This is a genomic window from Bifidobacterium asteroides (genome assembly GCF_003202755.1).
Taxonomy (GTDB): Bacteria; Actinomycetota; Actinomycetes; order Actinomycetales; family Bifidobacteriaceae; genus Bombiscardovia; species Bombiscardovia asteroides_F.
In genome coordinates this window covers 288,358-403,700 of sequence record NZ_QGLK01000001.1, presented here as the reverse complement: position 1 = coordinate 403,700, position 115,343 = coordinate 288,358, and the positions used below count along the sequence as shown (strand labels likewise).

Below are 115,343 nucleotides of genomic sequence, written 5' to 3'. Positions count from 1 at the left end.
TAGGGAGCCTTATCCCTTCATTATCTCGTTGCATGTGCATGCACGCTTTCCCTTCTGTATTAATAGGCACAGGATGGCCAGGCACATCTTCGCCTCCCCAACCGATCACTTCCCCGACTCAGGGGGGTGGGCTTTATGTCAACTTTGGGACATGCCACTGTTCCCATTGCCTAATCATCACTGTACCGACAAAATTGTGACAACGCAAACCGACAAGCCGAATATGTAAAGGCCCCGCCACATGTGCAGTGGCGGGGCCTTGCTATCTTCTGGAACAGGCGCTCAGTGCCGGTTATTCAGCCGATGGTAGAGCTCAGCGGCACGCAGGTCGGCCTCGAAGCGCCGGGGTTCAGTGTTCTCGTCGATGACGGCGAGTTCCACACCAGCCATGCGTGCGAAGTCCTCCCAGGCTTCACGGCCCACAGTGGTGGTCATGCAGGTATGGTGGGCTGCGCCGGCGCGCAGCCAGCACTCAGCCGAGACCTTGAGCGAGGGCCGCGGCTTCCAGAGCGCACGTGCCACGGGCAGCTTGGCCAAGGACCCGCCGGGCTCGACCACATCCACCACATTCATGACCAGGCGGAAGCGTTCGCGCACATCCGCCAAGGAGACGACCACAGCATCGGTGCAAGGCGTAGCCGTGAAGACCAGGCGCACCGGATCCTCCCTTTCGCCGATAGACAGGGGGTGGATCTCCAGGCGGGGCCGTCCCTCGGTCAACAGCGTGGGCGAGACCTCCAGCATGTGGGCGCCCATGATCTCCTCATGGCCGGGCACGAAGTTGTAGGAGTAGTCCTCCATGAGCGAGCAGCCGCCCTTGAGCCCGTAGCCCATGACGTTGCCGATCCGAATCAGAACCGATGTCTTCCAGTCGCCCTCTGCCGAGAATCCGTACCCGTCAGCCATCAACCGCTGAGCTCCCACGCCGGGCAGCTGACGCAGGCCTCCCAGATCCTGGAAGTTGTCCACGGCGGCAGTGGCACCCACCTCTTCCATCATGGCCCGCATGCCGAGCTCTTCGCGGGCGGCCACCATCAGGGAGTCGTACCGGGAGTCCAAAAGTTCGGGAGCCACCTCATAGCTGCGCTTGTAGTCCTCGATCAGATCCTTGACCTGGTCGTCGGTGACGGCGTTCACATGGTCCACCAGCTCGTTGACCGGCCAGGTGTTGACGGAGACGCCGAAGACCCGCTCGGCCTCGGTCTTGTCGCCCTCGGTGACGGCAACGTCGCGCATGTTGTCGCCCCAGCGGCAGACCTTCATATTGTTGGCGGCATCCCAGCCGGCGCAGGCGCGAGCCCAGACGCCGATCTTGTCGGCAACCTCGGGGTCGGTGTAGTGGCCGACCACGATCTTGCGCGGGATTCCCAGCCTGGTCAGGATGTAGCCGAACTCACGGTCGCCGTGGGCCGACTGGTTCAGATTCATGAAGTCCATATCAATGGTGTCCCAGGGGATCTCCACATGATGCTGGGTGTTCAGCTGCAGTAGCGGCTTGCGCAGCTTCTCCAGACCTCTGATCCACATCTTGGCCGGGCTGAAGGTATGCATCCAGGCCACCACGCCGATGCAGGCCGGGTTCGACGAGGCATCGACCATGAAATTCAGGATGGAATCCGAGTCCTTCAGAGTGGGCTTCAGAACCAGCTTGACCGGGATCCGCCCAGAGTCGTTGAGGGACTTGGCGATGTCCGCCGCCTGGACGCCCACCTGGCGCAGAGTCTCCTCGCCGTAGAGGTCCTGCGAACCAACGGCGAACCAAAGCTCCTTGCCCTCGAAGGGATTTTTCATGCTCATACTTGCTCCTTTGCTTATTTTTTCCAACTCAGTGCTGGCCGTAGACGTGCTGGTACCGGTCGTTGAGCTTGGCTATGTCGGCCGGATCGATGGGCTTGGGCGTGCCGATCTGCTCAGCCGCCCAGACCGTGTGGGCCACCTCTTCGGTCATGGCCGCCGCCTTGACAGCAGCCTCGGCATCGGCCCCCACGGTGAAGGGCCCATGGTTGCGCATGAGCACAGCCGGGCAGCCCGGGTGATCCTTGAGGGTGTCGACCACGCCCTTGCCGATGGCCTCGGAGCCGATCAGCTCAAAGGGACCGACCGGCACGGGACCGCCGAACTCGTCACCCATCATGGTCAGCACGCAGGGAATATCCCTGCCGGTGGCCGCCCAGGCGGTGGCATAGGTGGAATGGGTGTGGACCACGCCATAGACCTCGGGCATATGCCGGTAGATATAAGCGTGCGATAGCGTGTCCGAAGAGGGGGCCTCGGCACCGTCGACCACGTTGCCATTCAGATCGGTGACCACCATGGAGCCCGGGGTCAGGTGCTCATAGCGCACCCCCGAGGGCTTGATGACCATCAGATCGGCAGAACGCAACCGCTGCGAGACATTGCCCGCCGTCCAGACCACCAGATTCCACCTGGTCAATTGCGCATGCAGGGTGGCCACCTGCTCGCGCACCAGTTTCACCTCGTCGCGCACCTCGGGCGAATAATCAGCCAAGGACACCATCAGCAACTCCTTTTCCCGGCCCGATCCTGCTAATCCGGCCGCTTGACGTTTTCAGCTACCGGCCTCATCCCTGCAGGGGGATGGTCTTCACAGCCGCCTGCTCGATGGGCAGGCCCTTGGTGAAGCGGTCGAAGAAGGCTCTGAAGCCCTTCACATCAGCCGGGTCCGGCTGCTCTGTTGTGGACTGGACCCCTGCAAAGACATTGGCATCCAGGTAGTCGGCCAGGGTCTGGTCGGCATGACCCAGGTAGTCGGCCAGAACGGCCATGCCCCAGGCGCCCCCCTCGACAGCAGTGGACATGACCTTGATGGGGGCATTGAAGGCTGCGGCCAGGATTCGCTGGGCCACCTTAGGGGTGGCGAAGATGCCGCCATGGCCAACCATGGTGTCCACCTGGACATGCTCCTGGCGGGTCATCACATCCATGCCGATGGTGACCGGCGAGAAGGCCGAGAAGAGCTGGGCACGCATGAAGTTGGCCAGGGTCATCCGTCCCTCGGGGCCGCGGGCAAAGACGGGCCGGCCCTCCTCCAGACCAGCCAGGAACTCCCCGGAATAGAAGCAGTAGTTGATCAGCCCGCCGGCATCCTTGTCTCCCAGAAGGGCCTGGTTGAACAGGGTGGCGTAGAGCGCATCCCCCTTGAGATCCAGACCGGCGGCCTTGGCGAATTCCCCGAACAGCCCCACCCAGGCGTTCAGGTCCGAGGTGAAGTTGTTGGCATGGCTCATGCCGGCTGGATCCCCAGCCGGTGTGGTGACCGGATCCACCTCTGGATGGAAATCACGCAGGGGATGTTCCAGGACCACCATGGCGAAGATGGATGTGCCCGCAGACACGTTGCCGGTGCGGGGACGAACCGCGTTGGTCGCCACCATGCCGGTTCCCGCGTCGCCCTCGGGCGGGGCCATAGGTACGCCGGGCTGCAGCTGACCACTGGGATCAAGTAGGGCGGCCCCTTCTGCGGTCAACGCGCCCGCATCGCTGCCGGCGGTCAATGGCTCAGGCAACAGGTCGTGGATGTCCCAGGGCTGGGCCTGGACCTGGGGCAGTCTGGAGAAGATGTCCAGCAGGCCCTGGTCGAACTCCTTGCGGGAGGAGTCGATGGGGAACATGCCCGAGGCATCGCCGATGCCGATGACCTTGCGGCCGGAGAGCCTCCAGTGCATGTAGCCGGCCAAGGTGGTGATATAGGCCACCTTGGGCACATGCTCTTCGCCGTTCAAAATGGCCTGGTAAAGGTGGGCAATGGACCAGCGCTCGGGAATGTTGATCTTGAAAGCCTGCGAAAGCTCCTCGTGGGCCTGGCGGGTGTTGGTGTTGCGCCAGGTGCGGAATGGCACAAGCAGCCGACCATCCTTGTCGAAGGCCAGGTAGCCGTGCATCATGGCCGAAATTCCCATGGCGCCTATCTTGGTCAGCGTCACCCCATACTGGCGGCGGACATCCTCGGCCATGGCCGCATAGGCCGCCTGCAGACCCTGATGGATCTGGTCCATGGAGTAGGTCCAGAGGCCGTCCTCCAGCCGGTTCTCCCACTCGACGTCCCCTGCGGCCAGCGTCCGGTAGTCATGGTCGATCAGCACAGCCTTGATGCGGGTGGAGCCGAATTCGATGCCCAGACTGGTCGCGCCCTCCTGTAATTCGCTAACGATGACGCCTTGTTCGCCAAGAACCATGTCCGCTCCTTTGCCTGATATGTTAACGCTCACATAGTCTGGTTACAATTGTATCTGAGACCAGAGCATCAGGCAAGCCCGCCGAATGCGGGCCGACGGTAGTCAGAGGCGCTTGACGGCGTAGCCCAGGGACCGACGCTGAATCACGTCCGCCTGGATCAGCCCCACCCCATGGTGGGTGACCGGGAAGTCCACCGGCTGTCCCTGGTGAAGCAGGGCCAGGACCTGCCGCATCGTAGCCACGCCCAGATCCTCAAAGCGGGGGCGAACCGTGGCCAGCGGCGGAAACATGTTGTCTACCGTTGGAACGTCGTCAAAGCCCACCAGGCTGATGTCACTGGGAATACGGATGCCGTGCTCCTGCAGGGACCGGGCCACGCCCACGGCCTGGTTGTCGTTGGCGGTAACCACGGCTGAGGGCATGGAGGTGCCGCTCATGCCACGCTGATCGATCAAGTGGTTCATCAGCGTGTAGGACTCCCCCGCCTCCCAGCTGCGGGCGTGGACCACGGCCGTTCGTATGCGGCAGCGGGCGCAGGCCACCTTCCAGGAGGCCAGCCGAGTGGCGGCATCCCGCCACTGAGAGGGGCCGGCCATATACAGCACTCGCCGATGGCCCCGGGAGACCAGCAGCCGGGCCAGACGCTGCACAGCGCCCCACTGATCGATTCCGGTCAGAGCTATCCGGCCGTCGCCCCGCCGGTGGCTCAGGGCTTCTTCGACGCTGGTGATGCCATGCGTGGAGGTGACGATGACCCGGGGCTGGCTCACTTCTACCTGACAGGCGGCCTGGAACATGGTGTCGGTGGGCGTCAGAAAGATGAAGGCATCCACATTCTGCTCCAGGAAGGTGCCGCAGAGCTCCTGGAATCCGGCAAGCGTGCAGGTTGACTCGTCCACCATCATGACCGACATGAACAGGCCATGGGAACGGGCCACGGTCTCAATGGCTGTGATCGATGAGACAGGTCCAAAGAGACTGACACCGCCAGCCACCAGTCCGATGGTTCGGCTGCGGCTGGATGCCAGTGCCCGCGCAGAGTTGCTGGGTCGGTAGCCCAGCTTTCTGATGGCCTGCTGCACCTTGACCCTGGTTGCCGGCGAGACGTCCTTGGAATTGTTGATGACCCTGGACACAGTCTGGTGGGAGACACCGGCCAGCCGGGCAACCTCGAACATGGAGGGGCGCTTGGACCGTGACCTGCCCCCGCTGCCTGCGGGCATGTGACCTTCTTCCGATAGCCGTTTCGACCGTTCCGATATTAGCCCCTGCCGGGACCGGATAAAGGCAAATGCCAGCTGACCCGATGCAGACGGCTGGGCCCCAGACGCCGAATGGCATCCAGGTGTGCTGGCGACCCATAGCCCTTGTTGTGCTCCCACTGGTATGGGGCAAGGGTGGGATCGGAGGCGGCCAGCCGAACCATGAGCTGGTCACGAGTGACCTTGGCGATGACCGCTGCGCAGGCCACACTGGCACAGTGGGCATCACCCTTGACCTGGGTGGACACCTTGGGCAGAACCGGGATGTCGGGGGCGTCAAAGCTGTCGGCGGCCGGGGTGATGTAGTCATGGGGGCCGTCAAGGATGGCAGCCAGGCAGCAGTCAGGCCCCAGGTCCATCCCATGCTCCAATTCGGCCAGCGCACGCAGGGCGGCGATGCCCAGGGCGTGAACGATGCCCCACTGATCGATCTCATGGTTGGAGCAGGCCCCCACCGCCCAGCCGGCAGCCCAGTCCTCTAGATCACGATACATGGCCAGCCGACGCGCAGGGGTCAGCATCTTGGAATCCGCCACCCCGTCAGGGACTTTCAAATGGGGCAGGTCGGAGGACCTGACCGCCACCACGCCAACCATGGCCGGACCTGCCAGAGCTCCCCGGCCGACCTCGTCCAAGCCCAGCACATACTCAGCTCCCTGGTCAGCCAAGGCAGCCTCGGTGGCCAGGGTTGGCAGAATCCGCCTCACAGCCGGGTCAGTCCTGCTTCGGGTCGGGCACTGCGTCGAAAACCTTGTGCTGGTTATTCAGCAACTTCCAGCTGCCCACCGGGTAATAGGTCAGCAACGCAGTGCCTTTGATGTTGTCTATGGGAACCAGACCATTATGGCCGTCGTCCTTGTGCAGGCGGGAATCTGCAGAGTTGGAGCGGTTGTCGCCCATGACGAAGACATGCCCAGGATCGACCTTGATTTTGAAAGGGAAGGAGCTTGGCTCTACTCCTGGGCGCAGGTAGGAGCTCTCGTCAAGGGCTACACCGTTGACGGTGACCGGGGCGCCATGACCCTTGCAGGCCACCGTGTCGCCGGGCATGCCAATCAGGCGTTTGACCAGGTGATTGCCACGAAAGCTGGGCGAGGATTCATCACCGAGCCAGTCAGCTGGATCAGTAAAGACCACCACATCCCCACGGCGGGGAGCCACCATGGATCTGGTCAGCCTATGAGTGGTCAGGATTCTATCCCCGATGCCCAAGGTGTTCTCCATGGAGCCGGAAGGGATGATGTAGTTGCAAATCAAAAATATGCGCAGGATGGAGACCACTACCAGCAGGACAACCAGCTCGAAAAGGAACTCGGGCAGAAAGCCACGCTCGCCGAGACGTGGGTGGCTGCCCCTGGCGGAGCCGCGTCCACCAGGGTGGTCGTGGGCATGACGGGGCGGCACCGGGGCTGAGGCGGCCTGCCTGCCGTCCGGGTACCAGAGTCCTGACGGGGTCGCTTCCTCATCCCGAAAGGCCATATTCACTCCTTGTCATCCGCAGAAAACCACACACTAACTAACAGAATAGGTCCCGCATGCCTCATAGCGTACACACCCAAGCATGAAAAAACCCGGGAGAACTGCATCCCGGGTGTTTACGGCCAAGGTCTGGGCTGGATCGCCCCGACAAAATCCTACTTGTCGGACTCAGCCTTGTTGTCGCGCCGCTCGACAATGCGGGCGGCCTTGCCGTGCAGACCACGCAGGTAGTAAAGCTTGGCGCGGCGGACACGACCGTGGCGCAGCACCTTGATGGAGTCAATCTGCGGGGAGTGCAGAGGGAAGCGGCGCTCGACACCCACGCCGAAGCTGACCTTGCGCACCAGGATGGTCTCGCGCACGCCGGAGCCCTGACGGGCGATCACTACGCCCGTGAAAGCCTGGATACGGGAGTTGTTGCCCTCAGTGATGTTGACGTTGACCTCAACGGTATCGCCGGGGCGGAAGTCGGGGATCTGCTCCGCAGGCTTCATGTGGCTGGCGTCGAATTCCTGAATCGCGTTCATGCTGTTCCTCCATGGCCGCCGCACATCGACCCATGACATGGACCGCAACCATCAAAGGATGCAATCCTGGACGGAACCCGACGGTCTGCCGTCGGGGGTGCCGATCCGCCGGAGCATCCGGCTGGACCTGAAAGGAAGGGAGCCCATGCGGCAACTACCCTTCCGGCAAACAACTGTCCAATAATATACCACGAGCCGGACCTGCAAGGGCCCGGCCGGACATCAGCGGCGGTGGGCCCTGTAGAAGGCGATCAGGGATTTGGTGGACTGGTCCTGCTCGGCCAGCGCCTGGTCGTCCCGGGAGATGGCCGGGGTGATCTCGCGGGCCAGCTTCTTGCCCAGCTCAACTCCCCATTGGTCGAAGGAATCGATGCCCCAGACGGTGCCCTCGGTCAGTGTGATGTGCTCATAAAGGGCGATCAGCTCGCCCAGAGCCGCCGGGGTCAGCGCATCGCCGAAGATGGAGGTGGTGGGCCGGTTGCCGGTAAAGACGCGGGCAGGGACTATGGCCTCGGGAGTGCCCTCGGCGCGAACCTCATCAGCGGTCTTGCCGAAGGCCAATGCCTTGGTCTGGGCCAGGAAGTTGGCCAGGAAGAGCTCGTGCACGTCCTGGTCGCCGTCCTTGGCCGGGTTGGGGGTGTTGGCGAAGGCGATGAAATCGGCAGGAATCAGACGGGTGCCCTGATGGATCAGCTGGTAGAAGGCATGCTGGCCGTTGGTGCCGGGCTCCCCCCAGAAGATCTCTCCGGTCAGGCTGGTCACCGGGGTGCCGTCCCAGCGCACGGACTTGCCGTTGGACTCCATGGTCAGCTGCTGCAGGTAGGCCGGGAAGCGGTGCAGATACTGGTCATAGGGCAGCACGGCGTGCGAGTGGGCACCGAAGAAGTTGACATACCAGACGTTGAGCAGACCCATCAGGGCCACAACGTTCCGATCCAGAGGGGTGGCGCGGAAGTAGCGGTCTACGGTGTTGAAGCCCTTGAGGAACTCCTCGAAGCGCTCGGGGCCGATGGTAATGGCCAGGGAGGTGCCCACCGCGGAATCCACCGAGTACCGGCCGCCGACCCAATTCCAGAAGCCGAAGACATTGTCCGGATCGATGCCGAAGTCGCGCACCTTCTCCAGGGCGGTCGAGACGGCGATGAAGTGCCGACGGATGGCCTCAGCCGAGAGGTCCTGGCCGTCCTTGGACAGCAGGCCACGCTCCCCAAGGCTCTTCAGGAGCCAGGCGCGGGCCTGGCGGGCGTTGGTCAGGGTCTCCAGTGTGGTGAAAGTCTTGGAGACGATGATGAAGAGCGTGGTTTCCGGATCCAGATCGCGCGTCTTCTCGGCCAGATCGTTGGGATCGATGTTGGAGATGTAGCGGGCGCTGATGCCGGCATCAGCATAAGGCTTCAGGGCCTCGTAGGCCATGACCGGGCCCAGGTCGGAGCCACCGATGCCGATATTGACCACCGTGGTGATCCGCTTGCCGGTCAGACCGGTCCAGCTGCCCGAGCGGACCTGGTCGGCAAAGGCATAGATGCGCTTAAGGGTGTCGCGGACGTCGCCCACCACATCCTGTCCGTCCACGATCAGTCGGCCGCGGTCCTCCTCGGGACGGCGCAGGGCTGTGTGCAAAACGGCCCTGTCCTCGGTGTTGTTGATGTGCTCGCCGTTGAACATGGCCTCGATCCGCTCCTCAAGGCCGACCTCGCGGCCCAGCTGGGCCAGCAGGGACAAGGTCTCGGGCTGAATCAGGTTCTTGGACAGGTCGATATAGAGATCGCCCAGCTCGAAGCTGAGCTTTTCGGTGCGCTGCGGGTCCTTGGCGAACCATGCGCGCAGATCGATCCCCTGGCGCTGCATGTCGTCGAAGTGCTGGTGCAAGGCCGCCCAGGCCTTGGTGCTGGTAGCGTCCACTGGAGGATTGATGGCCATGGTTGTTCGGGTCCTTTCATGAGGTGATGCCCGGTCTGCCGAGCACCCGGTTCTGTATCCCAAACTACTCACAAAAGCAGACAGAAGACAACAAAATCGGCCAATCTTCTTAGCCGGACCGGATCGCTCTCAGAGTATGTCGTCACAGCCGTACTGGGCCAGCTTGGCCACCATGTCCTTGACCTCCTGGCTGCGGGCCCGAGGGGCCACCAGGAGAGCATCGGGAGTGTCGACGACGATCATGTCATCCACACCAAGAAGGGCGACCGTGCGTTCGGAGCCGGGCACGACCATGTCTCCAGCTGAATCCAAGTACATGACCCGGTCGGCATCACCCAGAATCTTGATGTTGCGTCTGTTGGACGACGGAAGCAAACCCGCCACTGAATTGAAGTCGCCGATATCATCCCAATCGAAGCCCCCGGGAACAACCGCTACGCCGCCAGCCGCCGATAGTGGCTCGGCTACGGCATAGTCGAAGGCGATCTTCTCGATGCCCGGCCAGTGCTCCTCCATGGCCTGGCTGCGGTCCTGCTCACCCTGGTCCCAGACCTGGGCAATAGCCATAACTGCGGCGTGGAGCTCCGGCTTGTAACGATGCAGGCAGTCAAGGAGCACCTGCGCTTGCATGACGAACATGCCGGCATTCCATCGGTACTCCCCTGTTGACAGGTAGGCCTGCGCCGTAGAGGCATCCGGCTTCTCGACGAATTCGCTGACCAGGCAGGCATCCGGAGCTTCGGGAATGCGATCGGCCAGGGAGGGGCCTTGGTGGATATAGCCAAAGGCAGTGGAGGGACGAGAGGCTGCGATGCCGATGGTGGTCACATAACCGGCTCGGGCCGCTGCCACCGCCTGCTCCACTGAGGCAGCGAACGCTTTGTCGTCTCGGATGACGTGGTCGGCGGCGAAGGAGCCCACGATGATTTCCCCACCGTGCCGCTGGGCCAGCACAGCAGTCGCCAAGGCTATAGCCGCCGTGGAATCGCGAGGAACAGGCTCCGCGAAGAGCGCGTCCTCAGCCAGGTCCGGAAGCTGCTGACGCACCTGGTCCACATGCCGCTGGCCCGTGGAGACGACCACATGATCGGCCCCGCAGATGCCAGCCAGCCGGTCAAAGGTGCCCTGGATCATTGTTCTGCCTGATCCCAACAGATCGTAGAGGAACTTGGGCCGGTCCTGGCGGCTCAATGGCCAGAGCCGGGTACCCACGCCACCGGCCGGAATGACGGCATAGAAATCATTGAGATCCATGCCTTCCATTGTGTCAAGAAGCTTGTACACCCTCGGTCCGAAGCCCAAGGCGTTTTTTATCGCGCGCATCCAGTATGATGTAGCATGTTGTCTTCTTCCGGCATGTCCGGACGGGAGGCGAAGGCCACTTTAGCTCAGTTGGCAGAGCGTCTCACTCGTAATGAGAAGGTCGACAGTTCGATTCTGTCAAGTGGCTCTTCTACCAGCTGCTTTTTAAACGGCGAGGTATGTCGTACGCGCGAGTGGCGTAATGGTAGCCGCGCAGGATTTAGGTTCCTGTGTCTTCGGACGTGTGGGTTCGAGTCCCATCTCGCGCACAGGAAACACCAGCAGTGTCTGCGCTCATACCCCAAATTCCATGGATACGAGTGCAGACCCTGCCTTATGCCGGAGAATCAGTATCGGCTCTCTTGCCTGTTCCTTAGACAGGCGACAAAGCCGACCAGACCCAGTGCCAGCATCGACAGTATCTTGAGCACGGAAAGCGGCCATCCTCCAGTGAGGGGCAGGGAGGCATTGGAGGGCCGGAATTCCAGCTCGTGCGACACTGTGGCTGACTCGTTTCCTCCCTTGAAGTTGCCGCTTTGAGGATCAGCGCTTTCAGCATCATCGGAAGAAACCTGGGCAGTGATTACCCCCTTGTTTATCCCCTCAGGGGTACTCGCCTGCCATGAACCCTGGTCTCCCACAGCGACATCGGTGCTTGTATTGCCGGGCCAGGTTATATGGACCAGAGTGCCTTTGGTCTCAGGAATCCTTGTATTACCGTTGACATACTTGTATGCTTTCCCTCCTACTTGGAAGACGTCATACCGTTCCAAGGTCAGAGTGGTTGGCGTGATGTCGACCTTTTGATTGATGGAAACCGGATCCGAAGGGGCATTCAGCGGGTTGATCATCTTGACCTGGAAGGTATACTTTTCTGTCTCGTCGTCACCGTTGTAGGCCTTGAATTTGTCAGCTGGTATGTTCAAGCTCCAGGACCATGTGGAAGCCGTCGTCTTGACGACATTCAGCACAGATCCTGACGCGGGGTCCGTGAAGGAAGGCACAGTAGTATTGACCGCCGAGTCCCTCTGGAAGGTGTTGGCCGGTGTGGTCACCAGACTGGTCCAGTCCGAGGCAGTGTTCTGTTTCATGGAAATGGCCATCTTGGAATCGGTCATCCCCAGACCTCCCGAAGACCAGGCTGTATATATGGGTGAAACCGTGCCCTTCAAGGTGACGACCGAGTTTGCCGGCAGATTCCCGTTTTTTGTATGGGGCACCGTTACAGAGAGCTTGCCGTCGGGAGCCTTCTCGTTGGAGACGAAATAGGCTGTTCCTATGTTCGAGAAGAGCGAGGTCAAACCAAACCCGGAGGCTGACTCAGTTACCCAGGCGTGATAGCGCCTGTAGCCGTTATACTTATTGCCGGGATCAGGCGACGGATACTGCTTGTTGGTGTCCTGTATCTGCCAGGACCCTCCCTGCTTGCTCTTGGGATCGACCTTACATACGGTCTCTCCCAGTTTGAACCCCCAGTTGTCCGAGCTTTTCACCAAGTCGTCACTGCTCTTACTCTGCCCTTCCTTGAAGGGTTTGCTGGGATCCTCGCCATAAAGGGTAACCGTGTTGGGATGCGTGTCGTCTTTGGAGGGAGTGCACTCACCGCTGACCACCGGATCAAGCGTGCCGGTATAGACGCTCCCCGAGGCATTCAAGGAGCCGTCGGCATCATTCTGGATGTTGGTTATGGTCGGATCGTTGGGACGTGGCACATCATACTTATAGAAGGCAGTGTCAATGGTCCATCCCGTGTCCAGATTCTTATCCTTTTGCGTAGCATCCATATCGTCCGTTATGCCGGCAAGACCCACTCGCATTGGGTTGTATACTTCTGGGTTGACCGTGCAGTTGTTGCTGGTGCCGGTGTCATCCATATTCCTGGTCACAGGCCAGGTGACCAGCTTGAAGTACCCGTCGAAGCCCTCTTGTTCCGTAATGCGTTTGAAATCGATTGACCCGTCTTTTGCCTGCGGACCAGTCGGATTCGCTGCGTTCACGTTCAGCTCGTTTGCTTGACCTGTCGCCGGCTGCGCCATATTCGAGGCTTGAACGCCGGAATTATTAGCGTTGTTGGTTCCCACATCGTATTGAATGCCCCAGGAGGTTGTCTTTGCATTGTTCTTGCTGATTTGTTGTTTATTGCCTAACAGTACGGGTTTGGGGGTCAAGGAATCGACAGGCATCCACTGGCTGTTTTTAAGACCAACCCACTGGTAGTAGTAAGAATCGGTCTTGGAGCATATATTGCTCCCGCCTCGGACATTGAACCAATAGACAAAGAAGGAGTTGGGCGGTGCTATCCCTGGGTTATAGGGTTTGCTCTGATTGTTTCCCAGATCAACTGAAAGCCCATAATCGGTTACCAGGCCCCAGTTGGCCTGATGCCCGCTCCACAGCACCGGATAATTGTCCCAGCCGACAAAGGATGCAGGCCCGCTGCAGCGGTTCGGATCGTTGGCGTAGCAATCGCCCATGTACAGCTTTATGTTTTTCCCCTGATCTGCAGTGATGTTGGAGACCGTATCGCCTAAACCGACCAAAGATTCAGGATGGAAGTCATAGCAATCATCACTATTATAAGCCCACGGGGAAGAGCCGCAGGTCACAGTATTCTGCGGACCAACAACCGCATAGAGGTTGAGCGGCTGAGGATAACCCCCCACCTGGTAATATTGCGAGTTATCGTTTTTGTCTCCATAAGACAAATCTCCTTCAATGGAGATTACCAGAAAATCATAAAGGCCAGAGTTGATCACCTTGTGGACCGTGAAGTATTCGTTCTGGTTATACGCCCATTTCACTGCACCAGCGCCAGGGTCGGCAATAGAAGTTGGATTATTGGGATCACTGCTGTCTGACGGTATGGTCTGCATATAACGCAGTCGCCGATAGTGCGTTTTGCTGGTCTCTCCCTCGAATTCGTAGAAGAAAGACAATGCACAAGTTTGCGTTCCAGCCGCAGAGGAATCATCCCCGTTTTGGCATTGCGGATCGAATGCGCCATGCTTCACACGCAGGATGAAGTCCATGCGCAGCTCATCCTCGTAGGAATCAATTTTGTCATTATAAGCCAGAAGTTTATAGAGCAACGGCTTTGCGCTTGCTGTTGCGCCTTGCGCATCGGTGGCATTGGCCTGGTTTGCCGAAAGAGCGCTCAACCCGAGGGGAACGACCATGGCCAGCGTCGCCAACAGAGTTATCAAAACAGCGATGATAGGGCAATCCACATGCTGTGGACCCTTAGTACCCCGTTCTTGCAAATGCTTCAACACGCTACCCCCCACACCACGATGAGACCATCTCTAGGATCAGATGGACTGCACGCTTGATATGTCCCAGTGCAGGCCACAAAACCTTAGATCACAAGTGCCGCATCTTCATTTACGGTGTCTTCTATCCCCCTTACTTGCTTTAAGGGTACCGAAATTGAAGGCGTAATCTGGGATTCAAATAGGGTGTTTTCACAGCCGGTATTCCACGGCCATTCACGGTGTTGACTCCGCCAGGCCTATGAGCCTTTTATATGGCCGTCCCCCAGCACCCAGCTGACGAGAATCGGCATGATGGCTGCCAATGCTTTGCCCCTGTGCGATATGGCATTCTTCTGGTCCGAGGTCATTTCCGCCGAGGTTAGCAGTCGCTGTTTGCCGGTGCCCTGCGGCTGATTCCTCGGTACGAAGATCGGGTCGTAGCCGAACCCGTTTTCCCCACGTGCCTGGCGGATGATGGTTCCAGGCATCTCGCCAAGCCTGGTCACCTGGCACCCACGGACGGCATATCCTGGCACATCCGGAACGACCAGGGCGGCAGCACAGACAAACCGCCCTCCCCTGTGGTCGTCAGGAATGTCGTTCAGCTGGTTCAGCAAGAGCTCCAAGTTGGCCTGGTCGTCGCCGTGACGGCCGCTCCACCTTGCCGAAAGGATCCCCGGGGCGGCGCCCATCACATCAACGACCAGCCCCGAGTCGTCCGCCAGCGCGGGCAGACCGGACTCATGGGCAGCCTGCCCAGCCTTGAGAAGGGCGTTCTCCTGAAAAGTGGTGCCGGTCTCTACCGGATCGGGCAGGCCCAACTGGCCGGCCGAAACCAACTCAATCCTCTGACCCTCATCGGCCAGGAAACCGTCAAGTATGCAACGAAGCTCACGTAGTTTGCCCTCGTTGTGTGTGGCCACAACCACTGTTTTGACCTGCCCCATACCGATCCTTTTCGCTAAAATGCCCGCCCCGGGCGTCAGTCAGCTGCCAGAGCCTTGCGCTGAGCGGCCTGAAGCTCCTTGTTCCCCTTGGATGCAAGGTCCAGCAAAAGGCCGAGCTCTTGACGGCTGAAGGGGCGATGCTCCGCCGTTCCCTGTATCTCTATGAAATCGCCGGAGCCTGTCATTGACACGTTCATATCAGTCATGGCCCGGCTGTCTTCCAAATAGGGAAGGTCCAGCATGGGCTTGCCATCGATGATGCCCACCGAGACGGCCGAGACGCAATCCTTGGTCACCTTGTCGGCGCTACGGATGTGATGGTGGTCCTGGGCCCATCTGAGGGCATCGACCATGGCCACATAGGCGCCGGTGACTGAGGCGGTACGAGTGCCGCCGTCGGCCTGAAGCACGTCGCAGTCAAGCTGAATCTGATTCTCGCCCAGAGCCTTCATATCCACCACACCGCGCAGGCAACGGCCTATCAGCCGGCTGATCTCCTGGGTGCGGCCGCCGACCTTTCCCCGGACCGATTCTCGTGCAGTCCGGTCGCTGGTGGCCCTGGGAAGCATGGCATACTCGGCCGTAACCCAACCCAGGCCGGAGTCCTTGCGCCAACGGGGCAGCGTCGGGGTAAAGGAGGCGGTGCACATAACCCGGGTCTTGCCACACTCGATCAGCACCGATCCCTCAGGCGCCTCCGTCCAATGCCTGGTGATGACGACCGGTCGCAACTCATCAGCCGCCCTGCCGTCAGGCCGTAGCACGGCACCCTCCTGGAGCATGTCCTTGATAGCAACCATCAGTGATGATCCTTTCCGTTCCGCCCAGGCTCCCCTGGTCTGGTCCCCATTATTCCGTCAGCCGTCTACCGATCAATGGTCAGCGGTGTCTTGGCCGGCAGGATGCGATCGATCAGGAAGATGACCAGCGATAGGGCGAAGAAGACGACCAGGTACTCAGCCAGGTTAACCATCAATTGGGCCCAGCCCAGGTGTCCGAGGTCCAAGAAGGCATAGGGGTAGGGGTTTCCGCCCGGCTCCGGTCCTGAATGAGGCCAAATGGCGGCCCTGATCAGCACAAAAGCTACGTAGAAGGGGAAATAAATCAGCCAGGTAAGTACGTTGTGCCAGTGGAAACGACGATGAGGGTCGAACAAGAGGAAGTCCACCGATGCCAGGATGGGGCTGATGACGTGAATCATCCATGTGGTCCGGATGCCCAGGACCAGCTTGTAATCCGTACTGTTCAGCCCCAGAACCAGAATGGCCACCAACCCGGTGATGACGATGTAGAGCGTCAGGCAACCTTTGAGCCAAGCTGGAGGCTGGATGCCCTTGAGCAGGGTGGCCGCTCCGGCCCAGAGCATGACCAGACCTAAGGCGATATTGGTCTGGAAAGTAAAATAGACCCACTTATTGCCGATCCCCAGCAGCCAAGCCTCGTAGGTGCCGCCCAGGCAGAAAAAGGCGATCAGCAATCGGTAGATACCCACAACGAATCTCATGCGGACCAGCTTATCCCGACCGTGGGAGGGCAGGGCGAGCCAGGTGGTCAGAGGATTAGACTGGGTGCCAACCAAAGGCTTTTCCACCCACAAAGGGGAAGATATGAACGCCGAAAACAACAGTAGGGACACCGGAACCTCCACGGCTCTGATGACCGATATGTACGAATACACCATGCTGGACGCCGCCTTGCAGGACGGCACGGCCGGACGCCAATCCGTCTTCGAGGTCTACACCCGACATCTGCCGGCAGGACGCCGCTACGGAGTGGTAGCAGGCACTGGGCGGATTCTGGATGCGCTGGCGGATTTCCAGCCCAGCGAGGATGAGCTTCGCTTTTTGTCCGACCGTCACATCGTCAGCCAGACCACCATCGACTGGCTGGAGCACTTCCGCTTCACCGGTACCATCCGCGGCTACCGGGAGGGCGAGATATTCTTCCCCGACTCCCCCATTCTGCAGGTCGAAGGCAGCTTCGGCGAGTGCACCCTGCTGGAGACCCTGATTCTGTCCATACTCAACTACGACTCGGCCGTGGCCTCGGCTGCCTCCCGCATGGTCACCGCAGCCAAGGGCCGGCCCTGCATGGACATGGGCGCGCGTCGGGCCAACGAATATGCGGCCGTAGCGGCAGCCAGAGCGGCCATAGTCGGTGGATTCCAAGGAACCTCAAACTTGCTGGCAGCCAAAAAATACGGTTTCAAGGCCATCGGAACCGCAGCCCATTCATTCACCCTCCTGCATGACAGCGAGCGCGAGGCCTTCCAAGGGCAGATTCAGGCCCTAGGCAAGGGAACAACCCTACTGACCGACACCTACTCCATCGAGGAGGCCGTAAGGACGGCCGTCGAGGTGGCCGGACCAGAGCTGGGCGGGGTCCGCATCGACTCCGGAGACCTGGGCTCGCTGGCCCAGCAGGTCCGCGCCCAGCTGGACTCACTGGGAGCCACCAAGGCCACCATCACCGTCACCAACGATCTGGACGAGTACGCCATCGCCTCCCTGCAGGACGCTCCGGTTGACTCCTACGGGGTGGGCACCATGCTGGTCACCGGTTCGGGAGCCCCCACCTGCGCCATGGTCTACAAACTGACCGAGCGGGAGAACTCCGACGGGGTTATGCAGGCCGTCGCCAAGAAGTCGGTGGGCAAGGCTTCGGTGCCGGGACGCAAGCTGGCCTACCGTTCCTACCACAACGGAGTGGCCGACGCCGAGCACGTCATTTCGGGTGCCGAGGAGGCTCTGGCAGCCTATAAGCCTGAGCAGGACTGGCGGGATCTGCTGGTCACCTATGTGGACCATGGCCAGAACATGCCACAGTACCAGGGTGGGCAGGCCGTTCTGGATGCCCGGGAGCACCGGGCCAAGGCCCTTGAGGAGATGCCCATCAACGCCCTGAGCCTGATGAAGGGCGAACCAGTCCTGCCCACCATAGTGAGGAGCATCTGATGAGCGTGCAATCCGAAACCTACCAGCCCGACCCGAGCCGATACGATTCCACAACCTACCGGCGCTGCGGCGACAGCGGCCTGAAACTGCCGCCCATCTGCCTGGGCTGCTGGCACAACTTCGGTGACACCACGCCCCTGGAACATATGCAGGAGCTGTGCACGACGGCCTTCGACCATGGCATCACCCACTTCGACCTGGCCGACAATTACGGGCCCGGACCAGGCGCCGCCGAGCGCAACATGGGAATCATCCTGCGACGGTGCTTCAGCCACCACCGCCAGGAGCTGGTCATCTCCACCAAGGCCGGTTATGAAATGTGGCCCGGCCCTTACGGGGACTTCGGCTCACGCAAGCATTTGCTGTCCGGACTGGACCAGAGTCTGAAACGGCTGGGACTCGACTATGTGGATATCTTCTACCACCACCGCCCCGACCCGGACACGCCTCTGGAAGAGACCATGGGTGCCTTGGCCCAGGCGGTCACCAGCGGCAAGGCCCTCTACGTGGGACTGTCCAACTACGACGGGCCGACCATGGCACGGGCCTCGGCCATCCTGACCGAGATGCACGTCCCCTTCGTCATCAACCAGAACCGCTATTCCATCTTCGACAGAACCATCGAGGACAACGGTCTCAAACAGGCAGTGCTGAAAGAAAAAAAGGGACTGATCACCTTCAGCCCGCTGGCCCAGGGACTGCTGACCGACCGCTACCTGCATGGGATTCCCGAGGACAGCCGGATTCGTGCCGACGGTCGCTTCCTCAAGGAGTCCGCCCTGACCCCACAGCGGCTGAAGCAGATCCAGGCGCTGAACGACCTGGCCCGTCAACGCGGCCAAAGTCTGGCAGAGATGGCCCTGGCATGGCTGCTCAGGGACCCCGCTGTCACCTCGGTGCTCATCGGCGCCTCCAAGCCCGAGCAGATTCTGGATAATCTCAAGGCTGTGCAGTCGGCCGATTTCAGCCAGGAAGAGCTGGAGACTATCGATCGGATCGCCCTGGGCAAACAGTCCTGAAGCAGCCTGGACCGCTCGGTAGCGATCAGTGGCTGCCGCCGGTCATCTGTTCGTAGATGCGCTTGCAGTCCGGGCAAACCGGATACTGGGAGGGATCATGCTTGGGCACCCAGACCTTGCCGCAGAGAGCTACGACAGGCCGACCGGTCAGCTTGGACTCGGCGATGCGCTCACGGGAGACGTAGTGGGCGAACCGGTCGGCATCGCCCTGGTCGTTCAGCCGGGTTTTCTCGGCGGTCTCGGTGTCCGGACGGTCCAGAACGGCCGTACCGGTGCCCTGGTCGGGGTTCTGCTCCCGCTCCGGATCCTCCATGCGAATGCTCTTGCTTGCAGTCATGACATCTATGGTACGGCGGCGAGCTGCACGTTCGCTCCCTATGACGCGCTACGCTGAGAATCATGACTATCGCTGTATGCCCTGGCTCATACGATCCGGTCACTTCCGGCCACATGGATGTGATCGAACGTTGCGCCTGCTTCTTCGAGACGGTCCACGTGGTTGTGGCCGTCAACGCCGCCAAGACCCCCATGTTCAGCGAGCAGGAGCGGGTGGCCATGATCCGCCGGGCCCTGGACGAGGACGGGTACCCGAACATCACCGTAGCCTCTACCGATGGCCTGATCACCGACTACTGCCGTAAGGTGGGTGCCTCGGTCATCGTCAAGGGACTGCGGCAGAACGGGGACTATGAGGCCGAGCTGGGTATGGCCCTGGTCAATCGCAAGCTGTCTGGGGTTGAAACGCTCTTCCTTCCAGCCGATCCGGTGCGAGAGCACATCTCCAGCACCATCGTCAAGGACGTGGCCAGACACGGAGGGGATGTCACCGGTATGGTCCCCGACAGCGTCGTGAACGCACTGATAGGCACATTGCACAGGGACACACCGCACACGGAAAAGAGCCAATGATGAACGAGCAGACCCAGGAAAGGGACGATAACGAGCCTATCGATGACTCGACCAGAACAAGCGTCCCTAGGCACGCAGTCGACATGAAGGACCTGCCCGACCTGCAGGAGGATAGAAGCGAGAGCGGGAATCCTCGATCGGAATTCACCACCGTCTATGACATCATCGACCGAATCCAGGCCATGCTGGATGAGGCCAAGGCCCCCATTTTCAGCCCGGGACTGGTCAAGGTGGACCGAGACGAGCTGTCCGACGACCTCAATGAACTCAAGAAAATGCTGCCAGTGCAACTGGAGCGGGCCTCGGCGCTCATGAGGGAGGCGGAGCGTCGGCTGAACACGGCGCAGACCCAGGCCAACGCCACCATATCCGATGCCCAGAGTCGAGCTGCGGACATCGTCAAGGAGGCCGGTGAGCAGGCCCGCTTCCTGGCCGGCCAGGAGAATGTGGTGGCCATAGCCCGGCAGAATGCCCAGACCATCATTGACACGGCCCAGGCCCAGGCAGATCGTCTGGTCCAGGGAGCCAATGGCTATGCCGCCCAGGTCATGGGCGAGCTTGACACCCAGCTGGACAAGATGGGTCAGGATGTGCGTGCCGGCCTGGAGGTTCTCCACCAGCGTGAGCAAGAGGCGGCGCGTAGCATGAACACGTCAGCTCCGGACCAAGGAGAGGAGACGCAGGGATGAGCAGACCGGAGGATTCCCCCTGGGCGGTTTCAGTGGCTCAGGTGTCGACGCGAGCTGGGCAGAGCACCCGGGTGGACCGTGATTTTCCAGCCCCGGAAGGCATCGGCGACCAGGTGGTGGGCATTCCAGCGGGGACACCTGTACATGTAGAGGGCGATATCGACTCCCTGGTGGACGGTCTTTTGTTGCAGGCCCACATCAGCGTGCCTTTGAACACCGAATGCACCCGCTGCCTGAGGCCCGTCAATGCCAGCATCCAGGACGATCCTGTGGTCTTCTTCCCATACAAGGAGCCCGAACCTGAGCCGACCCATGGCAAGGAGGAGATTCTGGCCGAACAGGAGGAGGCCAGCGGCCAGACCTACCCTCTGGTCAGCGGAGGCGCCTTCATGGATTTGGAGGCCCTCCTGCGTGACACCCTGGTGGAGGCCCTACCCCTGCAGCCCTTGTGCAGACCCGACTGCCGGGGCCTGTGCCCCCAGTGCGGCATGGATCTGAATGACCATCCCGATCACCACCACGAGATAATGGACGACCGCTGGGCGGCCCTGGAGGGCCTGAAGCAGCGTCTGGAGCAGGAGGAGAACCCCGGCAGCGCCGGCCAGGCTGGCGAATGACCGGAGGTTGCGGTAGACTGCTCTACGCTTAAGCTCGAAGTATTCGATCGAAACAGAGGACAATATGGCACTGCCAAAGTACAAGACCTCGCGCGCCAACACCCATTCTCGGCGCGCCAACTGGAAGACCCAGGCCGCCGCTACGGTGACCTGCCCCAACTGCGGAGCTCCTGCGCTGCCGCACATGGCATGCCCCAGCTGCGGCATGTACCGCGGGCGCGTCTACCGCGACGCCATTCGCTCGCAGTTCAGCAAGTGAGCCGATCGGCGATCGACACGCAATGAGAGAACCCCGGCCATCGACGGGTGGCAGGGGTTTTTCCATATCATCGGACGGCAAGGCCGGGAAAGCGAGAAAGACCATATGCAGCAGGAGGAACAGGAGCAAGTGGATTCCGGCAACCAGGCGGCTGAGGATCTCTTCCAGGCCCTAGGTGGCAGGATCAGCCCGGAGTTGCTGGTGCACGCCCTGACCCATCGTTCCTTCGCCCATGAGCACCCAGGCATGCCCAACAACGAACGGCTGGAGTTCCTGGGCGACGCGGTTCTGGAACTGGTGGCCACCGAGACCCTGTACAAGGTTCATCCGGACATGACCGAGGGCCAGCTGGCCAAGATGCGGGCCAAGGCGGTCTCCGAGGAGGCCCTGTCGGCCATCGCCCGGGAGAAGCTGCATCTGGGGCAGTATATTCTTCTGGGCCGGGGAGAGAGCGAAAACGGCGGGGCCGACAAAGATTCCATACTCTGCGACACCGTCGAATCGCTAATCGGGTCGGTCTTTCTTGAACATGGCATCGAGGGTGCTCGGGCTACCGTCCATACCCTTCTTGACGACACCCTGGCCGAGGTAGCCACCGAGGGGCCGGCGCTGGATTGGAAAACCTCAATCACCGTGAAGGCCCACAAGCTGGGCTTGGGCGAGCCCCGGTACGCTATGGCGGTTTCCGGGCCGGAATACGCCCAGGTTTTCACTGCCGAGCTGCGACTGGCGGACGGCGGGACCGTGATTGGCAAGGGCCGGGCCAGCAGCAAGCGGAAGGCCCAGCTGGCTGCTGCCGCGCAGGGGTGGAAGCAACTGGACAACCAGGATCTGCTTGCTACCCTGCGCGCCGAGCAATCAGCCTGAGGTTCCTGTCGGAATTCCGGCATGCGGTACTGCGCCAACGCCCCGACCAGACCCCTGTTTAGACTATGGGCATAACCCGGAGGCACGCCGTCACAAACGGCATAGGTGCTTCCTCCTGATCGGAATTCGTCCGCCCACCCCGCCGACGCTCCGACAGGTTCGTATTTCGACATGCACGGCCGCAGGTCGGCGCGCAGTCTGGAGGTCGAGAGGAAACATGAGTCTGCCGACACCTCTGCAAGCGTTCAGCTCAGTACCCAAGAACTGGGACAATGACGACAAGGATGTCCCCGCCCAGGGCGAGCCCATGACGGGTGCCCAGGCGCTTATTCGGTCCCTGGAGGATTTGGGGGTCACCCAGGTCTTCGGCGTTCCGGGAGGGGCCATTCTGCCCGCCTACGACGCCATTGACGAGCAGGTGCGCTTCAACTTCACACTGACCCGCCACGAACAGGCCGCCGGTCACGCAGCCGAGGGCTATGCCGTCTCCACGGGCAAGGTGGGGGTCTGTCTGGTGACCTCCGGCCCCGGGGCCACCAACATGGTCACCCCCATAGCCGATGCCATGATGGACTCGGTTCCCCTGGTGGTGGTGACCGGCCAGGTGGGCGTGGACTCCATCGGCACCGATGCCTTCCAGGAGGCCGACATCGTGGGCATCACCTACCCGGTGGCCAAGCACTCCTATCTGGTGACCAAGGCCCAGGACATCCCTCGGGTCATGACCGAGGCCTACCACATCGCCCGCTCGGGAAGGCCGGGCCCGGTAGTGGTGGACCTGAGCAAGACCGCCCAGAATGGCAAAATGCTTTACTCCTGGCCCCAGGAGATGATCCTGCCCGGCTACAACCCGGTGACGCGGGCCCATGGACACGTCCTGGATGATGCCGCCCGGCTCCTGGTCCAGTCACACAGGCCGGTCCTGTATGTGGGCGGCGGAGCAGTCCGGTCAGATGCCCGTCGGCAGGTCCAGGAACTCGTTCGGGCTACCGGTGCCCCCATGGTCACCACCCTGCCTGCGCGAGGCATCGTGCCCGACTCCGATCCAGCAGTTCTGGGAATGCCCGGCATGCACGGAACGGTGGCCGCCAACGGGGCCATCCAGCATTCCGACCTGCTGGTGGCCGTGGGCACACGCTTCGACGACCGGGTGACCGGTAGCCTGGAGGACTTCGCACCGGTGGCCCGGGTCATCCACATCGACATCGACCCGGCTGAGATCGGCAAGAACCGGCAGGCGGACGTACCCATCGTCGGGGACGTGGGCCAGGTACTGGACGATCTGATCCCGGCGCTCAAGGCGGCCCAGCGCACCTGGGGCAAGCCCGACCTCAAGCCCTGGTGGCGACTGATCGACGGTTGGCGGCACGACTACCCCACCACCTTTGAGCCCAGCCCGGACGGCACCCTGGCCCCCCAGTGGGTGGTCCAGACCCTGAGCAACAAGGCCGATCCGGATACCATCTGGGTATCCGGCGTGGGTCAGCACCAGATGTGGGCCAGCCAGTTCATCGACTTCGAGCGCACCCGCTCCTGGGTCTCCTCCTGCGGGCTGGGAACCATGGGCTACGGTCTGCCCGCCGCAATAGGTACGGCAATCGGCACCCGGGAAGAGGAATACCCGCGGCCTGTCTGGCTGATCGACGGGGACGGCTCCTTCCAGATGACCTCCGAGGAGCTGGCCACGGCCGGGCAGGCGGGACTGCCCATCCGCATCGCCATACTCAACAACTCGGTCTACGGCATGGTCCGCCAGTGGCAGACCCTCTTCTACGGCAGCCACTACTCCCAGACCAACCTGGAGGACGGCGGCGCCAAGCCCACAGACGGCAACGGCATCCCCGACTTCGTCAAACTGGCCGAGGCCTATGGCTGCCTGGGACTGCGGGCTTTTACCCAGGAGCAAGCCCTGGAGGCCATCGATAAGGCCAACGCGGTGACCGACCGCCCGGTTCTGATCGACTTCCGCGTCTGGAAGGATGCCATGGTATGGCCCATGGTCCCGGCAGGCGCCTCCAATGACACCATCATCTACAAGCCTGGCGTGCAGCCCCTGGCCGGCATCCGTCCGGAGCAGGAGCAGCCCGAGCCGCATGAGCAGACCGGAGCCGACCGGGCAGCCATGGCCAGCGACGCCGCCGGTCGCATGAACAAGTAGGAAAGGGGCACCACATGGCCAATTATCCAGCATCCAAGCCCGGTTCCGAACGGCACACCCTTTCCGTCCTGGTCGAGAACCGCCCCGGCGTCCTGGCCAGGGTGGCCGGCCTGTTCGCCCGGCGCGCCTTCAACATCAACTCCCTGTCCGTCTCGTCCACTGAGCGAGACGACATCTCCCGGATCACGGTTACGGCAGACGTGGAGGCCGTCCCCCTGGAGCAGATCATCAAGCAGCTCAACAAGCTACTGCATGTGCTCAAGATCGTCGAACTCAAGGGCGACGAGGCCGTGGAGCGCGAGCTGGTTATGATCAAGGTCAAGGCCAATGAACGCAACCGCTCCGACGTGCTGGAGATTGTCAAACTCTTCCGCGTGCGCGTGGTCGACGTCCACCCCGAGTCCCTGACCATTGAGGCCACCGGGGCCGAGGGCAAGTTGGAAGCCCTGCTGCGTCTGCTGCGTCCCTTCGGCATCATCGAGCTTGTCCGTTCGGGCGCCGTGGCCGTCACTCGGGGACCCCGGGCCCTGAGCGAGAAGGTGCTGGGCTCCCAGATCACCGATCGCTGATCCCCAGGTCTCCCATCCAAGGCTGGCGGTAGATTGGGGAATCATGCCCATCTATGATCTCGGTCTGGAACACGTCGCTCTGTCATTCGCCACCAAAACCATCTTTACGGATGTGACGCAGGGCATCTTCGAGGGTGATCGAATCGGCATCGTGGGCCGAAACGGCGACGGCAAGTCCACCCTGCTGCACCTGCTGAAAGGGACCCAGGAACCCGATCAGGGCCGGGTAACCATGCGCAATGGACTCACTTTCGGCATGCTGGACCAGCGTGATCCTCTGAAGAATGAGGACACAGTCCGCAAGGCGGCCTTGGAGAACCGACAAGACTACGAATGGGCTGCCGACCCTAGATCCCGCGAAATCGTCGAGTCCCTTTTGGGCGGCATGGAGCTAGAGGCCAAGGTGGGCACCCTGTCGGGCGGTCAACGCCGCAGGGTGGATCTGGCACGGCTGCTGCTCCGAGATTGGGACATCCTGGCCCTGGACGAGCCGACCAATCATCTGGATCTGCTCACCATCCACTGGCTGGCCGAGCATCTGAAGAACCGCTGGGCCAAGAATTCCGGAGCCCTGCTGCTGGTCACCCACGACCGCTGGTTCCTGGACGAGGTCTGCACCTCCATGTGGGAGGTGCATGACGGAACCATCGACCCCTTCGAGGGCGGCTACAGCGCCTACATGCTCCAGCGGGTGGAGCGCGAGCGCCAGGCGGATCTGGCCGAGACCAAGCGCCGAAACCTGGCCCGCAAGGAACTGGCCTGGCTGACCCGAGGCGCCCGGGCCCGCTCGACCAAGCAGAAGTTCCATGTCAAGGCCGCGCAGGAGCTGATCGCCGATGTGCCACCCATGCGCAACAGCCTGGAACTCAAGAGGATGGCCACCTCCCGCTTGGGCAAGCAAGTGGTGGACTTGGTAGACGTGACCAAAATCTATCCGGGGACCGACTCCGATGCCGCCGAAGGCAAGGACGACCGAGTCCCCTCCCCTCATGCCGAACGCCCTCTGATGGGCTCGGTGACCGTGGCCGCTGATCCTGGCAAGGATGACGAAAACATCCATGACCGCCCGAGCACTGCAGCGGCCGACACCCTCACCATCAGCGGGCACAAGGTCCTGGACGACGTGACCTGGCTGATAGGCCCCGGCGACCGATTCGGCATCGTAGGCGCCAACGGAGCGGGCAAGTCCACTCTGCTGGGCCTGATCGACGGCAGCGTGGCTCCCACGGCAGGACACGTCAAAGTGGGCAAGACGGTCCGCTTCGCGGTGCTGACCCAGCGTCTGGATGAACTGGAGAAACTGGGCCGCTATCGGATCAAGGAGGTCCTCAGCCGCTACAAGCCCACCTATCTGGTCGAAGGCAAGGAGGTGTCCCCGAGCCAATTGATGGAGCGCCTGGGCTTTGAAAGCTCCCAGTTGATGACCAGAATCGGCGACCTGTCTGGCGGGCAGAAGCGCCGCATGCAGCTCCTGCTCATCCTGCTGGACGAGCCCAACGTGCTGATCATGGACGAGCCAGGCAACGACCTGGATACCGACATGCTGGCCGTCATGGAAGACATGCTGGACTCATGGCCAGGCACCCTGATCGTGGTCTCCCACGACCGCTACCTGCTGGAGCGGGTGACCGACCAGCAGTTCGCGCTGATCAACGGCAAGGTGGTTCATCTGCCAGGCGGCGTCCAGAATTACCTGGATATGGTCGAGTCTGCCGACCGGGAGGCTGCGGATGCTCCAAATCAGACATCAGCCGAGGAGGCCAAGAATCCCAATCAGGCCAAGGTCGAACGAGTCGCCAGACGAAATCTGAGCAAACAGGCTTCTGCCATCGAACGCAAGTTGGCCAAGCTGGCCGATCAGCGCAAGGCACTTGAACGGCAGATGGCTGACCACGACCCCGGCGACTATCAGGGCCTCAACGAACTCAACAGCAAGCTCAAGGATCTGACCGAGCAATCGGATCAGCTTGAGGAGGAGTGGCTGACCATCGGGGAAGAGCTGGAGTAATCTCAGGCGGCAGCCAGCTGGGCGGCCTGGGTCGAACACCGGGCTGCGAAGGCGGAGAAGATGGCATCGGCCAACGGCTGCATCTGCGGCATCCCTTTGATAAATTCGTCGCGCATTTTAGTGATCTTGGACTTTTTCATAGAGCCAACCATGCTCGGCACCTGCATCCACTCATCGAAGATGGGCGCCGTTACCTCCAGGTGGAACTGCAAACCCAGGGCCGACCCAAGTCGAAAAGCCTGAACCTTGGTGGCCTGGGAGCGTGCCAGGAGCTTGGCCCCTGGCGGCAGGGTGACTTGGTCCGCATGCCAGTGCAGCACATCCGTGTTCTTGTTCCACATGGCCACGTCGTCGTCCTGCCCCACCCAGCGGATGGGTCCCATGCCGTATTCGGGATCCTGGTCCCGCATCAAGGTGCCTCCCAATGCCCGCGCCACAATCTGATGCCCCAGGCAAATCCCCAAAATGGGCTTGTTGGCAGCCATCGCGGCCTTGGCCAGCTTGGTCTCCGCCTTGAGACCGGGGTGATGCGCGTAATCGTCAGCCGACATGGGCCCGCCCATGATGACCAGTCCTGCCAACTCACGCGAGCGCGGCAACTCGGGCTTCTTCTCGTCCACGATATTGGTGATCTCAGTGTCCAGCCCGCACTCCTGGAGATTGTCGAGAATGCGACCCGGCTTCTCCCAATCAACATGCTGGACTATCAGCACCCTTGGTTTCGCCATGACTCCATTCTTGCACATATGCTGTCGGTCCGCGTCCGCAAGCTCTGCATTTCCTCTTGAACAGTCAGTAATCCTTGATAGGCTCAAGGGTATGGATACGAGTTCGCAACCGCATGATTCCAAGGCTTCAGTCAGTCTGGCTGCAGCTGATCTGCGTCTGTATGACACGGCTGATCACCAGGTGACCTCCTTCCGGCCCATCGAACCGGGCAAGGTCGGCATCTACGTGTGCGGAGCGACGGTACAGAGCTCGCCACACATTGGCCACATCAGGACCACGCTGGCTTTCGACGTGATCCGTCGCTGGCTGCTCAGGCTGGGATATCAGGTGACCCTGATCCGGAACGTAACTGACATCGACGACAAGATCCTGACCAAGGCGGCGGCCAACAGCCAGCGCTGGTGGGAGCGGGCCTACATCTATGAGCGCGAATTCACCCATGCCTACGAGACCATGGGAGTCCTTCCGCCCACTTACGAGCCTCGAGCTACCGGGCACATCCCAGAGATGATTGACCTGATCCAACGCATCATCGACCGCGGTCACGCCTATGTGGTGCCAGACGAGCAGGGACACCCATCAGGCAACGTCTACTTCGACGTGGCCTCCTGGCCTGAGTATGGTGCCCTGACCCACCAGCAGACCGGTACCCAGCCCACTGACGAGCAGGCCGCCGCCAACGACCGGCTGGGACCCAGTATCGACACCGATGAGCAGAATAACGATGCCGAGGAGGAGCCTGGCAAGCGTGACCCCCGTGACTTCGCACTTTGGAAGGCACCCAAGCCCACCGATCCGCCAACGGCTCGCTGGCAAACCCCCTTCGGCACAGGTCGGCCGGGCTGGCATCTGGAATGCTCGGCCATGAGCCACCGCTATCTGGGTGCGGATTTCGACATCCACGGAGGCGGCCTGGACCTGCGCTTCCCCCATCACGAGAACGAGATGGCCCAATCGCACGCAGCTGGCTGGGGATTCGCCCATCGATGGATGCACACGGCCTGGGTGACCCAGAAGGGCGAGAAGATGAGTAAGTCCCTGGGCAACGGGCTGTCCGTGGACCAGGTGCTGTCGCAGCATCCGGCCTGGGTGGTTCGCTACGCCCTGGTGTCGGTGCAGTACCGGTCCATGCTGGAATGGTCCGATCAGTCCCTGCAGGAGGCCGAGGGCGCCTACGAACGCATCAGCAACTTCGTTGACCGGGCAGGACGGATCTTGGGAGCGCAACCCGAGCGCGACCGCGTGGCGGGACTGAGTGCAGACGATCTGCCAGAGGACTTCGTACAAGCCATGAATGACGACATCAATGTCTCAGGTGGTCTGGCCGCCCTCTATGCCCTGATTCGTCAAGCCAACGCGGCCATGGATGCGGACCCTGTTGTTCTGGACCGGAAGTGGCTGGCTAATGCCCTGCTCCAGGTCAGAGCCATGCTGGATGTGTTCGGACTGGACCCTCTCGATCCCCACTGGGCAAGAGCCACAGCCAACCGTGACAACCAGGCCATGAACACTCTGGATACCTTGGTACGCCAACAGTTGGAGGAACGGGATCAAGCGCGAAAGGATCATGACTTCGCCCGGGCAGATGTCATTAGGGATCAGCTGGCGGCGGCCGGCGTGACCGTGGCGGACACACCCGCTGGGAGCACCTGGGATCTGAGCCGCTGATCCCACGTCCGTCATATACGATGTCGCCAGAAAGGTCGATGTCTCGGTCAGCACAGTCTTCATGCTCCCATTCCTTCTCTGACATGTGTCCCGTCTTTCCAAGAACCTATCAAGGGAGGAGCTTGCCCGACAAGTCCGGAACTGGTTGGAGCGATCCACGGTGATCTACCTCGTTTTCATCGGCTGACAGAATCGGAAAGCAGCCTGAATCACTCAACGAGGTCGGCGATCCCGTTCTCCTGTCTCCAGCACATTTTTCGGGAAGGGCTGGTGGGGCTCCTGCTGGTACCAATATGCCACGCTGGCCAAATCGTCCTGACGCTCGAAGTATCCCTGCTCATCCACACCTATCTGCTGCAAGGTCACCTTGATGTCGCTGGCAAAAATGATGGGGTCGGGGATGTGCCAGCGGTAGAACCCCCGGGTCACCGGGGTGTCGGCATCCCAATACTGGGACTCGCGGTTGTCCAGCTGCCTTGAATGGAAGGGAAAGCCCATGTAGGCCCCGCTATAGGTGGTTTCGTGCATTCGGCCATCCGGGTCCTGCCCGGCAAAGCTCCAGGCACCGCCGAAGTAGTCCTCGCTACCTGTGGAGCACCAGGTGGGATAGTCCTTGTCCCCGTCCAGGTAGACCTTCACCTCGCCCTCGCCCCACCAGCGGCTCTCCAGAGCGGTTAGTGCCAGATAGGTGCCCACATAGGAGCCCCGACCATGCACTCCGTCCAGAATGACGTAATCCTGGCCCAATTCGGTGACTCGCTGACGGCGCCACTGGGCATGGAAGGTCATGACATCCTCGGGCAGCCCATCCTTTTCCACATAGTCGATCTGATAGAAGAAAGCCTCGATGGGCTCGTTGTGCCGGTTGCGCAGGACGATCCGGGCCCCGTTGTGGAAGGGCATGGGCCAGTAGCAGTTGAATCCCCGGCGCGGGTAAACGGCCACGGGAACGGATTCCACCCGACAGGCCTGGGCATGGCCACAGCAGAAGAAGTCACCAAGGGGCACGCAAACAGACGGTGTCTGTTCGCCATCCCAGTAGCATTCAAGGATCAGATTGCGCAGTACGTTGGGTCCGGTGGGCGAGGTGGCGTCAGTCACAGTCATCCAGATATGACGAATTTCCCCCGCCCCTGACAAGTCAGCAAGAACGACGTCCTGTCCCGAGGGAATGTTTTTGAGACAAGGAGTCCCTTTCCTGGAGGTACCCAGCTTACTGGCCGTCATAGCCGCCCTGCCCTTGCCCCCCTGAGGGTTCTCAGCATTGACACAGCGAGTTCGGTCCGTGGTTGTGCGAGTCAGCGCCTCCAGACCGTTTGTGATATTCGGCATGCTCATACCCATGATTGTGGTTGCCTTTCGTATTCGGGCCTTCTGCTCTTCTCCCCTGATTTTGTAGCGGATGGCCATGTTCAGTGTACTTGTAGCTCATTAGTTACTTGACAGCGCCCTCCACTATTCCCTCCGAGAGCTATGGCGGAAATACAAAGGAGAAAGCGTCGACAGTCTACCAAGGCACCAGCATCAATGGTCGATTCCACGGCAATCTGGGTGGGAGGTCCCATATACCGCGGAAAACAGCTGAGTGCCATAGCAACACAGAAGTCAAGGGGGTCGTTCCAGCAGTACTGCACACCACACGCTGCACCCAAATGAACGATTTGTAGAAATGGACAGGGGGAACCGCACCAAAGTAATTGTCCAGTTGTTTGTCGGCAGATAAATCAGGATGAGGGTCATTACAGACTCGCTCGATGATGTGAGGGGAACTGTACGTATTTCAAAAATGATGGTAGAGGGAATGATGACACGGAACCTCCGCCGTGTGCAGTTCCGGACTAGATTCATCGGTTCGATTTTGCTCAAGATGCCAGTAACCGTGCCGCATTCGACTTGATATCGCAGGCTTACGCTGATGACAACATCTCCAGGTAGGATCTGAAGTCCGTAGTAGAGAACCCGGCACCTTCTAAAGTCCACATGGCCGAGCTCCTTCCGGAACAATCCGGTCAAACTCAAGGCCATTCTGGGCCTTTTTCTGGCTTTCATGCCGGCTCCCTGCTCCCTCGCATTCATCGACTACGATTCAAGATGCCAACAAATTTTTGAGGGGCATGCATCATGGGATAGCACTCCTCAGGGTGTACAAGGACAATATCGAATCGTTTCGATTTAGTATAACGTCTTAACTGGGTTTGTGTCAATAAGTACGATATGCTCAACAGATTCTGTAAGTTCAAGAACGTTCATTTTCTGCTCTTAAGAGAGTTGTAACGGAAATAGGTAGCCGATAGACAGCGACAAGCAGAAGCAAATGTCTGGAGCAGGTGGCCTTATTCCCAGTAACCGCCGACCAATCTCCCGGCTGACAGGTAGACTTGGGGCATTATGGCAGCATTTTCATCTTTGACTGATCGGCTATCCCAGGCCTTCACCCATCTGCGCTCCAAGGGGAAGCTGACCGAGGCCGACATCGACGGCACAATCCGTGAGATCCGCCGCGCCCTGCTGGATGCTGATGTCTCCCTGGACGTGGTGCGCTCCTTTACCGGACGCATTCGTGAACGCGCTCTGGGCGAGGAGGTCTCCAAGGCTCTGAATCCGGCCCAACAGGTGGTCTCCATCGTCTATGACGAACTGACCAGCATCCTGGGCGCGGGAGTGGACCGGCCGCTCAATTTCGCCAAGAACCCGCCCACAGTCATCATGCTGGCCGGTTTGCAGGGTGCAGGCAAGACCACACTGGCCGGCAAGCTGGGCTACTGGCTCAAGGATGCCGGTCACACACCCCTGCTTGTGGCGGCTGACCTGCAGCGGCCCAATGCGGTCACCCAGCTCCAGGTGGTCGGCGAGCGCGCCGAAGTACCGGTATACGCACCCGAACCAGGCGTGCAGACCAGCGGATCCGAGCTGGCGGCCCCCGGACAGGTCACGGGCGACCCGGTCAAGGTGGCAGCCGACTCGATCAGGGTAGCCAAGGACAAGCTCTACGACGTGGTCATTATTGATACGGCCGGTCGACTGGGCGTGGATCAGGAGCTGATGGAGCAGGCACGCAATATCCGCGACGCCGTCCATCCCGACGAGATCCTCTTCGTCATTGATGCCATGATCGGCCAGGACGCGGTCGCCACAGCCAAGGCCTTCGATCAAGGTGTTGACTTCACCGGCGTGGTGCTGTCCAAGCTGGACGGCGATGCTCGCGGCGGCGCGGCCCTGTCGGTTGCCTCGGTGACCGGCAAGCCCATCCTTTTCGATTCCAACGGCGAGGGCCTCAAGGACTTCGAGGTCTTCCACCCCGATCGTATGGCCTCCCGCATTCTGGATATGGGCGACATCCTGACCCTGATCGAGCAGGCCCAACGCCAGTTCGACGAGGAGGAAGCCCGCAAGGCCGCCGGGAAGATGTCCGAGGGCAGCTTCGGCCTTGATGACTTTCTGGAGCAGCTCCAGCAGGTCCGCAAGCTGGGTTCCTTCAAGAGCATTCTGGGGATGATCCCAGGTATGGCCCAGCACCGCAAAGAACTGGAGCAGTTCGACGAAAAAGAGGTGGACCGGACCCAAGCCATCATCCAGTCGATGACTCCCCAGGAACGTCGTGACCCGAGCATCATCGACGGCTCACGACGGGCCCGAATCGCCTATGGCGCCGGCACTACGGTCTCGGCCGTCAACGGCCTGCTGCAGCGTTTCGAGCAAGCAGCCAAGATGATGAAGCGGATGACCAATGGCAGCCGCACGGTCCCCGGTATGGGTGGTATGGGCGCTGGCGGCGGCAAGAAGGGCAAAAAGGGAAAGAAAAGCCGCAAGGGTTCCCGTTCAGGCAATCCCATGAAGCGAGAGGCCGAAGAGAAGGCATTACGTGAGCGTCTGTCTGGCAAGGGCAAATCCTCCGGCGGCTCCGCCTTCGCCAAGCGCTCCGAAACTCCGCAGATGCCCGAGGGCCTGCCGGACCTGCCTCCCAACCTTGGCGGTGGACTGGGCGGTCTCTTCGGCGGCCGCTAAACGCCTCCCTCCCGCAGGAGACGATGACACGTGAACACCCTTCTCTGGATTCTCCTGGGCCTTATCGCCTTATGGATGGCCCTGCGCTTCCTGCCTGCCGGAGCTGACTGGCACCGACCCCTGGTAGAGCTGATCGCCCTGATTGACTTGCTGGCCGCTCCTCTGCTGGCCATCTTGGTCTGCGCAATTGTGATTCAAGCCTGGCCACAGTCCGCCCTGGCCCTAATCGAGTTGACTCTGGTCACGTTGTGGAGACTTCAATACAGGTTTCACCTGCCCTCTCCTATGAGCTCTGGGCACAGAGATGGGCTACAGTCAAACAATAGACACCGCACTGATACTAGTAATCAATCAGATACGGATGCAGACAGTCCCGAATCACAGCAGTTCAATCAGGACATGCATGACTCAGCGCGGGTCCACACAAAGCCTCACGACCTGGCTCCAGCCACTAGCCACCCAGCTCTTTCTTTGAGAGTCATGACGCTAAACTGCCGCTATGGCAAAGCGGATGCACCGTCCATCCTGGAGCAGGTTCAAAGCCAGAATGTTGACGTTTTAGCCCTGCAGGAGGTGAACTCAACTCTACTGACTCATCTGCAGAAAGCAGGGATGAGGCGGACCCTGCCGTACCTCGTGGAAGGCCCTCAGACCAAGAATGACAATGGCGGCAGGAACGCGCTCTTCTCTCGGCAGGAGCCCATTTGGTCTCAACCGGCAGTCCTTGATTTGGAAGCATCAGCTGTCCCTCTTATGCTTTTGCGTACCCAAGCTGGAACAATCCGAGTGGCTTCGGTCCACCCCAGGTCGCCCCAGCGCGGTGCCAAGCAATGGGGCCTGGGCATTGAACGCTTGGCTCAGCTAAGCAGCGAAAATATGGAGGCCCTCCCAGACATGGAATCCCCTGCATTCACCATCATCATGGGTGACTGCAACGCCAACCTGCACCATCCAACCTTTCGTGCCATGCTGGAGTCCGGCAGGTTGCGGGATACCTCGCTGTCTTTGGGCTGCGGCCCGCATCCAACCTTTCCGCATTGCCGAGCACTTCTACCGCCGCTGATTGAAATTGACCATATTCTGGTCAGCCAGGGTATCAGAGTCAAATCAATGAAGACAACTGGAGTTCCAGACTCCGATCACTATGGCTTATTGACCGAACTATGCATATGAACCGATGTTAATGCTCTTTATCACTGAGTATGCTTGGGCGTATCCAGCATACTCAGTTGGAGCGCAGGCCATCTGCTGCTTAACACTGTAAGAAGGCCTGTGAGCTATACGGTATCAACAAGCATGACTTAGATTCTTACTGGACTACCGAAGATTCCACGGACTGTGCTGAACGGTGGAGACCTGCGACAAACCAAGAAGTTATCGTAGTGGGATGCGTGATAGCCGTACCTACACAAACGGCAAAGGCTCCGTGTTTTAATGCTTCATAAGCCTGGTCGGGTGTATGAATACGCCCCTCTGCTACAACTGGTAGGGAAATAGTCTCCACCAACTCATCGATAAGCGCATAATCCGGTCCGTGGCTCATGACTCTGGCAGGCGTATACCCACTTAAGGTAGTTCCAACCAAATCGACGCCTGCCTCTTGGGACCAGACGGCATCAGCCAAACAACCGCAATCAGCCATAATCAAAGCCTTTGAATGAGCTCGTATTCCTTTCACCGTCTCTTTAAGTGTCAAGCCATCAGGTCGTGGCCTGTCAGTTCCATCCAAGGCTACTATGTCTGCACCGGCTTCGACTACACGTAGAGCATCAGCCAGTGTCGGCGTTATATATACTCCTTCATCGCCAACTTTGACTAAGCCTATGATCGGTACTCCAACTAAGGACCGACCAAGTTGAATGTCTTTGATACCTTGTAGACGTACCGCTGATGCCCCACCTTTGACAACAGCTGCAGCTATTTGCGCCATGGTTCGTGAATCCCGCATAGGCTCACCCGGATAGGACTGGCAGGAAACAATCAAATTTGATTGCAAAGAATTGATAACGGAACAATCCATGACGAATCACCTTCTTTCCAAAACCCCGCCGAACCATTCATTTATCCATAAACAGTCAGCTTCAGATATTGATATCCCTGCTACCTGAAATCTTGTAGAACAGGAAAAGCAGGAAGACTGTTAAAACTGTCAGCATCGTTGATAGCGCAGCAGCGACACCATAGTTTCCACTCAGCACTTCCGAATAAATTGCAATTGACATCGTGCGTGTTTTAGTGGTATACAAAAGCACGGTGGCACTGAGTTCAGTGATAATACTGATCCAGCTGAGTATGGCACCCGAAATGATTCCCGATAGAATCATGGGTACGGTTATTCGTACAAATGTACGAGCTGGCGACGCTCCTAAACTAATGGCTGCTTCCTCCACACTGACACTGGTATTGCGCAAGGTAGCTTCAGCAGAACGTACAGTGTATGGCAATCGTCTGATGACAAAGGCCAGCACGATAATAATAGAAGTACCGGCAATCACGATGGGGCCATGATTGAAAAACGTCAAGAGTGCGATACCCATGACAGAACCTGGCACAATGAAGGGCAACATTAAGATCACGTCTAGCCAACCGGTCAAACCACTTCTGCGGCGTACCATCACATAAGCCGAAAGAACTGCGATGACGACGATGATGCTCACTGCAATCAGTGAAAACAGCATAGTATTTTTGATTGCACTTCCAGCTTCATCTAAGGTCTGTCGATAACTATTAAGGGAAAAGCCTCGAGTAAATACTCGACCACTGGTGTTTTTAAATGATGTGTATGCCACATAGAGCTGCGGAATCATTGTGAAAGCTGTAAACAGATAAACCGCAACATGAGCCATCACTCGTCCAAGTGCCGTTCTAGCTTTTGCAGGAACGATTGGATGCAAGGCATTCATTTCGTAAGACATGCGGTTAGAAACATATCTCTGCGCGAAGAAAACAATGACTGCCAGTGCAACAATGACGATGCTCACTGCGGCAGCAAACCCGGTATCGCCGCCCATTTCACTGATGAACTCGGTATATATCAGGACTGGTACAGTACGATACCCCTGACCAATTAGCATTGGCGTACCAAAATCTGCAAGCGCACGCATAAAAGCCATCAGACCGCCAGCTAGTACCGTGGGCATGATCAGGGGAGCGACTACTTTCAGCACTTTCTGAACGCCCTGATATCCCAGGCTCTCTGCCGCATCGAGCAAGGATGAATCGACATTTTTCATGGCACCCAGAACGTACATGAATACCATGGGAGACAACTGTAAAGTAAGCACCAATACAATGCCTGGGAATCCATATATGCTGGGAACCCTGATGCCCATTCTGCGAAGAAAACCTGTTATCGTGCCATTGTTGCCTAGCAGGAGGATCCAAGAATATGCGCCAATGAACGGGGCTGACATGGAAGACACCAACATCAATGAACGAACGACACTCGTTCCCTTGATGCTGATGGTAGCCACGATATAGGCCAGAGGGGTGGCAATGAGCACTGAAAGCAAAGTCACCGATACGCTTACGGCCAGACTGTTCCAAATAGTTTCCAAATAGAAGCTTTTACCGAAGAAACGAGCAAAATACTTGGTAGTGAAGGAGCCGCTATTCGAATCTTTAAAAGCGCTCAGTAACAAACCACCGAGAGGAATAAGCAGAGCGACAGTATAAAAAACGAAGACAGCCAAGGCTACAGTGGTCCAGCCGTCAAGACGAATTCGACGCTTCATACCTGACTCGCCTCCATCTCCCGCTTGGCTGCATCATTTATCAACACGTTCCGCCCGCTTTCGGTATCGAATATATTGATGTCGTCCATATTGAATGACAGGCCAACTTGCTCTCCCGGGACAAGCTGAGGTGCATTTACTGAATTCTTAGATACTTCAATGTGCTCACCAGAAGTTAGCACCAGTTGATAATGCACGCTTTCACCTAGAAAAGTGCTGCCCACCACCTCGGCAGCAGTTCCATGGTCAGCCTTGACGAACGATATTTCATTCGGACGGGCAGCCATAATGACATGCTGAACCTTCTGATGCAGTAACGCTTGTGATAATTCCGGGCGCAACTCTAGACGGCTCAGGTCGTGGTCGAAGGCCAGGGAAACGACTCCGGATTCTTTGGTCACGGTAGCTTGGAAAAAGTTGGTCCTACCAATGAATCCTGCAACAAACTTAGTTGCCGGGTGCAGGTATACCTGGCGTGGAGTATCCACCTGCTCGATCACACCCGCATGCATAACGGCCAAACGATCGGAGACAGCCATAGCTTCCTCCTGGTCGTGGGTAACGTAAACCGTTGTAATACCAACAGCTTGTTGCACGTGCCTGACGACATTGCGCATCTCGACACGCAGTTTTGCATCCAAATTCGACAAGGGCTCGTCCATCAGCAAGAGTCTCGGCTGAATAACAATGGCACGCGCCAGTGCGACCCGCTGTTGTTGCCCTCCGCTGAGGTCCTTGGGATAACGATTTTCCCACTGCCGGATCTGAACGACATCCATGACCCTGTCAGTTTTCTGGCGCATTTCCTCCTTGCTAAGTCCACGATTTTTCAACCCAAAAAGAATATTGCCTCTGACGGTCATGTTGGGGAAAACGGCATAATTCTGAAAAACCATACCGATATTGCGTTTCGCCGGCACAAGATCATTAATGACAGTTCCGTCGAAAGCAATTGTTCCTGATGTGATCTGGTTGAAACCCGCAATCATACGAAGCAGTGTCGTCTTGCCACATCCTGATGGACCGAGAAGAGTAAAGAACTCACCTTCTTTGACTTGCAGATCTAGGTCAGGGATAACAAGGGTATCGCCATAGGACTTGCGAATGTGAGAAAGCTCAATTGATGTTGCCATAATAGTACTCCATCCCCTACTGCAGGCTGGCGAACAGATCGGTATACTGCCTCACGATGTCATCACGGTGTGCCTCAACATAGGCACCATCCTCCTTGATGGATTTGATACTGCTCATAGGAGCAAGCGCCTTCCCCAACGAAGCATCACTTCGCAAAGGTCGGTTGGTTAACTTGGTGCCAAAACGATCTGCACATCCTTGCTGATGACAAAATCCACGAATTTCTCTGCCAGTTTGCGATGGGGCGCCTTCTTGACAATACCGACATAAGAATCCAGGAACACCGCCCCTTCTCGAGGGTAGACAATATGAACAGAAGCACCATCTTTCACGTAATTGGCTGCAGGCTCCTCGTAGGTGACTCCAACCGTATACTCGCCATCTGCTACCCCACGTGCCACCGCAGACGAACTGGATGCAACCTTTCCATCAAGGTTTTTTATTAAGCTACCTACATAATCCCACCCCTTGCGAGATGTATAGTTACCGCCCATAGCTTTTAATTGATTAGTCAGTTGGGCAAATGCAGAACTTGACGTGGCCGGATCACCTGCAGCGATCTTCCCTCTCAACTCAGGTCGAAGCAGGTCCTCATAAGACTGTATCTTGTGTGACCCTTCCAACTTATCGTTGACAAGGAGCACACTTCCGTTAGATATATATGCGGTTGCCAAACCAGTGACGTTCCTGGAGGCCTTCTGCAAATACTTGTCGTTGGGAGAAACATATTTTTCGAAATACTTATCGAACTGATCGCGTACCGCACCAAGCAGCACGTCCGCGGATGGGCTGTTGGCTTCAGCCTTGACTCTTGTCAGAATCTCTCCTGCTCCGGCCTCCAGTACCTCCACCTTGACGCCGGTTTTCTTTTCAAAAGCCGGAACAATCTCTGCGACAATTTCCTTGCTGTTTGGAGTATAGACCACCAGTTTCCCACCAGCCGATGCGGGATCTGACTTCCCACTGCTCGACGACCCGCATCCACCTGCCAGCATCAGGGCGAATACGGTCATTGCCGTGAGCAACTTCCTTGTTCTCATGACGTTCTCCTTTTTTAGCACTCCCCCCATTGGGACATTACCAATACTGGTATAAGCCAATATTGTTATTATTGGTATATACCAATAAAGTGGTTTTTTCAAATCCAACGGTGCGTCTCCTGAACTTTATATACAAGAATCACATTTGATCTGACTTGTAAAATCAGGACCTTAGATTAGATATATCAAAAATAACTTATTACTGTGACTTAACAGGAGAGGCTGAAATTAACCTTTGAATATGCTTATTGCAACGGTATATACCAATAAGATCCTTACTTGAACAGACTCACTCAGCATCTTTCATACCATTTTGGCCGCAATGGTATATTCCTATTAGGAACAAGAGGGATTCGACCGAAAGAAGGGAACGGCTTCACATCTAGGGGGACGCATCATGACCAATGAAGACCTTACATCAGCAGAAGGCCGCGGCAAGGCTCAAGCCCTGCGCGATTACCTCGATTCTCTGATAAAGCACTCGCTTCCTGCACACGCCAAGCTTCCGACAGAAAGATCTTTGGCTGCAAAATATGGCATTAACCGAGCAACGGTTCGCAATGCACTCAACCAATTGGAACTTGAAGGTGCCATATACCGCAAGCAGGGTTCAGGTACGTATGTTGCTGAGCCCAGAATCACCAAATCGATTGAGTTGACATCCTTTAGTGACGACATGGCTGCACGTGGTCTCACGCCTGGTTGCAAAGTACTCATTACAGAAGTTCAGGAAGCCAGTTCTTCCCTGGCTTTTAAACTGTCGCTTTCGCCTGGAGCTCCAGTCATCCATCTTCGGAGACTACGTACCGCAGATAATCAACCCATGTGTATCGAGGACGTCTGGATTCCCCAAACGTTGACCCCAGATCTACTTAAGCAAAATCTTGAGGGATCCCTTTATGAGCTATTGGAATCCAAGTACCATTTATCTTTGACTGCGGCCCGGCAGATCATAGACGTGAGCACCCTCAGCCGTCGACAATCAGAGCTTCTCGGCACAGCCCCACACTCCCCTACCCTACGAGTGACCAGAATTGTTAAAGACAGTATGGATCGACACATCGAGTATGCTGTCAGTTTGTACCGCGGCGACAGGTATAACTTCGATTTTACTGTCCAAAAGGCTCGCGGAAGCAGGTTTTGAAGAGCTGCGGACTAGACATGCAGATAGATAACTTGTCTCTCGCGCTATCCTCCGGTTGAGGTATACTTTTTTCGTTATTCATGTCCGGAGGAGCCCTCTCATTCCGACGGCCGTGAGGAACACGCCAGGAGCGCCACCATGCCCCACATGGAGACGCCGCCGGGCACACCAAGTACCAAGGAGAGCCGTTTTGGCAACCAGAATTCGTCTGAAGAGAATGGGTAAGAAGTTCTATCCCTTCTACCGCGTGGTCGTGGTCGATTCCCGCAAGAAGCGCGATGGCAAGGTCATTGAGGAGATCGGCACCTACGATCCCAACACCCAGCCCTCTTCAATCAAGATCGACTCCGAGCGCGCCCAGTACTGGCTGGGTGTGGGCGCTCAGCCCAGCGATCCTGTCTTCAACCTCCTGAAGATCACCGGCGACTGGCAGAAGTTCAAGGATCTGCCCGGCAAGGAAGGCACCCTTAAGGTGCCGCAGGCCGAGGTCGATGCCCAGGCCCGCATTGAGCAGGCACAGAACGAAGCTCAGAAGCTCAAGGCCGCCAAGTCCGAGGTTGATGCCAAGGCCAAGGCTCAGGCAGAGAAGGAAGCCCCCAAGGCCGATGAGTCGGCAGACGCCGCCCAGGCCGAGCAGGCAGCTGAGTAAGGCACACTCACTAAAGATTGGAAGGACCGGCTATCATGCTTGCACAGGCCGTTGAGCACCTGATCAGGAACATCGTGGACTTTCCCGATGACGTGTCGGTCAAGTCCCACGAGAACTCTCGCGGAGAGTTGCTGCGGGTGCGGGTCAACCCCGAGGACATTGGCCGCGTGATCGGCAGGGGCGGCAGGACCGCCAACGCCATCCGCACCGTGATCCAGGCTCTGGCCGACCACAAGGTGCGCGTCGACATCATGGACGTGCGCCGGTGAGCCCCAGCCGGTCCACCAATCACGACCCGCAGGGTCCAGACCCTCAGCAGCGAAGGTTGCTGAGGGTCTGCCGTATCGGCCGCGCCCAGGGACTCAAGGGCGAGGTCAACGTCTATGCCTACACCGACGAGCCTGAGCGGCGCTTCGCCCCCGGCTCCAGGTTGCAGACCAAGGACGGACGGTTTTTCACTGTAGTATCCTCACGCCGCTTCAAACAGCGTTGGATAGTCCTCTTCAAAGGAGTGGAAGACAGGAACGCCTCCGAAGCGCTGAACGGCATCGAACTGTATGTCCAGGCTGATCCAGTCGAGGAGCTGGTGCAGGAGGATGCCTGGTATCCCGAGGATCTGATCGGACTCGAGGTTCGCATGGCCCCGGACAACTCACTAGGCGAACCATCCGGACGAGTGATCGGCCAAGTCAGCGACGTACTGGACGGTGTAGCCCAGCAGCAGCTGCAGATCCACATGACCACCGTAGAAAACGATGAAGAAACGGAGGGGCTGATACCCTTCGTCGAAGCCTTGGTGCCCCAGGTTGACATTGAAAACGGGTATGTGGCCATCGATCCACCTGGGGGGCTTCTGCCTGGCCTGGGCTGAATCCGTCTTTTAACAAAAACCGCAAGTGGGGAGTCAGCATCTTTCTTCAAGCCACTGACTCCCCACTTGCGGGAAATGCGCCTGCATAAGCAGGAAATTTTATCGAGCTACATGTCTTCAACCACCAGATATGTCATATCCAGGGGACCATGCACGCCCACCACGATCACCATCTCGATATCGCCCGTGTTGGAGGGACCGGTGATGAAGTTGATGTTGGAGGTCTTGAGCTCGCCTGAGACCAGGGCTGGGTCATAGTAGTCCATGGCCTGCCGGGTTCGGGGCAGAATCTTCGACTTGCGAATGATGCTCAGATAGTGAACCGGCAGGAAGTGGAAGGCGCGACCCTGACCAGGAGTGGTAGCCACTGTGATGGTGCCCGACTCGGCCAGGAGGAAGTCCGCAAAGGCGATGGCCGTTCCGGACTCGTCGGCGGTCTTGATGTTCTCCTCGCGGCTGGCCCCCGGCTTCCAGAAAGTGGCGGGCGGGGTCAGGCCGTCCCTCCACTCCTCCAGCCCAAAGTCTGCGAACAGGTCGGAGGTGGGCAGCATAACATGGTCACTGTCGTCCTTGCGTGAATCAATGAATTCATTCAGGGCAGTGGGCAGCCCGGCCTTGGTGCAGGTGCGGAAATCCACATGGACAGCCTCGCTGCTCTTCCGGGCGATCTCCAACAGCTCATCCTGGGTATGACCCGACAGGGTTGTCTCCGGCAAATCGTTGACCGGCACCAGAGGGTGGTCCTTGAGCTGGTGACGGGGCCGTCCGCTCTTCTTGGCCAGGTAATCCAGGAATACCTCACGATCGGTCATGCCTGCTGCTCCTTCTTGTGATGAGCGAACCAACTGCGGAAGTTCTCCCCGTGCTTGGGCGGATCCGGCAGATCACGCACCTTGGTCCATCCGCCGAAGACGAAGGGCATCCATTCCACATGCCGATCACTGGCGAAGAGGTTCTTGGCCGTCTCCGGCTGCTTCTTGGATATGGGCGTCAGCATGGTGTGATCCACCCCCAAGGCAGTGCGGAAGAGCGAGGAGTGGCCGGTTCCCAGTCCTACGACCCTCATGACCGTGTCATCGATCAGATTGGCCTTGGACTGGTCATCCATCATGATCCTCCTGTGTTCAATCATCAGCTGATGCAGGGGGATCTTGACCGGACAGGTGGCTGTGCATGCCGCACACAGGCTGCAGGCGTAGGGCAGATCTCCGAAGTCGTCGTAGCCGCCGTCCAGCACCGGCGAGAGCACCGAGCCCACCGGACCGGGGTAGATGGACCCGTAGCCGTGACCGCCGATGTGCCGGTAAATGGGGCAGACGTTCAGGCAGGAAGCGCAGCGGATGCACTGGAGGATGGGTTCGAAGACCGTTCCCAGTGCGTTTGAGCGCCCGTTGTCCAGAATGACCACATAGAAATCGTCCGGTCCGTCCGACTCCTGACCAGTGCGCGGCGCAGTGTAGGTCAGGTAGGAGGTCAGCTTCTGGCCGACAGCGGACCGGGCCAGCATGTTGTCCATGGTCTCGGCCTCTTTCATGGTCGGCACCAGGCGCTCCATGCCCATGACCACCACCTGGGTCTTGGGGATGCACATGGCCAGGTCGGCGTTGCCCTCGTTGGTCACCAGGTTGATCATGCCCGTATCAGCCACGGCGAAGTTGCAGCCGGTGATGCCCATGTCCGCCTCGAGGAAGTGCTTGCGCAGAACCTTGCGCGAGAACCGGGCCATGTGCTGGGGGTCGTTGTCGCCCTTGTAACCCAGCTTCTTCTCGAAAACCTGGCGAACCTGCTCGCGGTTCTTGTGCAGGGCGGGGAAGACCAGATGCGTGGGCTGATCCCAGTCATCCTCCTCCAGGATGAACTCGGCCAGGTCGGTCTCCAGCACCTCCAGACCGGGCACAGTCATCAGCGTGGGATCCAGGTTGATCTCGCTGGTCACCATGGACTTGCTCTTGACGACGTGCTTGGCCTTCTTTTCGATGGCAATCTGCTTGATGTACTGGGCAGCCTCATCGTCGGTCTGAGCGAAGAAGACATGGCCGCCGCGCTTCTCCACGTTGTCAGCGAACTCCTCCAGGTAGTCAGGCAGGTAGCGGATGACGTGCTGGCGGATCTGCTCGCCAAGGTCGCGCCACTGTTCCCAGTTGCCCAGTTCCTGACGGGCGGCCTCCCGCTTGACCCACTGCGCATCCTGGGCCTTGGCCACGGCCTGCTGGGCGAATTTGTCCTGCTCGGACTCTTTGACCCTGGTCAGGAAGGGAGCCTTGCTGGTCCGCAGATACTGCGCGGCCTTCTTGCCATTGACCATGCTGCTCATACCAGAGCCCCCTCTTCCTTGGCGGCCCTGACGGAACCCACAGCCCCATCGCCAGCAGAGCGGCCTTCCACATACTTGACGCGGCTCATGTCCACGTTGTGATTGAGCACCTCAGCCAGGTGCATGATGGTGATTTTCTCGCCGCGCCGGTTGAAGCGTCCGCCGATGTTCATCAGGCAACCCGGATCGCAGGAGATGAGGACGCTGGCCTTGGTGCTGAGCACGTCGTTTACCTTCTCATCCACCATCTGCTTGGAGATCTCGGGCTCCTTCATGGAGAACATGCCACCGAACCCGCAGCAGTTCTCGATGTGGGGCAGGGGGACCATGGTCAGGCCCTTGACATGGTCCAGCAGGACGAAGGGACTGGTCCGCTCCCCCAGCAGCCGGGTCATGTGGCAGGAGCGATGGTAGGTGGCCACAGCATCGAGTTCGGCACCCGCATCCAGCACACCCAGCACCCGGTAGAGGAACTGCGAGAACTCATAAGTCTTATCGGCCATGGTCTGGGCCTTGGCAGCATAGACGGGGTCGGCCCTCAAATGGAAGGGCAGCTCCTTAAGCATATTCACGCAGGAGCCTGCCGGACCCACGATATAGTCGGCATCCACGCTCAGCAGGGCATCGACCTCATTGCGCATGACCTGCATGCTCTCCTTGACATACCCGCTGTTGAAAGTGGGTTGGGCGCAGCAGATCTGCTCCTTGGGTAGATGGGTGTCGCATCCGAACCGCTCCAGCACCTCCACCATGGCCTTCCCCACGTTCGGAAACATGAGGTCCACCACGCAGGTGGAGAATATCACTACTTTCATTACCGCACCTCTCTACAACCTTGCACGCCAGGTCCGAACCATCTCCGGATCATGGAGCAACCCAACATCACTTGAACCCCTAATCCTTCCAACGCATCGCTGCCTTGCGACCACCACGCCCATGCGGGCACCGATGCGCAATCCTTGAAAGGACCCATCATTATCATGGTCTCGACCTAGAATTCGCGCCTTCGGGAATCGCCCACCCTCAGCTTTTGAACGTGTGAGATTTACCACACTCATGCTACCACGGCAGTCTGGGAGTCCTTGGCATGTCAAGGATGAGAGGTGACTGGTCGATTCGCTACAGTGGAGTCAGACCCTGCGCGGCCATCCTCGTGAAAGGGGCAATCGGCGTATGTCCAACCACCTGCAACTCCTCCTGCTCTATGCACCCGCCATCATCTTCGGCCTGCTCTTCCTCTGGGACCTGCACAAGGAGCCACGGCAGTTCCGCAATGCCATCTGGTTGCTGCTCCTGCTGCTGACCCTGGGCGGAGCGCTTCTTCTGCAGTTCGGCATGCGTTGGCTGATCCTGCCCCTGGTCATCCTGCTCATCGCCGCTCCCCTGCTGGTGATCTGCTTCCTGCTGGCCAACACGGTCATCGTCATCCGACACGAAGGGGTCTCCCTGACCACCCTACTGCCCGGCCTACTTGCACTGGCCGTGGTGGCCTACATGCTTCTTTCACCCCTCTTGGCTGGGTTTGGCGCACCCTCATGGCTGCAGAAGCTGGCCGGGCTGATCGACCTGGAAGCCACCTGGTTCTTCTTCTCCTTCCTGGCTCTGCTGCTCTATTCCAACTTTTACAGGATGCTGCCCCGCAAGCGTCGCTACGACTACATCATCATCCATGGAGCCGGCCTGCGCGGCGAAGAGCCCACGCCTCTGCTCCGGGGACGGCTGGACAAGGCTGTAGACCTCTGGAAGCGACAGGGCCGACGCGGGCGTTTCGTGGTCTCCGGAGGGCAGGGTCCCGACGAGGTCATCAGCGAGGCCAGGGCCATGGCTCAGTATTTACGCAGCTCCTGCGGAGTGCCAGCCGAAGCCATCATCATGGAAGACAGGTCGACCACAACCCTGGAGAACCTGCGCTACTCCAAGCAGATCCTGGATGACCGCTACGAGGTAGGCACCGGGCCTGAGCATTACCGGGTGGCCCTGGTTACCAGCGACTACCACGTCTTCCGGGCCAGCGAATACGCCAGTCAGGTCGGCCTGAATGCCGACGGAATCGGCTCACACACCAAGGGCTACTACTGGCCGACCGCCTTCATCCGGGAGTTCGTGGCCATCACCCGCATGCACTGGTGGCCCTATCTGGTTCTTGCACTAGGCTGGGCCGTCTGGGTCGGTATCTCATTGCTGAATTAAAACCACTGCCTTCCAGAAGGAATCAGAGGTCATACAACCTGAACCCCACCCTTATCCTGACTGGCCAGGCTATGTTCTAGGAACCAGGCCACCAGAAGGATGACCAGGACGATAAGAAAGACGAAAACGAAAGCCCAAACGGCTCCGAACTGGAAGGCCTGAGCGCCGGCATGAATCCCTCTGGCCTTGGGCATGCCAGTGATGATGGCTGCCAGGACGCCGGTCGAGGCGGCACCTGAATACTGCTGAAGAGTGTTGAAGAGCGCATTACCGTCGGGCACCAGTTTGGCTGGGATATGCTGCAGTCCAACCGTGAGCAGGTTGTTGAAGACGCAGGCCTGACCGACCATGTAGCAGGCATAGAGAAGAACCATCAGCGGAACGGACAAGTGCCGGCTGAGGACCAGGAAGCCTAAGGCCGAGAGGAAGAAGGCAGCGCTTCCCACCGCCAGCAGACCACGCAGGCCATGGCCGTCCAGATAGCCGCCTGTGACGGGCTGGCAGAGCGCGGAGAGCAGGCTCCCCGGCAGCAGAAGGAGGCCAGACACGGTAGAGGTCTCACCCAGTACGGACTGGGCCATGTTGGGCAGGATGAACGTCAGGCCGATCTGAACAAACTGGACCAGGAAGTAGAGGATCAAGGCAAGGGTGAAAGTACGGTTCCGGAAGACCGCAATGTTGATCAGCCTGGTGCGCTGATGCACAAGGGTCCAGACTCCTGCGGCAAGGGCCAGAACACCGATGAACAAGGACAGCCAGGTAATAGGGCCATGAACATCCAGGGTGCTCAGCCCCAGAGTCAGCCCGGTCAGAAAGACACCCAGAAGAAGGAACTGGAGCCATGCGAAGGGACCGACATGGGCGCTCTCCTTGTCAACTGAGATGAGTGCGATGATTCCGAAGACCAGTTCGATGGGCAACACAATCAGGAAGATGGACTGCCAGGATAAGGCCTGGATAACGGCTCCACCAAAGGTCGGGCCCAGGGAGGGTGCCAGGGCCACCGCCATGCCGGCGCTGCCCACGTAACGACCCTGGATGTGAAGAGGAACCTTTTTCATGATCAACGAAAACACCAAGGGAAGAGCGATACCAGTGCTGATGCCCTGCAGGAGGCGCCCCGCCATAAGAACGGGAAAGCTTGGAGCAAGGATGCACATCAAGTCGCTGCCCAGGAATATTCCCACGCTGGTCAGAATCAAGGCGCGGGTCGTGAATGAATGTTCCAGCCAAGCGGCAGCCAGAACCGTCAAGGCCACCACCAACAGATAGCCGGTGGTCAGCCATTGGACTGTGCCCAGCCCTGTTTTGAAGTACCGGGTCATCTCCGGAAAAGTGACATTGAGCGAGGTCTCCAAAAGGACCCCGCAAAAAGCAAGCCCGGCAGTGCCGGTAATCAGCAGTTTTGTTCTCTTATCAACATGGTCGACCATGGACCGTCCGCTCCTCACGCATCAGACTGTTCGCATAGCCATCACCACGGATCCGTACGGCATGGCATCATCCGATGCCGCTCTCATTGCTGTTTACGCAACGGTTATAGCTCTCTGGCTGCGTTGATGACATCTTCCAAGCCGGATTCATACGCGACTTGTAGACCCAGACAGTGTAACACCCCCAGGTGTACCAATCCGCGCCCGCTACGGACCTAAACAGGCTTGGGTAGAGTTGGTGACATGCAAATCGATATCGTCTCCGTCTTCCCCGAGTATTTTGACGTAACTGGACTTAGCCTGCTAGGCAAGGCCCAAGAGAAAGACCTGATAACCATCCACGCCTACAATCTGCGTGACTGGACCCATGACGTGCATCACTCCGTGGATGATACCCCGGTAGGCGGCGGAGCTGGCATGGTTATGAAACCAGAAGTCTGGGGACAATGCCTGGACGATCTGTTGGGGTTGCCGGACGAATCAGCTCTACAACAGCCGCCCATGGACCAGACAGCTGACACCGCCGATGCTGAAGGACAAAAAGAAGCAGCGAAGAGTCCGAGCGACAGAAGCTGTGGCACAGCATGTAAGGCAGATCCATCTATAGACAGCCATGAGGCTGATATTACCGGACCAATCCTGATCTTCCCCAACCCATCCGCTCCCTTGTTCACCCAGGCCGATGCGACCGAGCTGTCGCGGGCGAAGAGGCTGATATTCGGCTGCGGCCGCTACGAAGGCTATGACGCACGCATCCCCGACTACTACCGGAATCAGGGTATCGACGTCCGGGAGTACTCCATTGGCGACTACGTGCTCAATGGGGGCGAGGTGGCCGTTTCGGTCATGCTGGAGGCCATCACCCGGCTCCTGCCCGGTTTCATGGGCAATCCTGAATCCATCGTGCAAGAGTCCTACACCGGGGACGAGCCGCTGCTGGAATATCGCCAGTACACACGCCCCACCACCTGGAGGGGTATGGCCGTGCCCAAGATACTGACCAGCGGCGACCACGGAAAGGTGGACAGATTCCGGCGCGACGAAGCCATCAGGAGAACCAGTCGAATCCGTCCCGACCTGATTGCCCGATTGGATTGCTCCACTCTCGATAAGCACGACCGCCATCTCTTGGAAGACCTGGGCTGGGACACAGGGAAAACCCATCCGAGACCTCTGGACCAGCCTTCAAATTGATCAGCCGCCAAATTTGCGGGGATAATCAGCGGGCCTCAGATAGTAGACTGCTGTTTCCCCGTAAGTGCGAGCCTGATCAATGGCCCATCCTTCAGGAGCCGTAGGCGGCGGGGTGCGTGTCGATCGTTCCAGAACGACCATGCCTCTATCGTCCACCATTCCGCGGCCAGTCAGACCGGTCATAATGCTTTGGCAGTCAGCAGTCGACAGATCATAAGGCGGGTCCATGAAGACCAGGTCGAAGCAAGCCTCGGACAGACCGGCATCCTCATGACCTGAGGAGAGGGGACGGACAAAGCGCTCGGCACGATTTCTGCTGACGCGAATGTCCATGGCTGAATCCCAAGCCGGGTGATGGCGCAGCCCTGCAGCTGAACGTGACAGCAGCCCAGCGACACGGCCAGAAGACTCCACAGCCACCAGGCTCTGGGCACCACGGGATAGGGCTTCGAATCCCAAGGCCCCCGTACCGGCGAACAGGTCCAGGACCCGAGCACCGGACAACAGGCCTTCGGACTCCAGATGGGAGAAGATGGCTTCCTTGGTCCGATCGGTGGTGGGCCGGGTGCCCTTGAGGGCTGCAGGAATGAGGAATCCCTTGAAGCGGCCGGCGATAATGTGCATATGGTCCGTTATCCTTTCAGCTGGAGACCAGGAATCCTTCGTTGCCCCTCATGAAGTCAAGGACAGCACCAGCCAGCTCGGGCTGCCCGGCCAGAGTGGGGTCAGACTCCAGGAGTTGGCCTGCCTGGGTGCGAGCACGGGCGATCATGGGCGCATCGGTGACCACCCGCAAAAGCTTCAGGGAGGAATGCCCGCCGGACTGGGCATCACCCAGCACGTCGCCAGCTCCCCTGATGCGAATGTCCTCCTCGGCGATTTTGGCCCCGTCAGTGGTGTCGCGAATGACATTAAGCCGCTCGGCAGCCGGGGAATCCGCAGGAGCACGCGAGATCAGGAAAGCCCAGGAGTCTGTGCCGCCGCGTCCCACTCTGCCGCGCAGCTGATGAAGCTGGGAGAGCCCGAACCGATCGGCATCGAAGATGACGATGCAGGAGGCTTGGGGCACGTCTACACCCACTTCCACAACTGTGGTAGCCACAAGCAGGGGTGTCCGGCCCGAGGCAAAGTCCATCATGACGGCATTCTTGGTGGCATCGTCGTCCCGACCGGTCAACGTGGCCACGGCAATGCCCTGGAACTGCGGCAGAGCGGCCAGGCGCTGGCTCATTTCGACCACCGAGTGCAGAGGCGGACGCTGGCCATCACCTTGGCCCTCCTCAACAAGAAGCTCAGGCTGAGCATCGGAACCGCCAGATTGGCTCGGCCGGTCAGAGACAGACGAGGGGTCGTCCTCCTCATCGATGCGGGCGCAGATGACATAGGCCCGCTCCCCAGCCTCGATCCGTCGGCGCAGATGCAGGAACATGGCGCCCATGGTCGCCCCATCCGATTCAGCGATGACGTGCGTGCGGACCGGTTTCCGGTTGCTGGGCAGCTCGGTCAGGGCGGAGATGTCCAAATCGCCGAACCAGGTCATGGCAGCTGTACGCGGGATGGGCGTAGCGGTCATGATCAGCAGATGGGGAACGCGCTCGGATTTGCGACGCAACTCCTCGCGCTGCTCAACCCCGAAACGATGCTGCTCGTCGATGACAGTCAGGGCCAGATTGGGAGCCTGGAAGGTCTTGGAGAAGGCCGCATGGGTGGCGATGACAATACAGGGACGACCCGAGGCCGAGACTGCTAGGGCAGAGCGGCGCTGGGCCAGTCTCATGCCTCCTGTCAGCAGCACCAGAGGCAGGACCAACTGATCTGTCATACGAATCATGGTGACGTTGTCCACAGGCTTATGGTGGCCTTCTACGGCAGTCGCGGTCACATCGGTGCCCATAGCCTTGAGCATGCCGCCGATAGAGGCATAGTGCTGCTCGGCCAACACCTGTGTAGGAGCCACCAAAACAGCCTGGTGACCAGCCTGGACCGCCTGGAGCATGGCCGCTAGGGCCACTACGGTCTTACCAGAGCCGACCTCGCCCTGCAGAAGCCGCTGCATGGGCTGATCCTTAGCCATATCGACGCCTATATCGTTGATGACCTGACGCTGGCCATCAGTCAGCTGGAATGGCAGGGAGTCGATGAAACGGGCAGGCAGGGTGTCCGGATGGTCAGCGCCCGAATTAGCGCATGGATAAGTGGGCTGTTGCTGGGTCTGGCGACGGGTCTGCAGAAGGGCTGTCTGCGAGACGAAGGCCTCCTCATAGCGCAGAGTCTTGCGCGCCGCAGCGAAGTCGTCGGGGCTGTCGGGCGCATGCATGCCCAAGAGGGCACGGGCACGGTGCAACAGCCCTTGGTCGGCACGGACCTGCTCAGGCAACACATCAGGTATGGCACGGCCCAGCGCTTCTGGATCGATGCGGACATCGGCACTGGGCTGCCCCTCTTCAGAAACACTGGCTGCAGGGATGGATCCAGGTGAATTACCAGCCTGCGCCAGCAAACGCAAAAACCCCAGAATGACATCGTGAATATGGTCCGAGGAGATGCGGGAGCTGGCATGATACACCGGCCGTGGTCGACGGACGCGATCCAAGGCCTCGTCAAGGCTGGCCGCATCGGGCCGGGATGCGTCCGCAGAAACCTCCTGATCGGCATCGGCGACAACCAGGGTCTCAGGATGGGTGAACTGGAGCTGGTCCATGTAGACACCGGGCTCACCGGCCACGACTAGATCCGCCCCTACCTGCAGCCGACGGACCATCCAGTCCATATAGGGCTTCTTATGAGAGAAGAAGACCAGCCTGACCGCCAGCGGGGTGCCGCCCTGACTACTGACGAAGGCCGCATCGTCCACCATCACGTCCAGCCGGAAGCCCCGGTGACCGCTCAGAGGCACCAGGCGCACCTGATCAACCCGGGCGGCGAAGGCACAGGGCTCACCCAGCCGGATGCCGGCAATAGCGGTGATCTGCATGGGATCGGTGATGCGGAAAGGATAATAGGTCAGCGCATCCCCAACCGTGACCACGCCGAGAGCCTTGAGAGCGCTCACCCGACGCCTGTTGGCCACCAGCGAGGCCACCGTGCTGTGCAGCCCAACATGAGCCACTGTCGACATACCCGATCACCTCCCGCAAGCGCCGATCATCATCCCTCAGGATGACAAGAACCCCCGGAGCTTTGCCCCCGGGGGTCCCAATACGACCGATGAACCGCCTTCAGGCGGCGACGCGCTGCACCTTGCCGGCCTTGAGGCACTTGACGCAGACGCGCAGACGCACGTTCTGACCATCAACGGTGGTGTGCACCGACTGCAGGTTGGGGCGGAAGATGCGCTTGTTCCGGATATGCGAATGAGAAACACTGTAACCGGTCTGCGGGCCCTTGCCGCACACCGCGCAACGAGCTGCCATGATGACTTCCTTTACGTTGTTTTCCAAGTCGTCCCAGGTGTTCTTGCCCGCAGCACAGGGTTACGGATGAACACACAACTTTGTTAGACTACTACATTCTGTTAGGTAAGGCAAATTAACGGTCTCAGGCACGAGGAGGCTTGCGGAAGATGCCAATCAGAGACTGAAGCACTCCGCAAAATACCCCGCCGATGATCCAGATGGCCCAGAATGGGATGCGCCAACCAAAAAGGTTGTCGTAATTGCCGGAGAAGAGCATGGTCAGGGCCACCAGCGTGCAAAGGCCCATGATGACTCCGCTGATGGCATTGCTTATCCGGTGCTCGTAACGATAGGTGTCCCAGCGACCGTCATCGACGGAATCAATCTGCCTGTTGTAGGCCCGGAGGTTCATCATTCTGTGGCTCGTTCCCGCATGGACTAGTAGGAAGATCCCCAGAGCCAGAAGAAGAAAGAAGACAAACCCTCTGACCTGATGGGGCCAGCCCCAGACCAGGAACCCAGCAGAGTTGATCCCCACATCCAAGAGCACGACAGCCAAACCACAGACCAGCTCCCAGGTAGTCTGCCGGTATACTCGCGAGCGCTCCTCATCGGTATAGAAATCCGCCACATAGGGATGTCTGCGGCGGAAATCCCTCCTGGCGGAAACCGCCGGTATCAGAAAGGCCAGTCCCAGGACGATGCCGATCATCAGAGCAAGAAAGGCCAGACCATTCTGTGCGTCGGTCGGCTGGCTGACTCCGGCAAAGAGACCACCGAAAGCCAGTCCCAGCATGATAAGGGCGATGCCGAAAGCCATCCGAAGACTGTAAGCATTGCTGAAGGATGCGTAGCCGGTCACGTCTTCCATAGCAGACTGAACAGGCACAGTCGCATGGGTTGTCGAAGTCGCCTGGGCGGCATCCTGATGGTCAGGCTTGGACGCACGCTGCCCTGAACCCGGATGCCGAACATCGCCCAGGACCAGGTCATCAAGGGTGCAGCCGAAGAGGTCACAGATGGCCAGAAGCTTGTCCATCTCAGGATATGCCTTGTCCGACTCCCACTTGGATACCGCCTGACGAGACACCCCCACCAGCATGGCCAGCTGCTCCTGAGTCATATTGCGTTGCGAACGCAGATACTGCACGTTGGTTCTGAAACTCATAATGTTCTTTCTCCCGATCGACAGAATGCCGATTCAACCAGCAACGAGACCATGATGAAACGTGCAGGGCTCCGACCGCCACCAGCTTTGGGTTGCACCCGGCGAAGACACCGATATTTGCTGTCAACCGACGGTTGCATCCTTGCAATTCCAAGGAAATAAGCAATTACTAGATCCCTGGCATCCTGATGACGATTCGCCCATCAATCCCCCCTTCTGGCAAGAGGTGCGACCCCTCTACGTTCACGATACATACCCTTCAGGAGCAAATGCGAATCCTGCGGATTCCACCCTGAACTGTCCCCGATTCGACCCTGAAAACACCCTGACAGGAGCTCTCGCCATGGTCTCATAGAAGAAGAGACCTGGCAGGCGACGACCGAAAGGAAGGCAACGATGCAGCATCGAATGGCTAAGGATCCATACGCACAGATTCCGCTCACTCTGGACAAGGTCTGCTACGACTACGGAACCCGGCAGAAGCAAGGCACAAGAGTGTTGGACGAAATCAGCCTGGAATGTCCGGCGGGGACTTGGACAGCCATCATGGGTCCTTCAGGCGCCGGTAAGTCGACCCTCCTCTATTGCGCCGCAGGACTGCTCCAAGTTAGGCAGGGCAAGGTAGCCATCGCCGGGGAGGATCTGACACGAATGAAAGAGAGGGAGTTGACCAGGCTTCGGCGCGACCATATCGGCTTCGTCTTCCAGGACTATAACCTGGTCAACGCCTTCACCTGCCTACAGAACACCATGCTGTCCAGCCTCTTCGGCGGCAGAAGAATCTCCGCCCAAGCGGCCCTGTCTGCCCTGTCGAACGTCGGGTTGGAAGGGTACGCCAACACCTATCCGGCCGACATGAGCGGTGGCCAGCAGCAGCGCGTGGCCATCGCCAGGTCTCTCGCCGCCAGCCCGGAGATCATCATGGCTGACGAGCCCACCGGCGCCCTGGACACCCATAGCTCGCGGGAGGTCATGGACCTCTTCGACCTGGCCGTCCGCAGCGGCCAGACCATCCTCATGGTGACCCACGACCCCAACGTCGCCGCCCGGGCCCACCGCGTCATCTTTCTCCAGGACGGGCGCATTCAGGCGGCATGCCCGGGCGGAAACCCGCAGACCATAGCCCAGCAGCTGGCCAGCATGGATGCTGTTCCAGACCAGGAAGCCTTCAGCCCTCCCCTGGCAGTTCCATCCGATCAGCCTCGGTGATGGTCCGAATTACTCGGCAGGGCACGCCTACGGCCAGGGAGTCAGGCGCGATGTCATGGGTGACCACGGATCCAGCCCCGATGACCGCCCCATCGCAGATGGTCACTCCCCCGGCCACAGTCACGTTTGATGCCAGCCAGCAGTTGGATCCGATGGTGATCGGGGCGCCCAACTCGTAGTCGTAGAGGGTGCCATCCTCATGGCGTCTCAGATTCCGCTCCTGCCACCGCAGGGGATGCAGGGGGGTTGCCAGGGTGACGTTGGGGCCGATCATCACATCGTCGCCAATCTGCACAGGGCAAGTATCCAGAACAGTGAAGTTGAAATTGGCGAAGATGCGCGAGCCGAGCTTGGTGAAGCACCCATAGTCGAAGTAGATAGGCCCCATAAAGTCCACGTCCTGACCATGTTCGGGCACTAGATCGTCCAGAAGCCGACTGCGCAGTTCCCGCTCCTGCTCGGAAGACGCGTTGAAAAGACGGCAAAGTTCGTGGGCTTTGACCCGCAGCTGGCTCAGGTCGGGATCCGATGCGTCATAAAGCTCGCCAGCAAGCATCCGCTCCTTCTGCGAGCGCCAATTCCCTTTACCAGCTCCGCCAGTCGCACTTGTCAGTTTTGAGTCCTTGTCCATGGCCATCCCATCGTTCCTGTGTCACTTCACTGTCACTTCTGCAAGCTCACACTGCTTACAGAGTCCCTGTCCATGTAATCGTCTGGGTCAGACAGCCTGCAGCCATACGTACCATTCGTCAACCTGTTGCGGACATCCGTTCACGCCAAGGGTCTGGCTTGGTAGATTGGAGGCAGCATAGGACTGTGGCGAGGAGGAAGCATGCGGTATGAGGTGAACAAGGCCATTCCCGAGGATGCCAAGGCCATCCGTACGACCGTATTCGTGGAGGAGCAGGGCTTTCACAACGAGTTCGACCCAACCGACGATGTCAGTCTTCACATCGTGGCCTACGATGGGGATGATCCCGTCGGTGTATGCCGAATCTTTCCCGACCGTGGCAAGGCATGGACCCTTGGCCGCTTGGCCGTTCTTAAGCCCTACCGCGGTCAGCACCTGGGCGCCAATTTGGTAGGCAAGGCTGAGGAAACCGCTCGGAGCCGCGGGGCCGACCGGCTCACGCTTCACGCCCAGGAACGGGTGGCGGGCTTCTATAAGTCTTTAGGCTATAGGGACATGGGCATTCATGACCAGGACGAGGGATGCCCGCACATCTGGATGGACAAGCCCCTGACAGTCAGCACCGGAAACGAGCCAGAGGACCAGGCCTCATGAATCTGACCGCCAATTTTGCCAGTGAAATTCCAGCCCTAACCAGCACAATCATCGCTACGAACAAGGATCCCATGGGAAGGTCCGAACAGGCCATCTCCAGCTTCAGCGATGCCGTCATCTACTGGTTCCGCCAGAATTTCGGAAAGATCGTCCTTCTGATCGTCGTGGCTGTCTGCGCTGCCTTGATCTCCAAGATCGTAGCGGCGGCCATGCGACGTGCCCTGGAACGGACCAACCTGCCCAGTGCTTCCATCTTCGTCAACATCGTCCGCGCCCTGATCTGGATCTTCGCTGCTGCCACAGTCCTGCAACCCGTCTTCGGGATCAACCCATCCACAGTGGTCGCCGCCCTGGGCGTCAGCGGCCTGGCGCTCTCCTTCGGATTGAAGGATACAATTGCCAACATCGTCGGCGGCTTCGGACTGATGGTCAGCAAGGTGGTCCAGCCCGGCGACATCATCACCATCCAGGGCACCACCGGAACCGTCCGCGATGTGACCTGGCGTCATACCATCGTCATCGACAGGACCGGCAACCAGCTGCTGATCCCCAACTCCATCCTCAACACCACGGCGCTTGAGAAAATCACCGAGGCCGGCGAAGCCGCCACTACGGTTCCCTTCACCCTGCGAGGAGATGCCGATATAGCCAAGTCCTCCCACTCCATTGCACAGGTGGTGGCTCAGACAACCAAGGGCATGGCCATGCCATCCAACCCGCCCATTGTCCAGCTCCAGGGCTTCACCCCTTATGGCATCAAGGGCCAAGTGGTCATGTTCGCCAAGCAGGGCGTCATCGCCGCCGATATGCAGGATGCCGCCACCCGCGCTCTTGCCGGCCAGGACTATCTGGTCCAGGAGGCCGAGCTCCAATCAGAGAACGATGTAGACCAAGCCAACTGATTGCTTTAGGTTTGGGCCCCAAATCACTAGCGGACGTATTTGCTGACGCTTTTCATCTTGAGCAAAGCGTCGGCCAGCCAGCGATAGATATCATCCCATTGGTCTTGTTTGTAATCAGTACGCCTAGTCAGAGTCAGGTGGCGTGACTTCTTGTCTACATCCTTATCATCCCAGCCCAAATCACCCTCCTGGCCTGACAGGTCGCTCTCGACCTGAGACTTTTGCTCAAGGAAGTCCGCATATCGCGCAGGATCATGAAAGAGGAATTCAACGGTGGCATACCCGTCCCTGATGCCGATGAGGCCTGCCAGATTGCAGCCAGAAACGGGCGAGCCAAAACTCAGCCGGTACTTCGTATGGTCGGTTCTGGCAAAGGCCGAGCCGAAAGCGGACATGAAGTCATTCCTAGCTTTGCAGAAGTCGACGAACCCATCCCAGAACATGGCCCTCACCTTCGAGCGGTCCAGAGACTCCATATCACCTTGCGAAACCCGGTAACGAGAACGAAACTCGTCAAGGCTGATGCCTCCATGCCCCCAGAACGTCCAGCCATTGATTGAGCTGCTGCTCGCCCCAGCCAATTTGAGAACATGCGAAGCTGCCGACGAGGGACTCTCAAATTCACGCCCGTCCGAAACCCTAATCATCATCTCTTCAGTAATCAGAGCACTAGCTTCATACTTACGGGAAAGGCTTTCGAGTTGATCGCCGGGCTTCAGCAGGCCACTGGCACCCAACATGTGCAAAGAAACCGTCTTTGCCGGAATCTTCGCCTGCTTATCAGCCTGGTACTTGTCGATAATCGCACGATCGATCTTCGGCATAGACCAGACTTGCAAAGCCTCATCGGCTAGCCGACGCGTCCTAGCCTCGATGGACTCAGCGTTCCATGTCTCCGCACCACGCAACTCACGTGAAATAGACAGGTATTCATCCTGATACCCACCGACAATTCGATCCCTCTTCTGCTTAAACAGCCCATCTGAGAGTTCCGAGTTATAAGCGGTCAGAGTTAAATTACCCAGCTTGTTGACATGCTCCGCAAAAACCCGTTCGCAATCAGCACCCAACATTTGCCGCCACTGCTCATGAGCGAGCGCATTCTGGGGCAGAATATGCTCAATGGTGTAATTCCTGGAGGAGAAGTCGATCGGGTTCTTAGGATGGTACGCGTTCTCCAGTGTTGTCAACATGTAATAACAACGCGAAAAGGGATAGAAGTCGCGCGAAAGAAGGGTCTGACGAAATTCATTATCATCAGGCATCCGATGACTTGTACCGGCACCGCCCAGCAAGGCTGCTTCAAAAGCCTGCCGATAGTCGGGTGACCCGTCTTCCTTTATCTGTCTGAGACGTGCTATGACCGAAAGCGAAAACCGGTTCAGCCCGTTGTTGGACATCTGGCAGGCAATGCGGCGGAAGAGATAACTCTCCAACAACTTCAACATGGATACAAAATCACTGCGGCTGAAGAGGTCATCCCCCTCCTGGTAATCATCCAAAAGGGTCATGAGCAAGGGGTTGATGACAGACATATTCAGAGCACGGATACGATCAAACAATCGATCTATTTCAGGATCATCCACCGAGCTCGAAGTAATGCGCGAATAGTACCCGGCAAACTTGCTCATCTGATCAAGAAGCCCGACTATTTGACCATGGTTATCGTAGCCATTGTTGGTCACGTAGTCTTTAAAGAACCGATATACGTCTCGTGTAGGCACTGGTCTGGGGGCGTTGATGATGGCAAGCCAATCATAGAGAAAATCATCAAAAACGTCATCGTAGACGTCCACGCCTAGCGCTATTTCAATTCTTCTCCAATGATCTTCATACAACATCCCTTGAGTCTCCAAAGGCTGCCGCATGAGCACATAATTACGAACCAGATCTGCAGTCGACAGGTCCTTACCAGTTGAATTCATGGACTCGAAGATGGCCTGTGGATCATCCTGACCCTGCGTCAAGGAGATCGACACTACCTCCAAGGATCTGAGCCCAGACCACACACTGTTTGGATCCTTCATACCCTTCAATTGATGACTAAACCAATGGAAGTTATCGATAAGTCTACGGGACTTACCCGTAATCGGAACTTTAGAATTTTCCAAATGGTGAATGATGGACTCGTATGTGTCACAATCACCCTGCGATAGGCATAAACGATAATGCCCCTCGCCTTCACGAGAAAAATCAATCAGATATTCTCTTGTGAGTTCTTCGCAGGAAAACTGCAACTCATTGGCCTGGCTTTGGTGGCTGTCTGCATAGTCAGCAAGTGCCGCTAAGAGAAGATTGACAGTTGTAATTCTCTGCTGACCATCGATAATGAGGGCTGGCGTCACCCCATCGGCGCCCATGGTGCCCTCTTGAATCCAGACCAGCGAACCCATGAAATGGGCGCTCTCGTGTAAACGCTCAATAGCGAGCACATCGTTCCAAAGCTGCTCGCATTGTTCCTTATCCCACGAATAGGGGCGCTGATATACAGGGACAATAAAACGCTTGCTCTTATCGGCAATGAGACTCAGCAGCTTAACGGGACCAGCATCCATGAGGAACCTTGCCTTACCAGCGAGTACTTCGGCGGACGCTCCCATTATAGGAAGCACCCACTGCCACAGTCAGGCCGATACACCCTCGATCAGTTCAGTAATCAAATCGGTGTAGGTGATTCCAGTGGCCTCCCAGGCCTTGGCATACATGGAGATGGGCGTGAAACCAGGCATGGTGTTGATCTCGTTGACGATGACCCTGCCCTCGGGCGTCACAAAGCAGTCGACACGACTCAGACCGGCGCCGTCCACGGTTTTGAAAGCCTTGGCAGCCAGGTCGCGAACCTTCTGAAGAGTCTCCTCTGGCAGGTCGGCAGGGACCTCCACGTGGGAAGCGGAGGAGTCCACATACTTGCTGTCGAAATCGTAGAAGGCCTCGTCCTGATCAGCCTTGTCCAGCACCACCTCGCCTGGCCAAGCTGTACGGGGCTGTCTGTCCTTGCTGGAGGCGAGCACGGCGCACTCGATCTCCCGCCCCTCAATGCCCTCCTCTATCAGGACCCGCCAGTCATGCTTCGCAGCCTCGGCGATCGCGGCAACCAGGACCTCAGCTTGAGGCTCTTCTACCTTGACCACACCAAAGCTGGATCCTGCGCGGGAGGGCTTGACGAAGAGCGGGTAATGCAGCTCCGCCTTCTCCACTGCGGCCATCAGGTCGGCTCCGGACCGCTGTTCACGGGAGTCAATGGTGATGCCAGGAGCCACAGGTATGCCGGCTTGGCTGAGCAGAATCTTGGTGTAGTGCTTGTCCATGCATGCAGCAGAAGCGAAGACCCCGCATCCGACGTAGGGCAGGCCCATCATTTCAAGCAAACCCTGCAGGGTGCCGTCCTCACCGTAAGGGCCGTGGAGAACCGGAAAAACCGCGTCAACATGACCCAAAGACTCCAAAGAACCAACGGTCCCGGAAGGCTCGGCTCCAGAGACCAGATCAGCATGATCGCCGATCAGAAAACCCTCCCTACCGCGGGCCATGTCGAGAATGACCGGACGGCTGCCTTCGGTTATCTGCACGGTTGGCAGACTGGCATCGCCTAGACCCCACTGCTTGGGATCCTGATCGCCGATGGTCCATCGACCGTCCTTGGTGATGCCAATGGGGATGGGCTCATATCGGTCGGTATCGATGGCGTTGAGCACACCGGCCGCCGACACGCAGGATATGGAATGTTCGTCGGCACGCCCGCCATAAAGCACTACAACACGTTTCCTGACCATCATCCCTCGGCTTTCCTCATCCTGGACATGATTTTCAACCTCACGCACCTGCCCGAGCAGATACATCATTCAAGACAGCAGAATATCCCCTCGGCAGGCAGCAAGACCTGGTCGGAGCCGCTCATCCACAAGCTTGGCACGAACAGCCATGGTGGAGCTTATGCAGGCACTAGACAAGCTAGACTTGCTGACCGATTCCGAAAACCGCACATCTTCAATCAAAAGGTTAATAGCGCTGGCTTCAAAGCCTTTGTACCCCTATAACCTTCAGGATTTTCTGATAGTAGGCAGACTTACTCTGCAGTGATTTGCCCACCGAACAGCTCGTCGATCATGCCCCGGCAGCTCAGACCCTGATCCAGCACATGGCTCATGGCCGTAGCCAGCGGAGTCGCCACCTGGTAGCGCTTGCCCAGAGCGACGACAGCATCGGTGGTGGGTACGCCTTCGGCGACACCCTTGCTGACGCGAGTGGCTTCTTCGATGCTTTTGCCCTGGCCCAAATTAAAACCAAAAGTGTAGTTCCTGCTCAGGGACGACCCGCAGGTGGCCACCAGGTCGCCGACCCCAGCAAGACCGGCGAAGGTCTTGGACTTGGCCCCGCAGGCCTCCCCCAGGGCAGTGAGCTCAGCCAGCCCCCTGGCCTGGATCATGGCGGCCGTGTTCTCCCCGAATCCAGCCCCGCGTGACATCCCTACAGCCAGTGCAGTGACGTTCTTCAGCGACCCACACATCTCCAGGCCGATCACATCGTCCGAGACGAAGGCCTTGAAATAGTCGGTCGTACAAGCACGGGCTACTCTCATGGCGGTATCGGCATCAGCGCTGGCGACCACGGTGGCACTTGGCTCGCGGGCGGCCACTTCCTTGCTCAGGTTGGGACCGGAGACGGCCGCAAACCTGACCGGGTCCAGATCCAGCGTCCCGCAGACCACCTGGTCCATCCGCCTGTCGGTGCCCCGTTCAATCCCCTTCATCAGGGAAACTGCAATAGCATCATGATCCAATAGACTCTTGAATTCCGTCAAGGCCTCACAGGCGTGCTGAGCGGCTATGGCCACGACCACGATTTCAGCCCCCGAGACGGCCTTGGCCCGGTCACCCTCAGCGATGATGGCGTCGGGCAGCCTCTCCACTGTTGGCAGGCGGCGAGTATTCGAATGTTGGCTGTTGATTTCCTCTACGACATCCGGATCGATGTCCCACATGACCACCTGGTTGCCAGCATCAGCCAGTACCTGGGCAAAAGCGGTTCCCCATGCGCCTGCGCCTAATACCGCGATCTTCGTCATCATTCTCCTTTGCATAATGCCGTGCGCACGGGAACGCCGACCAGCAGCCTCATTCTTGTCTCTACCATCCTATGACACCAACGCCAGGCAGGAGGAATTAGAGGTGGGTTCCGGCCTTATTGCTCACTTCTAGGCCGACGGGTCATGGTCACGTAGTCGAAGTATCCAGCCGCCGGGGGCTCTTCACCACGAATCTCAGCCATAACCGCTTCCATTCGATTGCGTAGACGGACACAGAGGGCATGCACGGACTGCTTGGGGGGTTCCTCGCCCCACTGATTCACATCTTCAAGCAGATCTGAATAGTCAAGGAGCCGGTCATAGCACATGACTACGTTCTTGCGAGGCCAAGGCCACTTGTGGTTGATCGATGCCGCTCCCCAGGTGATGCTGGGATAGAGAGGGACCATGCGGCCCAGCTGCCGCGAGGCTTCCAAGGCGATGAATCCGACCCCGGGCTTGAGCGACATTGGCCACTTCAGGGGGTCACGGGTCACGGTCCCTTCAGGCCAGATGGTCAGCGGCCTGCCCGAAGTGAGGATGCTGATCGACTCCTCCTCAATCGACCTGGCCTTGCCGGACTTGCGTTCCACCGGCTGCATGCCCACCATGCGGAACCAGCTGCCAATCAGGGGCCAATGGGCCATCTCGGCCTTGGCCATGTAGCGAGGACGCCGACCCTGGTGGAAGAGGGCCATCATAGGAATGAAAACATCGAACTGGGTCACATGGGTGGCTGCGGTGATAAAAGGACCGGTCTGCGGCACCCGCTCCAACCCCCAGGCATAGACCCGGCAAGAGCCACGCACCACCTGAGAAACCCCACGCAATAGACGAGTGGTCCCCACAGGGTGCTGACCATCTATCTCGTCCAGGGCCGGCGTGCGGTGTCCAGTGGGATAGTAGCGTGTCGGATCCACCAGCCTGTGCCGCTGGGCCAGCAGAGCCACCTGCTGGTCGGGCAGGGCTGGTACCGCAGACCGGGGGGAGGGTTTGCCTTTGGAAGCCATCTATTGCCTACCGGATCAGTCGATCTGCGCGTCCAGGGCTAGCAGCTTATCGCGGAAGTCCTCGTAGCCGCGGTCAATCAGGGAGATGCCGTGGACAGTGGAGGGGCCAGAGGCTGTCAGTGCCGCAATCAGGTGGCTGAAACCGCCACGCAAGTCGGGCACATCGATGTCCTGACCGGTCAACGGAGTAGGTCCGAAAATGACCGCCGAGTGGTTGAAGTTGCGCTGCTGGAAGCGGCAGGGCAGGGATCCCAGGCACTCCTTGTAGAGCTGGATGGTGGCGCCCATCTGAATCAGCGGCTTGGTGAAGCCGAAGCGGTTCTCGTAGACGGTCTCATGAACGATGGAAAGACCCTTGGCCTGGGTCAGAGCGACTACTAGAGGCTGCTGCCAATCGGTCATGAACCCGGGGTGCACGTCGGTCTCGATGGCCACGGGCCGCAGATCGCCGCCCGGATGCCAGAAGCGGATGCCGTCGTCGCGCACATCGAACTGGCCGCCGATCTTGCGGAAGACATTCAGGTAGGTCATCATGTCGGGCTGGTGGGCGCCCTTGACCATGATGTCGCCGTGGGTGGCCAGGGCGGCTGAAGCCCAGGAGGCGGCTTCGATTCGGTCGGGCAAAGAAGTATGGGTGAAGCCTTTCAGGGAGGGCACCCCCTCAATACGGATGGTCCGGTCCACGTCCACGGATATCTGTGCACCCATCTTCTGTAAGACCGCCACTAGATCCATAATCTCGGGCTCGGTAGCCGCCCCTGACAATTCGGTACGCCCCTCGGCCAGAACGGCCGCCAGCAGGGTCTGCTCCGTCGCACCTACCGAAGGGTAGGGCAGGTGGATCTTGGCTCCGTGCAGGCCGTCGGGCGCTGTGATGTGGATGCCGGCCTCATGCTCCTTGTCGACATTGGCCCCCAGCTTGCGCAGGGTCTCCAAATGGAAGTCGATGGGTCTGCTACCGATGCGGCATCCGCCCAGAACAGGAATGAAAGCCTCTCCCATCCGATGCAGAAGCGGCCCGGAGAAGAGGATGGGAATGCGGGAAGAGCCCGACAGGGTGTCCACATCAGCCACATCAGCCAGCTCTACATGGCTGGCATCAATGGTGACCACGCCCTCCTGCGGACGGACATCAACCTTGACGCCGTGCAATCTCAGCAGGTCCGAGACCACCTGGACATCACGGATTTCAGGCACGTTCTTGAGCACCGAGACATCGGGAGCCAGCAGGGCAGCCACCATGGCCTTGCTGACGAAGTTCTTGGCCCCGCGGACCTGTATGGTGCCATGCAGGGGCCTGCCGCCCACCACATGCAGCACATCATTCTGTGTATTCATCTTGGCCATACATCGGCTTCTTTCTCGTATCCGCTCAGAGCCGGGCTTTGGCGCATCATCGGCCCCTATTTGCAAGTCTGCCACAGGGGGTGTGGGGACACCGTGAATTGTCGCCTCCGGCATAGAGCGTCCACCCAGTCAGATACTGGTCAAGCACCGGTCGAAACGAAGGGGGTCAGCATCGTGAAGCCCATGATCAGCAGCAGCATAATGAAGAACGGGCAGGCCCAGGCACCATAGACGTTCGTATACGTGCGGTTTTCCCGCAGAAAAGCGACGATCCGATGGCGGCCCAAGTAAAGGACCAGCACGGCTGCCAGCATGCCTGCCAACATCATGAGCACGTTGACGTAAGAAGACATATTGTCGCTCATAAACCCGAGCAGGAGTTCCAGCCCGTCGCTGACGACCAGGTTGTTGAACACGTGCAGGGCTATGGACCAGAAGATGGAGTACTCGCAGGCAAGATAGCCCAGGAGCAGACCCATAATGAAAGCGAAGAATCCTTGATCCAAATCGCCGTGGAAGAAGCCGAACATAACAGCGGAGGTGACGATAGCGAAGACGTGGCCGTAGGGCTTCAGCGCGTGCAGGATAGCCCCTCTGAAGACCAGCTCCTCGATGACGGGGGCCAGCAGGCTGACGTAGATGAACATGGGAATGGTACCCGAAGCCTGCTGGATCTGCTCAGTCGTGGTCCAGGACTGCTGCACTCCCAAACGCGCCGTGGTCCAGTCCATGCCTGACTGATACCAGTCGGCCAGGGTCTGCCCGGTCAACGTCAACGCAAAGCATCCCAGCAGAACCTGCCAGGTCATGGGGTGCAGATCAGTGTGGAAGATGCCCATGGGGCCGGAATCGCAGATCTGCCGACGTCGTGTGAAGACCAGGAAGCAGAGACCCGTGCAGGCGGCGACCAGATTGATGATGCCCCCATACTCCTTGTCGGCATGGCTGATCACATATATGAATCCCGAGTGGGCAGGCACCGGATCAAACACGGCATTCCACTCCATCTGAGCCAGAACACCGAACAGAAGGCCGACGCTATTGATGATAAGCAGATAGACCAGCAGCAGGGCGGCCTGACGGTTGAGCATACCCCTGGCCGCACTCATCCATGCGCGATCCGCCATGCCTCGTCTGGGCTTTTGAATCTGCCCAGTCCCTGACGCGTCGGCTGCCGTCGCTGTCTGCCCCATGTCACCATGCCCTTTCATGATCCTTTGCAGGTTTGGCCACCCGGCATTGACCTCCAACTGGTCCAAGTCTACGCCACCACTGGCAGCGCCAATGCGTCATGCTCTAGAGCAGACCGGGGACGAACTTGAAGACTGTCAGCAACAGGCAGAGCAGCAAATAGAGGAGGAACCAAGGCTGCCTCCAGGAAGCGTAGGTTCCTTTAGGGGCTCGATAGCGCCGCCGGTAGTCAAACAGACTGGCGCGGTGCAGGAAGAACATGACCAACCCAGCCAGAACCAAGACCAACGCCACTGCCGAAATCGACATACGAGCAGCTCGCGGAGCGCTCATCAGGTAACGGTTGGGCAGGCCACTAAAGAGCAAATCGCCGACCATACGTGCTCCGATGGCCCAGATAAGGCCATACTCAAGGGAGCAATACCCCAGTGCCACCCCCAGCAGGAAGATCCAGAGCCCAGAGACCGGATCACACTGCAAGAGTGCACAGAGCAGGGACGCGGTCAGGATGGCAAAGACCCTGCCGAACCGGCGCAGCCCGTTGAGGATGATGCCGCGGAAAACCAGCTCCTCGGCCAAGGGAACCGCCAACAGGGCATACACGGCCATCATCGGTGAGGAAGTTCCGGTGACCAGCAGACTGCGCGAGGCCAGGGAGGGGATGTGCAGAAGCAGACAGAAGTGGTTGAAGAACTTGTTCAGTTCATGGACCATCCCTTGGCTCAACAGGAGCACCGTCACAAGGGCCAGCAGAGCCGTCAGTGTCATTCTTCTATCTGTTCGCCAATGGACGGCGTCCTGTTCTCGCTGATCCTTACCTCGAATAACGCTCCACTCTGAAATAAAGGCATAGGCCAGCGCCAGCAGGACCGACAGGAGGGTAATCCCATCGGATAGGAAGGCAATGGCTCTTGGGTCCTTGACCCGCTCCATGATGACCGGCAGGATCATACCCGAACCGACCATGAGCATCAGAACGGATATGGCAAGGTAAACGAAGGCGAAGGCGGCCTGGCCGTTGACGGCGTGAAGAACCCCCGAACTGGCCCTGTAGGAGACGGGCTTGCCAGAGGATGCCGACTTGGTGGCCGTCTGTGGTTTCGCCTGGACCTTGACCGCTGCCGAAGCATTCGGCGTGCCCTCATCCAGCTCGCTTGAGACGACAACTTGCTGCGCGGCTGGAGCGGATGTATTCGCGACCTTGGAGGAATCAGACGGAGCAGATTGGGCGCCGGCGGATTGAACTTCACCGACTGTCTGGACGGCCTGCACAGGCTGAACGGCATGATCCGCCTGAGCGGCCGGAGTCCTCGGTGATGACGAAACGGTCCGACCGCCTGTGCTGATGCCGACGACCTCGGCCAGCTGATCAACCACCCGTGGAGTCGAACAGACCTGGCGCCCCTGATGTTTGGCACCACTGGCAACGGATTGTGCAGCGGCGACGCCCTGACCTGAAGCCGATGAACCAGCGATAAGCGAATCCCAGTCGGCATTTGAACGGCGAACGACGACCGGTCGATCAGTGAATACAACTGGGGTCGGAGACTGCTGAACATACACTTTTGCGGGTGCGGAAGCCGCTGTATTCGGCTTGGCAGACGTCGAATCCGCCGAAGCGGCAGCCGTCGGCTTGGACTCAGCCTGTTCGGCGGACGAAGAACCGGGGGCAGATGCTGTTGAAACGGCAGAACCTGTAGCCTTGCTTGGCGAGGCAGGAACAGATGCGGCAAGAGACGAAGCCTTGGCAGCAGGGGCTTTGGGCTTGCTTACACGGGTCTTTGCTGCCGACTTGCGGCCTTTGCCCATATTCCAGGAGAAAACCGGAGCATTGCTGACCTCCGGCTTGGTCCAGGACCAGACAACCTTGGCCGAAGAATGATCCTGCTGCTTCGGAGCCTTAGCAACTTTGGGGGCCTCCAGATCCCGACGAATCACCACGCGCCTGGGTACAGACCCCTCGCCGGACCCCTTCTCTTCGTGCCCGTCGGCAGACAGATCCGCCGGAGGAAATGCTGGAACAGCCGGTTGACTGGCTATAGTGACCGATGTCAAAAAATCATCGGATCCAGGAAGCACCGAGGGACGTTCACCGACAGGCATAGACCCCGTGCGTCCACGATGGCCAGCCCCTTCAGCGCCCGGAAGCACAATCTTTCTATGGGCGATTCGTCCCGGGTAGGCCAGGCCATCATCCACGGCCTGGCCCGGCAGGCTGAGCGGCGGCAGATCGATGGACCCCTCCTGGTAGTCCCAGTGGCGGGCGTAGTCCTTGCCGGCGGTATGGGTTGCGGTCACGAGGGCAAGAGAGGAACGCGAGGCCTTCCAGCGCCCCTGCTCATCTTGGGCATCGGCAGACTCGCTGCCGCTGTCCCGAACCTCATCATCCCTCATCCGTCGATGATCCTTCCCCTTCATGCACTACCGTACGACCGTCAAGGGCGTCCAGCGACACGAACCTTTCCCCGCGTTCATATCATGACACTACATATCCGAGTCTAGCCCGACCTCGCCCTTCCTCGACAGAATCCCAACAATGAGCCGGTGCCATAGGCTGTCTGGTCAGGCCAGCCCTGGTACGAATTCGCTCAGGGCCATCAGCAGGCACGCCAGGCAGAAGAGCAGGAACCAGGGCGCCCTCCAAGAAGCGTAGATTCCCTTGGGAGCGCGATTGCTGCGGCAGTAATCACGGAGAGTCCGAATCTTGAACAGCAGCCCGACGACACCGACCAGCAACACCAGGATCATGAGCAGGCCCAGACCGATGCGAACCACCTCGGGTGCCAGGGGCATGTACTTGGCCAGCAGACCTGAAGAGAACGCATTGTTGAGCATGTGCACCAGCAGGGACCAGACCAGCCCGTATTCCATGGCCAGATAGCCCAGGACCAGGCCGGAAATGAAACCGAACAGACCCTGGACCAAGGAGCCATGCATGAAGCCGAAAAGCAAAGAAGAGGTAATAATGGCAAAGACTCGACCAAAGCGGCGCAAGCCGTTCATGATGACCCCGCGAAAGACCAGCTCTTCGGCAAAAGGTCCCAAAAGAATGCCATAGAAGAGCATGATCGGCGTTTCCATGCCGCCGTCGTCAGGTGAGGTCGGCGGGTGCAGCCCAGTATCGGACAGAATAGCACTTAGACCAGAATCAGCCGCACTGGCCACCAGCTGACTAAGGAAGAAGCAGGCCAGGGCGACGATCAACGCCAACAGGCTGAATCGACGCGCAGTAACCCAGCGCACCTGGTCCTGGCCATGCCGTTCATGGCCTACAATGACCGGCCATTGACTGATCAAGGCAAATAGCAAGGCCAGCACCACGGAGGTGACCACTGTCCAGTCCCCCAAAGGACCGTTGAGCTGCGCTTTGGAAGCATGCGGGAAGAGTGCGGGCAGCACAACCTTGCCTCCCAAAAGGCCTGCCAGGGTCTCGATGGCCACGTAGATGAAGGCAAAAGCACTCAGGGCATTCACTGCCCGCCTAACGTCCCAGTCGTGCACATCGCCGCTGCTGTGCCTCATGATAACCGCCCCTCTTCGTTTGCCAACCGGTCACAGTCGACCAATGACTGCCACTTTCCATGGTAAGCGAAAAAGGGGCGGAGGACTTTCATATGAGGGCGCACGGCCCGTCGGTCAGATGATGCCGCGATCAGCCAGGGGCCCAGGCCAATCGATTTGGCCCTCCCTGGCTGAAGTGACCGGCTCTTCGGGCATATGCTGTGCCGGCAGGGTACGCGGCTTGAAGGGGAAGCGCTCAGCCCTCATGCGCTCATAGGCACGGATATCATCCTCGTGCTGCAGGGTCAGATCGATGTCGTCATAGCCATTCATGAGCCGCCATCGCACGTAGTCGTCCACTTGGAAGGGCAGAGTCACATCCGCGCAAGTGACTGTGCGAGCGCCCAGGTCCACAGTCATCTCAGTGCCAGGATCCTCCTCCAGGAGCTTCCAGAGCAACTCCACTGATTCCTGGGGCATGATGGCGGCCAGAACCCCGTTCTTGGCGGTGTTCCCATAGAAGATATCAGCGAAGCGGGGGGCAATGACCACGCGGAAGCCATAATCTCGCAGAGCCCAGACCGCATGCTCGCGCGAGGAGCCGATGCCGAAGTCCGGCCCGGCCACCAGGATGCGAGCACCTGAATATTCAGGCCGGTTGAGCACGAAATTCGGATCCCTTCGCCAGGCATAGAAGAGTGCATCCTCGAAGCCGGTCTTCTTCACCCGCTTCAGGAATACGGCGGGGATGATCTGATCGGTATCGACGTTGGAGCGGCGCAAGGGCACTCCAACCCCGGTTACAACGGAAAGTGGCTCCATGATGACCTCCTGCCTTCTGGATGGCGATTACGAATGATTGATGGCCTACAGATCGGCCGGTGAGCAGATGGTTCCCCTGATGGCCGTCGCAGCGGCTACCTCGGGCGAGGCCAGATGCGTCCTGCCGCCCTTGCCCTGACGGCCCTGGAAGTTGCGGTTGGATGTGGAAATGGAACGCTCCCCCGGCACTAGCTGGTCGGGATTCATTCCCAGGCACATGGAGCAGCCTGCGTTGCGCCATTCGGCTCCGAAATCCTCGAAGATGCGATCCAGCCCCTCCTTTTCGGCCTGGATGCGAACTCGTGAAGAGGCCGGCACTACCAGGACGCGATGCAGGTTCTTGGCCTTGTGGTGCCCCTTCATGATGGCCGCCGCTGCGCGCAGATCCTCGATGCGCCCGTTGGTGCAGGAACCGATGAAGACGGTGTCCACGGCGATGTCCCGGATGGGCATCCCAGGCTTCAGACCCATGTAGTCGATGGCTTCCTGGGCCGCCTGGCGCTTGGCTGGGTCGGCGATCTTTTCCGGCACAGGCACATCAGCGCCTATGGGCAGACCCTGTCCGGGGTTAGTGCCCCAGGTCACGTAGGGGGTCAGCTGGTCGGCATCCAGGATAACCTCCTTGTCGAAGACCGCATCCGGATCGGTGGGCAGAGTCCGCCAGTAGTCCAGAGCCTGATCCCACATGGCTCCCTTGGGGGCATGCGGCCGGCCTTCCAGGTATGCGAAGGTGGTTTCGTCAGGCGCAATCATCCCGGCCCTCGCCCCGGCCTCGATGGACATGTTGCAAATGGTCATGCGCGCATCCATGGACATGCGTCGAATGGCATCGCCCCGGTACTCAAGAACGTGCCCTTGACCCCCGCCCGTGCCGATCTTGGCGATGACGGCAAGGATGACGTCTTTGGCGCCCACGCCGGGCTTGAGCTGGCCGCGGACGGTGATGGCCATGGTCTTGAAAGGCTTCAGGCTCAGGGTCTGGGTGGCCAGAACATGCTCCACCTCGGAAGTGCCGATGCCGAAAGCCAGGGCCCCAAAGGCCCCGTGCGTCGAGGTATGCGAATCGCCGCAGACGATGGTCATGCCGGGCTGGGTCAGCCCCAGGACGGGTGCAAAAGCATGGACGATACCCTGGTCCGCGTCCCCCAATGGATGCAGACGGACGCCGAACTCACGGCAATTGCGTTCCAGGGTGGAGATCTGCAGGGCCGAAACCTTGTCGGCAATGGGCCGATCGATGTCGATGGTGGGGGTGTTGTGGTCCTCAGTGGCGATGACCTGGTCCAGGTGACGGATCTTTCGACCTGCCAGTCGCAAACCCTCGAAGGCCTGTGGACTGGTCACCTCGTGCATAAGCTGCAAATCGATGTAGATCAGATCGGGCTCGCCTCCCTGGCCCTTTCTGACCAAATGATCGGCCCAGACCTTTTCCGCCATTGTGCGTCCCATATCGCCTCCTGAAAATCTACGACCGGCCGGGGCGCCAACCTCATCGACACCCCGCCGGCCTCTTACCACCGAGTATGGAACTGCCCAACCGTTATGAACTTTTGCATTTCATATACTGAGATGGCATAATTCAACCATGGACACACCTTCTATGAACGACGACGACAGATACCCCTCCGTAAACGATAAGAACATGCATCAGGAGGAGATTCATTCGGGCGTCGGCGTTCTTGACAAGACGGTGCGAATTCTGGACACCCTGGAGACCGGACCCATGACCCTGGGCCAGCTGGTCAACGCCACCGGGTTGGCTCGACCCACGGCCCACCGACTGGCCATCGCCTTGGAGCGCCACCGCTTCGTCCTGCGGGACGCGCATGGCCGCTTCGTCCTGGGCTCCCGTTTCGCCGAACTGGCTGCTGCCGCCGGCGAGGATCGACTGCTGACCGCCTCGGGGCCCATCCTGCATACACTGCTCAACCGTTCGGGCGAGTCAGCTCAGATTTTCCGCCGCCAGGGCGAGGTCCGGGTCTGCATCGCTGCGGTGGAACGCGCCTCCGGCCTACGTGACTCCATCCCTGTAGGCGCCCTGCTGTCCATGGAGGCCGGGTCGGCTGCACAGATTCTGCTGGCCTGGGAGGAACCTGAGCGCCTCCACCAAGGCCTGCGACACGCCAAGTTCAACGCAGCGACCCTGGCCACGGTCCGCAAGCGCGGCTGGGCCGAGTCCATCAACGAGCGCGAGGAGGGCGTCTGTTCCATCTCCGCCCCCATCCGCAACGGATCCGGGCAGGTCATGGCCGCCATATCCATTTCCGGACCGGTCAACCGCATGTCCACCACGCCTGGAAGGCGCTACGCCCCCCTGGTCATGGCCGCCGGCAAATATCTGACCGAAGCCCTGTTGCGAGCCTCATCCCCTGCCCGTCGCAGGGTCTGAGCAGTAATCCCGATCCTTATCGCCGCCGGGAGGATCCCCAGGAGGCTATCAGCCCTGCCAGGGCCGTCAGGCCGCCCGCCAAAAACCCAGGCCGACGCAAGAGGTTAACTGCGTCACCAGTAGATGTAGGCACATGACTCATGGCGAAGGTGTAGACCTTGTGGGATCCGGGCCGCCCCACCAATTGCCCGAACTCCAGGAGCTGGGTGCGAGGACGGTGAGGATGACGGATGTCGAATTCAAAGAGCCGTGCCGCCCGCTTGCTGGGCACTGGACCATAGGAACCGAATCCGCATGTGGGCGTGGCCCCCAGAGTCAGATCCCCGCTGCGTCCGACGAAACCATTGCGGTGGTCATGGCCGGCGAAGAGAGCGAAGTAGCCCCGGTTCCGGGTCAGCAGGTCATACTCGCCACTGTCCTCGTCCGGACAGGAGACGCCTTCACCCAGGTATGAGCCCGGGTAGGTGCGCGACTCGTCCAGGATGTAGCAACGGGAGTCGAAACTTCGGTAGCCCTGGACCGCATAGGCCGTGGTAGCCGGCACCGGCTTGAGCAAATTATAGAACTGGGGAATGGGCATGTGCTGGAAGACTATGGATCTGTTGCCTAGAAGATCAGGAGCGGCCGCCAGGAAATCCAGGGCCTGAGCCGAAGGTGAGCCATAGCCGCCTGCACGGGCATAGTCGCCAGAGTCCAACAGAACAAGGCCCATGACCACCCCGTGACCGTCGCGATCTGCCACAGGCAGGGCAAAGGTGCCCGGAGCACAGACGAATGCGGTCTGGGAAGGCAGGGCCGATCCGATCAGCGCATGAACCCGATCAGGATGGGCAACTGTAGCCTCCGGGTTCAGGCAGCCGGGCACCTCCCGATAGATGGCATCCATTTGATCGGTGTCCAGGCCGCACTGGAAGTCGTGGTTGCCATAGGTGACGACGAAGGGAATCCCGCGCTCAACCAGTGGGCCGGTGATCAGGCCAACGGTTCTACGGACCAGATCCTCGGTGTGCTTGATGTTCTGCTGACGTACACGCTCGGCATCCCTACGGTCTGGTTCCCGGCGGTCCGTAGCAGCTTGGTTCTCCTGGGGCTTGGATGAGCGCTTCAGGGAGGCTCCCCCAAGCCCCAGGGCGCCACCCATGCTCAGACCAGCAGAGTAGATGCCGTCCAGGGGGGTGCTCCAACGCCTCTTGCGGAAGGTGCGCTCGTAGGCCGTGTCGTAACCGGCCACTTGGTTACCCGAGAAAACCACTAGATCAGGCCTTGCCGCATCACAAGCCGCGGCTATGAGCCTGATTGTGTCCGGAGAGACCTTTGGACCCTCCTGAACATCGGCCAGCTGCAGAAGTCTGAACTTGCCCGAGTAATGGAACTGAAGTCGCCCCAGCCGGGCCGAAACGGACAGCGGTCGATCATGTTCTCCCTCGCTCCCTTGTGGGGAGACCTGATCCGCGTGGTAATGCTGACTCATATGTCTAGCCTACTTCACCCGGCTTCGCTCCTAGGTCGATATGTGCAGCCCTCTTACGAATGGGATCCAGGCCGGAACGCCATGGCGGCAAAGCGACACCTGATGTTAGCTTGACCACAGTGATTACGGCGACAGCCAGGACCAGGCCGACAATCTTCAGGCCTGGCCCCGGTCTTGGTATATTGGATACGTTGCGGTTCTTAACGAGATAGAGGGAGCGTACCTCCATGGCAGAAGGACAAGAGCTCCTGTTGCGCAAGGATCTTGAGCGGGTTGTCGACCGTCTGCACCAGGAGCGTACTCATGTGGCTCCCTATCAAGAGGATTACCGTCGACTGCTGGATAATCATGGCAAGATGATCCGCGCTGCCATGGTGGTCCTCTTTGCCCGTGCCGGAGCACGAACCCGAGGGCGCCTGGACGACACCGTCATCACCGGTGCCGCCGCCATCGAGATGCTTCACCTGGCTACTTTGGTCCACGACGACGTTCTGGACAATGCCCCCATCCGCCGCAACAAACCCACGGTCCACACCATCCGGGGCAACAAGGCCGCAATCTATCTGGGAGATCTGATCCTTTCGCGCTATATGGAGATCATAGCCTCCATCGCCCCTGACACAGCCTTTATCCGTGAGCAAGCCGGCACGGTCTGCGAGATCGTAGGCGGCGAGCTCTACCAGGAGTCAGACCGCCACCACACCCATATAACCATCGACGATTACGACCGAGCCATCTCCGGCAAGACCGCAGCCCTCTTCCGCCTTGCCTGCCTGACTGGGATCCGTCTTGATGATCAGCCAACCGATCCCGCTTTGGAACAGACCGCCAGAGACTTCGGCAGCAATCTAGGCATGGCCTTCCAGATCATCGATGACATCAACGACTTCGATCTGGATCGCGACACCGGCAAGCCCAAGCTGGAGGATATTCGCGACGGGATTTACACTCTGCCGGTTCTGCTGGGGTTCCAGGAGGATGAAAACTTCAGAGCCTTGGTCCAGCAGGACGATCCTGACCGCGTGGTCGACTATCTCAGAGCCCACCCACAGCTGATGGAGAGCAGCCGGCAAACCGCCAAGGACTATTTAAAACGGGCTTCAGACAGCTTAGAGGATTCCCACATCGACAAAGGCGTGCGCGACCTGTTGCAGCGGATCACAGTCAAGCTGACCTCCCAAGTCTGAACGAACCTGAACGAGTGAGGCCAGTCCGGTATCAGGCATACGCCGAACCTGCATCGCGTCTGTTGCTTCATGCTCGGCATTGCTCTCTTTTCCGAATCTCACCGCTGTCCACCGCTGATGGCAAACCCTTAAGACAGCAAATCCCCCGTTCCGAACCATGCAGTCCGAAGCGGGGGATTTACCGAAGGGGAAGGAAGTGTTTAAGGTTAGTCGAGCATCAGGCCAGAGCTACCCGAGCCGGTGCGCCATGCACCTTGGCAGGTTGCGGCCCATTGCCATCATCCGGCTTGTAGAAGGGCCCCTGGTGCAGGGTCCTCCTGGTGTAGAAGACCATGACTCCGCCCAGAACCAGGAAGAGCAGGAAGTAGACAATGCAGGTGAAGAGCAGGTTCGGCACCGTGCTTGTGGGCGAAACTCCATCAGCGATGGTCTGATAACCGTAGACCAGCCATGGATAGCGTCCCAGCTCGGTCACCAGCCAGCCACTGGTCGTCGCAGCGAAGGGGGCAAAGGTGAAGATGCCCATAATCCAGAGCTTCCAGCGCGTGGTGAAGAGCGTGTTCTTCTTCTTACGTGTGAACCACAGCACCAGTGCAGATATCAGGGCAAAGGCGAACCCGATCCCGACCATCAGGCGGAAGACCCAGAATAGGGTGGTGACAGGCACGTAGTAGTTCATGTCCTTGCCGTACTTGGCATCGTACTTCTCGTGCAGCTCCTTGTTGACGGTGTTCATGCCCTTGACGGCGCCTGTTTTCTTGCCGTAAGCCAGCTGTGACATGGCTCCAGGAATCTCGATGGACCCCTCAATCTTATGGTCCTTCTCATTGATCAGAGCCACGGCATTCCAAGGGGCGGGATCACCCGTGTCCTCATAGATTGCCTCGGTGGCAGCCAGTTTCATAGGCTGATCGGTCACGATGAACTTGCCCTGCAGATCGCCATAGGTAATCACGCAGATTGAGCCGATAAGCCCGATCAGGGCGGCCAGACGGATGGACTTGGTGAACAGGTTGACCTTGGCCTGCTTCTCGGAGTCGGCCTCGACAGCGGCCACGGCCTTGTCCTTGTTTCCCATATGCATCCTCAGCAGGCTGAAGGCACTGCAACCCATGACCACGAAGGCCCCTGTGCAGACGGCGGCAAAGAAGACGTGGGGGAACTCAATCCACAGCTGAGGATTGGATATGACGTCACCAAAACTGCGCAGCCGCACATGGCCGGTGGCCTGGTTGATCTCAAATCCGACCGGGTGCTGCATAAAGCTGTTGGCAGCCAGAATCCAGATGGCCGACATGGAGGAACCCAGGAAGGTCAGCCAGATGAAGACCGCATGCACGGCCGGCTTGAACCTATTCCAGGTGAACATCCACACACCGATGAAAGTTGATTCTAGGAAGAATGCCAGCAGAGCCTCGATGGCCAGGGGGGCTCCGAAGATGTCACCCATGAACCTGGAGTAGTTGGACCAGTTCATGCCAAATTGGAACTCCTGGATGATACCGGTGACCACACCGACCGCAAAGGAGAGCAGGAAGATCTTGGACCAGAACATGGTCATCTTCTTGTAGACATCCTTCTTGGTCACCACATAAATAGTCTCCATGATGGCGACCGCCAGGGCCAGACCGATGGTCATAGGGACATAGAAGAAGTGGAATATCGTCGTCATGGCGAACTGGAATCTTGACAATCCCAATACAGTGAACATCGTTCCTCCCAATCTCTGCAGGGTTCGTCGGGCGCGGGTACACGGGTCGAATCCGGACAAATTCAGATATGACCGGGCTTGTGCCTACAAGAACCTTTCAGCTCTCCCCGACTTCGCGACCTGGTCGCTTCCACGGGCTCAGGTTTCCATACCGTCCAGTCCATGAACTGACGGCGCACGGTGACCGGTCGGGAAGCCATCCGACAAGATCGGCGACCCGACAACCGTGCAAAATTCATTGCTCGGGAAACAGCCTGATGGTCATTCAACAGGGTTCCGTCCATCTGAATCTGACTGCTTCTTTGAGTATATCCCTTGAGAGGCACCCTTGTCCACGTCCGAGACATCCATGCGATAAAGTTCACGGAAACGGGCGTTCTCCCGATACAGATCGACCGGGCGCCCCTGCATGGCGATGTGCCCGTCCTGCATAAAGATGACCTGATCGGCCTCCTCCAGCCCCTGAAGGTGGTGGGTCACCCAAAGAAGTGTGCGATCCTGGCTGACTTTGAAGATCATGGCCATGAGCCGCCGCTCGGTTATGGGATCCAAACCGATGGTGGGCTCGTCCAGAAGGATGATCGGGGTGCGCTTGAGCACAATCCTGGCCAGGGCCAGACGCTGGCGCTGCCCACCTGAAAGACGGCCGCCGGCCTCATCCACCGGCGTGTCGATTCCTTGGGGCATGTCAGCCACAACCTGATCCAGCTGTACAGCCTTCAAGGCCTGGCGAACCTGATCGTCATCAGCCTGAGGAGCGCCCAGACGCACATTGGAGGCGATGGTGGTGTTGAAGAGGAAGGCCTGCTGGTTCAGGTAGCCGAAAAGCTCAGGACGCTGATCCTGCAAGGCATCGACCGGTATTCCATTGATCAGGATGCGGCCACTCGTGGGACGCAAGTCGCCCAGGAGCAGCTGAAGGACAGTCGTCTTGCCTTCGCCGCTGGGACCGAGCAGGGCCACCCGCTGCCCACCTTCAATCCTCAGGCTGAAGTCGTCCAGCAGCATGGGGTCATCAGGACCATAGGAGAAGCTGACGTGATCGAAGACGATTGACTTGATCGGCCCCTCCAGCTTGGTCTGGACACTCGGCTCAATTCGCCGAGACTCGACGCGCTCGGTCAGATCGTTCAGATGGTCCAGCGAGTCCGTGTAGAGGGGAACCTCAGCCACAGCCTGGGAGACCACGATGAAGCAGTCGACCAGGGGGAAAACCGCCAGGACCACGGCTGCCGCGAAGTCTGCAATGGAGGTGGAGCTGGTCATACGCAGATCCGCTCCAACAATCAAAGCCACCACCATGAGGGCGAAAATCATCTGGATGCCGCAGTTGCGCCAACGTTCGAACCGCTTCTGCTCTCTGCGACCGGCGGCGATGTCGTTGAAGTCGCCGGACGCTGTATCCACGAAGCGCCGCCGACGGTGGGTGATCACCCAATCCCCCAAGCCCATGTAGCTCTCGGTCACTGCAGTGTACTGGTCCTGCCGCCGCGCCTTCTCCATGTCGTAACGCCCGTCTGAATAAGCCAGCGAGACCAGCGGGACCAGAATCAGGATCAGGGCGAAAAGCAGGAAAAGCAGGAGCGAGGTCAGCCAGGAGAAGACGCCTACGGCGATGGTGACCACCACCCACATCATGTAGGCCACAACCGTGGGGAAGATGGTGCGCAGGTAGAAGTTCTCCAGATGGTCCAGGTCGTCCGAGAGCATGCCCAGGACCGTGCCCGTGCGCTCATGCTCATTCAGGAAGGCTGCGTCCTGCGAGAGGGTGCGGTAAAGCTGAACCCGCAGCTTGGAAACCACGCGCAGCACCCAGTCATGGCTCTTGATGCGCTCCATGTACTTGAACGTGGGCCGTCCAATGCCGAAGGCCCTGGTCAGAACCACCGGCACATATACGGCGAAGATATTGAAGGGATGGCGGGCCGACCTGCTGATCAGGAAGCCCGAGGTGAACATGAGTCCAGCTGCGCACACGAAGGTGATGGTTCCCAGGAAGAAGATCAGGGCAAGCAGCCCCTTGTTTTGACGAAGGTATGGCCAGAACCAATGATCCTTGTGCCAAATATGCATATAGCCCGACAGACCGCGGCCGCGTCGGGAGGCCTTCAACGATCCCATGCCGTCTCTTCCGGCGGTTTCAGTCCTGCTGGTAGTCGGCAATCTGGTTCCCTCCCATCTCATCGATCAGCGCATCCAAGGGTCCGCCCTGACCGATCAGCTTATGCGGATCGCCCTGGGCCACAATTCGTCCATGCTCCAGCATGATCACCCAATCCATGTTGGCCAGCCAGTGCAACCGGTGGGTGGCCAGGACGACCAGGTGCCCGTCCATAATGGGCAGCAGGGTCTGCTTCAGGTCGTATTCCGTCTCGATGTCCAGGTGGGCTGTGGGCTCGTCAAAGAACAGGATCTCGCGTGAGGGGTCAAGGATGCCCCTGGCCAGGGCGATTCGCTGGGCCTGGCCGCCGCTGATGCCGCGGTTGCCCTCCCCAATTTGAGTGTTCATACCGTCGGGCAATGTTTTCAGCCAGTCGGTCAGTCCAGCCCGATCGGCAGCACGGGCCACCTCAGCATCATCTGCCTCTTGGTTGTAAAAGCGGATATTGTCGGCCACAGTGCCGTGGAAGATGAAGGGGTTCTGGGGAATGTAGCTGATGTGCCGTTGCCAGGCAGCCACGTTGCAGTGCTCCAGCTGATGACCATCCAGGTCGATAGCGCCTGCCTTGGGCTGGTCAAAACCCGCCAGCAGATCCATCAGCGTAGACTTGCCTGCTCCCGAACGACCGACAACGGCCACCTTGGAAAAACCGTGCAGGTTGAAGTTCAAACCGCTCAAAGCCAGAGGCTGCTCCTCCAAACTCCCGGCGGATCCATTGATCTGCGAATCTGCAACAGCTTCGGCTCCGGTTCCTTGCGATGCCGTGGAACCGGACTTTACCGAGGACGGCCTCCCATCACTGTCGCGAACCTTGGATGCCTTGGGCTTGCGGCTCTTCTTGCTGGTCTTTTGACTCTCGGACTTGGCCATGGCATCCATCTGCGCCCCGGCTGAGGCAGTGCTCTCCACCGGCTTGGGACCAGGATAAGCGAAGTCGATTCCTTCCAGACGCAGGTGGCTGTCTTCCTTCCACCCGGACCAGTCCAGTTCCTCCAAACGCTTGGGCTCTGGCTGGTCCAGCATATCCGCGATGTCGTCCAAGGCGTTCTTACCGTTCAGAGTAGCGTGGAAGTCGTCGCCGAACTGGCGAATGGGCATGAAGTACTCAGGGGCCAGAATCAGGGCAAGGAGGGCTGGGAACAGTTCCACCTTGGCATTGATCAGATTGTTGCCCAGGAAGACGGCCATGATGGCAATAGCCAAGGTGGCAAAGAAGTCCAGAGCAAAGGTGGAGGTCATGGCTACCCTGATAACGCTCATGGTCCTCTTGCGGAAGCGATCCGAGACCGAATAGATCTCGTCCTCGTACTCCTTGTCAATGCCCAGCATCTTCAGGGTTGGCAGGCCAAGGACCGTATCCATGAACCTGGTGTTGAGCTTGCGGAACTGAGCGTACTGCCGACTTGAGCGATCCCTGGCTGCCAGGCCCAGGATGACCATGAAGAAGATAAGCAGGGGCAGCATGAGCAGGAGGATGAGCCCGGAACCTGCATCCTGGGTCCAGACAACCACCAAGACGATCAAGGGAATGAAGATGAGGTCCATCATCTTGGGCAGGACCGTCAGCACGTAGGTGCGCACCTGATCAAGACCATCCACCAGCATGGTGACAGCTGAGCCCGTGCCACGCCGAGCCAGAGCTGATGGTCCCAGCGAAAAGACCTTGTCCTGAATATGGGGCCGCAACTCAGCCACGATGGCATCGGCACGATCCGTGGCAATACGATCCTTGGCCACGTCGCAGAGCTGTCGACAGGTGTAGGCGGCCAGAAAAATCAGCACTGGCACCACCAGAACATTCAGGTTCTGAAGGTGCCAAATACGCACCAGAGCCAGGGTCAACCCATAGGCCTGGGCCACCACACCTATTCCCTGGACCAGGGACAGGGCAGCCAGCAGGCCCAAGGTGGACCGGACTCCGTCGAAACGGAAGAGATTTTTGTCAATCAATGCATATCCTCCGGATGCGCTCCGGTCCTGCCAGCACTGCCCCCCTGCCTCCTTTAACTTTCAGACGGTCTCAGCCACGGTGGCCGAAGGGGCCACAGGCGAGGTCAGATGGCCACCATCGGTGTCCAGCCGCTTGCGCTGGATGAAGTAGCTCCAGATGAAGTAGGCCAGCATGATGGGCAGGAAGATGCAAAGCACCACGGTCATAATCTTCATGGTCAGCGGTGAAGCCGAGGCATCCTGGATCAGCAGGTTGTAGGCCGGATCATCAGAGATCATCACACGCGGGAAGAGCCCGTTGAAGATAAAGGCGATGATGGCCATCAGGGTGATGCCCGAGCAGGTGAAGGCGTAGCCGCCGTGCTTCTTGAAGACGGCGACGTGGCCTCCAATGACAGATGCCAGGATGATTACGGTGATCAGCCAGGTGGACAGGGGGCGTGCCTTGTAGAAGTCGGTGTTGAAGATGGCCAGGAGCACGAAGACGACCAGGGCCGGATAGGCGATCCAGTAGGCCTTCTCGCTCACGTTGAGCATCCGGCGGGAATCCATGACACCCAGCTTCAGGCTCAGGAAGTGCAGGCCATGAACGAAGCTGAAGAAGACGACAGCAATGCCGCCGACCACGGACAGCCAGTTGAACACGTCGAAGAACCCGGGCCAGGCATCGCCGTTCTTATCCATGGGAATGCCCTGGATCAGGCTGGTCAGCATCATGCCCAGGAAGAATGGCGCGAAAAGCGAACCGATGAAGTTGGCCCACTGCCAGACACCGCGCTCACGGCTAGTCAGTGCGTGGGAGGCGAACTCGAATGAGACGCCACGCAGAATCAGAGAGACCAGCACCAGGAAGAGCAGGATGTAATACCCCGAGAAGAGGGAAGCATACCAGAGCGGGAAAGCGGCGAACATAGCGCCGCCGGCAGTGATCAGCCAGACCTCGTTACCATCCCAGTGGGGACCAATGGCCCTCATGAATGTGGCGCGCTCATCACCGTCGCGGGCCACGAACCTGGTAGCCATGCCAACGCCGAAGTCGAACCCTTCAAGCAGAAGGAATCCTGCAAAAAGCAGGCCGATGACAAAGAACCACAAACCTTGTAGAAAACTCATGCTAATGCCACTCTCCTCTCGCTCCTGCCGATCCGCGCACGGGCACGGGGATCTCCACAATTCTGGCGGAGGCCAAAATCGACCACAGTTTCCGCCGGAACGAGGAGGAGCAGGAGGTAGTCAATGATGTCGATGAACACAGAGCCGATGGACGTCGTCTCCCAAAACGATCGAATCCGAAGTTGGATAGGGACGAACATGCGCTGCGTTCTCATGACCTGAATCATGTTCGTCCTCTTCTTCCTCGTCGTCTAGCCCCTACGTCCATTGAGACGCTGGTTCAGTTGCTCTCCAACATGGTACGCACGTCGGCCAACTCCAGGACCGACCGCTCGTTGACGATCCACTTCAGTACCGAGACCACCTTGCCCTTGAGCTTCAGCGTTCCCATTCGGTCGATTTCGGCAACCCCGTCGTGGGGACCGAGAGAGCACACGGTCCCTAGGCTCCGGAAAGTGAACCGCTGGGGCTCCTGCCCCCGCATTCTGGCAAGGACATTGGCGGCCGCGGTATCAGCCTGGGCCATCGAAATCTGTGCGGTGGTTGGGTAGAGCCGACCTGATTGGGGGTCGGGAACGGCACTGACATCACCCACCAGGAATTCCTCTGGATGCTGCTCGACCGAAAGATCATCCCTGACCACTACACGGTTACGCTTCTGATTATACCCGGAATCGGCAATAACGTGGCTGCCACGCACACCCGTTGTCCAAATGATCGTATGGGCCTTGAACTCCTGGTCATTGGAGACCACGGCATCCTGCCTGACCTCGGTGATGGGAGTCGAGGTGTGGAAGTTGACTCCCCGCTTGCGCAGGTAATCCACAGCCCAGTCGACCAGGTCCTGGCTGAACATGGGCAGGATCTTGGGCGAGGCCTCTATGCAGTCCACCTTGACCTGATCCATGGGGAAGCCCAGACGCTTTGAGAGCTGAGGCAGCCGGTAGACCAGCTCACCCAGGTACTCGATGCTGGTAAAACCTGCGCCACAGACCACGATGCTCAGATCCAGCGGATCGTGGCTGGTCTGGTACCGGGCCAGCGTCTGTTCCAGCTTCTTGCGGGCCGCCAGAGCGGTGTCCACGTCAACGAGCGGCCATCCGTATTCATCGGCACCCTTGATGCCGAAGGTCTCGGACTCGAAGCCCAGGGCGTTGACCAGGTAATCATAGGACAGAGGATCGTGATGCTCCAGGCTGACCCGGCGGTTGTCCTGATCGATGCCGACCACCTTGTCGACGATCAGCTCCACCGAATCGGGCAGGGACTTGCGCAGGTCGAATACCACGTCCGCCGGCTCCTTGGTTCCAGCCGCCACCTGATGCAGCTGGGTGGACTCGTAGTGGTACTCGTTCTGATTGACCAGGACTATATGGGCATCAGTCTTTGCATGAGCCAGCTTCTTGACCACCCGAAGACCCGCATAACCAGCTCCCAACACCATGATTGTCGTCATAATCACACACCTTTACCGAAAAAATCGTACAATGATTCATATACCGGGTAATGTTGCCCGATCAGCCGATGATTGGGTTCATCACTCAAGCTTCTATGCTCAAAGTATCAGATTCCATCATCGGAAACTCTGACATAGCAGTCCGCCGGGCCTCCTCTTTTTGTTTGCTTGCTCACACCGTGAACAACACTCGTGGATACCGCCGGCCGCCGCTTTGCAAACCAGAAGCATTCCTAGAATCCATGGTAATGCGTAAATAAGAAGAGCGGAACACCGTGTCGGTATTCCGCCCCTTGGGACTCTGCGTCTCTATCGCTGGGGTACCTGGACTCGAACCAAGAATGGATGAACCAGAATCACCTGTGTTGCCAATTACACCATACCCCAATTGGCTGTGCGACAACCGCTTGGACGGTTGCCACATTGTCGTACCCCCGACCGGATTTGGACCGGTGTTGGCGCCGTGAGAGGGCGTAGTCCTAGACCGCTAGACGACGGGGGCTTCACTTTTCGCCGCGTACGAACCCGGTTCAGCAGGTCAGTAGCACAACAAAAAAGAAATATACCCGTTCAGAGGTTTTGGCGCAAGTTGGCCAACCTTCGGAGTGTTGTGTTCTTGCCCAGAATTTCCAGGGACTCGAACAGGGGCGGCGAGACCCGCCTTCCCGAAACCGCCACCCTGACCGGGCCGAAGGCCAGACGGGGCTTATAGCCGCCCTCATCCACCAGTGCCCGAGTGAGCAGGTCGTGCAGGTGATCGGTCTTCCAGTCCTGGTCTGACACATCCTGCAGGGCTGAAATTGCCAGGTCGAGGACCTGTCCAGCCGAGTCCTTGAGCTGTTTGCGGGCATCCGGCTCGGGCTCCAGGTACTCCTCTTGGCTGAGCAGACTGCCTACCATACCGGAGACCTCGCCCAGCAGGCGCACGCGAGGCTGGACCAGGGGGGCGGCAGCGGTCAGAACCCGCTGCTCCCGATCACTCAGGTCCTGCCAGCGCTCGGCACTCACCAGCCCGTCGCGCTTGAGGTAAGGCAGGGACCGGTTCAGGAAGTCCTGCGGTTCCAGCATGCGGATGTGCTCGGCATTGATGGCCACAGCCTTGTCGATGTCGAAGTGGGCCGGATTGGCCTTGACGTCGCGGATGTCGAAGTGCTCAACCATCTCCTCCATGGAGAAGACATCGCGGTCGGGGCCGATGGACCAGCCCAGCAGGGCCAGATAGTTGAGCAGCCCCTCGGGAATGAAGCCATGTTCCCGGTGCAGGAAGAGGTTGGATTCGGGGTCGCGCTTGGACAGCTTCTTCTTGCCCTGGCCCATGACGTAGGGCAGGTGTCCAAACAGGGGCATGGCTCGGGCTATGCCCAGCTTCATCAGATACCGGTAGAGGACGATCTGCCGAGGAGTGGAGCTGAGCAGATCCTCGCCGCGCAGAACCACGTTGATGCGCATCAAGGCATCATCCACCGGATTGGTCAGAGTGTAGAGTGGATCGCCGTTGGGGCGCACGATCACATAGTCGGGCACAGACCCGGCCTTGAACTCGATATGCCCGCGGATCAGGTCGTCGAAGGCGATGTCCTCGTCGGGCATGCGGATGCGCAGGGCAGGACGGCGACCCTGATCGCGGAAGGCCTGGCGCTGTTCGTCGCTCAGGTCGCGGTCGTAGCCGTCATAGCCGAAAGCGGCCGGACGGCCGGCGGCCAGGTTGCGCTCCTTGATCTCCTCAGCGGTGGAGTAGGACTCGTAGGCGTAGCCGGCATCCAGCAGCTGCCGGGCCACATCGCGGTAGATATCGCCGCGCTCGGACTGCCGGTAGGGGCCGTCCGGGCCGCCGACCTCAACACCCTCGTCCCAGTCCAGTCCCAGCCACTTGAGGGCCTCCAGAATCTGCTGGTAGCTCTCCTCGCTGTCGCGCTGGGCATCGGTGTCTTCAATGCGGAAGACAAAGGTGCCATGGGAGTGCCGGGCCTGGGCCCAGTTGAAGAGTGCGGTTCGAACCATGCCTACATGCGGGGTGCCGGTCGGCGAGGGGCAGAAGCGGACCCTCAGATCCTTAGGCAGGTCGGGTTTGGCGTCGTGATCATGCTCATCAGTCATGACACCCATTGTGCCCCGGCAAGGCGACGTAGACCAATTCAGGGCAGGAGCCGGTATCAGCCTCGCTGCTGCTCCTGCTGCCTGTCCTTGCTGTAGGTCTCCGGAATGAACCTGGTCTGGTCATGCAGCTTGGGCCAGATGACCACCTGGCCCTGCTCCAAGGACCGTGGCACGTCGATGATCCGCTGGTTGTCCGAGCCTCGGAACTGAAGCAGGCTGTTCTTCCGATTCTCCAAGTAGCGTCCGTCCACCAGCACATCAAGGTAGGAAATCAGCTGGGCCTTGTCCGGGGTCTCCCCCGGCCGGTTCAGCTCCTCCCAGGTGTAGCCGGTCCAGCACCAGATGTCCTTCTCATGACCGAACTCGCGCCGGATTCGCGCTGAAAGGCCGAGCAGCATGGGGGTGTTGAGCAGAGGCTCCCCGCCCAGGTAGGTGATGCCCTGCACGTAGGACAGCGACAGGTCCTTGATGATCTGGTCCTCAAGCTCCCGGGTATAGGGATGCCCGGCGCCGAAGTCCCAGATAGAGGCGTTGTAGCATCCCTGGCAGCGGAAGGGGCAGCCGCTGACGTAGAGGGAGCAGCGGATCCCCTCACCGTCGGTCATGACCAGACGCTTATAGTCCGCCACGATTCCCCGACTGAGTCGACGGCCGTCCCACTGGCCGGCCTTGGGATTATTGGTCAGCGCAGAGGGAACCCCCGGCCCGCGCCCCTGCTCATCAGCAGCGAAGTCACGGTGGCCGCCTGTCTTCCTCATGGCTCCCTGTATGTCCGTCATCTGGTCCTCCTCATGACAATGGCGGGCCGCAAACTACCCGGCCCGCCATTAACTGCGTCTTTTCAGAGCCTATTCGGCCTTGTCGTCGAACCACTCCTTGGTGGATCCGTCCTTGAGGACCACGTGGCCGGTCTCGCCCTCCATGTGCTTGACGCGGTGGGCGATCTCCTCGTGCCTGCCGTGGACCATGGGCCGCTGGACGGGGTTGCCCAGGTATCCGCAGGTGCGCTTGGTCACGTTGCACTTGTCAGGGTCGTCGTTGCCGCATTCGGGGCACTTGAAGCCCTCCTCGGTGGGCTCGAAGTCGCCCTCGTATCCGCAGACGAAGCAGTGATCGATGGGGGTGTTGGTGCCCAGGTAACCGATGCCGATGTCGTAGGCATAGTCCCAGACCGCCTCAAGAGCCTTGGGATTCTGCTGCATAGAGGGGAACTCGCAGTAGTTGATGAACCCGCCTGAGGCCAGGTAAGGGAAGTCCCGCTCGTAGCTGAGCTTTTCCATGGGCGTGGGCCGCAGCCAAACCGGGTAGTGGAAGCTGTTGGTGTAGAAGTCGTGGTCTGTCACGCCGTCGACTACACCAAACTTCTCCTTGTCCATCCGGGCAAAACGGTCAGTCAGCGACTCGGCCGGGGTGGAGTAGACCGAGTAGTGGTATCCCTCAGCCTTCTCCCACTGCTTGCAGAGCTGGTTCATCCGGCGAACAATGCTCAGGGCGAATTCCTTGCCATCCGGATCCCAGCTGTGGTCCTTCATCCAGTCCTTGCCGTAGAAGACGCTGGTGGCCTCATAGAGGCCGATGTAACCCAGCGAAACGGTGGCGCGACTGTTGCGGAAGAGGGTGTCCACGCTGTCGGTCGGCTTCAGCCTGCCGAAGGCGCCGTACTGGTAGAGGGTGGGAGCGTTGATGGGCGTGGCCTGCTTGCAGCGCATGATGCGGAACTGCAGGGCGTGATGGGCCACCTCCATGCGCTGGTCGAATATCTTCCAGAAGCGATCCTTATCGCCGCGGGACTCCAGAGCAATGCGGGGGATGTTGACGGTGACAACGCCCAGGTTCATGCGGCCGTCCTCTTCATCCTCGCCCGTCTCGGGGTTGGTCCAGGCCTGCAGGAAGGAGCGGCAACCCATGGGGGCCTTGAAGGAGCCGGTGATCTTAATCAGGTTCTCGTAGAAGACCACGTCAGGGTACATGCGCTTGGTCGAACACTCCAAGGCCAGCTGCTTCATGTCGTAGTTGGGATCGCCCTCGTCTGCGTTCAGACCATGCTTGATGGTGAAGACAAGCTTGGGGAAGATAGCGGTGTGACGGTCCTTGCCCAGTCCGCGGATACGAATCAGGAAGATGGCCCGCTGGATCTCCCGGGCGAACCAGGAGGTGCCCAGGCCGAAGCCCACAGTGACGAAGGGGGTTTGGCCGTTGGAGACACGGTTGGAGTTGATCTGGTACTCCATGGTCTGCATGGCGTCGTAGATGTTCTTGCGGGTCAGGATCTTGGCATAGACCTGACGCAGCCGAACGATCTCCGGAGCATCCAGATCAAAGGGGGCATCCTCGCCGATAGGGGCACGATCGTCCAGGTGGAGCCAATCGGCCTCCCTGGCCTTGAGTCCTCGGACGACATCCTTGGCCACATCGATGGGCTCCTCGTCCGGCAGGACGGCCTCAGCCATGGAATAGTTCTTCTTGTAGTCCAGACGCGCGTACTTGTCCAACATCTCATCGCAACGATTGACCGTCTGGCCGCCGTACTGGGAGCCGGCGATGTCCTTGATGATCTGGGTTATCTGCGTGGCGGCCGTGCCGATGGACTTGGGCGAGTCCATCATGGCGTTACCCAGCTCAAAGCCGTGGGCCAGCATGTCGCCGAAGTCAGGCAGGGAGCAGTTGGTCTCGGCCGTAAAGGGCGAGTAGTCCGCGTCGTGGAAGTGGATGTCGCCCTTCATGTGGGCATTGGAGACATCCTTGGGCAGCATGGCGAAGGCCGAGGCCTTGGAGACTGCGCCGGCCAGCAGATCACGCTGAGTTGCGTAGACGTTGGCATCCTTGTTGGCGTTCTCGCGCACCAGGGTCTCGTCCTTGCTGGTCAGACGGTGAACAGCCTCGTTGACATCAGTGGCCTTGGCCCGCTGAATGTCACGGTCGAGACGGTAGGAGGTATAGGAGCGAGCGATCTCGTAAAGATGAGCATTGACCAGCGCGTGCTCAACCAGGGTCTGGATGTCTTCGATCTTGACCGGGTTGGTGTAACGATCGGTGATCTCGGACTGAACGGTCATGGCCATACCCCGGATCTGCTGGCGGTCCTCAGGGCTGACCTCGTGCTTGACGTCCTTGAAGGCGGCTTCGATGGCGTTCATGATGTTGACGGGATCAAAATCGACGATCCGGCCGTCGCGCTTCTCGACCAGAATGCCATCGACAGCATCGCGATCCGAAATGCCACGCTCCTTCACGCTATCGGTCATGACCTCAGTATCCATCGTCACTCCTCATACGGTTGTTCATGTGCAGTTGCTTTGGCGTTCCCAAATTCCATATTGGGAACGGCGAATCACATGGATGTCATTCTTGCTGACAGGACTCACTCTATCACGTCGTGACCACCATATGTAGTGCCTGAGGATGATTCGTTTCCTACATTTAGTTATTCCCGTGTTTTGTGAGCTGAGTCACAAATAGTGGGGTCTGGACAAGGGCGGCAAATGGCCGAAAGACCAGTAGAGGTCATTTACACGGATGGCACAGCCGCCCGACACGCGCAGATTTTGTCTAGCCCCGACCCCTGCATCAAACAAAACAGACCTAAGCCAACAGACCCCGGGGCACAAAGAGGGTTTGGGTGCGCAGACGGCGATCCACGCTCATGCCCTCTGGAGCCTGCCGCCCCGGCTCAATCATGGACAGGAGCATGTCAACGCCCTGGCGGCCCATGCGATCCACCTGCTGGGAGATGACCGAAACCTGGGGACTGATCAGCTGAAAGACCTCCAGATCGTCGAAGGAGACCAGGGGCACACGCGAGCGCTGGTCACCGTCCCACTCCATGGCGAGGGCCTTGATGGCATCGGCCGAGTATCCGAAGATAACGGCGTCCACCCCTTGGCCGAGCAGGCGACGCATGGTCGCGGCTGCCCGGTGGCGATCCTCGAACCCTTGGCGGACCACCAATCCCGTCAGCCCCTGACGGGCATCCACGCCGTCCAGAAAAGCCTGCTCGCGCTCGCGGAAGGTATAGGAGCGGCTCTCGGGGCCCGGAACGAAGGCCACTCGTCTGCATCCCCTTGTTGCCAGAGCGTCCAGGGCCGCATCCAGGCCGGGCACCGGGTCAGAATCCACTAGAGGGACACCAGGCAGAGCCCGGTCAGGACGATCCACGAAGACCACAGGGAATTCCCTTGCCAACATGGTGCGCAGCATGGGCGATGTGGGCCCATCAGGCACGACCAGAACACCGTCCATATGCCGAGACAGAAGGATCCGGTAATAGTCCTCCTCTCTGCTGGCCTGGCAAGAGGACACGCCAATCAGGGGCGCGTAGCCTGCCGAGTAGAGCTGGTCCTGGACGGCGTAGACCAACTCGGAGAAATAAGGGTTGCGAATATCGGGGACCAGCAGACCTACGGCATGCGAGCGCGAGGATCGCATGGAACGGGCTCGGCTGTCGGGGATGTAGCCCAGCTCCATGGCCGCCCTGCGGACCCTGTCCTTGGTGGGTGGAGAGATGCGCCCCTTGTCGTTGAGCGCCTGGGAGACCGTGGATACGGACATGCCCGCCTGCTTGGCCACATCATTGATGGTCACCGACATGGGAACCCTCCGTCGAACCCTACCAAAATCGGATGTCTTGTTCTGGACGAGGCCGACCGCGGTCGGCCCGCACAGACCTCTCGTGAGTTTCCAGTATAAGTGCAAATGATGCAACCTTTCACCACGGCGAGGCAGAACCACCTGGGTTGGACTAGAGTGGTCTTGTTCGCGCGGCTGGTGGCAGCAGCCGCGGCACACATCGCAGAATTCCATCGGTCAAGACCGTACCGGATCGTCGCGCGGGCTCCTCACCTTCCCGTAGCGGCCCCGATGCGGATGGGCACCAGAGGTGCCGGAGAGGCAAGGTGACAGTGATGAGCATGTCGGAGAATAGTGGCTTCAGGAGAACTCCCGGCCACAGACTGATTGTACGGGCGCTCGCCCTGGCAGCTGCGCTCTGCATGGCAGCTACGAGCGCAGCCTGCGGGGCCAAGGGGGCAGATGACAAGGCCGATGACGGCTCCAAGCTCTCCTTCATGCTGGATTGGACGCCCAACACCAATCATGTGGGCATCTACGTGGCCCGGCATCTGGGCTACTTCGACAAGGCCGGCCTGAAGCTGACCATCCTGCCGACGGCCCAGGCGGGAGCCGAGACCTCCGTCCAGAACGGGGTCGCCGATGTAGGCTTCTCCAAGCTGAGCAACCTGGCCACCTTCAACTCCCAGGGATCCGACCTGCGGCAGGTCTTCAACATAGGCCAGCATTCCGTGGCACGTTGGTGCTCGCTGGCCTCGCGCACCGACATTCAGACCCCCAAGGATTTCGACGGCAAGACCTTCGTCAGCTTCGGATCAGCCGAACAGACGGCCGTGGTCAAGCAGATGATCCGCTATGCAGGCGGCAAGGGCGACTTCAAGCGGGTAACCAGCGGCACCAACACCTTCGCCACCTTGACCAGCGGCAAGGGCGACTTCGCCGGCTTCTACGCAAACTGGGAGGGCGTGGAGAGCGAGCTCAAGGGCCCAGCACTGCACTGCTTCACACAGGCCGACTGGGGAGTGCCCGGCAACCCCGATCAGCTGGGCTTCGTGGTCAAGAATTCCTGGTTGCAGCAGGCCGGTCACCGTCGCGCCCTGACAGCATTCGTCAAGGCCTGCCTGAAGGGATACGACTACGCCCTGAGCCATCCCGATCAGGCGGCGGACATCCTGGTTAAGGAAACCAAAGGATCGGCCATCGACCCGACTCTGGCCAAGCGCTCCATGGAGAGCATCGTCAAGGAGGGCTACTGGGTCGATAGTCCAGATCAAAAAAGCATCACCGGACTGATCAATGTCAAGGACGCCCAGGACTATCTGGATTTCCAGTTCAAGGCAGGCACCTACCGGGATGCCAAGAAGGGCGACCCCAACAAGGCCCCTCAGGCCACGGATCTGTGGACCGATCGGTATGTTCGGGAAGCAGCCGGTCAATGAGGTCGCGGAAGCAGAGTAGAACCCGGGCGCTGCCTCCGACCATCACCCTGCTGGCGCTGCTCATCATCTGGGAACTGGCTGCCCGCTTGGGCGGAGTCAGCGAACAGGTTCTGCCGGCGCCCAGCCGAATCCTGGCTGCCACAGTGCAGTCCCGGGAAGACCTGCTGCCCGCCACCACCATCACCGCTCTTGAGGGTCTCCTGGGCTTCCTCTTGGCTTCGGTCCTGGGAATAGTGATCGGCCTGGCCCTCTACAGCTGGCGCACCCTGCATGATGCCCTCTACCCCCTGATCGCCGGCGCTCAGATGATTCCGCTGATCACCATCGCACCCTTGTTCGTGATCTGGTTCGGATTCGAGCCCCTGGGCAAGGTGGTCATCGTGGCCGTCTTTGCCCTCTTCCCCATCGTGGTCCAGACCTACCGAGGCCTCAAGTCCGTGCCGCGCTTCTACCAGGATGTAGCGCTGAATTGCGGGGCAACCCGGACTTGGACCCTCTGGCACGTCAAGCTGAGAGTGGCTGCTGGGCAGATCTTCGGCGGTCTGCGCATCAGCGCCGCCTATGTCTTCGCCACCGCGGCCACCTCGGAGTATCTGGGTGCCAGGAACGGCCTGGGCATATGGCTGCAGTCGGCCTTCAACTCCTTTAGAACTCCGCTGATCTTCTCGGCCACCCTGGTCATCATCCTGCTGACCGCCCTCCTGCTGGGCCTGATCACCCTAACCGAGCGGCTACTGCTCGGCGATGCCGGCGATGATCACATGGTCAATCCGGACGACGAGTGAAGAGTCCCGCAGCAGCAATCACCTACCGAATCTGACAGACTGGCCCAAGTAAGCGTGACGAGTCCCCTATCCACTGCATTAGCCAGGACTAGCAGGCAGAAGAACCGGCCTGCCATAATAGGGATGTACGGAAAAGTCAGATTCAGGATTATCAAGAGAAGATGAGAGGGACGATATCCATGAGCCATCCAGATGATACGAACGACGGGAACCAGACCCCCAATGACCAGGGCTCCGCCAACGGCTGGTCCCAGAACAGTCACACAGATGGAACCGGTTCAGGGCCCGCAACCTACCCGAATCAGCCGCAACCAGACCAACCCGGCTATGCACAAGCAGCTTCTGACCAGAGCGACGTCTACCATCCGATCAACGAAGCCCAAAAACCTGCTGTCGATTACCAGCGGGAACAGTCATACCAAGGGCAGCCATACGGTCAACAGCCGCAGGGTCAACAGTTAGGCTACAACCAGCAACAGCCCTATGGTCAACAGTCCAATGAACAGCAGTACTACGGACAGCAGCAGGCGCCCTACGGTCAAAATCCGAATCCCGGCCAGGCCAATGGCCAGCCCAATGGCACAACCCCGCCGTCTGGCTATGCATCGGACAACTCTTATCAATCGCCTGAAGGTTGGTCGCAGGCAGGCTACCAATCGGGATATCAGGCAGGGTACCAGCCCGGACCCCAGGTCCCGCAGTATCCGGCCTACCCCTATGCGAACGCCGGTTTCAACGGCGAGCCGCCACTGAACGCACCCTGGTACGGCATTGACTTCGTAAACGCTTGCAAACGTTTCTTCGTCAAATATTCCGTCTTCTCCGGGAGGGCCTCCCGTGGGGAATTCTGGTGGGTTTTTCTCATGATCTTCCTCATCGACTTTGCGGTTTCGATCATCACCTCAGGATCCGTCTTTGTGGGACGGATCCTATCCTTCTTGGTCGCCCTTGGACTTTTCATACCGAATCTGGCCGTGGGCATACGGCGACTTCACGACACCAACATGTCCGGCTTCTGGATACTCCTGCCCTTCGTAAGTGAGCTGGTGGGCGGCATTCCTCTGGTCTTCGCCATTGTGGCTATTATCGACGGGCATCCAGGATCCTCGCTCTCCCTGCTTGGCTTGGGCGCATTGATCATGATCGCCGGAGCCGTCGCCGGGATCATTCTGCTGGCCCGACCCAGTGATCCACGAGGAGCCCGTTTCGACCGCTGAGTTCACCCTGCCCTTCGTCTTGACCGATGCCGAGGCGAAGGGCAGAAGGTCTTAAAGCTCCACAGGAGGCTTGTTGGGGTCCTCAGGCACATGGGCAAACTTGGCCTGCAGGGCCTCGCGGCTCTTACGCTCATCGTCCTCCTTGGCCTTGCGCTTGGCCTCCTCGGGGTCCCAGAGCACCTCCTGACGATGGTGGTCCCACTCAGCGCCAACCAAAGGGGCCAGCAGGTCGGCGAAAGCCTCAGGATCATCCAGTAATCTCAAGGCACGGACGACATCCTCGTCAGACAGGAAAGCCCGGGGAATGCCCAGTCGCTCGTTGAGCTCATTGATATAGACCAGAATTGGCGCGGCGGTCGCAGCATGGTCAGGGTCAGCGCCTGCACGCTGAAGCAGATCACGGCAGATCTCCAGGCTCGTAGCCAGGTCCCGGGCCACTTCCTCCTTGCCCTGAGGGGATTTGGGAGATTCGTTCTGGTCATTCACGGACTGCTCGGCCCTGGCCACGCCAGCAGCCACCTCCTGCTGCCGGGCCTGGTCCCAGCCGCTGCCCAAGGTTTCAGCCAAATCCGCAAGCGTCTTGGACTGGTCGCCCTGCGCCTGCGCAGCCGCCTCAATGGCATCGTTGGCAGCCATGAGGGCATCCACAAGCTCCTGGGGACGGCCAGGAATGTCCTCAGCGCCCTCATAGACGTATTCTGCGTCGGGAATGGTCACATCCTCGCCCGTCATCAGCTGCGCCAGCACCATGCTGATACGCACCTGCAGATCCTCCGCATACTTGGCATCGTTGGCCAGATGCTCGGCATTCGTCAAGGGCCAAAGGTCCACCAGCCTGGCCCCCTGCTCAGCCGCCTGGGCCACGGCGGGCCGTCCTGCTATCGCCTCCGCGCTTGACTGTACATCCACCATGATCATCACGCTCCTTCATCGGGTTCTCGGACAGTCATCCACGACAGTATCCTCAGCCATCCTAGGCCCTGCAAGCGGTCTTCACACGCCTGCCGCCGGATCCGCATAGGTGATTCCCAGCACTTTGCCGGTTTCACAGTCCAGGGTGATGGAGGTCACCGAGGCCAGGGCGGTGGCCCTGAGGAGCATATTGTGCTCGGGGTGGCCGGTCTCCAAGAGATGACGATACGACCAGATGGGCGACTCATGCGAAACAGCCAGGACCTGTGCGTCAGGGTGGCTACGAACCACCTGCCGGACGAAATCCCCCACTCGTCGAGCGATCTGCCTATATGACTCCCCCCAGCTGGGACGGCGCAGATCCAGGATCAGCCGCAGGTTGGAGGGTCGCCAGAGGGCCCCCTGCCCGTGACCGATGCGCTTGCCGCGGAATTCGTTGCCAGCCTCGATCAGGCGACGGTCGTAAATGGGCTCCAACGGTTTCAAGCCGTGCCGGACACGAGCAGGGTTGATCTGCTCAAGCAGGATGGCCGTGGTCTCCCTGGTCCTGTCCAGCGGGGAGGAGTAAACGGCTTCCAGATCGCGCATACCGGGAGCTTCGGCCATAAAGCGGGCCGTCGCCTCGACCATGGCCCTGCCCCTGTCAGACAGATGGAATCCCGGCAATCGCTCATAGAGAATATGATCGGGATTATCAACCTGGCCATGACGGACGAAATGAATGGTCGTCGCAGGCACGACCCACCTCCCAAGCTCCCCGACGGGCCCCTTAAGTGACCATGGCGGGGGGTAGAATTATCACTATCCGAATGGCACCGATCAGGCGCCGATATGGTTACCACTGTAGCAGTCCCCCCAGCACCCCCGCTTCCTCTCCATGCGTCTAAAGTTCTTGCGGAAAACATGCTTCGGGACCGTGAAGACACCTAGGGAAAGCGAGACGAACAACCCATGCCACGGCAATTGAAGGCGGCTCTGGTCGAAGCCGGTCACAGAGTCTTCGGAGGATACTCAGCGCTTCTGCGACTGCCTCATACGGCGCGGTTCGCAGTAGGGTCGGTCATTGCCTCCATGCCTTTCCCCATGGTGGGCATGACCATCACTATCTCGGTGCAACACTACTACGGCAGTTATTCCCTGGCCGGAGCCCTGACCGCCATCCAAGCCGTGGCCCTGGCTCTGGTCAGCCCTATGCTGGGCAAGTTGGTTGACAAGTTCGGTCAGCGACAGGTCTCCATCCCCACGGTTCTGGTCTGGGTTGTGGCCGCCACGGTCCTGATCACAGCCATCACCGCCCACGCTCCCACCTGGGTGCTCTATTTGGTCACCCCCTTCATGGCGGCCATTCCGCCCTGGGGAGCCATGAGCCGTAGCCGGTGGACGCACCTGCTACGCGGCGACCACCGTGCCACTAACCAGGCCCTGTCCCTGTCAGGGGTCTTCGACGAGGCCATGTGGGTGATCGGCAACCCACTGGCTTCCATACTGGCGGTCATTTCGGGCGTGTTGGCTTTCTCTTTCACCGGAATCTGCGTGCTGGTGGGAGCCTTTATGTTCCTCTCCTGTCGAGAAACCGAGCCGCCTTCGCAGACGGACATGGCCCGCGCCCAGGGCATCACCCGCAAGGAGTACCGGGAACGACAGGCTCAGCAGGTGGCTCGTCTTCGGGCCCAGGAAGGCGGGAACGGCCGCAGCGGGGCCTTCTGGAGCGCCGGCATGATTGCCGTCTGTGCCACCTGGTTCGGCCTGGGAGCCTTCCAGAGCGCGGCATCCATCTCCATCATCGCCTTCGCCACCGAGCAGGAGATGAAGCAGATGACCGGATTCGTCTTCGCCTGCTTCTCCTTCAGCTCCTTGGTCGGTGCCCTGCTCTACGGTGCCAAGAACTGGACCATCCCCCTCTGGAAGCGTTTCTACTTCTGCCTGCTAGTGGTCAACCTGGGCATCGGAACTTTCATGTTCGCCAGGAATCTGTTGACCATCATGTTCATCTACCTGATCATCGGCGTCTGCCAAGCGCCCACATGGATCAACGGCAACCAGCTCATGCTCCACCTGGTGCCGCCCATCCGCTTCACCGAAGGCATGGCCTGGCTGAGCGCCATGAATTCGATCGGTTCTTCCGCCGGTTCGGCTGTGGCCGGGCAGTTCATCGACCGTTACGGATCCCAGGGCGGGTTCGGGGTGGTCACTACTCTGGCTCTGGCCTCGCTGGCCATCGCCTTTGTAGGCTTCCGTCAAATCCGCAACAGCACTGAGGAGCCCATTCTGACTGAGCTGCCCGCCTGAGGGCGTAACGTAAGGCTTTTGCGCACAAGCGGTTCCCGGCACTCCGTCAGCACAGGAGGAATGATTGAATTGGCTACCGTGCGTAGATTAATCGGACAGCTGCTCAAGTTCGGCATCGTGGGCGTCATCGCTTTCCTGATCGACATCGGCATCATGAACCTGCTGATCATGGGGCCGCACCTGAACAATGTCCTGGCCGGAGCCATCTCCTTCCTGATCTCCCTCGTTTTCAATTACCTGGCCAGCATGCGCTATGTCTTCAGGCATCGGGAGGACATGGCCCGGTGGATGGAGATGACGGTCTTCCTGGTCTCCTCAGTCATAGGCCTGGGGATCAATGAGGTGATCCTATGGATGGGCACTGCCATGCTGCCGCCGGATGCCATCACCACCATGCACGCCCGCTACCTGCTCCATGCCAACATCGCCAAGATCACTGCCACCGTCGTGGTGGCCATCTGGAACTTCCTGATCCGCAAGTGGCTGCTGGACGCGCCTGCACCTGGCAAGCCGGTCAACCCGCGTTCGGTGGCCCACCGTCTGGGAGCCTGGTCCCTACGTCACCAACCCTTTGGCTGGCACTGAGCCAACCTTTCCAGTCAAGGCTACTATGGGACGGGAATAGTCAGCCATCCGTCAGGCGGATCGAATCATCCTGAGTGGTCATGCCGGACGGACCGGAAAGGAAGCACCATGCCTGTTATTCACACTCATGTAAGTACACCGATCACCGCCGAACAGCGTGAACGGATCAAGACGGCCTACGGCAAGGCCATCACCGCCGTTCCGGGCAAGTCCGAGGGCTGGCTCATGTGCCCCTTCGAATCGGACATGCCCATCTACTTCGGCGGTGACGACAGCAAGCCTGCCGCCTATGTGGAAGTCAACGTCTTCGGCAGCGACGTGCCCAAGTCCGCTTGGGAAAGCCTGACCAAGACCATCATGGACACATTGGAATCGGAGCTGTCCATCCCCAAGGACCGCACCTACATCCGTTACACGGCCACTACTGACTGGGGTTGGAACGGCGGCAATTTCTAAAATTGAGTAATCCCCTGTAACGCATAAGGAGGCCTTCCCGCGTATAATCTGCTGCGGGAAGGCCTCCTGCTTAAGCCCAGATCCCTATTTCAAAGGATCGTTAATGGGATAATCGGGGTCGGATTTGCTACTCAGCGACGACCTTGACCGTGAAAGCGGCCGAGATCTCGGGGTGCAGAGCTACGGTTGCCGGGAACTCGCCAGTGGTCTTGATGGTCTCCACGGAGATGGAGCGGGGATCGACGTCGGCCAGGGGGCGAAGAGCCTGGGCGATGGCATCGTTGGAAATGCCGCCGAAGAGCTTGCCTGAATCGGACACCTTGGCTGCGATCTCGACAGTCTGCCCATCGATGGCGGCCTTGGCAGCCACGGCATCCTCACGGGTGGCCATGGACTTGGCGCGACGGGCCCGCTGCAGGGACTCGATCTGCGCGGCGGCGCCCTTGGACCAGGCGAAAGCCAGTCCCTGGGGAATCAGGAAGTTGCGCGCATAACCGGGCTTGACTGCGACGACGTCGCCCTTGTGACCCAGATCGGTCACGGTATCGGTCAGAATAACCTTGGTTTCCTTTGCCATAATCCTGACCTCCCTCAGCGACCGTTGGTGGCGTAGGGCAGCAGGGCCATCTCGCGGGCGTTCTTGATCGCCTTGGAGATCTCGCGCTGCTCCTGGACGGTGACGCCGGTGATGCGGCGAGAACGGATCTTGCCGCGGTCAGAGATGAACTTGCGCAGCAGAGCCACGTCCTTGTAATCGATGGTATGAATCTTGGCGGCCCTCAGAGGATTCGGCTTCTTCTTGAAGGGCTTGACCGGCGGTTGCGGCCTTTTACGTGACATTGGTACTCCTTAAATGAATGATGACGCTATGAAACTTCAGAATTCGGGTTCGTCCCCGGAACCACCGAACTCACCGGTGGACCCGAAGGATCCGAAGGAATCGCCGGACCCGGTCGATGACCAGGGATCCTGAGCAGGGGCCTGCTGGCTCTGCGCTGGCTGCTGACGACCCATGGGGGCCGATGCCGCGCCGGCGCCGCCCTGGTAGGAAGCCCCACCCTGGTATCCGCCGTTGTTGGAGCCGGCGAAACCACCACGGGATCCTCCGCCACCAGTGTTGGCATTCCTGGTGACCTGGGCGGTGTTCCGTGTCAGTGCGGGTCCAATCTCGTCCAGACGCAGCTCCACGACCGTGCGGTTGTTGCCCTCACGATCCTGATAGGAGCGCTGCACCAGACGACCCTGAGCGATCACCCTCATGCCCTTGGTCAGGCTGGCCTGAATGTTGGAGGCCATGGGACTGTAGGTGGAATCCCAGGCCGAGCAACGCATGAAGAGCGAGTCGCCGTCCTCCCACTGCCCCGAGTTCCTGTTGAACTGCCTGGGCGTGGACGCGATGGTCAGGTTGGCCACCGTGCCTCCATTGGAGGTCGTACGCACCTCCGGATCCGCAGTGAGATTGCCCACCACGGTGATGTATGTATCTCCCGCCATGTCACGACCTTTCCTCGGAGTGAGGATTTGGGAATGAGCCTGTTGGGGCGAATCCCGCACCCTTGGACCTTCGACGCTTCGACGTCCTTTTGCTGTTTGCTTACTTGTCGTCCTTGCGAAGAATCTTGGTACGGATGACGGACTCGTTCAGGTTCAGCACACGATCAAGCTCGGCGCTGGCGGAGGGCTCGCAGGTGTACTCAACCACCACGTAGTTGCCTTCCTTGTGCTTGTCGATCTCGTAGGCTAGCTTGCGACGGCCCCAGACATCGATATTGTCGACAGAGCCGCCTTCCTTGGTGACCACCTCGAGATACTGGTCGGTCAGCTTCTTCAGCGAGCGCTCATCCATGGCCGGATCGGCAATGAACATCAATTCATACTTATGCGCAGACATCACCCACCTCCTTTGGACTTACAGGTCACGGGCCTTCCGTGACAGGAGGGTGTAGCACATCAACCCGCTATGCAACTTATACATAGACAGATAAGCCATATATTATCTATCGTGCCAGACAACCTGGCAGGTTGACATCATCGGATTCGGGTCTTTGGGTCAAGGATTTCAGTGGCCTTCTTGCCGATACCGCAATTCCGTCGTTTGTTTTGCAGGCATCCACCACGATTCATGCCTTTTGTACCATTCGATAGTGGCCTGAAGACTCTTGGCGAAATCGGCCTGAAGAGGCTTCCACCCCAACTCGCGCCGTATTTTTGAGGCATCAATAGCGTATCTTCTGTCGGCTCCCGGCCTATCCCTTACAAACTCCACTTCGTCAAGAGGCCGGTTCATCATTGCCAGAATCATCCGAACCACAGCGAGATTACTGAGGCGATTATCCGCTCCAACCAGATAGGTCTGCCCCAAACGACCCCGACAGTAAACGTGCCAGATGGCTCTGCAATCATCCTCTACGCTTAGCCAGTCCCGAACATCTTTGCCCTGGCCATACAGCTTGGGCTTGTGACCCGTCAGGATATTGGTTATTTGCCGGGGAATGAACTTTTCCACGTGCTGGAATGGACCATAGTTATTTGAGCTGTTTGTTATGGTCACTCTGGTGCCGTAAGTCCTCCACCAGGCCCTGACCAGATGATCAGATGCCGCCTTCGTCGCCGAATACGGACTCGATGGACGATAGGGACTGTTCTCATCAAATCTCGTCACATCCTCAACGGATGTATCGCCAAAGACCTCATCCGTAGATACATGATGAAAGCGCAGGTCATGGCGTCTCGCGGCCTCCAGAAGAACGTAGGTGCCATAAATGTTGGTATGAATAAAGGGAGCAGCATCTCTAATGGAATTATCATTGTGCGATTCCGCTGCAAAATGGATGATTCCATTAATATGATGCTGCTTGACGATTTGCTCGACCAAAGATGAATCGCAGATATCACCCCTGATCACTATGGGCTTGCGCGACAAACCATCCAGATTATGCGGGTTGGCGGCGTAGGTCATCTTATCCAGAACAACGACCTTCGCCCGCGGATTCACTCGGGCAAGATATCGAACGAAGTTGGAGCCAATAAAACCTGCCCCTCCGGTGACAAGAAGGCTGGCAACTTCATCCTTATCCGTCAATCCATGTCCTCCATGCCAGTACGGACGATCTCCATGCTTCTGTCGTTGATCAGGCCTGCAAAATTGGTAGTGCCATGATTGCGCACTACAAAATCGCAGGCGTTCTCATCGCTGGTGAAAGCGAGCTGGTCGTAGTTGGAAAGGTTAGTAACGTCAGGGATGATCCGCATAGAGGCAATGATGCGGAAGTTCCCATCATTAAAGAGCTTGAGCGGCATGGAAAAATGAACCAGATGATGCCCTGGGGCATTGACGTGGAAGTGGGCTCCGCAATCGAAGGGGACCCCTCCCCGACCGGTATCCATGACCGACATGGGTATGTAGAAGTCGCTGTCGCCCCGATAGTCATACTCCACATCGAACTTAAAGGTGTCGTCACAGGTAAGCAGCTGAGGCGATACTGGCAAGACCCTAAAGATAGGTACCTGATCGCTCAGTCCCGGCTCATGGGTCTGCTTCTCCTTTTCCACCTTCTTTTCCGTTTTTTTCTGCCCAGCTTGGAGGTTCTCCAAGGTGTACTGGCTGGCAACATCATTCTTATCGCCAGAAACCACGATCTCGCCGTCACGGATCAGGATGGCTTTGTTGCAGTATTTCTTGACGGAATCCATACTATGCGTAACGAGAATGACCGTTTTGGTCGGATCCTTCTTGATTTCAGTGAAGAAATTATCGCATTTACGCTGGAAGGCCTCATCACCGACTGCCAAAACCTCATCAAGCACCAGAATGTCGCCTTGTGCCTTGATGGCCACGGAAAAGGCCAGTCTGACCTGCATGCCGCTGGAATAGTTTTTCAGCTTCTGATCCATGAATTCACCCAGCTCGGCAAAATCGACGATTTCGTCGTACATGGCTGCTACTTGGTCATGAGAGAAGCCGAGAAGCGCGCCATTCAAAAAAACGTTCTCCCGGCCGGTCAATTCAGGATTGAAACCCACGCCAAGCTCGATGAACGGCACCAACTTGCCTTGAATATCCACACTGCCGTGTTCCGGCACATATATGCCCGAGATGATTTTCAGCAGGGTGGACTTGCCCGAGCCATTTCTTCCCACGATGCCGAAGAAATCACCCTGATGGACTTGGAAGTTGATGTCTTTGAGGACGACCTGCTCTCTGTACCCTTTGATTCCCTTGGTCCAGTTGATGAAAGCCTGCTTTAAGCCAGTGGCCTGCTCGGTTGGCAACCTGAAAGACTTGGCCACATGGTCAACAGAGAGCACGACTGGCCGATCATCAAACTGATCAACATCTTGCATTACAGAACCTCCGCGAATTTTCTGCTATGCGACCGAAATACATACAGGCCGAACATGAAAATAAGAACTGTCAATAGCAAAGGAATGAAAGCAAACAGCTTATTGCCGTACAGGGTCCAAACAGTGGGCACATTCTCAGGAGAAATGAGATTATGACGCACGTCCATGATGACCTGGGCTGCGGGATCCAACAGCATGAATTTTGCAATTAAAGGATAATTCTTTTGCACCATGGACAGCGGGTAGATAATGGGAACAGCATAAAACATAGCCTGAAGAACCACTTCCCAAATATGGGCGATATCACGATAATAAACGAACATCGTGGATAGGATCATGGCGATGCCCAGGGCAAGGATATAGAGCTGAAAAACATTGAGGGGGACTAAGAGAATCCTCCATGTGAAATGAGCCGTAGTGAACAGCCCGAAAACGATGACCACGCCCAGGTTGATGGCCAGGCTGATCATGGACCCCATCGTAACTGACGCTACGATGATGTATGTAGGAAAATGAACCTTACGCAGCAGGTCTCCACGGTTGACAATCGATTGCAGCCCCATGCTGGTGGCTTCCGAGAAGAAACTCCACAGGCAGGTGCCGCAAAGCAGAACAATGGGGAATGTGGGCGTTCCGTCTGTGAAATGAAGGAATCTCACAAAGACCACATACATGACGCAGAACAGCATCAGTGGCTTGAGAACCGACCACAGTACACCCAGGAAGGACCCTTGGTACCGAAGTTGAAAATCTGTCTTCACCAACTCTTTGAAAACGATAAACGAGTAGCGATACCTTTGCTGTAGTCGCTTTAAAGAAGCTTTCACAAAACTCCTATTCTACTGAACTCGTCCAATAGCGCAAAGGCTCATTATCGCAGGGAACCTCTTGCAAGGCAGCGGTTATTACCTTATATAAACAGGAAGCCCACAATTGGGAAGTAACATAAGTACCAACCACCGAGCGAGGAGTCTTATTCGGCATGAATAACGAGGACAGGCAAAACGGGCAGCGTATAAAAATCTATGTAGCCACCCGTACACGCGTTGCAGTCCCGCAATGCGATGCGATCAGTCTCCTGCAAGTCGGAACAGCGCAGGCACCGGAAAAGCTCCCGCATATGCTTCACGACGACAGCGGAGACTCGATTTCTTCGCTCAATGCCATGTATTGCGAGCTCACTGCGCAATATTGGGCTTGGAAAAACGTCGATGCCGATTACTACGGATTCTGCCACTACCGTCGCTACTTCGATTTCAGCGGCGTGCCCCACCAGGCCAACGACTACGGCGAAATCATGGACGACTTCATCGACGAGGCCGCTGCACGGCGGTATGGCTTGGATGATGAATCCATCAAGCGCCAGGTGACCGGCTGGGATGTCATTACTTCTCCCGTCAACAATGTTGAAGCCATGGGGGGGTATCATTCGCTGATCCAGCATTATGCAGGCAACGATCACCTGCGAGTCGGCGACCTCCGCCTCATGTATGAAATCCTTTGCAAGAATTACCCTGACTACAAGCAGGATGCGGATACTGTATTGCACGGCGACAAGGGTTCTTTCTGCAACATGTTCATAATGAAGAAAGGAATCTTCCGCCAATATTGCCAGTGGCTGTTTCCGCTCCTGCAAAAGTTCACGGCCATATGGGATGCATCTACGGCCGACATCGAACGCATGAGAACGCCAGGACACCTGGCCGAAAGGCTGCTTAACATTTTCCTTTGCCATCATCAACGCACCATCGGGAAGTGGAAAATCAAGCAACTGGGATGCGTGCACTTCCGTTATCCCGATGCTCAGGAAACCGCTGAACCTGCAGGCGCAACGGACAAGGCTGTACCCGTGGTACTGGCGGCTGACAATGCCTATGTGCCTATGCTGGCCACGACATTGACGTCCATACTACGCAATTCATCAGCGAATCGTCGATACCGCATCATTGTCTTGGAGCAGGATATATCAAAGGAAAATAAAAAGATCCTTACAGGGATATTCGCAAAATACCCCTGGTGTTCTTTGCATTTCCTTAATGTACGGCAGCGTATGGCTGGCAGGGCTCTGACGACCAATAACGGTTTTATCAGCAATGAAACCTATTACCGATTCCTGATCCAGGAGGTGCTGCCTCAATACGACAAGGTTGTGTATTTGGACTCCGATCTGGTTGTCAACCGAGACATAGCCGAGCTCTACGATACCAACGTCAGCCAGTACGCTGTAGCAGCAGTCAAAGATCTGGACTTTTTAGGCAACCTGGGGTATTCCGATGGCAAGCGTCTGCAATACGCCCGCAATGTGTTGCATCTGAAGCATCCGTATACATACTTCCAGGCCGGGGTGCTGGTGATGAACCTGAAGGCTCTCCGAAGAATACACACCACCAACGAATGGATGCGGCTGGCAGCAAACCCTCACTATATATACAACGATCAAGACATACTCAACATGGAATGCCAGGGAAAGGTCAGGTTCCTTGACGGTCGGTGGAACGTACTGCACGATTGCAACGACCGTGTCGAAACGGTCTTTCGGTATGCGCCTGCACAGGCGTTCAAGGAATATGCGCAGGCCCGTGAGGAGCCCTATATTGTTCACTATGCCGGCTTCGACAAGCCCTGGCTGGATCCTTGGTGTGACCTATCCACCTGGTATTGGCTGTACGTCCGGCACTCCCCACTTTTCCACCAGATACTGGCGATCATGACCAAGACCGGATCTCTTTCGACCGGACATCATAAACGTCTTATTACCGAAGACAGCCCTCTTAGGCAGTATGCCGACAAAATACTGCCGATCGGCTCCAAGAGGCGCTCCCGCGTCAAATCATTGCTGCGAGTCATACTGCACAAAGCGTAAACAGCAGTGTTTTGCACCTGGAATGCGTCCTGATGCTGCGCATAGGCAATTGACCGCTTTTACTCTCGATGCCACAAATCGCGGGTATAGACCTTGTCTGCCACATCGTTCAATTCCTCAGTCATCCGGTTGCACACAATCAGATCACATGAGGCCTTGAATTCATCGAGATCATGGGTCACCCTATGCCCGGCGAAACTATCGGCAGCCATGGGCTCGTAAATGATGAAATCCACACCCAGGCTATCCAGGTATTCCATGATGCCCTGGATGGAGCTTGCACGGAAGTTATCCGAATCCTTCTTCATGACCAGCCGGTAGATTCCAGCCAGTTTGGGCTTGCGAGAGGCGATTTGCTCCGCTATGAACCGCTTGCGTGTATCGTTGGATTCAACCACGGCTTTGATCAGGGTCTGCGGCACATCCTTGTAGTTGGCCAGCAACTGCTTGGAGTCCTTGGGCAGGCAATACCCGCCATATCCGAATGATGGGTTGTTGTAGTAATCACCAATCCGGGGATCCAGGCACACGCCCTTGATGATCTGTGCCGTGTCCAAGCCGCGAACGTCGGCGTAGGTGTCCATTTCGTTGAAGTACGAAATCCTCAGTGCTAAATAGGTGTTTGAGAAGAGCTTGATGGCCTCTGCCTCTGTGGCTCGGAGCAATAGGCAAGGAACTCCGTCATCCTCAGCGCCCTGCTGGAGCAGCTGAGCGAACTGCTCACCATAATGCCTCCAGTCCTGCATATGGTCGGCAGGTATACCAACGACAATCCTCGACGGATGCAGGTTGTCGGCAAGCGCATGCCCCTCGCGAAGAAACTCGGGTGAGAATACAATGCGCAATTGCGGATAACGCTTGCATATGGTCTCGGTATACCCTACCGGAACCGTCGATTTGATGACGATGCAGGCCTGGGTCTGCCGTTCATCCAACCTCTGGAGCTCATGCTCGATTGATGAGGTGTCAAAGTAATTGCGCTCCTCGTCATAATCGGTCGGAGTGGCAAGAACAATGTAATCCGGCTCCTCGTAAGCCCAGTCAGAATCCAGGGTGGCTCGCAGGTTGCATTTTCCGGAAGCAAGAAAAGCACTGATCTCAGGATCCTTGATGGGCGAACGCTCTTGATTGATGGCATCGACCTTGTCCTTCAGAACATCCAGAGCTCGCACCTCATTGTGCTGCGACAACAGACAGGCCAAGGACAGACCGACATAGCCAGTACCTACGATCGTTATTTTCATACCTAACAGTCTACAGTTCATTCCATACTGAAAGTGCCAGGGAACCAGTTGTGTAATCCAGCTGAATATTCAATGGTTATGCTCCAGCCTATTGCGGCATCCAGGTAAGATACGTAAAGACTTCGTCGCCCTCGATTAGCTATACAAGGAGATGCCAGCTATATGCCAAAGATCTCAGTCGTAATTCCCGCCTACAACGTGGGCAGGTACCTTCCGGAATGCCTTGCCAGCATCAGCTCACAAGATTACAAGGACTTCGAAGCTCTGGTCATCAATGACGCAAGTACGGACAACACGGCGGCCGTTGCAGCGGAAGCAGCCGGCAAAGACGAGAGAATCCGATTGGTGGAGCACCCCAGCAATATGGGCACCCATTTGACCAGACGCACTGGTGTACAAGAAGCCAAGGGTGAATATACCTTCTTCCTGGATGGCGACGATGCCCTGGCACCTTCCATGCTAAGCAAGCTGTCAGAAGCCATAGACCTTCACCCTGCTGACATCATGCATTTTGGCATCACTGCGATTGCAGCGAACGGCACCCTGGACAAAGAACGGCAAGATTTCGAGAACTTTAACAACAAACCCACCAAGCCAAGCCAGGGCCTCGATATCGTTCGCGATATTTTTGATGAAGACCGCGGACAACAGGTTGACTGGCGGTTCACCCAGCGGCTCTATAAAACGGATCTGCTCAAGAAAGCCTTTGCCGCCATGACCGACAATCGCCTAGGCCGCTCCCAGGATGGGTACGAGTGTTTTGTCACCTCAGCGCTTGCGCAGTCTTATCAGCCGATCAAGGAATGCAGGGGATACCGCTATTACTATGGCCGTGGAATCAGCGGCACCGCACAGATTACCCCCAAGCTGTATGCACGATATTGCCGGGAATTCCAATCAAACTTTGCAGCTGCTTATGATTTCGCCAACAGCCAGCACTCAGCCATATTGCAGAAATGCGCCCTGGGCTTCGAGCATAAGGGCACAGAGATACTGGCCAATGACTGGTTGCTGCGCATCGATGATGCGCATAAGACCGAGGCCGCCCATGCTATGAGCGACGTTTTCGGCCCCGCTATCACCGGCAGGGAGATCTATCGCTTTATTCGAGATAGAGCATATGACTTTCTTCATCAGCAATCCGCCATTGATGATACAGACCCGCTGTGGGGTTGGAAGGCCGTAGCAGATGGGATATTTGTGAACTCTGCTCCCCCTCTGCAGCTTGAACGCTATCAAAGCATGCGCAGCAAGGCCAATGAACATCTGAGCGATCTCCAGGCCCGACAGACGCTTGATGCCTATGACCGACAGCGCATCAGGATTTTCGTAACAACGCATAAAAAAGTGGACATCCCCAAGTCCGAGATCCTGCAACCCGTGCAGGTAGGCCCTGGCCTTAAAAAGGCAAGGATGAAGAATACCCTGCACGATGATGACGGCATTAACATCTCAGAGAAGAACCTCAGATACTGCGAACTCACCACGCAGTATTGGGCATGGAAAAACGTCGACGCCGACTACTACGGGTTCTGTCATTACCGTCGATACTTCGATTTCTCCAAGGACACCCACAGGGAGAACCCTTACGGGGAAATCATGGATGACTATATCGACGATGCCGCCATCAAACGATATGGCCTGGACGACGCGACTATCTCCGCAACTGTCAAAGGCTATGACGTTATCACCACCGGCATCAAGGACCTTCGAACAACTATCGACAATTGGGGCAGCCCGCTGGCTCTGTACAGGGCCGCACCGGACTTGTACCTGAAGGATCTGCAAAAGGTATGCGCCATCGTCATCAAGTCGCACCCTGACTATAGCGATGACGTCAAGCAGTATCTGCACGGGCATTATTCCTGCTTCTGCAATATGTTTATTATGCGCAAGGACCTCTTCTTTGCCTACTGCCAGTGGCTGTTCCCCATACTCGACGAATTCGAGCGGAGCACCGACATGTCCGCATACAGCCAGGAGGGTCTGCGCACGCCGGGCCATCTGGCCGAGCGGCTTTTCAACATCTGGCTTATTCACCAGCGCCGGATCAAGCCCACATTGCGTATCAAAGAGCTGCAATGCGTTCATTTTACCCGCCCAGAACAGCAGACGATCTGCAGGCCTCTTGAACTTGCCGACAATGCAAAAGAGATCATTCCGGTAGTCTTCGCGGCCAACGACGCCTATGTCCCCATGCTGACTACAGCCATATACTCGCTGCTGTCAAACGCATCAGACAAGTATCACTACGATATTGTCGTTCTGGAAAGGGACATCAGCAAACAGCATAAGGCGGTCGTGAGGAAGTTCCTTGTGTCCTCCCCCAACATCACCTTGCGCTTCGTGAATGTGGAACGTGAAATTGCCGGCTGCCACCTGACAACCTCCAACCAGCACATCAGCATCGAAACCTACTACCGCTTTATCATCCAGACCGTCCTGCCTTTTTATGACAAGGTTTTGTATCTGGATTCAGACTTGGTAGTGAACGACGATATTGCAGAACTCTACAACACAAATCTGGGTACTGATCTCTTAGCGGCTATCCACGATATCGATTACCTGGGCAACTTGAACAACAAGGATGGCAAGCGGTTGCGCTACAGCAGGCAGGTATTAGGCATGCGGGATCCTTATTCCTACTTCCAGGCAGGCGTACTGTTGCTGAACACTGCTGAGATGCGAAAGCTCCACTCCCTGCCGGAATGGCTGAGGCTGTCCTCGAATTCCAGGTTTATTTACAACGACCAGGATGTTCTGAATGCCCAGTGCCAGGGCCGGGTGACTTATCTGGATTGGTCATGGAACGTGATACATGACTGTGACACCAGGTTGGAGCGTATATTCAGCCATGCACCAGCCAATGCCTACCGCGACTACCTCAAGTCCCGTAAGCAGCCAAGGATTATTCACTACGCTGGATTCATAAAACCGTGGAATGATGCCAGTTGTGATTTGGCTGACGTGTATTGGTCCTACGCCAGACAGACCCCCTTCTACGAGAGCCTGATACAACACCTGTCTGGATCCTCCCATAATCAGATACAGGTGGCACAGCATGAACGCGTGATTGCTGAGGACAATGGACTCCGCAGGCTGGTAGATCCTATCGCCCCGATCGGCAGCGCCCGTCGCGAGATCTTGAAAACGGTAGCCAGGGCAGTGGAAGGTCGGCACTAGCTCAATCCAGACGCTGCCGGTCCTTCTGTGAAGAAGGTCGGCAGCGTCTGATTTCTTTCAGCAGCAGTGCAAGGCACACTGTTCGTATGCATCCCAATCCTATAACCGACAACTACCTCTCAAGCCCTAAAAATATAAGACGCATAGATTGCTCATCTGCATGCGAATCGATATAGATTCCATTGACTGCCCGGCTCATTGGGAGAATCAAGGGCACTGATTTTTACCAGTGTTCCCCGTTGTTCATATTCATTGATCAAACGGTCGTCATGGAAGGGATAGTACTGCGCCTTGTAGGTGAACATACGCAGGCTTGGAGATTGTGGACCCATGGTCAAAAAGTACTTGTTGCTCCTCTCTTCAGGTTGGCTCTTTGCCTTATAGCTGGTCACGACAGGGCACACCGTATGCAGCAAGCGTTCGGAATCACCTGAGGCGAATGCACGCTCCACCCTTCCAAACACCTGGCCATTTTTCGTATCCATGGGGTTGTATACCGGATACAGCATATCCATTCCGTAGAGAGCCATTCCATACATGGAGCCATTCAAGGGGTCAGACACCACTACAGCATTGTCTTCCACTAACTCGTGCACCTTCTTCAAGGCATGGTATTTATCGTGGCTCAATTGCTCCCCTGGAGTTTGCGTTTCGATATCCGTGCTACCAGCGACTATGGCTGACAATTGCTTTTTTGCTGGTTCAAAACACGAGCAGAACACCAAAACTACGACCAGAAGCAACACCGTGATCACACCGACAGGCGAGAGTTGAACCTGCGGTGAAACTGATCGGAGTAGAGCTTGCGTCTTCAGGCTTCTGACAGGACGAGACTCAAGAAGGCAACGCAGGCCAAAGGCCAGCAGGGGAACAACCGCCAAAGGTATCATGGTCAGGGGCCGAGTCTCGCCACGGTACCAGGCAGCAGTGATCACGTTGGCCACAGGCCCAGTAAGTGCAGAACTGGAAACGAAGATCAAAGCAGTAAGAAGAAATGCTCCGTCCACAGCAAGTGCATCACGAAAACGCTCCCCGCAAAGCAACAAGACTGCAATAAAACATATACAAACCAAAATTGCCATAAAGATGCCTGCAAGGCCCGGAATTGCGTCAGTCAACACTGTTTTCACCGCATTGCCAAGACTTCTGGTAGGACGAAAGGTATGGAACCATGATGAAGGATGCAGGTAATCCTTGCCGTGATCACGGTGAGAGACATAGACAAAGAAAAGCCCAGCTGCCACCAATATACAGAGCATGAAACAGACGATGTCTCTTTTGGACATCTTCACCAGTATAAAAGGACCTATGAAGACCAAATAGGTAAATGCAACTCGAGGGTGAGCCAATAACATAAGCAAGACGAGAACAATTGTCAGCAGAGACCAACGGAGTACGTGAGCAACTGTGCGTTCGCTCTGTATAGTGACTGCATCCATTAACCTAAGACTGGAATACATCAGAAAAGGCAGGATCGAGGTAGCAAGCCCATAAGCAATAAGAGGTCCGGCGTTCAACATCCAATAGGGCTGGGCCACCGATACCACGGATAGCACTGGTACTGCAATATTAAGGATGACCTGACATCTCTTTGATGCATCTGAATAAAAATAAGAGCACCACAGCAACATACCCATGGGAAAAAGAAGACCCGAGGTTACAAGCCATATCAAATTAAGTCCAGTAAATACATTGATCTGGATCCCCAACCAGCTCGATACACTAAGCAATACGTAGACTAAAACATGAAACAGAGGTGGATAAAAACTGTCATTGGGGTTAAGCTCCCACACGACCGACAACCCGTTCTGCGTAAGCTTCCGAATGAAGTAATAGTGCGAGGGCGCATCAATAGCCTGGATAGGCAGGTTCCACATGCTCCAAGTTTTAGGTAACCAACTTACAACAATGAGAAAGGCAAGTAAAAGACCCAGGCAGTAAGACCAGTACAGTCTTGAATGGTGTCTATGACTTTTAAGGGAAAACACTGCATTACTCGACCATTCAACCCGTGCTCTTTTTTGCTCCGCTAGATCTGTCTCCACCTGTAAGCACCTCGTAATTTTGCCGAACGTCATTGTTCTAAGCTTAAATGATCGATACTACACTCTATTTTCCAGCAAATTTTTTCAGAATCCGGAATCTGCGTTTAACTTAGCAGAGAATAAGATCCCCCCCCCCATCTATATCTTTGGTTGAGGATCTGAAACCTAAACTAGCGTAATGGAATTTCTTTTTGAAAAAGACTGACCATCTACGAGTTAGTTCTCATAGTCCGCTAATCCATATTCTATTTAGGCACTAAACAATCATTAAAACAATTCACCGTTGCTTTAGCTATTCAAATGCATGGTAGATTATTAACATTATCAAGTTCAATATAAATTGATTTTATTATAAAATGAGCAGCCACGCTTTTGCTCAATCTCACAATTACAACTCGCATTTTTTCCGCTATTACAGCTACACTAATTAACACAGATATAGTCTACTTTGTAGAGCCTTATCTACACACACCCTACGCGGGTGCGTGGAGGTTATCACAAATCTATAAGCTACAAAGAACACAAAACATGATGTTCTCACATTGCACAATAGTGTCAACAGAATGACATAAAAACTCTCAGTTGCGTACCAACAACTAGTTTATCCACGCTGAATATAGCCTTTTCTTAACTTATAATCTCACTAAAAAGGAATTCCCAACGACTTTCGTCGCTGGGAATTCCTTTAGCCTATCTGGTTAGAGGTTCTCAACCATAAGCAGACTGAACTCAGTCTCCCAAGATTGAAGAAATCTGTTCTGAAACCTCTGCGCTTACTGCATCAAGCCCACCGAGAACGTATGCGAAATCGGTGTCAGGATTGAAGCCACGGGGCCTATTCTTGCTAGTAGCCTTGATCCAGTTAAGAGCATCCGTATTTACTGCAGTATCTGGGCTAACCAACACAATCGGATTGTTCTTCTGACCTGCAAAGACACCACCAACAAGAGCATCAGGGAAATTCTCACCCGTAGCAAACACAGGGCTCTTCAGGCTTGCACCATAGAATTGCCTCTGGTATTGGGCAATTTGCAGCGAAGTCTGATACCTCGTTGCTCCACCGATGCGCTGAATATTGGGTCCATCAACTCCAGCAGCTTTCAGCTGACTTACGACAGACTGCGGAACCGCTTGTGATCCACCAGCAATGATGACATTCGTAAAGCCATGATCCTTGATAGCCTTCACCGTGTTTGCGTCAAGACCATCCTGACCGCTCAGAAAGACAGGAAGTTTCTTCTGTCTTGCTACAGAGGAGATGGACAGAGCATCAACGAAGTTGTCGCCTGTAGCAATGATTGCAGTATCAGCATTCCAATCCTGGTCAGGCTGACCCTTAGCATGCTGCTTGTCGGCTTGAGCGAAAATCTCATTGGCAGTATCCCTACGAGTCGCACCTGCGATTCTGACAACATCAGCCTCACTGGGGGCCGTTACCCTATTGGCAATCTGATCGACAACACCATCAGACACAGCGGATGGACCTCCTACCACAATCACCCTGGTAGGACGCAAACGTGTCAGCTGACCATCTGCGCGAGCAGAAAGCTGATATGTATCAGTCAACACAACAGGAGCGTTCAGTTTGCCCGACAGACCAGAGGCAGCCAGTGCATCAGGGAAATTCTCACCAGACGCCACAATAACTGTGCCCCTCTGTGGATAATTCGACTCATCCAGAATTGCACCCATAGTGTCATATCTGACATTGCCAGAGAGTCTCTTCACTACGCTTGCATATTGAATGGCCTTGCCAGAGAAGGTACCAAGTGTGACGTTATGGTTTGTGCTAACAGGTCCACCAAAAGTGAACTCAACACTCCGATACTTGGCAGGTGCCAGGAATGAAATCTTACTGTTATTCAGAGGAATTCTTACCTTACTAGAATCGATATCCTCAGCACTTTGATTGATCCTAGGATGTTCAATTTTTGCGTAAACATCGCCATAATAATTTACCTTGATCCCATCAATAACCCAATCGGCATCCTTATTATACTCATGACGAGGGGTTATAGTGACATCCTGATCTGTTGCATCCAATCCATTAGTAGCGGATAGACTTGTCAGACCGCTTATAGGAAGTATGTCCTTAATTTGATTCTTGCTTAAGTCAAGGTGTTGGAGCTTGTTCAAAGAACCCAATGGAGAGACATCGACGATCTTGTTATCTGACAGGATGAGCCTGTTCAGCAGAGACAGTCCCTTGAGCGGAGTTACGTCTGAAATCTTCTGGTCCACTAGCTCCAACTCGGTCAATCTCTTAAACGAGCCGATAGCCGAGATATCCCTCAACCGATAGTTTCCGTCGGAATTAATCTTGAGGCTCTCAAGCTTGTCCTTTGCCCCAATTTCTGACAAATTACTATTTATATGATTCCTAGACAAATCTAGTGTCTTCAGGTCGGGGAGGTTCGCGAGCTCACTTAAATCACGAATTTGGTTGTCTTGCAGATCCAGTTCCGTAATCCGATCAAAAGTTCCAAGTCCCCTAAGATCGTAGATTTGCGAACCGTGCGCATCCACAACCAAATTATCCTTGACTTTGACTTCGCCCACTTTGTGTGTGGTACTTGCGCCTATCGGATCACCATTATTAAAACCTACAGCAATGGCGTTAGCCAGGTGTTCGTCAGGAACGCAATCAGCAATTGTATTTTCATCGCCGCAATTCGAGACTGCTGCACGCGCTGGAAGCGTCAAAGCTCCAACGCACACAATCAGTGTGGCTCCGCCGATCAGGCTGGCTCCCAGCTTCAACGGTAGGGATTTCTTAACTTGTGACAACTTACTCTCCTTCATCTTATAAGTTGTACTACGTATTCTCTTATATCCGGAAAGAACCCAACCGGCCCCTTCGCAACATCACTATACACTGCCCTGTGCTGTTGACAATTGAGTGTGTCATGAAAAAAGACACACTATTGGAAAATTGACTTGCGAATCCTTGCCAATTTAATCCAGTCAGGTTTTATAGCTACTCCTTCCCCGAGATGCCAGCATGGCTGGTTTTTGTCAAGTATAGCATCTTTATCCATCCGATTGTTATCTACTTGAAACCTCGTCCTTAGCCAGGATAAGCAAATCGTTGAACTTAGAATTGCCCTTTGTGCAGCATTAACAGATCACAGCAAGTCATCCAGCTTGTCGTCTCGAACAGCCTTGTCGAAATCCAGCTGGCATCCATTGGCGTTTAGATAGCCGAGTATTCGTTGGAAAACCTTATCATTGCCTCCGCTCTCAGTATTGACATGGCAGAGTGCCTCTTCTTGGGTACCGGGCACATATTGCAACAGCTGATCATCTGTGGAAGCCACTACCGGAATGGGTCGATGGGCTCTTACTTGCATAATTTTCAACCACACGTCATCCGTAGTGGGGCATAGAGACATGATCAAGCTCTTGTCGAAGGTAGAGTCCGGCATCAAGTGTGGAGGAAAGAGCGTGCCGGCACCAGTGGTGGCAAAAAGTCGCATGGATGGGACACCCACCAGACGGGGATGATAATGCGGCGCCTCGTAAATCCAATCCTCGTATTTTTTACGACTGCCGTCGCTGTTAAAAGTGATGAGATGGGTGCGGGAAGCCACTATGGTTTGCGGATAGCGGCGGTGGGTCGCCAGAAGATCCCCGATCATGGTATTCCGGTAGATTAAATCATCATCAACTGTGACAACCAAATCGTTCGGAAATTCGCGCAGGGCCCAATAATATTTCTTGTGCGGTTTCAAATCATCGTCGACCCAACGCACCTGGACATCCATCCAAAGCAGGTCTCTCAAGCTGGAAGGCAGGTCACGCTCTCCACCTGGAAAATCAGATCGGCACAGCCAAAGAATGATCAAATCTGGCAGGGTCTTTTGGGCAAGCAGCGACTTTATTGCCAGGTGGACAGTCTCGATGCGGGCAGGGTACGAGGTCATAGAGGCAATGATTCGTGGACGAC

95 protein-coding genes and 4 tRNA genes (2 of these 99 only partly in view) are annotated in these 115,343 nt (G+C 58.0%); 34 read left to right on the top strand and 65 right to left on the bottom strand.

Translation table 11 applies throughout. The features are described from left to right. From DKK74_RS01545 to DKK74_RS01500, 10 genes are all read right to left on the bottom strand, one after another. On the bottom strand, positions 1 to 40 hold the 5' portion of the coding sequence (locus DKK74_RS01545) for an LPXTG cell wall anchor domain-containing protein (RefSeq protein WP_110412453.1). The gene continues 1,985 nt to the left of window position 1, outside the view; only the first 40 of its 2,025 coding nucleotides appear in the window; it begins with the start codon at positions 38 to 40; the stop codon falls past the left edge of the window. A gap of 242 nt (positions 41 to 282) precedes the next feature. After that, entirely contained in the window at positions 283 to 1,797 is a 1,515-nt protein-coding gene (araA, locus tag DKK74_RS01540; protein ID WP_110412452.1) for an L-arabinose isomerase, read from the bottom strand. Positions 1,798 to 1,825: 28 nt separating this feature from the next. Beyond that, positions 1,826 to 2,518 carry an L-ribulose-5-phosphate 4-epimerase gene (locus tag DKK74_RS01535; RefSeq protein ID WP_110412451.1) on the bottom strand — a complete coding sequence of 231 codons (693 nt, stop codon included), beginning with the start codon at positions 2,516 to 2,518 and terminating at the stop codon, positions 1,826 to 1,828. Between the two features lie 64 nt (positions 2,519 to 2,582). Beyond that, positions 2,583 to 4,196 (bottom strand): xylulokinase, encoded by a 1,614-nt coding sequence (locus DKK74_RS01530; RefSeq protein WP_110412450.1) that lies wholly within the window; start codon positions 4,194 to 4,196, stop codon positions 2,583 to 2,585. A 102-nt stretch (positions 4,197 to 4,298) separates the two neighbouring features. Next, entirely contained in the window at positions 4,299 to 5,420 is a 1,122-nt protein-coding gene (locus DKK74_RS01525) for a LacI family DNA-binding transcriptional regulator (RefSeq protein ID WP_110412449.1), read from the bottom strand. 38 nt (positions 5,421 to 5,458) lie between these two features. After that, positions 5,459 to 6,166: a ribonuclease HII gene (locus DKK74_RS01520; RefSeq protein WP_110412448.1), complete on the bottom strand. Its 708-nt coding sequence runs from the start codon at positions 6,164 to 6,166 to the stop codon at positions 5,459 to 5,461. 7 nt (positions 6,167 to 6,173) lie between these two features. Beyond that, positions 6,174 to 6,938 carry a signal peptidase I gene (lepB, locus tag DKK74_RS01515; protein ID WP_181414861.1) on the bottom strand — a complete coding sequence of 255 codons (765 nt, stop codon included), beginning with the start codon at positions 6,936 to 6,938 and terminating at the stop codon, positions 6,174 to 6,176. A 155-nt stretch (positions 6,939 to 7,093) separates the two neighbouring features. Beyond that, a complete protein-coding gene (gene rplS / locus DKK74_RS01510) occupies positions 7,094 to 7,465 on the bottom strand; it encodes a 50S ribosomal protein L19 (protein ID WP_046322486.1) in 372 nt (123 codons plus the stop codon). 222 nt (positions 7,466 to 7,687) lie between these two features. Further along, the gene (gene pgi / locus DKK74_RS01505) at positions 7,688 to 9,385 is read right to left on the bottom strand and encodes a glucose-6-phosphate isomerase (protein ID WP_110412447.1); all 1,698 of its coding nucleotides are present in this window, start codon (positions 9,383 to 9,385) and stop codon (positions 7,688 to 7,690) included. Positions 9,386 to 9,514: 129 nt separating this feature from the next. Next, positions 9,515 to 10,639, bottom strand: coding sequence for a mannose-1-phosphate guanylyltransferase (locus tag DKK74_RS01500; RefSeq protein ID WP_110412446.1), 1,125 nt, complete (start codon positions 10,637 to 10,639; stop codon positions 9,515 to 9,517). 123 nt (positions 10,640 to 10,762) lie between these two features. Between DKK74_RS01500 and DKK74_RS01495 the strand changes: the two genes are divergently transcribed. Both DKK74_RS01495 and DKK74_RS01490 read left to right on the top strand, forming a co-directional pair. Further along, positions 10,763 to 10,835, top strand: a tRNA-Thr gene (locus tag DKK74_RS01495). A gap of 40 nt (positions 10,836 to 10,875) precedes the next feature. Continuing rightward, positions 10,876 to 10,956 (top strand) — tRNA-Leu (locus tag DKK74_RS01490). A gap of 78 nt (positions 10,957 to 11,034) precedes the next feature. Here the strand turns inward: DKK74_RS01490 and DKK74_RS01485 are convergent. From DKK74_RS01485 to DKK74_RS01470, 4 genes are all read right to left on the bottom strand, one after another. Further along, positions 11,035 to 13,863 carry a hypothetical protein gene (locus tag DKK74_RS01485; RefSeq protein ID WP_258334402.1) on the bottom strand — a complete coding sequence of 943 codons (2,829 nt, stop codon included), beginning with the start codon at positions 13,861 to 13,863 and terminating at the stop codon, positions 11,035 to 11,037. Positions 13,864 to 14,195: 332 nt separating this feature from the next. Continuing rightward, on the bottom strand, positions 14,196 to 14,885 hold the full coding sequence (gene rdgB / locus DKK74_RS01480; protein WP_110412445.1) for an RdgB/HAM1 family non-canonical purine NTP pyrophosphatase: 690 nt from the start codon (positions 14,883 to 14,885) through the stop codon (positions 14,196 to 14,198). A gap of 35 nt (positions 14,886 to 14,920) precedes the next feature. Further along, entirely contained in the window at positions 14,921 to 15,685 is a 765-nt protein-coding gene (gene rph / locus DKK74_RS01475; RefSeq protein WP_046322477.1) for a ribonuclease PH, read from the bottom strand. 65 nt (positions 15,686 to 15,750) lie between these two features. Continuing rightward, positions 15,751 to 16,389, bottom strand: coding sequence for a Pr6Pr family membrane protein (locus tag DKK74_RS01470; RefSeq protein WP_046323644.1), 639 nt, complete (start codon positions 16,387 to 16,389; stop codon positions 15,751 to 15,753). Between the two features lie 103 nt (positions 16,390 to 16,492). Between DKK74_RS01470 and DKK74_RS01465 the strand changes: the two genes are divergently transcribed. After that, on the top strand, positions 16,493 to 17,839 hold the full coding sequence (locus DKK74_RS01465; RefSeq protein ID WP_110412443.1) for a nicotinate phosphoribosyltransferase: 1,347 nt from the start codon (positions 16,493 to 16,495) through the stop codon (positions 17,837 to 17,839). Further along, positions 17,839 to 18,858 carry an aldo/keto reductase gene (locus tag DKK74_RS01460; RefSeq protein WP_110412442.1) on the top strand — a complete coding sequence of 340 codons (1,020 nt, stop codon included), beginning with the start codon at positions 17,839 to 17,841 and terminating at the stop codon, positions 18,856 to 18,858. The genes DKK74_RS01465 and DKK74_RS01460 overlap by 1 nt, the downstream gene beginning before the upstream one ends. Before the next feature lie 25 nt (positions 18,859 to 18,883). Here DKK74_RS01460 and DKK74_RS01455 read toward each other — a convergent pair whose 3' ends face one another. Further along, positions 18,884 to 19,195 carry a DUF3039 domain-containing protein gene (locus DKK74_RS01455; protein ID WP_024627652.1) on the bottom strand — a complete coding sequence of 104 codons (312 nt, stop codon included), beginning with the start codon at positions 19,193 to 19,195 and terminating at the stop codon, positions 18,884 to 18,886. A 62-nt stretch (positions 19,196 to 19,257) separates the two neighbouring features. Between DKK74_RS01455 and coaD the strand changes: the two genes are divergently transcribed. The 8 genes from coaD to DKK74_RS01415 all read left to right on the top strand — a co-directional run bounded on the left by coaD (position 19,258) and on the right by DKK74_RS01415 (position 26,934). Beyond that, the gene (gene coaD / locus DKK74_RS01450) at positions 19,258 to 19,767 is read left to right on the top strand and encodes a pantetheine-phosphate adenylyltransferase (protein WP_046322473.1); all 510 of its coding nucleotides are present in this window, start codon (positions 19,258 to 19,260) and stop codon (positions 19,765 to 19,767) included. Further along, positions 19,764 to 20,456 carry a cell division protein gene (locus DKK74_RS01445; RefSeq protein ID WP_110412440.1) on the top strand — a complete coding sequence of 231 codons (693 nt, stop codon included), beginning with the start codon at positions 19,764 to 19,766 and terminating at the stop codon, positions 20,454 to 20,456. The genes coaD and DKK74_RS01445 overlap by 4 nt, the downstream gene beginning before the upstream one ends. After that, the gene (locus tag DKK74_RS01440) at positions 20,453 to 21,073 is read left to right on the top strand and encodes a YceD family protein (RefSeq protein WP_110412439.1); all 621 of its coding nucleotides are present in this window, start codon (positions 20,453 to 20,455) and stop codon (positions 21,071 to 21,073) included. The genes DKK74_RS01445 and DKK74_RS01440 overlap by 4 nt, the downstream gene beginning before the upstream one ends. A 64-nt stretch (positions 21,074 to 21,137) precedes the next feature. Further along, complete coding sequence (gene rpmF, locus DKK74_RS01435) at positions 21,138 to 21,332, top strand: 50S ribosomal protein L32 (protein ID WP_015021378.1); 195 nt, start codon at positions 21,138 to 21,140, stop codon at positions 21,330 to 21,332. Positions 21,333 to 21,437: 105 nt separating this feature from the next. Further along, positions 21,438 to 22,199, top strand: a complete 762-nt coding sequence (gene rnc, locus DKK74_RS01430) for a ribonuclease III (RefSeq protein ID WP_110412438.1) — start codon at positions 21,438 to 21,440, stop codon at positions 22,197 to 22,199. 217 nt (positions 22,200 to 22,416) lie between these two features. Continuing rightward, complete coding sequence (locus DKK74_RS01425; protein ID WP_110412437.1) at positions 22,417 to 24,357, top strand: acetolactate synthase large subunit; 1,941 nt, start codon at positions 22,417 to 22,419, stop codon at positions 24,355 to 24,357. 14 nt (positions 24,358 to 24,371) lie between these two features. Then, positions 24,372 to 24,926 (top strand): acetolactate synthase small subunit, encoded by a 555-nt coding sequence (gene ilvN, locus DKK74_RS01420; protein WP_029677724.1) that lies wholly within the window; start codon positions 24,372 to 24,374, stop codon positions 24,924 to 24,926. Between the two features lie 43 nt (positions 24,927 to 24,969). Next, entirely contained in the window at positions 24,970 to 26,934 is a 1,965-nt protein-coding gene (locus DKK74_RS01415) for an ABC-F family ATP-binding cassette domain-containing protein (protein ID WP_110412436.1), read from the top strand. Positions 26,935 to 26,936: 2 nt separating this feature from the next. Here DKK74_RS01415 and DKK74_RS01410 read toward each other — a convergent pair whose 3' ends face one another. Then, positions 26,937 to 27,662 carry a type 1 glutamine amidotransferase gene (locus DKK74_RS01410; RefSeq protein ID WP_110412808.1) on the bottom strand — a complete coding sequence of 242 codons (726 nt, stop codon included), beginning with the start codon at positions 27,660 to 27,662 and terminating at the stop codon, positions 26,937 to 26,939. Positions 27,663 to 27,753: 91 nt separating this feature from the next. Between DKK74_RS01410 and cysS the strand changes: the two genes are divergently transcribed. After that, positions 27,754 to 29,331, top strand: a complete 1,578-nt coding sequence (cysS, locus tag DKK74_RS01405; RefSeq protein ID WP_110412435.1) for a cysteine--tRNA ligase — start codon at positions 27,754 to 27,756, stop codon at positions 29,329 to 29,331. A gap of 213 nt (positions 29,332 to 29,544) precedes the next feature. On the opposite strand, the gene DKK74_RS01400 is transcribed toward cysS, so the two are convergent. After that, positions 29,545 to 30,675 (bottom strand): glycoside hydrolase family 172 protein, encoded by a 1,131-nt coding sequence (locus DKK74_RS01400; protein ID WP_219997337.1) that lies wholly within the window; start codon positions 30,673 to 30,675, stop codon positions 29,545 to 29,547. 1,044 nt (positions 30,676 to 31,719) lie between these two features. On the opposite strand from DKK74_RS01400, the gene ffh reads away from it, so the two are divergent. Beyond that, entirely contained in the window at positions 31,720 to 33,336 is a 1,617-nt protein-coding gene (ffh, locus tag DKK74_RS01395; RefSeq protein ID WP_110412434.1) for a signal recognition particle protein, read from the top strand. A gap of 480 nt (positions 33,337 to 33,816) precedes the next feature. Continuing rightward, on the top strand, positions 33,817 to 34,509 hold the full coding sequence (locus DKK74_RS08720) for an endonuclease/exonuclease/phosphatase family protein (protein WP_181414860.1): 693 nt from the start codon (positions 33,817 to 33,819) through the stop codon (positions 34,507 to 34,509). 136 nt (positions 34,510 to 34,645) lie between these two features. Here the strand turns inward: DKK74_RS08720 and DKK74_RS01385 are convergent, their stop codons facing one another. The 4 genes from DKK74_RS01385 to DKK74_RS01370 all read right to left on the bottom strand — a co-directional run bounded on the left by DKK74_RS01385 (position 34,646) and on the right by DKK74_RS01370 (position 39,244). After that, the gene (locus DKK74_RS01385) at positions 34,646 to 35,356 is read right to left on the bottom strand and encodes an N-acetylmannosamine-6-phosphate 2-epimerase (protein ID WP_110412432.1); all 711 of its coding nucleotides are present in this window, start codon (positions 35,354 to 35,356) and stop codon (positions 34,646 to 34,648) included. Between the two features lie 61 nt (positions 35,357 to 35,417). Continuing rightward, the gene (locus DKK74_RS01380) at positions 35,418 to 37,070 is read right to left on the bottom strand and encodes an ABC transporter permease (RefSeq protein ID WP_110412431.1); all 1,653 of its coding nucleotides are present in this window, start codon (positions 37,068 to 37,070) and stop codon (positions 35,418 to 35,420) included. Next, positions 37,067 to 38,203, bottom strand: a complete 1,137-nt coding sequence (locus DKK74_RS01375) for an ABC transporter ATP-binding protein (RefSeq protein WP_110412430.1) — start codon at positions 38,201 to 38,203, stop codon at positions 37,067 to 37,069. Before DKK74_RS01375 ends, DKK74_RS01380 begins: the two co-directional genes overlap by 4 nt. Before the next feature lie 168 nt (positions 38,204 to 38,371). Beyond that, positions 38,372 to 39,244 carry an extracellular solute-binding protein gene (locus tag DKK74_RS01370; RefSeq protein ID WP_219997336.1) on the bottom strand — a complete coding sequence of 291 codons (873 nt, stop codon included), beginning with the start codon at positions 39,242 to 39,244 and terminating at the stop codon, positions 38,372 to 38,374. Positions 39,245 to 39,641: 397 nt separating this feature from the next. Here DKK74_RS01370 and DKK74_RS01365 point away from each other — a divergent pair, with 397 nt between their 5' ends. The 4 genes from DKK74_RS01365 (at position 39,642) to rimM (ending at position 41,908) form a co-directional block, all read left to right on the top strand. After that, positions 39,642 to 40,388: a GntR family transcriptional regulator gene (locus DKK74_RS01365; RefSeq protein WP_110412429.1), complete on the top strand. Its 747-nt coding sequence runs from the start codon at positions 39,642 to 39,644 to the stop codon at positions 40,386 to 40,388. Positions 40,389 to 40,578: 190 nt separating this feature from the next. Beyond that, positions 40,579 to 41,037: a 30S ribosomal protein S16 gene (rpsP, locus tag DKK74_RS01360; RefSeq protein WP_110412428.1), complete on the top strand. Its 459-nt coding sequence runs from the start codon at positions 40,579 to 40,581 to the stop codon at positions 41,035 to 41,037. Between the two features lie 35 nt (positions 41,038 to 41,072). Next, positions 41,073 to 41,306, top strand: coding sequence for an RNA-binding protein (locus DKK74_RS01355; RefSeq protein WP_015021362.1), 234 nt, complete (start codon positions 41,073 to 41,075; stop codon positions 41,304 to 41,306). Then, positions 41,303 to 41,908, top strand: coding sequence for a ribosome maturation factor RimM (gene rimM, locus DKK74_RS01350; protein ID WP_110412427.1), 606 nt, complete (start codon positions 41,303 to 41,305; stop codon positions 41,906 to 41,908). The genes DKK74_RS01355 and rimM overlap by 4 nt, the downstream gene beginning before the upstream one ends. A gap of 107 nt (positions 41,909 to 42,015) precedes the next feature. On the opposite strand, the gene DKK74_RS01345 is transcribed toward rimM, so the two are convergent. From DKK74_RS01345 to DKK74_RS01335, 3 genes are read right to left on the bottom strand one after another with little or no spacing between them, the layout of a single operon-like run. Next, complete coding sequence (locus DKK74_RS01345) at positions 42,016 to 42,720, bottom strand: LutC/YkgG family protein (RefSeq protein WP_110412426.1); 705 nt, start codon at positions 42,718 to 42,720, stop codon at positions 42,016 to 42,018. Continuing rightward, positions 42,717 to 44,222: a LutB/LldF family L-lactate oxidation iron-sulfur protein gene (locus tag DKK74_RS01340; RefSeq protein ID WP_110412425.1), complete on the bottom strand. Its 1,506-nt coding sequence runs from the start codon at positions 44,220 to 44,222 to the stop codon at positions 42,717 to 42,719. The genes DKK74_RS01345 and DKK74_RS01340 overlap by 4 nt, the downstream gene beginning before the upstream one ends. Beyond that, positions 44,219 to 45,037, bottom strand: a complete 819-nt coding sequence (locus tag DKK74_RS01335) for a (Fe-S)-binding protein (protein ID WP_110412424.1) — start codon at positions 45,035 to 45,037, stop codon at positions 44,219 to 44,221. Before DKK74_RS01335 ends, DKK74_RS01340 begins: the two co-directional genes overlap by 4 nt. A 358-nt stretch (positions 45,038 to 45,395) precedes the next feature. Between DKK74_RS01335 and DKK74_RS01330 the strand changes: the two genes are divergently transcribed. Further along, a complete protein-coding gene (locus DKK74_RS01330) occupies positions 45,396 to 46,412 on the top strand; it encodes a YdcF family protein (protein WP_254477975.1) in 1,017 nt (338 codons plus the stop codon). A gap of 29 nt (positions 46,413 to 46,441) precedes the next feature. Here DKK74_RS01330 and DKK74_RS01325 read toward each other — a convergent pair whose 3' ends face one another. Further along, complete coding sequence (locus DKK74_RS01325; protein ID WP_110412422.1) at positions 46,442 to 47,845, bottom strand: MFS transporter; 1,404 nt, start codon at positions 47,843 to 47,845, stop codon at positions 46,442 to 46,444. A gap of 243 nt (positions 47,846 to 48,088) precedes the next feature. Here DKK74_RS01325 and trmD point away from each other — a divergent pair, with 243 nt between their 5' ends. Then, positions 48,089 to 49,039 carry a tRNA (guanosine(37)-N1)-methyltransferase TrmD gene (gene trmD / locus DKK74_RS01320; RefSeq protein ID WP_110412421.1) on the top strand — a complete coding sequence of 317 codons (951 nt, stop codon included), beginning with the start codon at positions 48,089 to 48,091 and terminating at the stop codon, positions 49,037 to 49,039. Here trmD and rsmD read toward each other — a convergent pair whose 3' ends face one another. The 4 genes from rsmD to DKK74_RS01300 form a co-directional block, all read right to left on the bottom strand. Then, entirely contained in the window at positions 49,040 to 49,663 is a 624-nt protein-coding gene (gene rsmD, locus DKK74_RS01315; protein WP_110412420.1) for a 16S rRNA (guanine(966)-N(2))-methyltransferase RsmD, read from the bottom strand. 16 nt (positions 49,664 to 49,679) lie between these two features. Beyond that, on the bottom strand, positions 49,680 to 52,157 hold the full coding sequence (locus DKK74_RS01310) for an ATP-dependent DNA helicase RecG (RefSeq protein ID WP_110412419.1): 2,478 nt from the start codon (positions 52,155 to 52,157) through the stop codon (positions 49,680 to 49,682). A gap of 100 nt (positions 52,158 to 52,257) precedes the next feature. After that, a complete protein-coding gene (gene rpmB, locus DKK74_RS01305) occupies positions 52,258 to 52,452 on the bottom strand; it encodes a 50S ribosomal protein L28 (protein WP_029677698.1) in 195 nt (64 codons plus the stop codon). Positions 52,453 to 52,576: 124 nt separating this feature from the next. Further along, positions 52,577 to 53,602: a helix-turn-helix transcriptional regulator gene (locus DKK74_RS01300; RefSeq protein WP_110412418.1), complete on the bottom strand. Its 1,026-nt coding sequence runs from the start codon at positions 53,600 to 53,602 to the stop codon at positions 52,577 to 52,579. A 396-nt stretch (positions 53,603 to 53,998) separates the two neighbouring features. Here DKK74_RS01300 and DKK74_RS01295 point away from each other — a divergent pair, with 396 nt between their 5' ends. After that, entirely contained in the window at positions 53,999 to 54,811 is an 813-nt protein-coding gene (locus DKK74_RS01295) for an ABC transporter ATP-binding protein (protein ID WP_110412417.1), read from the top strand. Here the strand turns inward: DKK74_RS01295 and DKK74_RS01290 are convergent. Next, positions 54,771 to 55,448, bottom strand: coding sequence for a sugar O-acetyltransferase (locus DKK74_RS01290; protein ID WP_110412416.1), 678 nt, complete (start codon positions 55,446 to 55,448; stop codon positions 54,771 to 54,773). The genes DKK74_RS01295 and DKK74_RS01290 overlap by 41 nt on opposite strands. A gap of 195 nt (positions 55,449 to 55,643) precedes the next feature. On the opposite strand from DKK74_RS01290, the gene DKK74_RS01285 reads away from it, so the two are divergent. Together DKK74_RS01285 and DKK74_RS01280 are read left to right on the top strand one after the other, a co-directional pair. Further along, entirely contained in the window at positions 55,644 to 56,096 is a 453-nt protein-coding gene (locus DKK74_RS01285; protein WP_110412415.1) for a GNAT family N-acetyltransferase, read from the top strand. Further along, positions 56,093 to 56,998 carry a mechanosensitive ion channel family protein gene (locus tag DKK74_RS01280; RefSeq protein WP_258334401.1) on the top strand — a complete coding sequence of 302 codons (906 nt, stop codon included), beginning with the start codon at positions 56,093 to 56,095 and terminating at the stop codon, positions 56,996 to 56,998. Before DKK74_RS01285 ends, DKK74_RS01280 begins: the two co-directional genes overlap by 4 nt. A gap of 26 nt (positions 56,999 to 57,024) precedes the next feature. Here DKK74_RS01280 and DKK74_RS01275 read toward each other — a convergent pair whose 3' ends face one another. From DKK74_RS01275 to leuC, 10 genes are all read right to left on the bottom strand, one after another. Then, positions 57,025 to 59,553, bottom strand: coding sequence for a DUF4268 domain-containing protein (locus tag DKK74_RS01275; RefSeq protein WP_181414859.1), 2,529 nt, complete (start codon positions 59,551 to 59,553; stop codon positions 57,025 to 57,027). A 69-nt stretch (positions 59,554 to 59,622) separates the two neighbouring features. Next, complete coding sequence (locus DKK74_RS01270) at positions 59,623 to 60,771, bottom strand: D-alanine--D-alanine ligase family protein (RefSeq protein WP_181414858.1); 1,149 nt, start codon at positions 60,769 to 60,771, stop codon at positions 59,623 to 59,625. Positions 60,772 to 61,064: 293 nt separating this feature from the next. Continuing rightward, positions 61,065 to 62,066, bottom strand: coding sequence for an NAD(P)H-dependent glycerol-3-phosphate dehydrogenase (locus DKK74_RS01265; RefSeq protein WP_181414857.1), 1,002 nt, complete (start codon positions 62,064 to 62,066; stop codon positions 61,065 to 61,067). A gap of 113 nt (positions 62,067 to 62,179) precedes the next feature. Then, a complete protein-coding gene (locus DKK74_RS01260) occupies positions 62,180 to 63,073 on the bottom strand; it encodes a lysophospholipid acyltransferase family protein (protein ID WP_110412413.1) in 894 nt (297 codons plus the stop codon). Positions 63,074 to 63,088: 15 nt separating this feature from the next. Then, positions 63,089 to 64,411, bottom strand: a complete 1,323-nt coding sequence (murA, locus tag DKK74_RS01255; RefSeq protein ID WP_110412803.1) for a UDP-N-acetylglucosamine 1-carboxyvinyltransferase — start codon at positions 64,409 to 64,411, stop codon at positions 63,089 to 63,091. A 149-nt stretch (positions 64,412 to 64,560) separates the two neighbouring features. Continuing rightward, positions 64,561 to 65,613, bottom strand: a complete 1,053-nt coding sequence (locus DKK74_RS01250) for a CPBP family intramembrane glutamic endopeptidase (protein ID WP_181414856.1) — start codon at positions 65,611 to 65,613, stop codon at positions 64,561 to 64,563. 103 nt (positions 65,614 to 65,716) lie between these two features. Then, positions 65,717 to 68,005: a CPBP family glutamic-type intramembrane protease gene (locus DKK74_RS01245; protein ID WP_181414855.1), complete on the bottom strand. Its 2,289-nt coding sequence runs from the start codon at positions 68,003 to 68,005 to the stop codon at positions 65,717 to 65,719. Positions 68,006 to 68,173: 168 nt separating this feature from the next. Further along, positions 68,174 to 69,133, bottom strand: a complete 960-nt coding sequence (locus DKK74_RS01240) for a CPBP family intramembrane glutamic endopeptidase (RefSeq protein WP_110412410.1) — start codon at positions 69,131 to 69,133, stop codon at positions 68,174 to 68,176. Between the two features lie 114 nt (positions 69,134 to 69,247). Then, positions 69,248 to 69,934, bottom strand: a complete 687-nt coding sequence (gene leuD, locus DKK74_RS01235) for a 3-isopropylmalate dehydratase small subunit (RefSeq protein ID WP_110412409.1) — start codon at positions 69,932 to 69,934, stop codon at positions 69,248 to 69,250. 45 nt (positions 69,935 to 69,979) lie between these two features. Continuing rightward, positions 69,980 to 71,383 (bottom strand): 3-isopropylmalate dehydratase large subunit, encoded by a 1,404-nt coding sequence (gene leuC / locus DKK74_RS01230; RefSeq protein WP_110412408.1) that lies wholly within the window; start codon positions 71,381 to 71,383, stop codon positions 69,980 to 69,982. Between the two features lie 151 nt (positions 71,384 to 71,534). On the opposite strand from leuC, the gene DKK74_RS01225 reads away from it, so the two are divergent. Then, positions 71,535 to 72,323, top strand: coding sequence for an IclR family transcriptional regulator (locus DKK74_RS01225; RefSeq protein ID WP_309146451.1), 789 nt, complete (start codon positions 71,535 to 71,537; stop codon positions 72,321 to 72,323). A 16-nt stretch (positions 72,324 to 72,339) separates the two neighbouring features. Here DKK74_RS01225 and DKK74_RS01220 read toward each other — a convergent pair whose 3' ends face one another. Next, complete coding sequence (locus DKK74_RS01220) at positions 72,340 to 73,794, bottom strand: serine/threonine protein phosphatase (RefSeq protein WP_110412406.1); 1,455 nt, start codon at positions 73,792 to 73,794, stop codon at positions 72,340 to 72,342. Between the two features lie 227 nt (positions 73,795 to 74,021). Here DKK74_RS01220 and DKK74_RS01215 point away from each other — a divergent pair, with 227 nt between their 5' ends. Then, entirely contained in the window at positions 74,022 to 74,981 is a 960-nt protein-coding gene (locus DKK74_RS01215) for a polyprenyl synthetase family protein (RefSeq protein ID WP_110412405.1), read from the top strand. A 217-nt stretch (positions 74,982 to 75,198) separates the two neighbouring features. Here the strand turns inward: DKK74_RS01215 and DKK74_RS01210 are convergent, their stop codons facing one another. From DKK74_RS01210 to DKK74_RS01155, 11 genes are all read right to left on the bottom strand, one after another. Then, the gene (locus DKK74_RS01210) at positions 75,199 to 76,692 is read right to left on the bottom strand and encodes a cytochrome ubiquinol oxidase subunit I (protein WP_110412404.1); all 1,494 of its coding nucleotides are present in this window, start codon (positions 76,690 to 76,692) and stop codon (positions 75,199 to 75,201) included. A gap of 261 nt (positions 76,693 to 76,953) precedes the next feature. Next, positions 76,954 to 78,813, bottom strand: coding sequence for a thiol reductant ABC exporter subunit CydC (gene cydC, locus DKK74_RS01205; RefSeq protein ID WP_110412403.1), 1,860 nt, complete (start codon positions 78,811 to 78,813; stop codon positions 76,954 to 76,956). 19 nt (positions 78,814 to 78,832) lie between these two features. Beyond that, on the bottom strand, positions 78,833 to 80,803 hold the full coding sequence (locus tag DKK74_RS01200) for an ABC transporter ATP-binding protein/permease (protein WP_258334400.1): 1,971 nt from the start codon (positions 80,801 to 80,803) through the stop codon (positions 78,833 to 78,835). A gap of 60 nt (positions 80,804 to 80,863) precedes the next feature. Next, a complete protein-coding gene (gene cydB / locus DKK74_RS01195) occupies positions 80,864 to 81,916 on the bottom strand; it encodes a cytochrome d ubiquinol oxidase subunit II (protein ID WP_110412402.1) in 1,053 nt (350 codons plus the stop codon). A gap of 280 nt (positions 81,917 to 82,196) precedes the next feature. Then, positions 82,197 to 83,372: an NAD(P)/FAD-dependent oxidoreductase gene (locus DKK74_RS01185; protein WP_110412400.1), complete on the bottom strand. Its 1,176-nt coding sequence runs from the start codon at positions 83,370 to 83,372 to the stop codon at positions 82,197 to 82,199. A 315-nt stretch (positions 83,373 to 83,687) separates the two neighbouring features. Further along, positions 83,688 to 83,759 (bottom strand) — tRNA-Gln (locus DKK74_RS01180). A 42-nt stretch (positions 83,760 to 83,801) separates the two neighbouring features. Then, a tRNA-Glu gene (locus tag DKK74_RS01175) sits at positions 83,802 to 83,874 on the bottom strand. Between the two features lie 68 nt (positions 83,875 to 83,942). After that, complete coding sequence (gene gltX / locus DKK74_RS01170; RefSeq protein WP_110412399.1) at positions 83,943 to 85,469, bottom strand: glutamate--tRNA ligase; 1,527 nt, start codon at positions 85,467 to 85,469, stop codon at positions 83,943 to 83,945. 56 nt (positions 85,470 to 85,525) lie between these two features. Continuing rightward, complete coding sequence (gene nrdG / locus DKK74_RS01165) at positions 85,526 to 86,248, bottom strand: anaerobic ribonucleoside-triphosphate reductase activating protein (RefSeq protein WP_110412398.1); 723 nt, start codon at positions 86,246 to 86,248, stop codon at positions 85,526 to 85,528. A 69-nt stretch (positions 86,249 to 86,317) separates the two neighbouring features. Further along, complete coding sequence (gene nrdD, locus DKK74_RS01160; protein WP_110412801.1) at positions 86,318 to 88,714, bottom strand: anaerobic ribonucleoside-triphosphate reductase; 2,397 nt, start codon at positions 88,712 to 88,714, stop codon at positions 86,318 to 86,320. 337 nt (positions 88,715 to 89,051) lie between these two features. Then, positions 89,052 to 90,056 (bottom strand): LacI family DNA-binding transcriptional regulator, encoded by a 1,005-nt coding sequence (locus DKK74_RS01155; protein WP_181414853.1) that lies wholly within the window; start codon positions 90,054 to 90,056, stop codon positions 89,052 to 89,054. Positions 90,057 to 90,457: 401 nt separating this feature from the next. Between DKK74_RS01155 and DKK74_RS01150 the strand changes: the two genes are divergently transcribed. The 3 genes from DKK74_RS01150 to DKK74_RS01140 all read left to right on the top strand — a co-directional run bounded on the left by DKK74_RS01150 (position 90,458) and on the right by DKK74_RS01140 (position 93,476). Then, complete coding sequence (locus DKK74_RS01150; protein ID WP_258334399.1) at positions 90,458 to 91,474, top strand: ABC transporter substrate-binding protein; 1,017 nt, start codon at positions 90,458 to 90,460, stop codon at positions 91,472 to 91,474. Next, complete coding sequence (locus DKK74_RS01145) at positions 91,471 to 92,259, top strand: ABC transporter permease (RefSeq protein WP_110412395.1); 789 nt, start codon at positions 91,471 to 91,473, stop codon at positions 92,257 to 92,259. Before DKK74_RS01150 ends, DKK74_RS01145 begins: the two co-directional genes overlap by 4 nt. 179 nt (positions 92,260 to 92,438) lie before the next feature. Then, entirely contained in the window at positions 92,439 to 93,476 is a 1,038-nt protein-coding gene (locus DKK74_RS01140; RefSeq protein ID WP_181414851.1) for a DUF805 domain-containing protein, read from the top strand. Between the two features lie 51 nt (positions 93,477 to 93,527). On the opposite strand, the gene DKK74_RS01135 is transcribed toward DKK74_RS01140, so the two are convergent. Further along, positions 93,528 to 94,388 carry a hypothetical protein gene (locus DKK74_RS01135; RefSeq protein WP_146210522.1) on the bottom strand — a complete coding sequence of 287 codons (861 nt, stop codon included), beginning with the start codon at positions 94,386 to 94,388 and terminating at the stop codon, positions 93,528 to 93,530. Between the two features lie 81 nt (positions 94,389 to 94,469). Further along, complete coding sequence (locus DKK74_RS01130) at positions 94,470 to 95,126, bottom strand: histidine phosphatase family protein (RefSeq protein WP_110412392.1); 657 nt, start codon at positions 95,124 to 95,126, stop codon at positions 94,470 to 94,472. Positions 95,127 to 95,339: 213 nt separating this feature from the next. On the opposite strand from DKK74_RS01130, the gene DKK74_RS01125 reads away from it, so the two are divergent. The 3 genes from DKK74_RS01125 to DKK74_RS01115 all read left to right on the top strand — a co-directional run bounded on the left by DKK74_RS01125 (position 95,340) and on the right by DKK74_RS01115 (position 97,718). Then, positions 95,340 to 96,677, top strand: coding sequence for an MFS transporter (locus DKK74_RS01125; RefSeq protein WP_110412391.1), 1,338 nt, complete (start codon positions 95,340 to 95,342; stop codon positions 96,675 to 96,677). 78 nt (positions 96,678 to 96,755) lie between these two features. After that, on the top strand, positions 96,756 to 97,262 hold the full coding sequence (locus tag DKK74_RS01120; RefSeq protein ID WP_110412800.1) for a GtrA family protein: 507 nt from the start codon (positions 96,756 to 96,758) through the stop codon (positions 97,260 to 97,262). A gap of 108 nt (positions 97,263 to 97,370) precedes the next feature. Beyond that, complete coding sequence (locus DKK74_RS01115) at positions 97,371 to 97,718, top strand: phenylpyruvate tautomerase MIF-related protein (RefSeq protein ID WP_045923913.1); 348 nt, start codon at positions 97,371 to 97,373, stop codon at positions 97,716 to 97,718. A gap of 127 nt (positions 97,719 to 97,845) precedes the next feature. Here DKK74_RS01115 and rplI read toward each other — a convergent pair whose 3' ends face one another. The 7 genes from rplI to DKK74_RS01080 form a co-directional block, all read right to left on the bottom strand. Continuing rightward, positions 97,846 to 98,295: a 50S ribosomal protein L9 gene (gene rplI, locus DKK74_RS01110; RefSeq protein WP_110412390.1), complete on the bottom strand. Its 450-nt coding sequence runs from the start codon at positions 98,293 to 98,295 to the stop codon at positions 97,846 to 97,848. A 14-nt stretch (positions 98,296 to 98,309) separates the two neighbouring features. Continuing rightward, positions 98,310 to 98,558, bottom strand: coding sequence for a 30S ribosomal protein S18 (gene rpsR, locus DKK74_RS01105; RefSeq protein WP_015021310.1), 249 nt, complete (start codon positions 98,556 to 98,558; stop codon positions 98,310 to 98,312). 36 nt (positions 98,559 to 98,594) lie between these two features. Further along, positions 98,595 to 99,212 (bottom strand): single-stranded DNA-binding protein, encoded by a 618-nt coding sequence (locus tag DKK74_RS01100; RefSeq protein WP_029677658.1) that lies wholly within the window; start codon positions 99,210 to 99,212, stop codon positions 98,595 to 98,597. Positions 99,213 to 99,312: 100 nt separating this feature from the next. Continuing rightward, complete coding sequence (rpsF, locus tag DKK74_RS01095) at positions 99,313 to 99,609, bottom strand: 30S ribosomal protein S6 (RefSeq protein ID WP_015021308.1); 297 nt, start codon at positions 99,607 to 99,609, stop codon at positions 99,313 to 99,315. Positions 99,610 to 99,777: 168 nt separating this feature from the next. Next, the gene (rfbB, locus tag DKK74_RS01090; RefSeq protein WP_110412389.1) at positions 99,778 to 100,800 is read right to left on the bottom strand and encodes a dTDP-glucose 4,6-dehydratase; all 1,023 of its coding nucleotides are present in this window, start codon (positions 100,798 to 100,800) and stop codon (positions 99,778 to 99,780) included. Then, positions 100,797 to 102,062, bottom strand: a complete 1,266-nt coding sequence (locus DKK74_RS01085; protein ID WP_110412388.1) for an ABC transporter ATP-binding protein — start codon at positions 102,060 to 102,062, stop codon at positions 100,797 to 100,799. Before DKK74_RS01085 ends, rfbB begins: the two co-directional genes overlap by 4 nt. Then, the gene (locus DKK74_RS01080) at positions 102,062 to 102,889 is read right to left on the bottom strand and encodes an ABC transporter permease (protein WP_046322381.1); all 828 of its coding nucleotides are present in this window, start codon (positions 102,887 to 102,889) and stop codon (positions 102,062 to 102,064) included. Before DKK74_RS01080 ends, DKK74_RS01085 begins: the two co-directional genes overlap by 1 nt. 155 nt (positions 102,890 to 103,044) lie before the next feature. Here DKK74_RS01080 and DKK74_RS01075 point away from each other — a divergent pair, with 155 nt between their 5' ends. Continuing rightward, complete coding sequence (locus tag DKK74_RS01075; protein ID WP_110412387.1) at positions 103,045 to 104,925, top strand: DUF4422 domain-containing protein; 1,881 nt, start codon at positions 103,045 to 103,047, stop codon at positions 104,923 to 104,925. 59 nt (positions 104,926 to 104,984) lie between these two features. Here the strand turns inward: DKK74_RS01075 and DKK74_RS01070 are convergent, their stop codons facing one another. Next, positions 104,985 to 106,169, bottom strand: coding sequence for a nucleotide sugar dehydrogenase (locus DKK74_RS01070; protein ID WP_110412386.1), 1,185 nt, complete (start codon positions 106,167 to 106,169; stop codon positions 104,985 to 104,987). A gap of 162 nt (positions 106,170 to 106,331) precedes the next feature. On the opposite strand from DKK74_RS01070, the gene DKK74_RS01065 reads away from it, so the two are divergent. After that, positions 106,332 to 109,352 carry a DUF4422 domain-containing protein gene (locus DKK74_RS01065; protein ID WP_110412385.1) on the top strand — a complete coding sequence of 1,007 codons (3,021 nt, stop codon included), beginning with the start codon at positions 106,332 to 106,334 and terminating at the stop codon, positions 109,350 to 109,352. A gap of 152 nt (positions 109,353 to 109,504) precedes the next feature. On the opposite strand, the gene DKK74_RS01060 is transcribed toward DKK74_RS01065, so the two are convergent. The 3 genes from DKK74_RS01060 to DKK74_RS01050 form a co-directional block, all read right to left on the bottom strand. After that, positions 109,505 to 111,397 carry a DUF6541 family protein gene (locus DKK74_RS01060; RefSeq protein WP_146210521.1) on the bottom strand — a complete coding sequence of 631 codons (1,893 nt, stop codon included), beginning with the start codon at positions 111,395 to 111,397 and terminating at the stop codon, positions 109,505 to 109,507. A 729-nt stretch (positions 111,398 to 112,126) separates the two neighbouring features. Continuing rightward, positions 112,127 to 114,184, bottom strand: a complete 2,058-nt coding sequence (locus tag DKK74_RS01055) for a cell wall-binding repeat-containing protein (protein WP_181414850.1) — start codon at positions 114,182 to 114,184, stop codon at positions 112,127 to 112,129. Between the two features lie 338 nt (positions 114,185 to 114,522). Next, positions 114,523 to 115,343, bottom strand: the 3' portion of a protein-coding gene (locus DKK74_RS01050; RefSeq protein WP_258334398.1) for a glycosyltransferase family 2 protein. The gene runs 82 nt beyond the window's last position; the window shows 821 of its 903 coding nt (coding positions 83–903); its start codon lies off the right edge, out of view; the stop codon is at positions 114,523 to 114,525.

Bases quoted from the DNA above. Each gene is read 5' to 3' on its own strand.
- araA (WP_110412452.1), bottom strand. From the start codon at position 1,797: ATGAGCATGAAAAATCCCTTCGAGGGCAAGGAGCTTTGGTTCGCCGTT.
- DKK74_RS01535 (WP_110412451.1), bottom strand. From the start codon at position 2,518: ATGGTGTCCTTGGCTGATTATTCGCCCGAGGTGCGCGACGAGGTGAAA.
- DKK74_RS01530 (WP_110412450.1), bottom strand. From the start codon at position 4,196: ATGGTTCTTGGCGAACAAGGCGTCATCGTTAGCGAATTACAGGAGGGC.
- DKK74_RS01525 (WP_110412449.1), bottom strand. From the start codon at position 5,420: ATGCCCGCAGGCAGCGGGGGCAGGTCACGGTCCAAGCGCCCCTCCATG.
- lepB (WP_181414861.1), bottom strand. From the start codon at position 6,938: ATGGCCTTTCGGGATGAGGAAGCGACCCCGTCAGGACTCTGGTACCCG.
- rplS (WP_046322486.1), bottom strand. From the start codon at position 7,465: ATGAACGCGATTCAGGAATTCGACGCCAGCCACATGAAGCCTGCGGAG.
- pgi (WP_110412447.1), bottom strand. From the start codon at position 9,385: ATGGCCATCAATCCTCCAGTGGACGCTACCAGCACCAAGGCCTGGGCG.
- DKK74_RS01500 (WP_110412446.1), bottom strand. From the start codon at position 10,639: ATGGATCTCAATGATTTCTATGCCGTCATTCCGGCCGGTGGCGTGGGT.
- DKK74_RS01485 (WP_258334402.1), bottom strand. From the start codon at position 13,863: ATGGTCGTTCCCCTCGGGTTGAGCGCTCTTTCGGCAAACCAGGCCAAT.
- rdgB (WP_110412445.1), bottom strand. From the start codon at position 14,885: ATGGGGCAGGTCAAAACAGTGGTTGTGGCCACACACAACGAGGGCAAA.
- rph (WP_046322477.1), bottom strand. From the start codon at position 15,685: ATGGTTGCTATCAAGGACATGCTCCAGGAGGGTGCCGTGCTACGGCCT.
- DKK74_RS01470 (WP_046323644.1), bottom strand. From the start codon at position 16,389: ATGAGATTCGTTGTGGGTATCTACCGATTGCTGATCGCCTTTTTCTGC.
- DKK74_RS01465 (WP_110412443.1), top strand. From the start codon at position 16,493: ATGAACGCCGAAAACAACAGTAGGGACACCGGAACCTCCACGGCTCTG.
- DKK74_RS01460 (WP_110412442.1), top strand. From the start codon at position 17,839: ATGAGCGTGCAATCCGAAACCTACCAGCCCGACCCGAGCCGATACGAT.
- DKK74_RS01455 (WP_024627652.1), bottom strand. From the start codon at position 19,195: ATGACTGCAAGCAAGAGCATTCGCATGGAGGATCCGGAGCGGGAGCAG.
- coaD (WP_046322473.1), top strand. From the start codon at position 19,258: ATGACTATCGCTGTATGCCCTGGCTCATACGATCCGGTCACTTCCGGC.
- DKK74_RS01445 (WP_110412440.1), top strand. From the start codon at position 19,764: ATGATGAACGAGCAGACCCAGGAAAGGGACGATAACGAGCCTATCGAT.
- DKK74_RS01440 (WP_110412439.1), top strand. From the start codon at position 20,453: ATGAGCAGACCGGAGGATTCCCCCTGGGCGGTTTCAGTGGCTCAGGTG.
- rpmF (WP_015021378.1), top strand. From the start codon at position 21,138: ATGGCACTGCCAAAGTACAAGACCTCGCGCGCCAACACCCATTCTCGG.
- rnc (WP_110412438.1), top strand. From the start codon at position 21,438: ATGCAGCAGGAGGAACAGGAGCAAGTGGATTCCGGCAACCAGGCGGCT.
- DKK74_RS01425 (WP_110412437.1), top strand. From the start codon at position 22,417: ATGAGTCTGCCGACACCTCTGCAAGCGTTCAGCTCAGTACCCAAGAAC.
- ilvN (WP_029677724.1), top strand. From the start codon at position 24,372: ATGGCCAATTATCCAGCATCCAAGCCCGGTTCCGAACGGCACACCCTT.
- DKK74_RS01415 (WP_110412436.1), top strand. From the start codon at position 24,970: ATGCCCATCTATGATCTCGGTCTGGAACACGTCGCTCTGTCATTCGCC.
- DKK74_RS01410 (WP_110412808.1), bottom strand. From the start codon at position 27,662: ATGGCGAAACCAAGGGTGCTGATAGTCCAGCATGTTGATTGGGAGAAG.
- cysS (WP_110412435.1), top strand. From the start codon at position 27,754: ATGGATACGAGTTCGCAACCGCATGATTCCAAGGCTTCAGTCAGTCTG.
- DKK74_RS01400 (WP_219997337.1), bottom strand. From the start codon at position 30,675: ATGGGTATGAGCATGCCGAATATCACAAACGGTCTGGAGGCGCTGACT.
- ffh (WP_110412434.1), top strand. From the start codon at position 31,720: ATGGCAGCATTTTCATCTTTGACTGATCGGCTATCCCAGGCCTTCACC.
- DKK74_RS08720 (WP_181414860.1), top strand. From the start codon at position 33,817: ATGACGCTAAACTGCCGCTATGGCAAAGCGGATGCACCGTCCATCCTG.
- DKK74_RS01385 (WP_110412432.1), bottom strand. From the start codon at position 35,356: ATGGATTGTTCCGTTATCAATTCTTTGCAATCAAATTTGATTGTTTCC.
- DKK74_RS01380 (WP_110412431.1), bottom strand. From the start codon at position 37,070: ATGAAGCGTCGAATTCGTCTTGACGGCTGGACCACTGTAGCCTTGGCT.
- DKK74_RS01375 (WP_110412430.1), bottom strand. From the start codon at position 38,203: ATGGCAACATCAATTGAGCTTTCTCACATTCGCAAGTCCTATGGCGAT.
- DKK74_RS01370 (WP_219997336.1), bottom strand. From the start codon at position 39,244: ATGAGAACAAGGAAGTTGCTCACGGCAATGACCGTATTCGCCCTGATG.
- DKK74_RS01365 (WP_110412429.1), top strand. From the start codon at position 39,642: ATGACCAATGAAGACCTTACATCAGCAGAAGGCCGCGGCAAGGCTCAA.
- DKK74_RS01355 (WP_015021362.1), top strand. From the start codon at position 41,073: ATGCTTGCACAGGCCGTTGAGCACCTGATCAGGAACATCGTGGACTTT.
- DKK74_RS01345 (WP_110412426.1), bottom strand. From the start codon at position 42,720: ATGACCGATCGTGAGGTATTCCTGGATTACCTGGCCAAGAAGAGCGGA.
- DKK74_RS01340 (WP_110412425.1), bottom strand. From the start codon at position 44,222: ATGAGCAGCATGGTCAATGGCAAGAAGGCCGCGCAGTATCTGCGGACC.
- DKK74_RS01335 (WP_110412424.1), bottom strand. From the start codon at position 45,037: ATGAAAGTAGTGATATTCTCCACCTGCGTGGTGGACCTCATGTTTCCG.
- DKK74_RS01330 (WP_254477975.1), top strand. From the start codon at position 45,396: ATGTCCAACCACCTGCAACTCCTCCTGCTCTATGCACCCGCCATCATC.
- DKK74_RS01325 (WP_110412422.1), bottom strand. From the start codon at position 47,845: ATGGTCGACCATGTTGATAAGAGAACAAAACTGCTGATTACCGGCACT.
- trmD (WP_110412421.1), top strand. From the start codon at position 48,089: ATGCAAATCGATATCGTCTCCGTCTTCCCCGAGTATTTTGACGTAACT.
- rsmD (WP_110412420.1), bottom strand. From the start codon at position 49,663: ATGCACATTATCGCCGGCCGCTTCAAGGGATTCCTCATTCCTGCAGCC.
- DKK74_RS01310 (WP_110412419.1), bottom strand. From the start codon at position 52,157: ATGTCGACAGTGGCTCATGTTGGGCTGCACAGCACGGTGGCCTCGCTG.
- rpmB (WP_029677698.1), bottom strand. From the start codon at position 52,452: ATGGCAGCTCGTTGCGCGGTGTGCGGCAAGGGCCCGCAGACCGGTTAC.
- DKK74_RS01300 (WP_110412418.1), bottom strand. From the start codon at position 53,602: ATGAGTTTCAGAACCAACGTGCAGTATCTGCGTTCGCAACGCAATATG.
- DKK74_RS01295 (WP_110412417.1), top strand. From the start codon at position 53,999: ATGCAGCATCGAATGGCTAAGGATCCATACGCACAGATTCCGCTCACT.
- DKK74_RS01290 (WP_110412416.1), bottom strand. From the start codon at position 55,448: ATGGCCATGGACAAGGACTCAAAACTGACAAGTGCGACTGGCGGAGCT.
- DKK74_RS01285 (WP_110412415.1), top strand. From the start codon at position 55,644: ATGCGGTATGAGGTGAACAAGGCCATTCCCGAGGATGCCAAGGCCATC.
- DKK74_RS01280 (WP_258334401.1), top strand. From the start codon at position 56,093: ATGAATCTGACCGCCAATTTTGCCAGTGAAATTCCAGCCCTAACCAGC.
- DKK74_RS01275 (WP_181414859.1), bottom strand. From the start codon at position 59,553: ATGGATGCTGGTCCCGTTAAGCTGCTGAGTCTCATTGCCGATAAGAGC.
- DKK74_RS01270 (WP_181414858.1), bottom strand. From the start codon at position 60,771: ATGGTCAGGAAACGTGTTGTAGTGCTTTATGGCGGGCGTGCCGACGAA.
- DKK74_RS01265 (WP_181414857.1), bottom strand. From the start codon at position 62,066: ATGATGACGAAGATCGCGGTATTAGGCGCAGGCGCATGGGGAACCGCT.
- DKK74_RS01260 (WP_110412413.1), bottom strand. From the start codon at position 63,073: ATGGCTTCCAAAGGCAAACCCTCCCCCCGGTCTGCGGTACCAGCCCTG.
- murA (WP_110412803.1), bottom strand. From the start codon at position 64,411: ATGAATACACAGAATGATGTGCTGCATGTGGTGGGCGGCAGGCCCCTG.
- DKK74_RS01250 (WP_181414856.1), bottom strand. From the start codon at position 65,613: ATGGGGCAGACAGCGACGGCAGCCGACGCGTCAGGGACTGGGCAGATT.
- DKK74_RS01245 (WP_181414855.1), bottom strand. From the start codon at position 68,005: ATGAGGGATGATGAGGTTCGGGACAGCGGCAGCGAGTCTGCCGATGCC.
- DKK74_RS01240 (WP_110412410.1), bottom strand. From the start codon at position 69,133: ATGAGGCACAGCAGCGGCGATGTGCACGACTGGGACGTTAGGCGGGCA.
- leuD (WP_110412409.1), bottom strand. From the start codon at position 69,934: ATGGAGCCACTTTCCGTTGTAACCGGGGTTGGAGTGCCCTTGCGCCGC.
- leuC (WP_110412408.1), bottom strand. From the start codon at position 71,383: ATGGGACGCACAATGGCGGAAAAGGTCTGGGCCGATCATTTGGTCAGA.
- DKK74_RS01225 (WP_309146451.1), top strand. From the start codon at position 71,535: ATGAACGACGACGACAGATACCCCTCCGTAAACGATAAGAACATGCAT.
- DKK74_RS01220 (WP_110412406.1), bottom strand. From the start codon at position 73,794: ATGAGTCAGCATTACCACGCGGATCAGGTCTCCCCACAAGGGAGCGAG.
- DKK74_RS01215 (WP_110412405.1), top strand. From the start codon at position 74,022: ATGGCAGAAGGACAAGAGCTCCTGTTGCGCAAGGATCTTGAGCGGGTT.
- DKK74_RS01210 (WP_110412404.1), bottom strand. From the start codon at position 76,692: ATGTTCACTGTATTGGGATTGTCAAGATTCCAGTTCGCCATGACGACG.
- cydC (WP_110412403.1), bottom strand. From the start codon at position 78,813: ATGGGATCGTTGAAGGCCTCCCGACGCGGCCGCGGTCTGTCGGGCTAT.
- cydB (WP_110412402.1), bottom strand. From the start codon at position 81,916: ATGAGTTTTCTACAAGGTTTGTGGTTCTTTGTCATCGGCCTGCTTTTT.
- DKK74_RS01185 (WP_110412400.1), bottom strand. From the start codon at position 83,372: ATGACGACAATCATGGTGTTGGGAGCTGGTTATGCGGGTCTTCGGGTG.
- gltX (WP_110412399.1), bottom strand. From the start codon at position 85,469: ATGACTGATGAGCATGATCACGACGCCAAACCCGACCTGCCTAAGGAT.
- nrdG (WP_110412398.1), bottom strand. From the start codon at position 86,248: ATGACGGACATACAGGGAGCCATGAGGAAGACAGGCGGCCACCGTGAC.
- nrdD (WP_110412801.1), bottom strand. From the start codon at position 88,714: ATGACCGATAGCGTGAAGGAGCGTGGCATTTCGGATCGCGATGCTGTC.
- DKK74_RS01155 (WP_181414853.1), bottom strand. From the start codon at position 90,056: ATGTCGGTGACCATCAATGATGTGGCCAAGCAGGCGGGCATGTCCGTA.
- DKK74_RS01150 (WP_258334399.1), top strand. From the start codon at position 90,458: ATGGCAGCTACGAGCGCAGCCTGCGGGGCCAAGGGGGCAGATGACAAG.
- DKK74_RS01145 (WP_110412395.1), top strand. From the start codon at position 91,471: ATGAGGTCGCGGAAGCAGAGTAGAACCCGGGCGCTGCCTCCGACCATC.
- DKK74_RS01140 (WP_181414851.1), top strand. From the start codon at position 92,439: ATGAGCCATCCAGATGATACGAACGACGGGAACCAGACCCCCAATGAC.
- DKK74_RS01135 (WP_146210522.1), bottom strand. From the start codon at position 94,388: ATGGTGGATGTACAGTCAAGCGCGGAGGCGATAGCAGGACGGCCCGCC.
- DKK74_RS01125 (WP_110412391.1), top strand. From the start codon at position 95,340: ATGCCACGGCAATTGAAGGCGGCTCTGGTCGAAGCCGGTCACAGAGTC.
- DKK74_RS01115 (WP_045923913.1), top strand. From the start codon at position 97,371: ATGCCTGTTATTCACACTCATGTAAGTACACCGATCACCGCCGAACAG.
- rplI (WP_110412390.1), bottom strand. From the start codon at position 98,295: ATGGCAAAGGAAACCAAGGTTATTCTGACCGATACCGTGACCGATCTG.
- rpsR (WP_015021310.1), bottom strand. From the start codon at position 98,558: ATGTCACGTAAAAGGCCGCAACCGCCGGTCAAGCCCTTCAAGAAGAAG.
- DKK74_RS01100 (WP_029677658.1), bottom strand. From the start codon at position 99,212: ATGGCGGGAGATACATACATCACCGTGGTGGGCAATCTCACTGCGGAT.
- rpsF (WP_015021308.1), bottom strand. From the start codon at position 99,609: ATGTCTGCGCATAAGTATGAATTGATGTTCATTGCCGATCCGGCCATG.
- DKK74_RS01085 (WP_110412388.1), bottom strand. From the start codon at position 102,062: ATGCAAGATGTTGATCAGTTTGATGATCGGCCAGTCGTGCTCTCTGTT.
- DKK74_RS01075 (WP_110412387.1), top strand. From the start codon at position 103,045: ATGAATAACGAGGACAGGCAAAACGGGCAGCGTATAAAAATCTATGTA.
- DKK74_RS01070 (WP_110412386.1), bottom strand. From the start codon at position 106,169: ATGAAAATAACGATCGTAGGTACTGGCTATGTCGGTCTGTCCTTGGCC.
- DKK74_RS01065 (WP_110412385.1), top strand. From the start codon at position 106,332: ATGCCAAAGATCTCAGTCGTAATTCCCGCCTACAACGTGGGCAGGTAC.